Below are 113,429 nucleotides of genomic sequence, written 5' to 3'. Positions count from 1 at the left end.
CGTAGATCGGGTAGCCGACGAGGTAGAGCGCGTCGGCGAGCGACGGGTAGGACGCGACGCCTCCGCCGGCGTGAAGCCACTCGTAGACGATGTCGCCGAGCACCCACACCGCGGTGCCCGCGGCGATGCTCCACCAGGCGGTTCGGTTGCGCGGACGGTTGAGCCTCGTTCCCACGATCGTGGCGGCGACGGCGGACGCCCCGACCACGACGAAGATCGATTGCGACCAAACGGAGTCGGGCACCGCGAAGTAGGCGATGCAGCCGAGTACGCCGAGTGCTCCGTACCACCGCCACCAGGCCGTCACAGTTGTCTCCAGCCGTTCGCGTGATCCGACGACTCAACAATGGCACATCAGGTGACCTGGGTCACTTTCTCGGGGTGTTTTTCGGGCTCGATGCAGGTAACGGGGATGTCGGTGCCTCGTGGGAGCATGAAAACGTGGAGTCGAGCGCCGGGAAGGCGAAGAGCGGGGAAGCGAGCATCATGCACGCCGATCTCGACTCCTTCTATGCCTCGGTGGAGCAGCGAGACGATCCGCGGCTGCGGGGAAGACCGGTGATCGTCGGTGGGGGAGTGGTACTCGCGGCCAGCTACGAGGCCAAGGCCTTCGGGGTACGCACCGCGATGAGCGGTGGGCAGGCGCGGGCGGTCTGTCCGCAGGCGATCGTGGTGCCGCCGCGCATGGAGGCGTACTCCCAGGCGAGCAAGGACGTGTTCGACGTCTTTCACGACACGACGCCGCTCGTCGAGGGAATCTCCATCGACGAGGCCTTTCTCGACGTCGGAGGCCTGCGCAAGATTGCGGGCAGCGCTCTCGACATCGGGCAGCAACTGCGCCGCGACGTCGCCGAACAGGTCGGGCTCCCGATCACCGTCGGGATTGCCACCACCAAGTTCCTGGCGAAGGTGGCCAGTGCGTTCGCCAAGCCCGACGGGCTGCTGTTGGTGCCACCCGGTGGTGAACTCGAGTTTCTGCACCCGCTGAACATCGAAAGGCTGTGGGGCGTCGGCAAGGTCACCGCCGAGAAGCTGCACGTACTCGACATCAGAACCGTGGGAGACATCGCGGCCTACGGCGAGAGATCGCTGGCCTCGGTGTTGGGAAAGGGTGCAGGAGCGCACCTGTACGCACTGGCCATGGGCCGAGATCCGCGCCGCGTGCAGCCCGGAAAGTCGCGTAGTTCCATCGGTGCCCAGCGGGCCCTGGGTCGCGGACGGCACGACGCGGCCGAGGTGGAGGCGTCGTTGATCGGCCTCGTCGATCGCGTCACGCACCGAATGCGCGGCGCGCAGCGGACCGGCCGAACCGTGATGTTGCGCTTGCGGTTTGCCGATTTCACCCGGGCCACCCGCTCGCACACCCTCGATCGCGCCACCGCCGACACCCGGGACATCCTCGATGCCGCACTTGAGCTGCTGCACGAGGCGGCTCCGCTGATCGCGGAGAAGGGCATCACGCTGGTCGGGGTGACGGTCTCGAGTATCGACAGGGGCGGAGCCGAGCAACTGGAACTGCAGTTCGACGCCCCCTCGGTACGCAGACCACCCGAGGCGTCGGCTCTCGACCGTGCGTTGGACGGGGTGCACAAGAAGTTCGGCTCGACGTCGCTGACGCGCGGGGTACTGCTCGGACGAGACCCGGGAGTATCGGTACCGTTGCTGCCGGACTGACTACGTGCGCACCGTCGGCTGCACCCGAAAGCCCTCGGGCATCATGGTCAGCCGCTCCGTGACTTTCAGCCGATACGACGGGTCGGCCTGCAGATCGAAGCGTTGCAGCACGGTGCCGAGTACCAGTACGGCCTCATGGATGGCGAATTGCCTTCCGATGCACGCTCTTTCGCCCGTCCCGAAGGGCTTGTACACGTGCGCCGGCCGAGCTTTGATGCGGGCGGGCAGAAAGTTGTCGGGGTTGAATTTCTCCGGCCGATCGCCCCACACCGGATCTCGATGCAGTGCCGTCGCGAGCACGATCGCCCAGTCTCCTGCCGCCATGGGGTAGCCGTCGCCGATGACGGTGTCGGCTCGTGCGCCGCGTCCGAACGCGGGAACCGTCGGCCACAGACGCAGTGATTCGTCCAGGACTCGGCGGACGTACCGGAGTTTGGGGACCTGGCCGAACTCCGGCTTGTCCGTCCCCCAGATTTCGTCCACCTCGGCCCGGGCACGTTCGAAGACCTCGGGGTGGGTGGCCAGGAAGTACAGTGCGAAAGACAATGCGCCAGAGGTGGTCTCGTGCCCGGCGATCAAGAACGTCAGAATCTGGTGGCCGATGTTGGCTTCGCTCAATGCATTCGGGTTGTCGGCCTCGCGCGCCGCGTCCATCATGATCTGCAGTAGGTCGGTGAAGTCCCCGTCGGACTGTCGACGAGTACGTACGACGTCGGTGAGTACCTCGGCCAGGTACTTCTTGTTCTGCTCGTAGCGGCGGTCCGATCGGGCGAACAGCGGCGCGGCGAACGACGGGATCGACACCAACGCCCGCCGTTGGTTGTACGTCAGTGCGCCGACCATCGCGGACACGAACGGGTGTGGTTCGGCGCGGGTGAACGAGCCGAAGCTGTAGCTGAATCCGGTGCGTCCGATGGTCTCGAGCGTCAGCTTCGTCATGTCCGAGGACACATCGGTCGTCGACGCGTCGCGCGAACGCTCGGTCCAGTGCTCGATCAGATCGTCCGCGACGTTCACCATGATGTCGTGGTAGCCCCGCATGGCTCCGGCGGTGAACGCCGGCCGCAGCAGATCGTGGGCCCGTTGCCAATTGGGCTCGTCGTTGTAGGCGGTGAACAGGCCGTCGGCACCGATGTCGCGGAGGCGCTCGACGCCCGGCGGCAGGAACTTCTCGAAGCGGCGTTCGTCGCACAGATCGCCGACCACGTCGGCACCCGAGGCGAAGACGAAGCGCTTGCCGAGGATGTGGCGCTCGAACATCGGTCCGAGCCGGGCGGCCAGAGCTGTCGAATCCTGGATCGGCGAGCGCGGGTCGACGCCGATGACGTCGCCCAGTATCGGCAACCGATACGGCGGATGCGGTAGTACGCCGTCTCGTAGTGCGAATTCCGTCGACATGGCCGCTCCTCAGTCCCCGAACCGACTCGTTGAACCGGTGTCAAATAGTGACCGTACTCACCGTTGAACTCGTGTCAAGTAAGGTTCGAAACCCCATGACCACACCTCGAAAACGCATGACACCGGAGCAGCGGCGTGCGCAGCTGATCGAGATCGGGTCGACCCTGTTCGCCGAACGTCCCTACGAGGACGTGTGGATCGAGGAAGTGGCAGACCTGGCCGGGGTCTCACGGGGTCTGATGTACCACTACTTCCCGTCCAAACGGGAGTTCTTCGTCGAGATCGTGCGCACCGAATCCGAGCGCAACCTCGCCGTCACCGCCCCGGACCCGTCGTTGCCGGTCCTCGAGCAAATAGCCGCCGGACTCGACGCCTACATCGCCTACACCGACGAGCATGCGCACGGCGTCCGAGCGGTCAATCGAGGCGCGCTGCTCGGAGACGACCGCATCAACGACATTCTGACGCGCGAGTTCGACATCCAGCAGCAACGCATTCTCGACGCGCTGCCGGACGAGTTCCACGACGACGAGATGATCCGGGCCGCGCTCCGCGGGTGGGTGGCATTCGTCCGCGCGGTCTGTCACGACTGGGTGGAGCGCAGGACTCTGAAGAGGGAACAGGTTCGCGAGCTGTGTCTGAAGGCGATCGCAGGTCTTCTCGAGGTGTGACCTGCGGGTCTATCGTCGGGGAATGTGCCGAAACATCACCACCCTGCGGGGATTGGAACCACACGCCACCGACGACGAGATCGAGGCTGCGGCGCGTCAGTACGTCCGCAAGATCAGCGGAGTGCAGAAGACGTCCGACGCCACCCGTGACGCGTTCGAGACGGCAGTCGCCGAGGTGACGGCCACGACGCATCGGCTGCTCGACGCCCTGCCGGACCGGCGGCAGCCACCTCCGACGGTGCCTCCGCTCAGGCGTCCGGAAGTGCAGGCGCGGATTGCCGCCAAGGCGGCTGCCGGGGCCTGATGCGCGCTAGCAGACCACTGCATCGAATGGATGGTTTTCCGCAGAATCGGACGCGCGATCGGGGTCGAGGGTGGCAAACTGGTCGAGTCAGGCGAAGGGGGTGACGATGACCGATCGACGACGACGACGCACGTTCGATTCCCGAGACGGTGACGCCGAGGTCGCCGAGCCGCTGCTGCGGGCGGTGTTGTCCTACGCGCCCCGCGACGAGTCCCCGATGCCCCATCCTTCCGAGGGCATCACCTTGCGGGCCGAGAACGGATCCGGTTCGATCCGCCTGGAATTGGCGATCGCCGACGAGCTCGGCGTAGGCGTACCGGGACCGTTCGGATCCAGATTCTACGAATGTGGATCCTTCGAAGTGGTTGTGCCGCAACGAGACCCGCGTGAGGGTGCGTTGTTGATGATTCACCTGCTCGAAGCCAAGGCACCGCACCGATTCGAGTTCACCGCATCCATGCCTGCGTGCTGGGCGTTACGGCTCGAGCGAGACGGCTCCGTATCGGTGCTCGACGACACCGGCGACGCGGTGATATTCATCGGCCGCCCTTGGGCTTTCGACTCCGACCTGCATCCGGTGCACGTGTACTACACCATCGAGAACGGCCTACTGGTGCAGAATGTCGGAGCTACGTCCGACACCGGATACCCCATTCTCGTCGACCCCGATCCCGAGGCGATCATCACCGGAGACGGCAGGCTCGTCACCGAGAGCTGGACACCGCGGCTGGTCGTCGGTGGCATCGTCGAGGACCTCCCGCCGCGGTCGATCTCCGGCCGAAAGATCATTCCCGGCTGAAAAGTGTTGTAGCGCAATCAGAACGGATCGTGCTGAATGTGCTCCATCGGCGTACCGACCTTGCGCAGTGCGTACAGCGTGGTGCGCACCATCGACGGCGATCCACAGATCTGAATCTGCCGATCGGCCCACGAGCCGAACCGGGTCACCACCTTGCCCACCGGGCCGTGCAGCCGATGATGCATGCCCCACGGGAGTTCGCGCGTCGGACCCGAATGCCACCACGGATCCTCGAGCTCCTCGGTAACCGGCACCACCGTCAACCACGGATTCGACAACGACAACTGCCACAGCGTGTCCAAGTCGTAGAGGTCGCACGGATACGTCCCACTGACGAACAGATGCACCCGCGGATTGGTGCTGCGCTGGGCCATCTCCATCACCTGCGCGCGCAACGGTGCCAGACCGGTGCCCCCGGCGATCATCAACACGTCCTCGCCGATCGTGCGATCGACGTGCATGCCGCCCAGCGGCGGGCTGATCAGCCAACGGTCGCCGACAGTCGTTTCGGTGACCATCGCCGGTGATACCCAGCCCCCGGATACGCGTCGAACATGGAACTCGATCTCGCCGTAGGGGTTGCTGGGAATGGCAGGGGACAGGTAGCGCCACAGTTTGGGCCGCTGCGGAATCTGCACACTGACGTACTGGCCGGGGAAGTAGGGAATCTCCCCGTCGGTCTTCAGTCGCACCACGGCCAGGTCGTCGAGCAAACGGTGATGTTCGACGACCGTCGCGCTCCAATACGGGGGCAGTTCGTCGTTGTCGGCGGCGGCCATTGCGTTGCTCACCACGGTGAGGGCGTCTCGCCAGGCGGTCTCGACCTCGTCGGTCCACATCTCGGTGCTGGCGAAGCTCCGGAAGGCGCTGATCAGTGCCGAACTCCCCGCCCGGAAATGTGCCCCGGAAATTCCGTGCTTGCGGTGGTCCCGGCCCAGCTGTTCGAGGAACGGCTCGACGCGGTCGGCGTCGTCCAGATTGTCGAAGATGTACCCCAGTGCCAGGACGAAATGCTCGCGCAATGCGTCCATCGACGCCGGGAACAGGGAACGGAAGTCGGGATACTCGGCGAAAAGGTGAGCGTAGAACGACCGGGACAGCTGTTCGGGACCGTTCGGTGCAGCCGCTACCGACTTGAATCCGGTGCGGACCAGGGAGACCGTGCGTGCGTCGAGCAACCTCCACCCCCACCGATTGACACCTTCGACCGTCACCAAAGTAGACCGATCGAGACTTTCGCGCATCAGGGCTGCGCCCTCGTGCGCGTCTTGCGCCCGTCCAGGTACGCAAAACGCGCACGAAAAGAATCAAGGTTGAGCGGAACAGACTCAACTTGTCTATGGTTGTACCCAGCGACACGCTCGAACCCCACACTGGAAAGAAGGTGACCGGTGGACAGTTTCACTCCCACCACGAAGTCGCAGGCAGCACTTTCGGCTGCCCTGCAGGCCGCATCCGCGGCCGGTAACCCGGATATTCGTCCGGCACATTTGTTGGTGGCGTTGCTCGATCAGACCGACGGCATCGCCACACCATTGCTGAAGGCCGTCGGCGTCGACCCCGCAACGGTGCGTCGAGAAGCGCAGAACCTCGTCGACCGCCTGCCCTCGGCATCCGGTTCGACCACCACTCCGCAACTCGGCCGTGAAACCCTCGCCGCGATCACCGCAGCGCAGCACCTGGCCACCGAACTGGACGACGAGTTCGTCTCCACCGAACACCTCATGGTGGGTCTCGCGACCGGAAACGACGACGTCGCCAAGCTCCTGTCCGGCCATGGTGCCGGAGCCAACGAGCTGCGCGACGCGTTCCAGGCGGTCCGCGGCAGTGCCCGCGTCACCAGCGCGGATCCGGAGAACACCTACCAGGCGCTGGAGAAGTACAGCACCGACCTGACGGCGCTCGCCCGAGAAGGCAAGCTCGATCCCGTCATCGGTCGCGACACCGAAATCAGGCGTGTCGTCCAGGTGCTGTCCCGGCGAACCAAGAACAACCCCGTTCTGATCGGTGAGCCCGGTGTCGGCAAGACCGCCATCGTCGAAGGACTCGCGCAACGCGTCATCGCCGGCGACGTACCCGAAAGCCTGCGAGGCAAGACCGTCGTATCCCTCGATCTCGGTTCGATGGTCGCAGGCGCGAAGTTCCGCGGTGAGTTCGAGGAACGGCTCAAGGCCGTGCTCGACGACATCAAGAACTCCGCCGGTCAGGTCATCACGTTCATCGACGAGCTGCACACCATCGTGGGCGCAGGAGCCACCGGCGACTCGGCGATGGACGCGGGCAACATGATCAAGCCGATGCTTGCTCGCGGCGAGCTCCGACTCGTCGGCGCGACCACCCTCGAGGAGTACCGCAAGTACATCGAGAAGGACGCCGCCCTCGAACGCCGCTTCCAGCAGGTCTACGTCGGGGAGCCGTCGGTCGAAGACACCGTCGGCATCCTGCGCGGACTCAAGGAACGCTACGAGGTGCACCACGGCGTCCGCATCACGGACTCCGCCCTGGTGGCCGCCGCGACCCTCAGCGACCGGTACATCACGGCCCGGTTCCTGCCGGACAAGGCGATCGACCTCGTCGACGAGGCTGCATCGCGTCTGCGCATGGAGATCGACTCGCGCCCCGTCGAGATCGACGAGGTGGAGCGAGCCGTCCGTCGCCTCGAGATCGAGGAGATGGCACTGGCCAAGGAGACCGACGACGCGTCGAAGGCCCGGCTGGACAAGCTGCGTCAGGAACTCGCCGACCTGCGGGAGAAGCTGGCCGAACTCAGCACGCGGTGGCAGAACGAGAAGAACGCCATCGACTCGGTGCGGGTGCTCAAGGAAGAACTCGAGAACCTGCGCGGAGAATCCGATCGCGCCGAACGCGACGGTGATCTCGGCAAGGCCGCCGAACTGCGGTACGGCCGGATCCCGACCCTGGAGAAGGAACTCGCGGCCAAGACCGACGACTCACCTGCCCAGGGCGACGTGATGCTCAAGGAGGAGGTAGGCCCGGACGACGTCGCCGACGTGGTGGCGGCGTGGACCGGAATTCCGGCCGGCCGGATGTTGGAAGGCGAGACCGCCAAGCTGCTGCGGATGGAAGACGAACTCGGCAAGCGAGTCGTCGGACAGAAAGATGCAGTGCAGGCGGTGTCCGACGCCGTCCGACGGGCCCGCGCCGGGGTGGCCGACCCGAACCGTCCGACGGGCTCGTTCCTGTTCCTCGGACCCACCGGCGTCGGTAAGACCGAGCTCGCGAAAGCGTTGGCGGAGTTCCTCTTCGACGACGAACGCGCGATGGTGCGCATCGACATGAGTGAGTACAGCGAGAAGCACGCCGTCGCCAGACTCGTCGGTGCCCCTCCGGGCTACGTCGGCTACGAGGCCGGCGGCCAGCTGACCGAGGCGGTACGCAGGCGTCCGTACACGGTGGTGCTCTTCGACGAGGTGGAGAAGGCACACCCGGATGTGTTCGACATCCTGCTGGCCGTGCTCGACGAGGGCAGGCTCACCGACGGCCAGGGCCGCACGGTCGACTTCCGCAACACGATCCTGATCCTCACCTCGAACCTCGGTGCCGGCGGCACCAAGGACGAGGTGATGGACGCGGTGCGGCGCTCGTTCAAGCCCGAGTTCGTCAACCGGCTCGACGACGTCGTCGTGTTCGACGCACTGTCGGAGGACCAGCTCGAGTCGATCGTCGACATCCAGCTCGGCTTCCTCGCGAACCGTCTGGCGGCTCGTCGACTGACTCTCGACGTGTCTTCGCCGGCCAAGATGTGGCTGGCCGTACGCGGTTACGACCCGCTGTACGGTGCTCGACCGCTTCGCCGACTGATTCAGCAGGCAATCGGCGACCAGCTGGCGAAGCTCCTCCTCGCCGGTGACGTGCACGACGGCGACGTGGTGCCCGTCAACGTCAGCCCCGACGGCGAACGGCTCATCCTGGGCTAACGCCCGAGCCGGCAACCAGCCGGAGCAGGCCCGCACGAGACCTCGTGCGGGCCTGCTGTCGGTTGCCACTGTCGACGTTCTCGGCGTGGGTACCCTCGTGGAATGACAAATCCGGACGACCCGCGAGCACCCCGAGATCGCGATCAGGACGCGGCGCAGCAGCCGGAGTCATCCCAGCCGACCCAGGACTACGGACACCCAGGCGCCCAGCAGTATCCGGATGCCCAGCAGTATCCGGATGCCCAGCAGTATCCGGGCGCTCAGCCGACGGAGGCGTATCCGACCCAGGCCTACGGCAATCCGGACCCGCAGGCGTACCCACCGGGCTACCAGCCGACGCAGGCGTTCCCGCCCTTCGACCCGGCGCAGCAGGCGGCCGCGAACCAGGCCTACGGACAGGCCCCGGGATACGACACCCAGCAGTACGGCCACACCCAGCAGTTCGGGCAACCACAGCAGTTCGGGGGCACCCAGCAGTTCGGGGGTGCGCCGCCGCCGCAGGAGCCGAACAGCGTCGATTCCGGCAGTAAGGGGCCCCGTCCGTGGGTTCTGGCGCTGATCGGGCTCGTTGTGCTCGTCATCGTCGTCTCGTTCGGGATTGCGTTTCTGAGCGGAGGGCGCGACGAACCGGGCACCACCGCCGCGGCACCGTCCACCTCCATCCGGCCCTCGCCGTCCAGCGCGCCCACGACGACGCCGCGGCCCACGGAATCGGGTGCGACAACCACACCCGAGCTCATCCCGGGCGGCATTCCCGAGATCCTCGGCCAGCTCGGCTCGTCGGTGGGAACGATCAACGCCAACGACGGTTCGACTCTGACGCTCGACGGCCTCGACGGCGCTCCGGTCACAGTGCAGACCACACCGCAGACCCAGATAATCTCGTTGTCCGGTCGCGATCTCGCGTCGTTGGCCGTCGGTGCTTTCGTCGTGGTGCAGGGCGAGGCCGTCGAGAACGGAATCATCCGTGCGAACGTCATCATCGAGACTCCCAAGCTCGGAGGGTGACGGCGGGAGTGGAGCCTGCGGAATGACCCTGAGGTAAGGCGGGAGTGGAGCCTGCGGAATGACCCGCAGCTCTCCGTGCGGCTCCTATGACCGTTCACAGGAGTCGGCGGCCGTGGACGGGCGCGAGGTGGAAGTCGATTAAGGTGGTTCGCGATGACGGCAATGTGGTTCGGCCTGGCGGTAATTGCACTCGTGGGCGCAGCAGCGCTGCTCTACATCGACCGATCCAAGCGAGATCGATCCGGTCGGGTACGGCAGATGTGGGCCAAGGCCCAGGGGTACGAGTACCGACCCCACGACCGAGAGCTGGTCACCCAGTTCTCGCGCGCCGCGCTGTCCAAGCCCGAGTTCGATGTGGCTCTCGGTGTCGTCACCGGAGTTCGGCGTGGTGAGGAGTTCGTACTTTTCGACGTCGAGGAGACGGGCACCATCGTGGCCGTGCAGCGTTCCGTCGGCTCCGATGTCGATATCGACCTGAGGCCCCGCTCGACGCCACCTCCGCGCGACGAGGACATGCAACTGCTCGGGTCCATCGGACCGCGAGTCGTGTTCGCCACCGACGTCGACATCGCTCGTCGTGTCTGTGACCAGCGGATGGCGGCGTTCACCGAGTCGATTCCCGAGAATCTGCAGCTGTTGTGGAGTGAACAGAACTGGACTCTCGGATCGATGCCCCTGACCAGCTCGGGGCGCGATTGGGATGCCGCGATCGATGCGGTGGCGCGACTGTCGGGGATGCTGCACGTTCTGCCGCCGGTCCGCGGTAGCGCCGTGTACGGCTCGCGTCCGGGCGGCGGCGAGTCCGTTCGTGATCGAAGCGATCCGGGTCGACCGTTGGTGCAGGAACCGCGCGTCGGACCGCCCCGCAACCAGCAGTCCGGGAACGTCCCGCCGCGCAGTGTAGAACCGCGCAGCGTGGAGCCGCCCAATATAGAACCGCGCGGTGTGGAGACGAGAAGTCCTGCTGCCGATTCTCGTCCGCAGGAGGCGACTCGACGGCCGAGTCCACCGAGGCCGGATCAGAGCGGACCGCAGGCCACGCGATCGGTGAATCCGGTGCGACCGGTGCCGCGTCCGCCCGTGTCCCGTCCGATTCCGTTCGATGCGGATCGGCGACGCAACCAACCCTGATCATTCTCGGGCGTGCCTACCGGCCTCGGCGGCCGGGCACCGTTAAATTCGTACCTCGTGACGGTTTTCTCGGGCGTTGTGGTCCTCGTGCTGGTACTCGTCGTTCTCGGTTACGTCCTGAGTGTGGTGCGCCGCCTCGCGCGGTACCGCGGTCTGGCCGAGCAGAGCGCACGGCTCGTCGACATCGAGCTCGAGCGTCGATACGAGCAACTGCAACCGTTTCTGACTGCGGCCGAGTCGGCGGACCTGTCGGGCGACCTGCTGCGTCAGCTCGCCGGAGCGCGTTCGTGGTCCAAGGCAGTCCGTGATCGCGGACTGGGCCTGCAGGCGCAGGCTGCCGCCGAGAACGCTCTGTCCGCCGCCTTCCATGCGGTTCTCGACGACGCCGAAGCGCGCCGCAGTGTCGTCGGCAACTGGGCGTTCCAGGGGCCGGCCGGCGACCTGACGGTCACCGAGAAGCGGATTGCCGGCGCGGTGCGGGTGTACAACGACACGGCGTATCAGCTGTCCGAGGCCGTCGGATCGTTCCCCTCGTCGCTGGTCGCGAAGGCTCGATCGGTGACCGCGCCCGAACCGTTCGTCGAAACCAAGGAGTCCCTGGACGAGCACCGCGCCGCCGAGGTCGCCGCGTAGGGGAGCGCTGCGCCCAGTACCCGGGTGCGGGTGGTCGAGAATCTCGGTGGGTAAGTTCGTACCGACCCGACCGCCTCATGGCACGACGAGAGGAACCCGAACATGGCTGACAGCGCTGCGAATTCGGACAGGCAGGAACTGGCCGATCTGGTGAAGGAGCTCGCCGTCGTGCACGGGAAGGTGACGTTGTCCTCGGGCAAGGAAGCCGACTACTACGTGGATCTGCGTCGGGCGACCCTCCATCATCGCGCAGGTGCATTGATCGGTTCGCTGATGCGCGAACTCGTCGCCGACTGGGATTTCGCGTCGGTCGGCGGGTTGACGATGGGCGCAGATCCCGTCGCGATGGCGATCATGCACGCGCAGGGCCGGCCGATCGACGCATTCGTGGTGCGCAAGGCCGCGAAGGCGCACGGCATGCAGCGTCAGATCGAGGGACCGGACATCGTCGGCAAACGTGTTCTGGTGGTGGAAGATACGACGACGACCGGCAATTCGCCCCTGACCGCGGTTCGGGCCCTGCGCGACGCGGGCGCGACGGTGGTCGGGGTCGCCACTGTCGTGGATCGGGCGACGGGTGCGGACGAGGTCATCGCCGCCGAAGGGCTGGAATACCGATCACTGCTGGGCTTGGCAGACCTCGGTCTGTAGTCACTGTCGCGGCCGGACCGGGGGCCCGGCCGCGACAGTGATTGTCTACAAGCCTGTTTCAGCGAATCAACTGCGCGACGACGACGAAGTTGTCGTCGGTCGGCTCGCCGCCTTGAACGTCGCAGTTGGCCAGGATCAATCGACCGGGCACCGATTTGCGGAGTTCGTTGTCCGCTAACAGTGATCCCTTCGGCAGGGGTCCTACGGTTTCGACTGCGTATTCCAAGGTGCCGCTCGAGGTACGCAGCACAACGGTGTCGCCAGGGGTTACCACCCGCAATGCCTTGAACGGGGCGTCCCGCTTCGAATAGTTGTGTCCGGCAACAACAACGGTTTGTTCGGTGTCGGTTCCCGGCATTCCGCTCTCGGCCCACCACGCGGGTAGTTCGTCGACCGGGTTCAGCACCTGCCCGCTTTCCCCGCCGCGATAGAGGGGGTCCTGATGAATGGGACTGCTCAGATAGGTCGACCCGTCCGCCGAGCGCAGCTCGATGTACTCCGGTCGAGAGGGGGCGACATCGCCCGTCGGTGCAGCCCCCGAGATCTGTGACTGCACCGGCGAACGATCGGGTGCGGCGATCCCGACTTCGTCACTCGCACAACCTGATACGAGAAGAACGAACGTCAGGATCGCCGTCCACAGCCAGCGGGTGTTACGAGGTGGCATCGGTGGAGCTGCGGCGACGCAGGTAGAACGCGCCACCGGCAGCTGCGACGACGACCACGCCGACGCCGGCCAGGATCACCGGGGTGTTCGACGAGCTGTCCGAAGCGCCCGACGCCTCGTTCGAGGAATCGCCGAGGGCCAGATCGACCGGCGGGAGCTCTCCGGCCACGCTGACGACGCCGTTGTCGTCGGTGGTGAAGTAGTCCGCGACGGTGAAGGATCCGTCCTCGTTCTTGACGCCGACGAGCGAGACTCCGGTCTCGTCGACGACGACGGTGTTCTCGTCGACCTCGGTGACGGGTACGTCTTCCTTCACGGTGTTGCCGAGGTTGATGGTCCACTCGAACTTCGGTCCGCTGGCTGCCAATTCGGCTGCCTCGGCCTTGAGATCGGCCTCGGCCTTCGCCTTGGCGTCGGCTTCGGTCTTGGCGGCCGTTGCGGCGTCCTGAGCCGTCTTCAGCGTGGCTGCTGCCTCCGTGGCCTTGGTCTTGGCGGCCGCGGCTGCGTCGGTCTTGGTCTGCAAGTCGGCGTTCGCCGTCTCTACGGCCGTATTCGCCGTCACCAGTGCCGCTGCGGCTGCGTCGGCCTTGGCCTGCAACTCAGCGACATCGGCGTCCGACGGCGCGGAATCGAGTGCAGCCTGGGCAGCGGTTGCCGCCTCGGCCTTGGCGTCGGCATCGGCCTTCGCTGCGTCGGCTGCAGTTCGGGCGTCGGCTGCGGCCTTCTCGGATGCAGTGTCCTCACCTGCGGCGGCCTCGGCTGCGGCTTCGAGGTTCTTCGCGTTCTGCTCGGCCACTGCAGCCACTGCGGCAGCGGTCTGAGCCTCGATGTTCAGTGCCAGCGACTTCGCGGCTGTGGCAGCGGCAGCGCGAACTGCAGCGGTCACCTTGGCGAGGTTGAAGTTCTTGAACGAATCCTGAACAGCGGTAACGGAATCCGCGAGTGCCTTGTTCGATGCGTCGGCATCGACCTTGGCGGTGGCGGCGAGTTCGGCCTTCGCGTCGGCGTCTGCACGAGCTGCCTCGGCTGCGGCGGTGGCCTCGGGGTCGCCCGAGACGGCTGCGGCTTCGAGCTCCTTCGCCTTCGCCTCGGCCTCGGCTGCGACTGTTGCAGCGCTGTCGGCGGCGGCCTTGGTTTCGTCGGCCTTGGTCTTCAGTTCGGCAGCGGTGTTCTTCGCTGCGGTGACCGCTGCGCTCGCTGCTGCGCTCTCGACCTTGGCGTTCGAGGCGGCCGTGACGGCGGCCTTGGCCTTGACGTCTGCCTCGGCAGCAGCAACCTCTGCCTTGGTGGCGTCGGTGCTCGCGGTGGCCTCGGCTGCCTTGGCCGTCTCGAGACGTACCTGGGCGGCAGCCGATGCGGCTGCGGCTTCCTTGCTGGCGGCCTCGGCGTCGGCGATCGCCTTCTTCTCGGCGTCGGACAACTGCGGAATGACGTCGAGATTGACTGTGGCCGTGCCGTCTTCGTTGAACACGACGCCGCCGGTGATCTGCGGCAGTGGACGAACGGCGGAGGGGGCTTCGGGTGTCGGGACTGCGGCTGCGGCGGCCGCGGCTGCGTCCTCGGACGTGACGGCCGGGACAGGTGCGTCGATCTGTCCTTCGGCTGTTGCGGTGCCCGATCCTTCTACTGCGGCACCCTGTTCGCCTGTGGGAGTGGCGGGTTCGACGCCTTCGGATTCTTCGCCCGCCGGTGCCTGAACCTCGGAGCTCTCTGGGGTACTGGGCTCCTGAGCACTGGCGATTCCCGGTGCGGCGATGGACAGGGACAGTGCCATGGCGGCCCCGGCTGCGGCGAGGCGCGCCTTCTTGGACCTGGCGATCGACTTCTGCGACATGGAGATTGTGGCCCTTCGGTCAGTGGCAGCAGTGAGCTGCGCGCACCCGTCCTCCCACGCGGAACGAGTGTTGTTGGTGAGTCACACGAACAACCGTGATGACGTGACCGTAAACCAACCGGACGGTACATCGAACCGAAAAGTCCTTTACTGAGGTATTGGTTACCAAAGTGTTACTGATGAGACGGATGTGACGAATGAGGCCATTGATACACGTCGACGGCCGAGAGCGATGCTCTCGGCCGTCGGATCCGGCGGTTGATCGGAGGGTTCAGTCGCCTACTGTCACCGCGCGGGCCTCGTCGATGCTGTGCGGTGCCGGCTCGTGTTCGTCCACGTGGGCGAGGACTTTTCGGCCGCTTGCAAGGACGACGATGGCCAGGGCCGTGCAGGCCGCGCCGACCCAGAACGGGACGTGCATGTTGGATTCACCGAGCTTGCCGGCTAGGTAGGGAGCAGCGGCACCGCCGGTGAAGCGGACGAAGCTGTAGGCCGCCGACGCGGTCGAGCGCTCCACCGGCGCCGAGATCATGACGGTCTCGGTGATCAGAGTGTTGTTGACGCCCAAGAACAGGCCGGCCACCACGGTTCCGACGATCAGGACGGTCTTGTTCTCGGTGAACATCGCCATGACGCCGAGGTCGACGGCGAAGAGCAGGAGCGAGAGCATCATCATGTTCAGCGTTCCGTAGGCCCGCTGCAGTCTCGGTGCGATGAACACCGATGCCACGGCCAGGCAGAGGCCCCAGCCGAAGAAGATGAAACCGATCGAGTAGGTGCCCATGTCCAGGGGGAACGGGGTGTACGCCAGCAGGGTGAAGAAGCCGTAGTTGTAGAGCAGTGCGGTGATGCCGACGGTCAGCAGTCCGCGGTGTCGCAGTGCCCGGAACGGATCGAGAATCGACGTGGTGTGCGCGGGCTTGGGGGTGTCCGGGAGCATGACGATCAGCAGGATGAATGCGATGGCCATCAGTACCGCGACGCCGAAGAACGGTCCGCGCCAGCTGAATCCGCCGAGGAGGCCGCCGACCAGCGGGCCGGTTGCGATTCCGATGCCCAGTGCGGCCTCGTAGAGGATGATCGCGCGGGCGACGCCGCCGGATGCTGCGCCGACGATGGTCGAGAGCGCCGTGGCGATGAACAGGGCGTTGCCCAGTCCCCAGCCGGCGCGGAATCCGATGATCTCGCCGACGGAACCGGACATGCCGGCGAGGGCAGCAAAGACCACGATGACGGCCAGGCCGGCCAGCAGTGTGCGCTTGGGCCCGAATCGGCTGGACACGACGCCGGTGATCAGCATCGCGACGCCGGTGACGAGCATGTAGCTGGTGAACAGCAGCGACACCTGGGACGGCGAGGCGTGCAGTTGTTCGCCGATCGGCTTGAGGATCGGGTCGACCAGACCGATGCCCATGAAGGCGATGACGCTGGCGAACGCGACGGCCCACACGGCGCGCGGTTGCTTCAGCAGGCTTTCGGGGGAGGTGCTGGTGGTCACGAAAGAGTTCCTCTCTTTTCGCGATCGACGGGTTCGAGGATGCTGCGAAGCTCGCTCAGGCCGTCGGTCAATTTCTGGATTTGTTCCGGGTCTCGGTCGGACAGGTACGGGACGAGTCCGTCGACGATGTGACGGCGACTCGCGGCGAGCCACCGATGGCCGGCCTCGGTCATCTCGACGAGCACTGCCCTCGAGTCGTCGGGGTCGGACGTCTTGGTCACCAGGCCGTTCTTGCCCAACTTCGCGAGCAGTGCCGTGGCCGAGGGCTGCGAGCATCGGTCCAACTCGGCGAAGGTGCTGATGCGCAGGGGCTGATACTCCTCGAGCAGCGACAGTGCCCGCATCCACGCTCTGGGCCATTCGTCGCTGCCGAATCGGGCAGCCAGGCGAACGAAGCGTGACGAACTGGTGACCAGCTCCGAGACCAGATCTTTGAGGTCGTCGTGGGAATGGCTCACCGGCTTATTGTTACATACACTAACTATCTATCGCAACGCGGGGCTCACCTGCCGTTGAAATCGGGTGGGGTGAGCTCGGGGGGATGAGAGCGGATCAGTGTCGACTCAGTAGATCGGCGATCTCGCGATCCCACTCGGCGTTTCGGCGCCCGTCGTAACGGAAGCGCATGACGTAGTAGAAGCCGATCAGCGCAGTGGCCGCCAGGATCCAACTTCCGACAGCACTGAAGATCGCGGCAGCGACGACATCCGACGAGGTCAGTGGCCGCAGGCTCAGCTCGCCGGCGTCGTTCACCCAGATCTGAGCGGTCGTACCGACCGGCGACCCGGTGTCGACGCTGACGCGGCCGGTGTGCTCGACGCCTCGGTAGACCCACTGCGAGGGAACGGCCGTCACGGCGGCACCGTTGGTGGAGTCGAAGCTGGTCGCGGCGGTCGGTGCCACGGCTGCGACATCGGTCGTGGTGGCCGTCACCTGGTGGATGGATGTGCGCTGCTCGTCGAGTCGTTGCTGCTGCTCGGAGTAGGCACCGGTGCCGATCCACAGCGAGAACGGCACCATGACGATCAACAGGGTGACGACCCAGCGCTTGATCTGTGCCTGGCGAAGGTCGCAGTCGCGGAGAAGCGGATTGGGGTAGCCGGCGACCTCGTCACCTGCGATGCGAGTGTGCCCGGTGAGTTTGCGGCGCATGATGGTCCCCAGTGCTTTCGAAAATGATCCGACCGACCTGTCCACGATGCCCACGCTCACTGCGAGTATCAAGCGATAGGGGTCAGGGTCACATGTGACGGTCGTTATGACGGATTCGCCCCGGAAAGGTCGGAAGTGAACATCGATCGGGTGGGATATGCCCGCGTTGCCGCGTCGGTGGCAGGTGCGGTGACAGTGCTCGGGGCGTGGACGGGCTCGGCACGGCTGCAGAAGATCGCCAAGCCGCTGATCGTTCCTGCATTGGCCACCGCCCTCGATCCGGTACACGACCGGGTGCTGGCGACGGGGCTGGTCGCAGCCACCATCGGCGACGTGCTGTTGATCGACCCGGACGACGACTCGGCGCTCGAACTCGGTGCCACTGCATTCGGAGTCATGCAGAGTTGCTACACGTTTCTGCTGTGGCGTCGTGGTGCGCGACCGATTCTGCTGGACGCCGTTCCGCGATACGCGGGCTGGGTGGCCGCGTCGATCCTGCTGGCTCGACGCCAACCGGCGGTCGCCCCGACCCTGTCGGCCTACGGCGGCGTGCTCGCGACGACGTCGACGTTGTCTGCGCGGTCGGTTTCACGTGGTGGTGACCGCAGGCTCGTCGTGGGCGGCATCCTGTTCACGGTGTCCGACGCGCTGATCGTCCACCGACGGTTGTTCCTCACCGACGAACGGCAGCGCCGCACGGCGGAGGCGGTGATCCTGTCCACGTACGTGGCCGCTCAGATGTTGCTCGTCGACGCCCTGGCCACTACTCGTCGACGCCGTGACGGGGAAGCAGCAGAACCCGCTCTCGATGGGCCGGGTCCACTCGAACGGCGATGACCGTGCCCGGCTCGAAGTGTGCGGTGTCGGCTCGGGGAATGCCGTAGACGATCTTGCCGAAGTAGCTGCTCGAGCCCGGCACGGTGAACTCCAGGTCCAGCTCGGCGGTGTCGTCGTCGATGCGCCGGATCGCGTCCACCGTCGCCCACCCCTCGACGCCGTGTTCGATCAGATCCTTCTGCTCGCGCGTGGGGCGTCCGGCGATCATCATGGCCAGGCCGAGGGCTGCGCCGAATCCGGCCACCAGGGCTGCCAACTGGTACGGCAATGTGCCGGGCGGGGTCTTGTCCACGAGCCAGCCGATCCAGACTGCCAGCACTATCGAATAGCCGATCGCCACGACGACGACGGCTCGCACGATCCTCGAGTCGTTCACTTCGGTACTCCTGTGCCGTCGGGAGACGGCGTTCGATCGATCGGAGATTGGGGGTTACTCGTAAGTAGGGTTACATGTACGGTGATCGATGTGACTCGACCAACTGTCTTCATCTCAGGTGCCGCGGCCGGCATCGGCCGTGCAACGGCACTCAAGTTCGCTGCCAACGGTTACCTCGTCGGTGCGTACGACATCGACGAGACCGGTTTGGCGTCACTCGGCAAGGAAGCTGCTTCGCTCAGCGGTCGGGTGTTCACCGGTACTTTGGATGTAACCAACTCCGACCAGTGGGAAACCCGGTTGAAGGAGTTCGTTGCCGAGGGTGACGGTCGACTCGACATCTTGATCAACAATGCCGGGATCCTCGCTGCAGGGGCCTTCGAAGACATGCCGCTCTCGGTGCATCGCCGCCAGATCGACATCAACGTCAACGGCGTCGTCTACGGCACCCACGCTGCATTCCCCTACCTCAGGGACACCCCGGGCGCGCAGGTCGTCAACCTGTGCTCGGCCTCGGCCATCTACGGTCAGCCCGAGTTGGTGACGTACGGCGCATCCAAATTCGCGGTGCGCGGCATCACCGAGGCGTTGGATCTCGAATGGAGCAAGTACGACATCGCGGTCAAGGCCATGTGGCCGCTGTTCGTCCAGACGGCGATGACCGAGAAGATCTCGACGGGCACCACGAGCTCGTTGGGTATCAAGCTCACCGTCAAAGATGTGTCCGACGCGATCTTCGACGCCACCCGTCCGGTGAAGCGTCGGTTGCACAAGGTGCACTTCCCGGTCGGACTGCCCTCCAAGGCGCTCTCGCTCGGTTCACGGTTCTCGCCTGCGTGGCTCACCCGTGAAGTCAACCGCCGTCTGAGCCACACCTAGAACGCCGCACCGGACGATGCCGGCGCTGCGCCGGTATCGTCTGTCTTTCGAGCAGTAGGTGTCGAAAGGTGGGTCGGGTTTTCTTCATGCTGAGCACGGTGCGGTCGAGAAGGACAAGACAATTCGGGACAGTGCGATTCGGAACGGTGCGGGCGTGGGCGGTCGCGGTCGGGATCGGGTCGGCGCTCGTCCTCACCGGCTGCAGTAGCGAGTCGGCTGCGCAAGCGCCGCCTCCGTCGTCGACCACCACCCCCGTGCCGACCACCACGACGACCGCACCGACCACGACTCCGCCGCCGGTGACGACCACATCGGAAGCGCCGCCGCCCCCGCCGGTCGAACCACCCCCACCGGTCGCGGAGCCGCAGACGACCTATGCCGCGATCGGCGGGGCCTATTACTTCACTTCGCCCGACGGGCTGTTTCAATGCGGCATCGTGCCGCTGTCGAGTCGCACCGAGGCCGGCTGTCAAGGCACGACCACCCCGGTCCCGCCGCGGCCCGACGACTGCATGATCAACTGGGGCAACGGTATTCGCGTGACCAACGACGGTCCCGCGGCATTCATGTGTTCCGGGGGAGTGGTGTACACCTCGGGTGGAGAGTCGATGGATCCGCCGCTGGCGGTCGGCGCGACCATCGCCGAGGGTGGCTATACCTGTACCTCGGCCGAGAACGGTATCTCGTGCGCGAACGACGCCACCGGTCACGGATTCCGGATCGCGCCCGACAGTAACGAAATCTATTGAGCGAGAACGAGATCGACGGCCAAACGGCCGAAGTCGGTCCCACCGAATGGGGTGAGAACCCGAACGGCGTCGGCCCGTGGTCGGAAACCCACGACGAGCCGCCGCCCGACGACCCGCGACTGGACCCCGAACTACTCGCCGCCGGTGATCGACGCAATGTCGTCGACGCATATCGATACTGGCGACGCGAGGCCATAGTCGCCGACATCGATACTCGCCGTCATTCCCTGCACGTCGCCATCGAGAACTTCGCGAACGACGCGAACATCGGCACCGTGGTGCGGACGGCCAACGCCTTCGCCGCACAGGCTGTGCACATCGTCGGGCGGCGTCGATGGAACCGTCGCGGCGCGATGGTCACCGACCGGTACCAACACATTCACCACCACGATTCGGTGGAGGCGCTGATGGCGTTCGCCGAGGACCAGGGGCTCGTCGTCGTCGCCGTCGACAACACCCCGGGCTCGGTGCCGATCGAAACGGCAGAATTGCCGCGCAACTGCCTGCTGCTGTTCGGCCAGGAGGGTCCCGGCGTCTCCGAGAGTGCGCGGGAGTCCGCGTCCATGACGGTCTCGATCGCGCAGTTCGGGTCGACACGCAGCATCAATGCCGGTGTTGCGGCCGGGATTGCGATGCACTCGTGGATTCGTCGCCACGCCGATCTCGATACCGCATGGTGAAGAAAGGGCTTTACCAGGACGGGATGTAACGGTTCGGCAACGGTAGTGGCAGGATTGCGGGTATGCAGGAGTTGTGGTCGCAGCGTGCCGACGCTGCGGAGGGGGCCGTCGTCGCACGGCACATGCGTCGGCTGTGGGGACTGCCCGGTACGGCGCTCGGAGTCGTCGCGTGGCCGCCCGTCAAGCATGAGCGTGCCTTCCTGCGCTGGCACTACTGGTGGCAGGCACACCTGCTCGACTGCGCAGTGGATGCCGCCGACCGCGAACTCACCACGAAACGTCGACGACGCCTGACGAAGATCACCCGCGCGCACCGCACCCGAAACCTCACCGGCTGGACCAACAACTACTACGACGACATGGCCTGGCTCGGGTTGGCCCTCGAACGTGCGCAGCGTCAGCACTTCGTCGGAAATCGCAGCGGCATCCAGCAGATCGAGATGGAACTGTTCGACGCCTGGGCTCCGGCCGAAGGCGGCGGCATCCCGTGGCGCAAGAAATCCGACTTCTACAACGCGCCTGCCAACGGCCCGGCTGCGATCATGCTCGCCCGCACCGGTCGGCTCTGGCGTGCCCAGGAGATGTCGGACTGGATGGACCGCACCCTGCGTGACTCGCGCACCGGATTGATCCTCGACGGCATGCATTCCACCCGCGCCCTCGTCGACGCGGGCAAGTCCGGCGAGGTCGAACGCGCGATCTACAGCTACTGCCAGGGCGTCGCACTCGGCCTGGAAACCGAACTCGCACTCCGTCTCGGCGAGCCGAGGCATGCGCAGCGCGTCCACGCTCTGGTCGACGCCGTCGAGAACCACCTCACCCGCAACCTCGTCATCACCGGCGGCGGCGGGGGAGACGGGGGCCTGTTCAACCCGATCCTCGCGCGCTACCTCGCATTGGTGGCCACCGAACTACCCGGCGACACCGACGCCGACGACCGTGCACGAGAGGTCGCGGCCGCAATCGTCCTCGCCTCGGCCGAGGCCGCGTGGGAGAACAGACTCGAAGTGGAGGACAACCCACTGTTCGGTGCCGACTGGACCCGCGAAGCACGCTTCCCGGGGCAGGGCCTGCACATCGCCACCTTCGCCGAGGGAACGGTCCGACCGTCCGAGGTGCCCGAACGCGACCTGTCCGTGCAACTCGGTGGCTGGATGCTCATGGAAGCGGCCTACCGCGTCTGTGCTGGTGGATTCTAGGTCGTTCCGCAGGCTGCACTCCCGCGGTTTCTAGGTCGTTCCGCAGGCTGCACTCCCGCCGGTTTCTAGGTCGTACCGGCTGGTCCTACTCGACAACCTCGTCGACGACGATCGTCTCCTCGGGACGCGCCATTTCCTTGCGGTACTGCCAGATGCCCAGACCCGTTCCGACGACCAGCAGCACGATCATGCTGATCAGCACCGCGGGCATCAGCCACGGGATGCGTTGGATGAACGAGCCGAAGTAGAAGCCGACGAGCAACAGCACCGGTGCCCAGATGATCGCGCCCAGAGTGCTGGCGATGGTGTAGCGACGGTGATCCATCTTCGCGGCCCCGGCGACCATCGGGCACAGTGTGCGCACCCACGGGATCCAACGCGCGACGAGAACCGCCCAGAATCCGTGCTTTTCCAGCAGCAGATTGACCTTGTGCAGGTTCTTGGTGTTGAGGTACTTGCCGTTCTTGCGGGCCACCAGCGTCGAACCGGTTCGGTGGCCGATCATGTATCCCACCTGGTTGCCCGCGATCGCCGCAACCATCGCACCGACCGAGAGAGCCCAGATGTGGCCGGTGCCCGACGCGTGCGTCGCCATGACGATGCCCGCAGTGATCAGCATCGAGTCGCCGGGTAGGAACAGGCCGATGATCACTGCGCATTCGATGAACACGAATGCCATCACGATCACCCACACGACCAGCGGACCCGCCGACTGCAGCGGTCCGAAACTGCCGACGGCCTCGGTGGACACGGTCTGCAGTGCGGTGGCGGTCAATGCTGTGGCGCTCAGTGACACGGGCTCGATCGCTTTCGGAATTTCTCGATCAGGACTTGGAGTCCGGGGCGTCGGCTTCGATCGCGTCGGCTGCTTCCCCGAGTGGAGTCTTGCGGGCCTTGATCATGCGCTTGCCGACCTCGATCACGATGGGCAGTACGGACACGGCGACGATCAGCAGGAAGATGATGTCGACGTGGTCGCGGATGAACGCAATCTGTCCGAGCAGGTACCCCAGAACCGTGACACCCGCGCCCCACAGGATGCCGCCGACGACGTTGTACGTCAGGAACAGTGAGTACTTCATGTGCGACGCACCGGCGACGACCGGCGCGAACGTCCGCACGATGGGTACGAATCTCGCCAGGATGATCGTGATCGGGCCGTGCTTCTCGAAGAAGACGTGCGACTCGTCGATGTACTTCTTCTTGAAGAATCGGGCGTCGTTCGTCTTGAAGAGGGCGGCACCACCCTTGGTGCCGATGAGGAAACCGACCTGGTCGCCGAGGATCGCCGCGATGGGAATCAGGATGACCAGCGTCCAGATGGACGCGAACGGCTCGATCTCGGTGGACTTCGACGCCGCGATCAGGCCGGCTGTGAAGAGCAACGAGTCGCCGGGCAGCAGCGGGAACAGCAGGCCGGACTCGATGAACACCACCAGCAGCAGACCGATCAGGACCCAGTGACCGAAGGAATTGAGCAGGTTCACCGGATCGAGGAAACCGGGCAACAGGGCCAGATTCGTCGTCACCGATTCCGAAGCAGCAAGAAGACTCACCGCGCCCACACTACCGGCCGAAACCGGCAACTCCTGAACAGTCGGTGTCGGCCGACCGTGAACTCGATGGCCTGTTCGGCACCCCTCGACGGACAACCACCCGGGAGGGACGTGAGCGGGTACGCACGACACCGAGCCCGGAGGTTGCCATACTGCACAGGACACAATCGAACTTTCAATGGAGGAATGACGCCGTGCCTATCGCAACTCCCGAGGTCTACGCCGAGATGCTGGGCCGGGCGAAGGAACACAAGTTCGCCTTCCCGGCAATCAACTGTGTGGGTTCCGAGTCCATCAACGCCGCCATCAAAGGCTTCGCCGACGCGGGTAGCGACGGCATCATCCAGTTCTCGACCGGCGGCGCAGAATTCGGCTCCGGCCTGGGTGTGAAGAGCATGGTCACCGGCGCTGTCGCTCTCGCCGAGTTCGCCCACGTCGTGGCCGCCGAATACGACGTCACGATCGCGCTGCACACCGACCACTGCCCCAAGGACAAGCTGGACACCTACGTGCGTCCGCTGCTCGCGATCTCGCAGGAGCGCGTCGACGCCGGCAAGAACCCGCTGTTCCAGTCGCACATGTGGGACGGATCGGCCGTGCCGATCGACGAGAACCTGGAGATCGCGAAGGATCTGCTGGCCCGCGCTGCGGCCGCGAAGATCATCCTGGAGATCGAAATCGGCGTCGTCGGCGGCGAGGAAGACGGCGTCGAGGCAGAAATCAACGACAAGCTGTACACGTCGAACGAGGACTTCCTCAAGACCGTCGAGGCACTCGGTGCCGGAGACGCCGGCTCGCGCTACCTGCTGGCGGCGACGTTCGGCAACGTGCACGGCGTCTACAAGCCGGGCAACGTCAAGCTCAAGCCGTCCGTTCTCGCCGACGGTCAGCGTGTGGCCAGCGAGAAGCTCGGCCTGGCATCGGGCTCGAAGCCGTTCGACTTCGTCTTCCACGGCGGATCGGGCTCGGCGAAGAGCGAAATCGAAGAGGCGCTCGAGTACGGAACGGTGAAGATGAACGTCGACACCGATACCCAGTACGCATTCAGCCGCCCGATCGCCGGACACTTCTTCTCCAACTACGACGGTGTGCTCAAGATCGACGGCGAGGTGGGCAACAAGAAGGCCTACGACCCGCGCAGCTACCTCAAGAAGGCAGAAGCCGGAATGACGGCCCGTGTGATCGAGGCCTGCAACGACCTGAAGTCGGCCGGACGCAGCGTCAGCGCCGGATAAGCGGCTGCGCCCCATGTGAGCGGAACTTCGTAGTGGATTACGAAGTTCCACTCACATGGGTACTCAGCTGCACACCTTCCACTGATCGCCGTCGAGGCTCAGGTCGAAGGTGCGCGGCGAGCGATCGTTCGGGTTGGCGTCCGTGTGGGCGATGACCTGGGCGATCGCCGTGGAGTCGTCGGTGACCTGGATGGCGTCGATGCTGTCGACGGTGGGGATGTTGCCCTGCTCCACGGACACCCGATGCACGTCGGCGAACTCCGCGTCCGGGATGTCGCGGTAGAACGTCGCCAGGTCTCCGCAGGACGTGCTGCGCAGCGTGGCCAGATCCCCGGCGGCCAGCGCCCTGGTGAACGACTCGACCGTCGTGCGAATCTGCGCTTCCGGGGAGTCTTCGACGTTCGTGCGGTCGATCAGCAGGTACGCACCGGCGGCCACTGCCGCGATCACGACTACCGCGGCCACCAGAGCCGCCCACCACTTCTTGTGACTCGGTTTGTTCGGTTCCGCAGCCGGCGGTCCGACGCGGCGTGGTCCGACCTGCTGCGGCCGAGCCTTCTGCGGTTCGATCTTTCTGGGCGCGATCTTCTGGGGCGCGATCTTCTGGGGCTCGGCTTTTCGAGGCGCAGCTACCGGCGAATCGGCTTCAGGTGCAGCGATCTTCTCGGTGGAGGCGTCCGTCGATTCGTCGGCCGGCTTCTTCTTGTTCAGGTCGATCTTGGTCGTGTCGGCCTCGGGGGTCGCATTGTTCTTCTCGTCCGGCATGCGTTCTCCCTCGTTCACCGAATTCCTCGAAAGCTGTAAGTCCGAAATTTCGTCAGCTGGCAGCCTATCGACCGCGTGTGCAGCGCAGCGTGAGCGCCGCCGGGGGTGTTCGGACACGATTGGGTGACGTAGGGGCACAATGAGCGCCATGACTTCTTTCGGTGATCTGCTCGGACCTCAACCAACGCTGTTGCCCGGCGACGACGAGGCCGAATCCGCACTGCTGAATCACGAGGCTCCCGAGACGGTTGCTGCGGCCCATCCGACGGCGTCGATCGCGTGGGCGTATCTCGCCGAGGCCGCTCTCGAATCGGGTGCCACCATCACCGCGTACGCCTATGCGCGTACCGGTTATCACCGAGGTCTGGACCAGTTGCGTCGTAACGGATGGAAGGGATTCGGGCCGGTCCCGTACAGCCATGAGCCCAACCGCGGATTCCTCCGATGCGTCGCAGTCCTCGCCAAAGCCGCCCGCGACATCGGCGAGCACGACGAGTACGCCCGCTGCCTCGACCTCCTCGAAGACTGTGACCCCAAAGCAGCGGAAGCGCTCGGCCTGGGCTGATCGGGCCCGCGCGAGCCGGGCGCGTGGCCGAACCCGGATGAAGGCGGGCACCGAGCGGCTGCGGTTGTCGCTGTTGCCCATCGTGCAGTGCGCGTTGGCGGCCGGGGTCGCGTGGTTCGTCGCCACGGATCTCGTCGGTCACGAACGTCCGTTCTTCGCGCCCATTGCGGCCGTCGTCTCGCTCGGTGTGTCCCTCGGGGCGCGGTTGCGCCGATCGGCCGAGCTGGTGGCCGGCGTGACGGTCGGCATCGGCGTCGGCGATCTGTTGATCTCCCTGATCGGCAGTGGACCATGGCAGATCGCGCTGGTGGTCGTGTTGGCGATGTCGGCCGCGGTGTTCCTCGACGGCGGCCCCATCATCGCCATGCAGGCCGGATCGTCCGCGGTGCTGGTGGCGACCCTCATTCCGCCCGGCAACATGGGTGGCCCCAACCGCATGGTCGACGCGTTGGTCGGTGGTCTGGTGGGCATCGCGATCGTGGCGTTGATTCCGACGCATCCGGTGTGGCGGGCGCGTAAGGATGCAGCGAACGTGTTGGCGACGGCGGCGAGTGTGTTGCAGAAAGTGGCCGACGGGTTAGTGGCGAACGACCCGAAGCCCATCGAGGATGCGTTGCGCAAGGCTCGGGCGACGCAGTCCGGAATCGATGCTCTGCGGACCGATCTCAAGGGCGGCCGGGAGATCGCGCGCATTTCTCCGATGTACTGGAATCATCGCACTCGGTTGGCGGCCCTGGCGGCGACAGCCGACCCCATCGACAACGCTGTTCGCAATATTCGGGTGCTGGCACGGCGGTCGTTGACCTTGGTGCGCGACGACGAAATTCTGGACCCGCGGGTGGTCGACGAGGTGGAGAAGCTGGCGCATGCGGTGGAAGTCCTACGCCAGATGATTCTCGCCGATCCGGGGCAGAAGCCGGATGCGGCGGAGGCCGCGCGGGTGTTGCGGTCGGTTGCTGCCGGAGCGAAGCCGGAACTGATCTCGAACGCCGGGTTGTCGGCGACGGTGGTGCTCGCTCAGTTGCGGTCGATCATCGTCGATCTGTTGCAGGTCGCCGGGCTCAAGCGTATTTCCGCGTTGGCGACGCTTCCGCCGACGGTGAAGCATCCGCACGTCCCGCCGGAGTTGTGACCCGAGCGCACCATTGCATATATGCGTATGTACGCATATGGTGACTGCCTGAAGTCGTTGCAGTCACGAGGGGGAGTCATGGGCGCGGGTCACGGACACAGCCACGGCGTGGGCGGTCACTCGCCCGCAGGTGCGGGGCCGCCCCGATCTCGGGTTCGCAAGATGGTCATCGCTCTGGCGATTCTGGTGGTGTTCCTCGTCGTCGAGGCCACCGTTGCCGTGGCAATCGGTTCGCTCGGACTGCTCGCTGATGCCGGCCACATGCTCACCGACGTACTCGGGATGTCGATGGGCTTGATCGCTCTCGTCCTTGCACGAAAGGGAAGTGCTGCAGCGGCAAGGACATTCGGTTGGCACCGTGCCGAGGTGCTCACCGCGATCGCGAATGCTGTTCTGCTGCTGGGCGTTGCGGCGTTCATCATGTACGAGGCGATATCTCGCATCGGCGATGCGCCCGAGATCCCCGGTCTTCCGCTGATTCTCACCGCAGCGGCCGGTCTTGCGGCGAACATCGTCGTCATGATGCTCATCCGCGGCGATGCGAAGGACTCCCTCGCTGTTCGCGGTGCCTACATGGAGGTGCTGGCCGACGCCGTCGGCAGCGTCGGTGTGTTGGTGGGCGGTGTGCTCATGCTGGTGTTCGGGTGGACCTGGGTCGACATCGTCGTCGGCGTGCTCATCTCGCTGTGGGTGGTGCCGCGTGCGATCAAGCTCGCCGGGTCGGCACTGCGCATCCTCACTCAGGCGAGTCCTGCCGACGTCGACGTGGACGCGCTGACCGGAGATCTGAGCGCCCTTCCCGGAGTGACGGGAGTGCACGATCTGCACGTATGGACCCTGACCACCGGAATGGACGTGGCCACCGTGCACCTGGAATGCGAGGGGTCGTCGTCGATGGTGCTCGATCGCGCGCGCTCGCTGCTGTCGACCTACGGACTCGACCATGCCACCGTGCAGGTCGAGCCGACCGCACACGGCCGAACCTGCAAGGAAGAGCTCACCTGGTGACGGTGCGTACCTCGGTTCCCGGACGCCAGACGTCGATCTGCATGTGATCGTCCACCAGTGACGTCAGTACCACTTCGCCGATGTCGAGATCGAACACGTGATACGGCACGAGTTCGCCGGGAGCCGCGTCGAATATCGGTTGCAGCACAGCAGGATCGGTGATTTCTGCGGCGATTCCGCTGATCTTTGCGTCGCCGCCCTCCATCGAGTGGTGGCCGGGATTGCTGTGCAGTGCGAACCGGCCGTCGCGCTGAAGATCTCGCGCTTTGGCGGCACCGAGCATCGAGCCGAGTCGCAGCACCCCGGTGTCCACGAACTCCACCTCGGTTCCGCTCACGCGCGGTGAGCCGTCTGTTCGTAGCGTCGCGAGAACATGGTGCTTGTGCGCGGTGAATCGGGCCCGCACCGCCGACGCGAGTATCGGGGCCGCTGCCGAGAATTCGTTCCACGTCGTCATGCGCACATTATGCGATCCGGCACCGACAGTGTTGGGCAGGAATGCACGGAACCTGCCCAAATATTCGGAATCCCGCCGATCGCGTTCGATGCCGTGCAGTGTTTCCCGCTGGACCTGTCAGATCCAGAATCGCATCAGGTAGTTGCCGTTGCCGGCGAAGAACTCGGGGACCCCCGACAATCCGAACAGGGTGTAGATCGCTCCGAAGAAGGCGGCATTGACAGCCGGCACGAAAAGCAACGCAACGAGGACGAGAATCCCGTATCCCTTGAACTGGTTCAGCGACGCTCGGGTGGTGTGTGAGAGCGAGGGTTCGAGGGCTGCGTATCCGTCGAGTCCGGGCACCGGGATCAGGTTGAGGATCGTAGCCATGATCTGCAGAAACGCCAGAAAGCTGAGCCCGTACCAGAAGGCGGCGTTGGTGCCGTCGGTACCGAACAGCCTGATGACCACCAGAAGTGCCACGGCCACAACTGCATTGGCGAACGGGCCGGCCAGTGCGATGCGCCGCTGGGTCGACGCCGAGAACTGTCCGGTACGCAGGTACACGGCGCCGCCCGGCAGGCCGATCCCGCCGATCGCGATGAACACCACCGGGAGAACGATGGACAGCAGCGGGTGGGTGTACTTCAGCGGGTTCAGGGTCAGGTAGCCGCGAAGCTCGACTTCGCGATCACCGGCTCGAAACGCGGTGTAGGCGTGGCCGAATTCGTGCAGGCACACCGACGCGATCCACCCGGCGAGAACGAGCACGAACACTCCGATGCGCGCGGCGACGGACGTGACGTCGTCCGCCGTCCAGGCAAGGGCACCACCTATTCCGGCGACGGCGAGCACCGCGACGAATATCGGGCTCGGCAGTAGGGGACTGCGCCGCACCGGAACGGTCATCGGACCAGCAACCACTCCTGATGGTGGCGGTAGAAGGTCGACCGCTTCACCGCCTTGCCGCCGGCGATGCCGTCGCGCGTCAGTTCGGCGGCGGGGGAGCCGAGTTGCATGGCGCGGCCGCTGACCCAGCGGCGCGGCAGAAATCGGCGACGGCCGACGACGCGTGCGCGGAGGCCGGGCATGTCCGCGGTGGGAGCCACCTCGACTCCGGGCACGACGCCGGAGAACAGCCGGGTGTCGTCGACATACGCCTCGCCTTCGAGGTCGGTTCCGTCGGCACCGCCGAGCAGTGCCCTCCCGACGACGGCCTTGCCTGCATCGTCGCGGATGAGGGGTGTGCTCGACGCCGTACCCGTCAGGGCGACCTTGGCGGCACGTGACCCGGTGCCCAGCTTGTAGATGTGCGCGGCGTCGGTTGCGTTCTCCGGCACGAACGCGACCTCGACGTGCAGCCGTTCGGTGCGCATCAGGCGCGTCAGCAGCGCGGCGAGGGACGCATCGTCGCCCAGGACGATGATGCGTGGCTCGGGGGCGGATTCGATGTCGGAGAAGATCGCGCTGCAGTCGTCGTCGGTCGGTACTGCGTCGGCGTTGCGCAGTGGGACGTCGGTCAGCGTGATCGGCAGCAGCGGGTTGCCGCACTGCAGAACGAACGGTGTCACGGCGCTCCTAGATCTTCCGATGAATCCTCGTCACGACCATAGTGCCCTCGTTCGGCGTCGACCGTAGCGGCATGCGGGCCAGCTCACCGCCTCGGCTAGACTGTTCCCCCGGCCACTGTCGCGCCTGCGACGAATGGTGACTGCTGCATTCGCTCGAGTACATCTGCAGCACGTCCTTGCACGAAAGCAACGTAGGAGAGCACATGCCGGCGATAGTCCTGATCGGCGCCCAGTGGGGCGACGAAGGCAAAGGCAAAGCCACCGACCTGTTCGGCGAACGACTTCAGTGGGTGGTTCGCTACCAAGGCGGCAACAACGCCGGCCACACCGTCGTTCTTCCCAACGGAGACAAGTTCGCACTGCACCTGATCCCGTCGGGAATTCTCACGCCGGGCGTCAAGAACGTCATCGGCAACGGTGTCGTCGTCGATCCGGGTGTGCTGCTCACCGAGCTCGACGGCCTAGAAAAGCGCGATGTCGATACGTCGAATCTGCTGCTCAGCGCCGATGCGCACCTGATCATGCCGTACCACGTGGCCATCGACAAGGTCACCGAGAGGTTCCTCGGTGCCAAGAAGATCGGCACCACCGGGCGCGGCATCGGCCCGTGCTACCAGGACAAGCTCGCCCGCGTCGGCGTGCGTGCGGCGGATGTGCTCGACGAGAAGATCCTGACCCAAAAGGTCGAGGCCGCACTGGAATTCAAGAACCAGGTGCTCTCGAAGATCTACAACCGCCGGGCGTTGGACCCACAGCAGGTCGTCGACGAGGTGCTCGAACAGGCCGAAGGATTCAAGCACCGCATCACCGATACGCGCCTGCAGCTCAACCTCGCCCTCGAGCGCGGCGACACGATTCTGCTCGAGGGATCTCAGGGCACGTTGCTCGACGTCGACCACGGCACCTATCCGTACGTGACGTCGTCGAACCCGACGGCAGGCGGCGCGTCCGTCGGCTCGGGCATCGGCCCGAACAAGATCACCACAGTGCTCGGCATCCTCAAGGCGTACACGACGCGTGTGGGATCCGGTCCGTTCCCGACCGAGCTGTTCGACAACCACGGTGAGTACCTGGCCAAGCAGGGCGGCGAGGTGGGTGTCACCACCGGTCGCGCCCGACGTACGGGCTGGTTCGACGCGGTTATCGCTCGGTACGCCACCCGCGTCAACGGCATCACCGACTACTTCCTGACCAAGCTCGACGTGTTGTCCAGCCTGGACACCGTGCCCATCTGCGTCGCCTACGACGTCGACGGCGTCCGTCACGACGAAATGCCGATGACGCAGACCGGTTTCCACCACGCGAAGCCGATCTACGAAGAAATGCCCGGTTGGTGGGAAGACATCTCCGGTGCGCGGACATTCGAGGAACTGCCGATCAACGCGCAGAACTACGTCTTGCGTCTCGAGGAACTGTCGGGTGCGTACATGTCGTGCATCGGTGTGGGACCGGGCCGCGACGAAACCATCGTTCGACGAGACATCCTGCGGTAGCCGAACCCGTCACCGAAAAGCCCCGAGGCACACTGCCTCGGGGCTTTTTGCTGTCTCCGCACGAACCTGTAGACCCAGGAACGTCTGTGTCGATGAAACAAACTGTGCTCTCGTAGACCGGCTGGAAACAATCATTAGGACGGGTAATCGTCCGAAATCGGCCGTCGGCAGTTGTCCGATTCAACCGATTCCGGATGAGGCTCTGCTTTACAGATGATCGCGACATGTAAACGCAGAGTTCGAAACGAGCGGCCGAAAAGACTCCTGGACTTTTACTCTCACTTGGGTAACAGGCCAGGTAGACGTGGCGAAACAATGAGCATCGCACCAATTGCGGAGGCCTCTTCGGATGGCCGACGATCCGATCGGATCACCCCCCTCGGCCCCGTGTGGCCACCGAAGAAAGTTGAACGAATGAACAAGGCAACCAAGGGTGCACTCGCCGGTGGTGCAGCGGTAGTGCTGCTGCTGGGCGGCGCGGGCTCGTATGCGCTGTGGAGTGACACCGAGACGATCGCCGGTGGCGGTGCAATTTCGACGGGCATTTTGAAGCTGGAGCCAGTGGGAGTCGGGACTTGGACCGACATTTCCCCGAGTGCCCCTGTTACTCCCGGCGATCTGGATATCGCGGCGTTCAACATGGTGCCGGGCGACGTCTTGGCTTACGACGTGACGTTTCGTGTAGACGCCGAAGGCGACAATTTGCAAGCGACTCTGATTCCGAACCAGGCATCGATCACCTACGGTGCCGGCGTCACCGCGAGTGAAATAACGGTGGCAACAGACACCCGGGACGCTGGCACTGGAGCGGCCATCCCTCCGCTCCTGACCGAAGCCAACGACGGCCAAGAGATCGACGTTCGGGTTGTGGTCACCTTCAATGCAGGCACGACTACGAACGTCGGTCAGAACTCGTCCGTCAACTTGGCCGGGTTTCAGGTCGTGCTCCAGCAAACTCGTGCATGATCCGGTCGTCTGCCTGACTTGACGCTGAGAATGACCTCCAACCGGAAGCTTGTCGGAGCGGCTCTTGCGATCGCGGTGACTGTGCTGGCCCTCGGGTCGGTGCAGTCCACCGCGGCTTTGTGGCGCACCGATGCGACCGTGCCGGGGACGGGGCCGGTGAATACGGGCACGCTGGTGCTGACGGCGGGTTCCGGCGGGTCGACGCAGTCGACTTCTTTCCAATTCGACGAGCTGAAGCCGTCAGGCTTGATTCAAACGGGTGACTTCGTTCAGCGGCCCTTGATCATTGCCAACGGAGGGACAATCCCCCTGAAGTTTCGCTTGGGCACAGTCGGGGTTCCGTCGTCGTCTGCGGGAATTGCCACGGTCCATGTCGACGCTCGACGAGTTGAGTCGACTGCGGACTGTCCGACGACCGGCTCGGTACCTGGCGGCGTCGCCACGCTTGCTGATGTCAGCGTACAAACCAAGGGCTCAGCCAGTGGGGTAGCGGGTTGGACCAATATCCCACGCAATACCAGCGCCACGGTGTGTATTCGCTCGACCTTGCTCGTTGCACCCGCGGCGGCTGTGGCGTATCGGCATGTGTTCACCTTCGATGCCCAGCAACTGAAGAACAACCCATGACATCAGTAGGCGAGCACAGAGCAGCCAGCAAATCTACCGGCGTCCGTTGGTGGATAGGACATGTGCTGTCGTGGACAGCGCTGTTATTCGTCGTTGCTGTACTTTTGGCTTCGATCGTGGTTCCCAAGTTGGGTAACGCGATGCCCCTCACCGTCTTGACGTCGTCGATGGAGCCGACGTACCCGCCGGGAACGCTGATAGTCGTCCGACAGACCGATGTAGAAAATCTGGGTGTCGGCGAGGCAATTACCTATCAGATCAAATCGGGTGAACCGGGTGTGATAACCCACCGCATTGTCGGCACCACGTTCGACAAGGACGGTAAGCAGCTTTACATCACGCAGGGCGACAACAATTCTGCTCCTGATCAGGACCCGGTGAGGCCCGTCCAGGTTCGCGGAACAGTGTGGTACAGCATCCCGTACTTGGGATATGTGAACAACTGGATCACAGGTGAGCGTCGGTCGGTGTTCGTCGGCGTCGTCGTCGCTGGATTACTCGGTTTCGCTCTGTATCAATTCGTCGGAGCCGGCCTCGACAGTAAACGAGCCAGAAAGAAGACCGATCTCTGATGGGCGCGCATGCGGTTCCCACAACGCTTTTCGCACGCGTACTGCGCCTCGTAGGAAGTGCGCGGGTTCGCGCGTTGCTGTCGCTTGGAATGGTGCTGGGGTTGGGTGCCGTCGGAACTCTCGCAGTGTGGTCGACAAGTGCCACGGCAACATCTGGTGAGTTCGCCACCGGATCGGTCGACATTCGACTCGACGGCAGTGAAGGTCCTGTGACGCAACCTTACGAATTCGCGCTCGCGCCAACGTCACTCCTGCCCGGTAATAGTACGGCGGCCGTCATAGCGGTACAAAACCGTGGAAGCCTCCCGTTCCGGTACGGCGTCTCCGTCGTCGGGTCCGGCTCGCTGTCTTCTGTGCTTACGGTGTCGGCGATGCCGTCGGGATCCGTGCTCACGAACGGATCCAACAAAACGTGCACCGGCGGTACTGCACAGACTGCTGTAGTCCCCAGTGCTAGTTCAGCAGTGATGGTTCCGAATGCATCGGTTGGGCCCGTCGCCGCTACGACAGGCAACGCGAATCTTTGTATTCAGGCTACCTTGTCATCCGGCGCGGCAACCAATCTGCAAGGTACGCAAGCGAATTTGACGCTACTGTTCACAGCGACTGGAGCGACCGGTGTCTAACACATCGAAGACACCCTTGGGGACGCTTCGAGAGCTCGCACTGTCTGTCGGGGCGGTCATGGGGCTGCTCTGTATTTCTGCCGGCATGTGCGCCGTCTTTTTCGGTGTGACTCCGCTTGTATTCAGGTCGGGTTCGATGGCACCAGCCATCGACACCGGGTCCGTCGCGCTGGCTCGAATGGTCCCAGCTGCTGAATTACAGGTCGGCGACGTCGTGAGTGTAGATCTTGCGGACGGGACGAAAATAACCCACCGCATCACCGAGATCGTTGGCCTCGTTGGCAATTCCGCAGAGCTCGTGCTCAAGGGCGACGCAAACGATGTCGTTGATCCGGAGACCTATGTGGTCACCGAAGCGCAGTGTGTATTTGCAGACGTTCCGTACGCCGGCTATTTCGTCTCATGGCTCAGCACGCCCTTTGCGTGGGGAATCGGTGCAGTGCTCTCGATTTCGCTGATTGCGATCGCCTGGCAGCCGAGCGAGCGCAAGAATGAGCGGCCCAGACACTCGTCCGGAAAGCACGTGGCCGTGTCTTCTGTTGCAATTGTCACGGTGGCCGCGACTGTGACCGGGGTGGGTGTCTCACGAAGTGAGATGACCCTGGCGGCTAGCACTGATGTTGCCTACGCCACGACGACACTGACAGCTGGAACTGTCGTGCTGCCCGCAAGTTTTACATGCGAGGGCGGTGGACTTTTGACTCCCGTCACCTTCAAATGGCCGAATACAAATGCCGCGTACACCTATACCCTTGACTTCGGCCCGGTCGGTGGGTCTCCCGTAGCTCAATTCGAGGTTGCGCCTTCGGCAGTGAACCCATCGACTTTCAGCTCGGCCAGCATTGGTGGCCTCTTGGCCCTTGGTACTTACCAACTGACGTTGAAAGCAAAAGTAGGAACCTTCTTGGCCACAGGCTCACGCACGCATACGTTCTCCCGTCTCAATCTCGTGCTCGGTGTGACCAGCAGTTGCGGATCTCCATCGTCCACCACCGCGGGCGTCGCTGCCCGAAGTGCTCCCGCCCCAGCGACGCCGATAACCGAATCCGTGCCACCGGTCACATCGACAACGATCGCAACTGTTCCTCTGACGACGACTACGACTGTTCCTCCGACCACGACAACGACCGCACCCCCGACCACCACGACGACTGTTCCTCCGACTACAACGACCACGACCGTCCCGGTACCTCCGCCGCCGGTAACGACAACCACGACCGCACCCGTGGCGCTTGCGTCCCCGCAGACGTCCCCATCCGGCACATCGACTGCTCAGGTTGTCGATCTCGACGGCGTCCCGACGCTGCAGATCGTCGACACCGCCGACGTCGTTCAGTACAGCGCTCCTGCTACCTCCAGCGAGGCGTACGGCTATGGCGTCAACTGGGCGGCCGGGGATCAGCTGTGGTTGCTCGGTCCGAATCAGTTGGTTCGGCTGGACGCGTCGGGTGGAAGCTGGTCTCGAACGGCGGTCGACCCCGCAGCGACGGATGAGATCCCCGCCGAGATTCTCGCCCTTCTCCAATAGCGGAGACGTCACATATATCTCCGAATCGAAGTGCGCGTCTACGAATCGGGTGGATAATCGAGGCCAAGTAAAGCGACGGAGGGCCGGTCGATGACTGAAAATTACAATGGCTTGGAAGTTTTCAGCTACCAATTCGATCGGTTTGCTTACGAACACTCGTGGATCGGGGCGCAGACTGGCGAATTCATGCTCGGTCCGCAAGGGGGCGGCATGTTGGAGTTCTCGCACGCGATGGTGTTCGCCCTCCCCGAGGGTGGTGCGCACGAAGTACACGGACCCATCCTGGAGTGGTACCTCTCGCACGGCGGACCCTATGGCGCACTTGGCTATCCGATCAGCAACGAGCGCCCGACTCCCACCGGTTCCGGACGATACAACCTGTTCCAGCGCGGAGCGATCGGCTGGCTACCGGATACGGGCGCATTCACCATCGGCGGTAGAGAAGAGGATTCCGATGTCAGTCCGGGTCCCGACGCCGCGACGGTTTCCGTTGTCGACGCCTCGATGTCTTCGGTTGGCATATCTGGCTGACAAAGCCAACTTCAATCCTGTTTTGGATCTATATATTCGGTCGAGAAGTATCTTTAGTGATTACCGATGAATTCAGAACAGCGTCGGCTCGTCGAATCCGGCGACGCCTTCGATGCCGAGAATTCGTTGTTTCGTATTCGCCCCGCCGGGAGCGGAGAAGCCACCGACCTCTCGGCCCGCGCCCAGCACGCGATGACACGGAACGATGATCGGTACCGGGTTGCGGCCCAGTGCCCCGCCCACCGCCTGTGCTGCCCCCGGCAGCCCGAGTCGACCGGCGATGTCTCCGTACGTCAGCGTCGCGCCCCGGGGAATCGCGCTGCACACGGTGTAGACCGAGGCGTCGAACGCCGAAACCTCGAGCACCAACGGGATCGGGCTCATGTCCACGGTTCGGCCGGCGAGCAACGCGACGATTCGGTCGATCGCGTCCTCGGCGAGAGCATCGACCGGACCTGGGGTTGCGGCGAAGCCGGCCAGGTAATCGAGCATCGCCTCGTCCGACGGCTCGGGTAATGCCACGGCAATCACGCCGTCCGCGCTCCATGCAAGACCGCATCGGCCGATGGCCGTGTCGAAGAGGGTGCTGCTCGGCATGGGTCGAGTATCCACCGGACGCCGACAGGCAGTCCAGTCGAACGCCCAATGGACTTGAAAGTTCGATGCCAGTGGGTGAATATGGGCTGTATGGCCTCCAGAGTGCTCAATGCAACGTCACTGGCCCGTGATCTCGGAAGCTGGCGCGGCGACGCGTCGGCCGATGGATCCGGCAGGCGCAAGGCCTCCCGTCCCACGTACAGGGCGCTCGCAGACGGGGTTCGACTGCTCATTCACGACGGCCGCATCCCGTTGGGTGTCGGGTTGCCGAGTGAACGCGATCTGTCGGCTGCTCTCGACCTGAGTCGCACCACGATCACCTCGTCGTATTCGGTGCTGCGCGACGAGGGCTATCTCATCAGCAAACAGGGATCGCGCAGCACCGTGGCGTTGCCTGCCGCGCCGACACCGAACGGAATGCTGATTCAGTCGACGTCACCGTCGGGTCCGGTGGTGGACATGAGTCATGCGGCCATGTCGGCGGCCGACGGAACGATGACAGCAGCGTACGAATCTGCGCTGCAAGCACTTCCGACGTATCTGCCCACTCACGGTATGGAGCCCATCGGACTCGCTGTGTTGCGGGAGGCCATCGCGCAGCGTTTCGTCGAACGTGGGTTGCCCACCACCGCCGATCAGATCATGGTCACTTCGGGTGCGCAGCAAGCGGTTCGGTTGCTGCTGGGTACGTTGACCGCGCCCGGTGACCGCGTCCTGATCGATCACCCGACATATCCCAATGCACTCGAGGCCATCAGGCGCGTCGGTGCCCGGCCCGTACCGGTGCCGGTGCGTCCGGTCGAGGGCGATTGGGATCTGGACGGAATCCGCAGCGCGGCAAGGCAAACCGCCGCCAAGGTCGCGTACTTGATTCCGGACTTCCACAATCCCACCGGTCAGGTGCTCGACGCGGAGGGGCGCGCCGAGCTTGCGCGCATCACCCGAGACACCCGAATGACGCTCATTGTCGACGAAACCATGGTGGACCTGTGGCTCGACGCGCCACCGCCGCCACCGGTCGCATCGTTCGGGCGGGTGTCGGGATCGGACATCGTGACGATCGGGTCGGCGTCGAAGTCGTTCTGGGGCGGTCTGCGCATCGGATGGATCAGAGCGCATCCATCGCTCGTGTCGCAGCTCGCCGGCTCGCGAGCAGCACACGACCTCGGTACCTCGATCGTCGATCAACTGGCGTCGTCGTTCCTGCTGCAGGATGCCGAACCTGCTCTGGAGGTCCGTCGATCCCAGCTGCGCGAGCGTCGAGATGTGCTCGAAGATGCTCTGGCCGAACATGTTCCGGAGTGGAAGTACCGGCGCTCGGAGGGCGGGATGTCGCTGTGGCTTCAGCTCCCCGCTCCGGTGTCGAGTGCGCTCGCCGCTACGGCGCCTGCGTTCGGGGCAGTGTTGGCCGCGGGCCCACGGTTCGGGGTCGAGGGTGCGTTCGAGCGTTACCTTCGGCTGCCGTACACCCGTGAGCCGCAGGAGCTTCGGGCTGCGGTTGCGGCCACTGCCGCGGCGTATCGAGCCTTGGCACCGAGCGTCGAATCCGAACAGCCGGCCCTGGTGTTCTGAGCGGCGGTGTTCTGACCGCGAGCTCGAAGTTATGGACGAGAATCAGCCGAAATGCGTCCATAACTTTGAGTTCTGCGCAAAGAATTACGCCCAGACGGATGCGATGTCGGTGGCGGTGGCGGGCGGTGGCGTCGGGACTCCGTTTTCGGTGCGCGAGAACCGCGGTGCCGGACGGTGCTGCGTCACGCCACCGATGTCGATGAGCGAGTCTCGGTCCTTCATGTGTGGGTGGTTCGGAGCCTCGGCGAAGGTGAGGACGGGGGAGACGCAGGCGTCGGTGCCGTCGAAGATTGCGGCCCATTCGTCGCGGGTCTTGGTCAGGAATGTCGCGGTGAACGTCTCGCGCAGTTCCGGCCAGCGCGACTTGTCCATCTGTGACGGTAGGTCTGTATCGGCGAGACCGAGGCCGGTCACGAGCTGGGCGTAGAACTGCGGTTCGAGGGACCCGACCGCCATGTACTTGCCGTCCGATGTCTCGTAGGTGTCGTAGAACGGCGCGCCGGTGTCGAGCAGGTTGACGCCGCGGTCGTCGCTCCATGCTCCGACGCCTCGCCAGGCCCAGATCATGTGCGACAGTGCTGCGGTGCCGTCGACCATGGCTGCGTCGACGACCTGTCCCTGTCCCGAATTCTGTCGTTCGTAGAGCGCCGCCATGATGCCGAAGACGAGGAACATCGATCCGCCGCCGAAGTCGCCGACCATGTTCATCGGTGGCACCGGTCGTTCGCCGTCGCGGCCGATGGCGTTGAGGACGCCGGTGACGGAGATGTAGTTGATGTCGTGGCCGGCGGTCTGTGCCCAGGGGCCTTCCTGCCCCCAGCCCGTCATGCGGCCGTAGACCAGGCGCGGGTTTCGGGCGAGGGCGTCGTCGGGCCCGAGTCCGAGTCGTTCGGTGACGCCGGGGCGGAAGCCCTCGATGAGGACGTCGGCGCGTTCGATCAGGCCGAGGACCTTCTCGATGTCGGCGGGATCCTTGAGGTTCGCTTCGACGATGGTGCGGCTGCGCAGCTGGTGGTCGTGTGGAGAGACCTGTCCGGCGCGCTGGACGCGGACGACGTCTGCGCCGAGGTCGGCGAGCAGTAGCGCTGCGTGCGGACCGGGCCCGATCCCGGCGAGTTCGACGACGCGGAGCCCTGCGAGCGGTCCACCAGTGTTAGCCACGTTTGTTGCCTCGTTCCGACTCGTCAGCTGCGATTGTGAATGGAGACTAACTTGTACTAGGGCGTCCAAGTGATGTGGGTGTGGATAATAGGGCTGTGACTGCCCCAGAACCCGTCCGCATCGGTACTCCACTCACGCCCGGTGCCACCCGGGTCATGCTCCTCGGGGCAGGTGAGCTGGGCAAAGAGGTCATCATCGCGTTCCAGCGCCTCGGTGTCGAGGTGATTGCCGTCGACCGTTACGACAATGCCCCGGGCCATCAGGTGGCGCATCACGCGTACACGATCGACATGAGCAACCCCGAAGAGCTGCTGGCCCTGATCGACGCTCAGCAACCGGACTTCGTCGTCCCGGAGATCGAGGCCATTGCCACCGATGCGCTCGCCGAGGGGGAGGCCAAAGGACGCTCGGTGGTCATTCCGACCGCGCGCGCAACACAATTGACGATGAATCGCGAAGGAATCAGGCGGCTCGCGGCCGAGGAGCTCGGTCTGCCGACCTCGCCGTACGCGTTCGCCGATTCGTTGGACGAGGTGCGACAAGCGTTGTCCCACATCGGCTTCCCCGCTGTCATCAAGCCGGTGATGTCCTCGTCCGGCAAGGGGCAGTCGGTGGTACGGACCGAAGCCGACGTCGAGACGGCGTGGGACTACGCGTTGAAGGGCGGTCGAGTCGACCTGGGCCGCGTCATCGTCGAGGGATTCGTCGATTTCGATTACGAGATAACACTTCTCACCGTGCGCGCCACCGACGGGACGTCGTTCTGCGAGCCGATCGGCCATCTGCAGGAGTCGGGCGACTACATCGAATCCTGGCAGCCGCAACCGATGTCCGACGCCGCTCTCGCGTCGGCGCGTGAGGTGGCCAAGAGAATCACGACGGCACTCGGTGGTCGGGGACTGTTCGGCGTGGAGCTGTTCGTGCAGGGCGACAACGTCTATTTCTCCGAGGTCAGCCCCCGGCCGCACGACACCGGCCTGGTAACGCTTCGTACGCAACGGTTCTCGGAGTTCGAGCTGCACGCCCGCGCCGTTCTCGGGCTGCCGATCGACACGACACTGCTCTCGCCGGGAGCGTCGGCGGTCATCTACGGCGGTGTCGATGCGGACGGAATCTCGTTCGAAGGCGTCGCCGATGCCCTCGCGGTTCCCGAAACCGATCTCCGGCTGTTCGGCAAGCCCGCCAGCTTCGTCCGGCGGCGAATGGGTGTTGCGGTGTCGACGGCGTCGGACATCGAGACTGCGCGGGCTCGGGCCCGCGAGGCAGCAGGCAAGGTTCGACCGACCGTCTAGATTGAGGCCACCACTGCGGCGGTAGCAAGGGCGTTGTTCATCGTGTGCAGTGCGATGCCCGGAATCAACGATCGGTGCAGTCGAACCAGCAGGGCCGCAGCAGAGCCTATGCAGACCATGATCAGCGCGATGGCGGGCAGCACGTGGACGGCCCCGAAGCACACCGCGGAGCCGAGAACCGCGATCTGCCATCGTGTTCGGGTGTCGAACCACCCGAAGATCACTCGACGGAAGAGGATCTCCTCGAGTACCGGTGCGATCAGCACAGTGCAGGCGATGGTGAGAGCTCCGGCGACCACGCCCACGTCGAGTGCATCGAGAGTCGACGCGCTTCCGCCTGCATCGGAGGCGGGAGCTATGTCGACAGCGCCGGCGAGTGCAATACCGACGCCCATGGCGGCGATCCACGCGACGGGCACTTCCCACAGCAGGTGCCACAGCGATCGTGGACCCGACGTGAGCTGCAGATCCTTCCACGTCCAGCCGCGGCGACTCAGCGACTGCCACAAGGCAACTGCGAACACCGCCGTCGCCAGCGGAATGGCGTAGCCGAGTACCCAATTCAGGTCGAACACACCGACGAGAAGCACGACCGCGGCCACCACGGCGATGGCACCGATGAGCAGGCTGCCGATGGACAGCAGGGCGTCGCCGCCGGAAACAGGACGTTCGAAAGTCGCGGTTCGGGGCACAGGCGTCAACTTACCGGCGATCGACGTGCACACTTGACCACCATGAGCGCTCTCGGAGAAATACTGGTCGGCCTGGTGATTCTGGTCGGACTCGTCGGCATCGTCGTGCCCGTCCTGCCGGGCACCATCTTGATCTTCGCAGCTGTTGCGGTGTGGGCGTTGGTTACCGGCGGCACGGCCGCGTGGACGGTGTTCGGCATCGCGACGGTGCTGCTGGTGCTGAGCGGCGTCGTGAAGTACACCTGGCCGGGCCGTCGGATGCGCGAGGCCGGCGTGCCGATGCGGTCGCTGATCGTCGGCGGCCTGCTCGGCATCGTCGGCTTCTTCGTCATTCCCGTGGTGGGCCTGTTCATCGGTTTCATCGCCGGCGTCTACGTGGCCGAACTACCCAGGCACCGCAACCATTCCGAGGCCTGGCGATCGACCGTGCATGCGACCAAGGCGGCCGGGCTGTCGATCCTGGTGGAGCTGTTCGGCGCGTTGCTCGCCTCGGCCGTGTGGCTCGGGGGAGCAGTACTGATCTAAGGCACCCGATACCAAGTCCGGGCATTACCGTCGAGCACAGCGGGGAGGTCGCCGCCGACGGCCCCGGAGATGATGTCGATGTCGGTCTCGGAGAACGGCCGTGGGGCTCGTGTGCCGGGCAGGTCGGTGCCGAACAGCAGTGCCTCCGGGTTCACGCGGTGGATCTGCTGCAAGGTGTCGACGATGTCGAGGTCCACGCGGCCGAATCCTGTTGCCTTGACGCGTACTCCGCGGTCGACGAGGTTCAGCAGATAGGGAAGTCCCTGCGTCGACAGTCCCAGATGGTCGATGCTTACCGCCGGTAGTTTCGCAAGGATGGGCTCGAGCGAAAGCAGCAACGACGCGTCGACGTACAGCTCGGCGTGCCAGCCCACCAGTTCGTGCACTCGTCGGGCCTGCGTGGTGAGCATCTCGACGTCGGTCTCACCGCGTTTGAGGTTGAATCGCATCGCCCGCACGCCTGCCTCGTCGAGGGCGACGATCTCCTCGTCGGTGCACCCCGGATCGAGCTGGGCCACCCCCACCCAACCGCGTCCGAGCGTCTCCAGTGCGGCCAACAGATAGCTCTGATCGGTGCCTTGGAACGATGCGGTGACCACGGCACCGCCGGTGATCCCGAGCCCGTCGACGTCGTAGAGATAATTCGAGACGGTGTACGGATCCGGCGTGTATCCCTGGTTCTCGATCAGCGGAAATCTGGGGTCGATGATGTGTAGGTGGGCGTCGAACACGGGTCCCAGCATGCCAGCTCGCCGATTCGCCGTCGCGGCGACCTGACGCGGTGTTTGAATGCGAAATATGAAACCGGAGACCACCGTCGTTCTCGACGGATACACATACTTCGAATGTCCCCGCTGGCACGACGGGAGGATCTGGGTATCGGACTTCTACAGCCATCGCGTCGTATCCGCTCTCGAGGACGGTTCCGACGTGCGAGTCGAGGCCGAGGTGCCCAATCAGCCGTCGGGCCTCGGTTGGCTGCCCGACGGGCGGCTGTTGATCGTCTCGATGCGCGATTACAAACTGCTACTGCGCGAGCACGACGGTTCGCTGACCGTCCATGCCGATCTGTCGACGTACGTGAAGGCGAACCTCAACGACATGCTCGTCGACGCGCAGGGACGGGCGTACATCGGCAATTTCGGGTTCGATCTGATGAACTTCGCGCCCGTCGAGACGGCCGACCTGATTCGCGTCGACCCGGACGGGTCCGCGCACGTCGTGGCATCGGATCTGTATTTCCCCAACGGGATGGCGTTCACCGATTCCGGTGAACTGCTCGTCGACGAGACGGTCGGGAACCGGGTCAGTGCCTTCGACATCGCCGAGGACGGGTCACTGGGGGAGCGGCGCGATTGGGCGACGTTCGGTGAATTGCCGTCGTCGACGGACATCGCAACGGCCATGGGTGAGGTGAAGGTGGCCGCCGACGGCTGCTGCATCGACACCGACGGCACGATGTGGATCGCCGACGCACTCGGTCAGCGCGTGTTGCACGTCGCGCCGGGCGGAGAGGTTCTCGAGCAGCTCGACTTCGATCTCGGAGTGTTCGCGTGTGGACTCGGCGGATCCGACGGCCGCACGCTGTTCGTTTGCGCTGCACCCGATTTCAACGAGCATCAACGCAAGATCGAAACCGAGGGAAAGCTGCTGGCGGTTCGGGTGTAGAGCGCTTCGCGCATGTGAGTGGAAACTCGTAGCCTGCTACGCGTTTCCACTCACATGCGGCGCCAGCCGCTCTACGCCTTGTCGGGCTCGGAGGCCTTCAGCATGTCCTCACGCTCGACGACCTTGACGCGCTCGCGGCCTTCTTCTTCGCCGAGGGAGCGTTCGTGGGCGTCGAGGCGGTACCAGCCGTCCCAGGTGGTGAACGGAACCTGCTTGCCTTCGAGGAACGAGGTGACGGCATCGAGGTCCGGCTCGGCCGCACCGGTGAAGCTGGGTGCATCCTCGAGCAGGTTCGCGACGGTTTCGTTGGCGTCGCCCTTGGTGTGGCCGATGAGGCCGACGGGGCCGCGCTTGATCCAGCCGGTGACGTACGTGGCGGGTACGGGCGTGGTGGAGTGCGGCGATTCGACGACGCGTCCGGCCTCGTTGGGGATGGTGCCTGCCTGCTCGTCGAACGGGAGCTGGCTGATGTTCTGGCTCAGGTAGCCGACGGCGCGGTAGACGGCCTGGACGTCCCAGTCGTTGTACTTTCCGGTGCCGCGGACGTTGCCGGTGCCGTCGAGCTCGGTGCGCTCGGTACGCAGACCGACGACCTTGCCGTCCTCGCCGAGTACCTCGTGCGGGGACTCGAAGAAGTGCAGGAACAGCTTGTGCGGGCGAGCGCCGACGTCGCGGATGGCCCAGTCCTGCAGGGTGTTGGCGACCATGTCGATCTGCTTGGAGCTGCGGCGAGCTTGTTCGGAGCCTTCGTCGTAGTCGATGTCCTCGGGGGCGACGATGACCTCGATGTTCGGCGAATGGTCGAGCTCGCGAAGCTCCAGCGGGGTGAACTTGGCCTGAGCCGGTCCGCGGCGGCCGAAGACGTGCACCTCGAGAGCCTTGTTGGCTTTGAGGCCTTCGTAGACGTTGGCCGGGATTTCGGTGGGGAGCAGTTCGTCGCCGGTCTTGGCGAGAACGCGTGCGACGTCGAGGGCGACGTTGCCGACGCCGAGGACGGCGACCTTCTCGGCCTCGAGGGGCCAGGTGCGGGGGACGTCGGGGTGGCCGTCGTACCAGGAGACGAAGTCGGCGGCACCGTAGCTGCCGTCGAGGTCGATGCCGGGGATGTTCAGTGCGCGGTCGGCGTTGGCTCCGGTGGAGAAGATGACGGCGTCGTAGAAGCGACGCAGGTCGTCGAGGTTGATGTCGGTGCCGTAGTCGATGTTGCCGAGCAGGCGAACCTGAGGCTTGTCGAGCACCTTGTGCAGGGCGGTGATGATGCCTTTGATGCGTGGGTGGTCGGGGGCGACGCCGTAGCGAATGAGCCCGAACGGGGCCGGCATCCGCTCGAAGAGGTCGATGCTCACGCCCGGTCCGCTGACATTGTGGTCGGACTTCATGAGCGCGTCGGCGGCGTAGATGCCTGCCGGTCCGGCACCGACGATGGCGACGCGGAGTGGACGAGTCTGATCAGTCATGTGCAGCGAGCTACCTTCTTCGAGGGAAGTGCGGACACCCCAGCATAAATTAAGGACAACCTGAGCTGGGGCAGTGGGCAACTTGCCGTATTCCCCGGGTTCCGGTAGGAATTGACCCGTGCAGACGACATACCTGGTTCGACGGTTCACCGTCGACTTCTGTCGCACCTGCACCAACATGTGTTGTCGGTGACCTGACCCGACGCCCAATCCCTGTTCCCCGACGTCGTCGGGACGGGATCCCTCCCTCGACGGCCGTGCCGCGACCAGTAGGCGCACCGCTGTCTCTCGGATTCGAGGACACATGACCACTCTGGAACAGACAGTTTCGCTCACTCTCGACAAGTTCGGCCCGAGCTTCGGTGCCGAAGTCATCGGCCTCGATGTCGCGTCGGCCTCCGATGCGCAGATCCACGCCGTCCGCCGAGCTCTCGTCGAGCACAAGGTACTCGTGCTCCGAGGTCAGTCGATCGACGACGCAGGCCACATCGAGTTCGGCCGCCGACTCGGTGACCTCACCGCCGGTCACCCGGTGCACGACAGTGGTCACGTCGCCCCCGAGGTCTACGCCCTCGACAGCCAGGACAACGGTTTCGCCGACGTCTGGCACACCGACGTGACATTCATGGAGCGCCCACCGATGGGGTCGATCCTGCGGCCCGTCGTACTACCTCCGCACGGCGGCGACACCAACTGGGCCGACAGTCAACTCGCCTACGAGTCCCTGTCCGCTCCGGTTCGCCGAATGATCGACGGGCTCACCGCAATTCACGACGGCAACCGTGAGTTCGGCTACTACCTCGCGCAGAAGCGCGGCGGCAAGGGCAACGTGTGGGACGGCAAGGAAGTGACCGCGCTGGTTCCCGTCGAACATCCCGTCGTGCGGGTGCATCCGGAAACCGGCCGCAAGGGGCTGTTCGTCAATCCGGGTTTCACCTCCAACATCGTGGGCGTCTCGGAGGCGGAGAGCCGCGGAATCCTGGATCTGCTGTACGCGCACCTCACCAAGCCCGAGCACATCGTGCGCCACCGTTGGCGTCTGGGAGATCTGGTGCTGTGGGACAACCGCAGCACCTCGCACTACGCCAACCGCGATTACGGCACCGAGCACCGCAAGATGCACCGCATCACGTTGAAGGGCGACATCCCCGTCGGGCCCTCTCTCTGAAGGGTCCTACTCACTGCAGGACCCAGCTGAACGCAGACCCGTCGGATCGAGGAAGATTGCCTACATGGCGTCGTGGAGTGAACGTAGGCAGCAGTGGGTCGACAGTCGTGAGGAAGCGCGCAACAACGCATCCCAGGCGGCTGCCGACTCCGGTGAGCAGCGTCCGCCCACCGCGTGGCCGTTCATCATCGCTGCGGGCATCGTCGTCGTGCTGCTCGTCGGCATCTTCGCGGCGTCCAAGTTCGCCCCCGCGGAGGACAACGTGACACAGGCGCAGTTGCTCACCGACGCCGTCGACGGTTTCCTCGAAGCGCAGAACACCGGTGACGCGGATCTGCTGCGTGCGAACACGTGCGCCGATCAGGTCGAGCGCCTGATTCCCGGCGACGACGCCCAGTACCGCACCGACCGCGCAGGCGACGTGGAACGCAACGGCGAGACGTCCATCGACGGAGTGCCCACGGGGTACGAGGTCAACGGCGACCGCGGCGTCGTCACGGTACCGCTGAAGGAAGAGAAATCCGGAGCGCAGACCGACGACGAATGGAAGTTCGTGCGGGTGAACGACACCTGGTTGGTGTGCAATGTCTGATCTCGGTATGTGTGTCGTAACAGCAAGTGACGGAAGGCTGATCCAGTGACCTACGCAGGTGACATAACCCCGCAGGCGGCGTGGGAGTTGTTGCAGAGCAACCCCGATGCCGTTCTCGTCGACGTCCGCACGCACGCCGAGTGGCAGTACGTCGGTGTACCCGACACCTCCGGCATCGATCGCCCGACCCACCTGATCGAGTGGGTGAGCTACCCCGACGGCGCTCGCAACACCGACTTCGTCGACGAGCTGAAAGCCGCAGGCGTGGACGGCGATCGGCCGGTGGTGTTCCTGTGCCGCTCCGGTCAGCGATCCATCGGTGCGGCCGAGGCCGCCACGGCTGCGGGAATCGGCCCGTCCTACAACGTGCTCGACGGTTTCGAAGGTGCCACCGATGCCGACGGCCACCGCGGTGCCGTGGGGTGGCGTGCGGTCGGGTTGCCCTGGAGGCAGTCGTGACGAACATTCCCAGAGGCGGGGGTTTTCAGAAGCCGCTACCCGACGGTGTGGGTCAGGGAACGCTGGGAGTTCGGGGCGGTCTGATGCGATCGGGCTTCGACGAGAACGCCGAAGCGCTGTATCTCACTTCGGGTTTCGTCTACGAGAGTGCCGGTGCCGCCGAGCGGGCGTTCACCGGTGACATCGATCACTTCGTGTACTCGCGCTACGGCAACCCGACGGTCAAGATGTTCGAGGAGCGGTTGCGGTTGATCGAGGGTGCCGAGGCTTGTTTCGGCACGTCGAGTGGAATGTCGGCAGTGTTCACCGCGCTCGGCGCATTGTTGAAGGCCGGTGATCGATTGGTCGCTGCGCGTAGCCTTTTCGGTTCCTGCTTCGTGGTGTGCAACGAGATTCTGCCGCGCTGGGGCGTCGAGACCGTCTTCGTCGACGGCGAGGACCTCGAGCAGTGGGAGCAGGCGCTGTCGGTGCCGACGACCGCGGTGTTCTTCGAGACCCCGTCCAATCCGATGCAGTCGCTCGTCGATGTCAGGCGGGTGTCCGAGATGGCGCACGCCGCCGGCGCAACGGTGGTGTTGGACAACGTGTTCGCGACGCCTCTGCTGCAGCGCAGTCTCGAACTCGGTGCCGACGTGGTGGTGTATTCCGGCACCAAGCACATCGACGGTCAGGGCCGGGTGCTCGGCGGTGCGATCCTGGGATCGAAGGAGTACATCGACGGTCCGGTACAGACGTTGATGCGGCACACCGGACCTGCCCTGAGCCCGTTCAACGCCTGGACCTTGCTCAAGGGGCTCGAGACAATGCCGGTGCGTGTGCGGCATTCGGTGAACTCCGCGCTGCAGATCGCCGAGTTCCTCGAAGGGCATTCGGCGGTGCGGTGGGTCAAATACCCGTTCCTGCCGTCACATCCGCAGTACGAGCTGGCGACGTCGCAGATGTCGGGCGGCGGCACGGTCGTCACGTTCGAGCTCGATGCCCCCGAGGGCGCAGGCAAGCAGCGTGCTTTCGAGTTGCTCGACGGCCTGAAGATCGTGGACATCTCGAACAACCTCGGCGATTCCAAGACGCTCATCACCCACCCGGCCACCACCACGCACCGCGCGATGGGGCCGGAAGGTCGTGCCGCAGTGGGCATCACCGATGGTGTCGTGCGGATCTCCATCGGTCTCGAAGACACCGAGGACCTGATCGGGGATCTGGACCAGGCGTTGAAGTAGCTGGGTCAGTTCTCGAAGACGCTGAGTACCGTTCTGAACTTTGCCGTGGTTTCGTCCAGTTCGGCGTCGGGGTCCGAGTCGGCGACGATGCCGCCGCCGGCTGTGGCGGTACCGGACAGGCCGTCGGCGGTGAGTTCGATGCACCGGATCGCGACCATCCATTCACCGTCCCCGCTGCCGTCGGTCCATCCGAGCGCACCGGCATAGAAGCTGCGGGATCCCTCGATCTCGGTGATCGCTCGCATGGCGGCGGCGCGGGGAACACCGGCGACGGCAGCGGTGGGATGCAGCGCCAATGCGAGGTCGAGGGCCGACGTCGACGGGTCGGCCAACGTACCGACGATCGGCGTGGACAGGTGCCACAGCTGCGGAGTGCTGCTCAGCTGAGGTGTCGCGGGTACGTCCAGTGTCTCGCAGAACGGCGCCAGTGCTGCCTTGATCTCGTCGACGACGAAGCGATGCTCGGCCTGGTCTTTCGCGCTGGCCGCCAGTGCCGCCGAGATACGCGCGTCCTCGTCGGGGTCGGTGGAGCGCGCGGCAGTCCCGGCGAAGGGATGGCAGCTGACGACGTTCCCGCGTTTGCGCACCAGCAGTTCGGGGCTTGCGCCGACGAGATGTCTGCCGGGCTCGTCTGTGGGCGAGAGGTCTGCGAAAAAGCCGTTTCCCATCGGATCGCGAGTCACCAACGCGCTCAACACCGCTGACGGATCGATGGGCGACTCTGCGGCCAATTCGATCGCTCGTGCGAGCACGATCTTCTCGGCGACACCGGCTTTCACACGCCGCACGACCTCGCGTACCCGTTCGACGTGCACGTCCGGGTCGGGGATCTGGCGTACGACGGTGACGGACGGAAGCGGCGGCTGTGCGTCCGGTACCGCCCACGCACCGGCGCGTCGGTAGAACTCCGCCGGCTCGATCAGCGCGGTGGCGTCGGACATGTCGAAAGGCAATACCCCGACGACGTTTCGGCCTTGCTGTACCGCCGCGACTGCGTCGGCGACGTCCGGAAACTGTTGCTGCACTCCCAAGCCGACGACGTGATGATCCTGCCGAGACAGAACGAATCGGAGCTTCATCAGAACGGGTTCTGTGTGCGGCCCACCAGGTCTGCGACGGAATCGAGCACTTTCGTCGGACGGTACGGGTACTGCTCGACGGACTGCACGGTCGAAATGCCGGTCAACACCAGAATGGTCTGCAATCCGGCTTCGAGGCCGGACAGCACGTCGGTGTCCATCCTGTCTCCGATCATCAGCGTGTTTTCGGAGTGCCCGCCGATGGCGCGTAGAGCCGAACGCATCATCAACGCGTTGGGCTTGCCTACGTAGTACGGCTCCTTGCCCGTCGCCTTGGTGATGAGTGCGGCGACCGAACCGGTCGCGGGCAGCGAACCCTCGCGCGACGGACCGGTCGCGTCGGGGTTGGTGGCGATGAAGCGTGAACCCTTCTCGACGAGACGAATGGCGGTGGTGATGGCCTCGAACGAGTACGTTCGGGTCTCCCCGAGCACCACGTAGTCGGGGCTGGAGTCGGTGAGGGTGTAACCGATGTCGTGCAGCGCGGTGGTCAGACCGGACTCGCCGACGACATACGCACTGCCGCCGGGCCGCTGATTGCCGAGGAAGGTGGCGGTGGCGAGAGCCGAGGTCCAGATCGACTTCTCCGGAATGTCCAAGCCGGTGAATGCGAGACGTGCGCGCAGGTCACGTGGGGTGCGGATCGAGTTGTTCGTCAACACGATGAACGGGATCTCGTTGGCCTGCAGCTCGGCGAGGAACGTGTCGGCACCGGGGATCAGGTGATCCTCGTGGACCAGAACTCCGTCCATGTCCATCAGGTACGTCCACGGCAGGGGCTTCTCGATATCGGTCACCCCTCCATTGTGGACCATCCGGCGACCTGCGGACCATCTTCTGGTCGCGGCCTAACTCGCCCGCCGCTCGTGGTCGCGTCGCGAGTTGGCCCGATGCACCAGCCGTTCGCGGGCCGTCATGCCGCCCCACACTCCGAACGGTTCGTTGGCTGCCAACGCGAACCGCTTGCAGGCGTCGAGCACTCCGCAGCCTGCGCACACCTGCTTGGCGCGATCCTCGCGTTGGCGACGCGCCGTTCGCCCCTCACCAGAGGGGGAGAAGAAGATCTCCGAGTCCTGACCCCGGCACAGTGCGTCGAGCTGCCAGTCCCAGGATTCGGCGGCAGACGAGGAAATCCTGCGTTCGATCATGGCAATTGCGGTGTTCTTCGACGGGGCAAATTCGTTCGGCATCGTGGCGACCCATTCCTTTCGTCGACGCTGCGCGAGACTGCTCCCGCACAAGGCCATTCGCCAGGAACTCTCGCCGCGTCGCGGGCGCGAGGCAAGGGTTGGAATCAGGGTGATTCGAGGTCGCGGTTCAGGACACGTCGGGGGTGTACCGATAGAGGGCGTTCACTCGGTCGTCCAGCATGAACAGCGGAAGGATCACAGCCTGGATCGCGGCGATCACAGCAGGGAGATAGTCGCCTGCGGCGACACACACGAGACTGCCGAGACCGAACAGAATCAGTGTCGTACGGGGAAGAAGCCAGGTCGGCTTTCGGTCGGTTCGCCTGAGCGCGTACAGAATTGCGGCTGCGACCGCCACGAGGATGGCGCTGTGAGCGGCCAGACGTATCGAATCGGACGTGTCGGCCGCTTGGAAAGTGCCGATCACGACCAGCGAACCGAGAAAGACGACACTCGCTGCGTTCAGCTGCCGATAGCGCGGCGTTCTTCGAAAGCCATCGTCACCGATCCTGGCTTTCCGCACGTGCATGGGTCGAATTCTCGCACGAGGGTGGTGGAGTTCGTCGACCCTCTACAGATCCAACCCGGGGGCGGTTGCGAGCTCGACGAGCGAATCGACTGCGATGGTGTCGTCGAAACGCAACTGCACCACCGTGTTCGACGGTCTGAGCACACTGAGCCACTCGGTCGGTTCCGTCCCTATCGTGCGCAGGTCGGACCTGCGGGTCACCACGGTGCCGTCGGGTATAACACTGCGCACCGCGTCCGGATCGTCGGGCCAATCCTTGTTGTCCTCGAGGGATATCTCGACGTTCAGCTGTGCGGTGCCGCGCGAGGTGGTGAGAACGACTGCATTGCAGGCGCTTCCGCTTCCCGAGCGACCTGGCATCAGGTCGCCCACAGCAACATCGGTGGATGTGTTCGGAAACGTGGTTTCCCACTGCGTCTGGAGTGCCGATCCGATGCGCTCGACCACATCGCGTGGGAGTGGGGGAACGGGGAACTCGCGCGGTGATCCACAGTCGGCTCGCGCTGGTTTCGTACCTTCGGGGACGCGTGCGCTCACCCGCAGTTCGGGATTCGAGACGATGTCGCGGAGCTCGTCGGCCTCGAGGGGGAGTTCGGCCTCGGCTCCTTCGTTCGAAGTCCGTGCGTGGACGGTGGTGTCCGGGAAGTATGCGGTCGCTGTGCGTCGATGCGTCGATACCCCGTCGTACTCGGACACCGCATCCAGCACATCGACGACGGTGCCGTCGGGCAGCGTGGTCCGTTCGTCGACCGATCCCTCGGTGCACGGCGGAATCGCATCGTCCCACGCCTCTGCCGAGACCCGAAGTGGTGCAGCGACTCCTGCACGATCGACAACCCCGGATGCCGTGCTGTCCCCACTGATGTCCTCTACGGTCATGCCGCCCGACAGTTCGGCATTCTTCGAGTAGATCTGTATCGGTTGGAACACCAGTGAATTCGAGGGGGACGCGAACTGCACTTCGACGTCTGCGGGCAAGGAGCGAACCAAGGACTCCGACATCGCCGACGCCTTCTCGGCCGTCAGCCACGGGTAGTCGGGGTTGTCGTACGTGCCTGGGTAGGAACCGGTCAGGAAGGAGAACGTCTCGCCGGCGGGAACAACGACGTCACAACCCGGTATGTCCTCGACCTCGGGTTGCGAATCATGGGTGATTCCGGCTGCCACACAGCCCGCGGTGACGATCGCAGCGACGACCACGGCGTCGATCCACACTCCACTACGCCGTATGTCGAGTCGCACACGACAAGCCTAATCGGTGATCGAGTGGCTCACGAGTAGTGCGCAACTCCCGGTTCCGGTCCGAAGACCTGTTCTTCACATCCAGCGGCCCGCGTCGAATCCGGCGGCTCGGTGCCGGGGCATATTCAGCTGACACTCGGCAAACATCGTCGGTGGCAAGGGTTGAAATCATAGTGATTGTAACCGAATGCGCACGTGCACTTGACTTTTCGATAGATTGTTCTGTACGTTCCTGTCACCATCCAGAGCGACCGAGAGACCTTGGCTCGATGACGTCGCAGCAACCCCGCCATACGGCGTGTGGGTGCTACCGCCAGGACCGATGGAGGCACGCCCGATGAACATCGGTATCTGTACGCACGCTTGACCGATCGGCGTACTCACAGCACGAAATCTTCGAAAGGCAACCCAGCGATGATCGCTGCCCATCCGACCCGGCGGTTCCGGTGACTCAACTCGACTCTCGTCCCGTTGCGGATACGACGGACGACATTCCCGACGAACAGCTCGTCGTTGCACGCACGTGGCACCCGTGGCGCTGGGTGATCGCGGTCGCAACGCTGATCGTGGTCGGTCAGTTCCTGCACGGCTTCGTCACCAACCCCGGCTGGGATTGGGGCACCTTCGCGCAGTACTTCACTGCAGCATCGGTGAAGTCGGCGCTGTGGTTGACCATCCAGCTCACCTTCTGGGGAACGCTGATCGGTTTCGCCATCGGTATCGGCCTGGCGGTGGCCCGGCTGTCCGACAATCCTGTGCTGCAGGTTATTTCCTGGTTCTACATCTGGGCCTTCCGTTCCATCCCGTTGATCGTGCAGCTTCTGTTCTGGTTCAATATTGCGTACCTGTACCAGACTCTGTCTTTGGGAATTCCGTTCGGTCCCAGCTTCTTTCAATTCGACGTCAACAGCGTCATCAGTGGATCGACGGCGGCCATCATCGGCCTGGCCCTGCACCAAGCGGCCTACTCCGCCGAGATCGTTCGGGCCGGCATCATCTCCGTGGACCAGGGGCAACTCGAAGCTGCAGCAGCGCTGGGTATTCCGAAGAGGCGGGAGTTCTTCAAGATCGTTCTGCCGCAGGCGATGCGAGGGATTCTCCCCAACGCAGCCAACGAGGTGATCAGTCTGTTCAAAGGCACGTCGATCGTGTCGGTGATGGCCATTGCCGAATTGTTCTATCAGGTGCAAGTCATATACGGACGCAACGGGCGCGTGGTTCCGCTGCTCATGGTCGCGACCGTCTGGTACATCATTCTGACGTCGGTGCTGTCGATCGTGCAGTTCTACGTCGAGCGGCACTACGCCAAGGGCGCGGTACGCAACATTCCGCTGACGCCGATCCAGCAGATTCGCCACAAGCTCTCCAACGTCCCCTTCGCGCCGAGAGGGGCAACCCGATGACCACTCTCGATGCCTCCACATCCACTGCCGCAACGAGATACGCGGTCGAGGTGCGCGGCGTCCACAAGTCCTACGGCGGGCTCGAGGTGCTCAAAGGCGTCGACCTCCTCGTACGTCCCGGTGAGGTGACCGCGATTATCGGCCCCTCGGGTTCGGGCAAGTCGACCCTGCTGCGCGCTCTGAACCATCTGGAGAAGGTGGACCAGGGCACCGTCCGGATCGACGGTGATCTGGTGGGATATCGGCGCAAAGGCAACAAACTGCACGAACTCAGCAACAGGGAGATTCTGCGGCAGCGTTCCCAGATCGGTTTCGTGTTCCAGAACTTCAACCTCTTCCCGCACCTGACGGTGCTCGAGAACGTCATCGAGGCCCCGATCTCGGCGCAGAAGCGCACGCGCTCCGAGGTCGAACCCGAGGCGCTGGCTCTCCTCGAACGAGTCGGAGTGCACGCCAAAGCCCACGATTATCCGCGACGACTCTCCGGCGGACAACAGCAGCGGGTCGCCATCGCGCGTGCACTTGCCCTGCGTCCCACAGTCATTCTGTTCGACGAGCCGACGTCAGCGCTCGACCCCGAATTGGTGGGAGAGGTTCTCGAGGTCATCCGCGGCCTGGCACGCGATGGTGCCACCCTGGTGATCGTCACGCACGAGGTCGGGTTCGCCCGCGAGATCGCCGACACCGTCGTCTTCATGGATGGCGGCGTCATCGTCGAACAAGGCTCTCCTGCAGAGCTTCTTGATTCACCCCAGGAGGAACGCACCAAGTCGTTCCTCGCTCACGTTCTCTAGCTCTCACTCATGCTTCACCTGCACCCACGAACGGGGAAAGTCATGTCCGGATCATCTCGTAGGCTCGCGGTAGTAGCGTCGGCATTCGCTGTCCTGGCACTCACTGCGACAGCATGCAGCGAGCCCACTGCCGAATCTCAGGTCGTCACCGAGGACGGCGGATCGTTCGATCTTTCACCCGAGCAGGCCGACCGCGTTCGCGCCCAGAAGGTCGACGAAATCGCAGCGGAAGTGCCGCAAGCGATTCGCGATCGCGGCACCCTGATCGTCACCGGGGCGGGCGGTACCGCGCCACCGCTGCGTTTCTACGCGACCGACGACACCACCATCGTGGGGTCCGAGGTGGACTTCTCGTACCTGATCGCCGACATTCTCGGTCTCGACGTCGATCTTCAGGTCGCAGATTGGTCGCAGAACTTCGTGAAGATCGACTCCGGCGAGAACGACGTGTTCATCTCCAATGTCACCGTCACCGAGGAGCGCAAGGACAAGTACGACTTCGCGACCTATCGACTGGACAACCTCGCTTTCGAGGCGCAGAAGGACACCGATTGGACAGTCGAGAAGCGTCAGGACATCGCAGGCAAGAAGATCGGTGTCGGCTCCGGTACCAACCAAGAGCAGTTGCTGGTCGACTGGAACGAGCAGAACGTAGCCGAGGGTCTGGCTCCAGCCGAGATCGCTTATTACCAGAACACCTCCGATTACTACCTGGCGCTCGGGTCAGGCCGTATCGACGGGTACCTGGGACCCAATCCGTCCGCGGTTTATCACGCGGCAACCGGTGGTGAAACCAAGATCATCGGCACGTTCTCGGGTGCCGGAGATGCGCTGCAGGGTGAAATAGCAGTACTGACCAAGAAGGACAATGGGCTCATCGACGCCGTGCAGGACGCAGTGAACCACGCCATCGAGGACGGCAGCTATCAGAAGGTGATCGATCGTTGGGGCCTGCAGTCCGAGGCAGTGACCGAGTCCGTCATCAACCCGCCCGGGCTACCCCGCAAGGAAGGTTAGACAACTGAGCAGAGTTGACGTCGGCCGGGAAGCTGATCTGGTCGACAGTTAATCGAGACAGGAAGCACATGAGCGCGACGTTCGATGTCAACATTCGCACTGGTGACACGGGTCCAGGACGCGTGGACTTCGTCGAGGTCGATCAGCACGATCGGCTGGCGATGCCCCTGCTGCAAGAACTGGCGATCGAATATTCGTCCCGATACGGCCGGAGCCCCGGTGTCCAATACGAGGAACTGAAGTCCTATCCCGCCCGGGAGTTCGCACCGCCGGGTGGTGTGTTGGTAATTGCCTTGGCCGATGGCGTTCCTGTTGCCGGAGGTGCGTACCGGAAATACGACTCGGAAACCGCAGAGCTCAAACGTATCTGGACATCGAAAGTGCACCGCGGCAGGGGATTCGGCAGACTCGTCGTGGCCGAGCTGGAACGCAGCGCACGTGATCGCGGATATCGCAGGGTCTACCTGACGACCGGCTGGAATCAGCCCGAGGCCGTTGCGCTGTACCTGGCAGCTGGATACACCTCGCTCTACGACCGAAGTCTGCCGTCCAGAACAGTCGGATCGCACCCCTTCGAGAAGAGTCTCGAATGAGCCCGGTTCAGTGATGCCCGACTACGGCCCGAGTGGGGTGCGGTATCGCCGAGCAATGTTTGTCAGCCCTACGTGTCGGCGTGGTGTTCCAGAGCTGCACCGACCCAGAACTGCAGTGCCTGTTCGCTCGTCAGCGCTTCTGCATCGACGGTGATCCAGCCTTCACCCATCGACCGCCCCTTGCCCATGACGGCATGGTGGGCCCCATCGAGCTGGAGGTATTCGGGTTCGCGTACCCCGTCCACACGAACAAGCAAGGCACGGTTTTCGGTGCCGACACACACCACCATTCTGTCTCGCACCATGAACGCCAGACCGCCGAACATCTTCTGCTCACGCAGACTCTCCTGGTCCCTGAGAGCGTCGCGGATGCGGTCCGCAAGAAGCTCGTCGTACGCCATGCGCTCGTACTCCTCCTGTGATGGTTGTATCGATGGAACCCCCTGGTCGTATCGAGCGCAACTGTGGGTCGACGCAAGGGGGGGGATTCGGTATCTGCGTTGCAGTCCTGCCGGAGGCAGGGCTGTGCCGTGGTGGTGGTGTGGGGCGTCATGCGGGTTGTCGTGGTTCTTCGTCGCCGGTGTCGCCTGTGTCGCGGGTGTTGTCGTTGTGGTGGTCGGGTGGGTAGAGGACTTCTTCTGGGTGGTGTGCGTGATTGATCAGCCCACGGCGTGTGGGGTCCATCCCTGTTGGTGGGTGCCACAGGGTGCGGCCTGGATAGCGGTGTCCTGCTGTGGTTTTGGTGGTGGCCCACTTTCCGGGTCCGGTGCCGACGAGTGCGTGGTGCATGTCGCATCCGAAGGTGAGGGAGTCGATGTCGGTGGGTCCGCCCTCGACCCAGTCGTCGAGGTGATGGGACTGGCACCAGGTTGCCGGTCGGGTGCAGGAGGGGAAGCTGCAACCCCTGTCTCGGGCGATGAGGACGATGCGTTGGTCGGCGGAGGCGATGCGTTTGGATCGGCCGAGGTAGAGGGCTCTGCCGTTGTCGTCGAAGATGGTGAGGTAGTGGTGGGCGTGCGAGGCCATGCGGATGGCGTCGCGGATCGAGACGCGGGATCCGGTGGCGGTCATGGCGTAGCCGCAGCCTGCGTCGAGGTCTTTCAGACTCATGGTGACGATGGCGGTGACGGGTAGGCCGCGGTGGGTGCCGAGGGTGCCGGAGGCGAGGGTGTGCCGGAGCGCCATTTTCAGGGCGTCGTGGCGGCGTTCGTTCTGGGTGCGTAGATCTCGCGCGGCGGCAGCGTCCCGCACGGCCGTGTCCCGCACTGCGGTGTCCGGTGCGTCATCGTAATCGTCACCGTCACCGTCACCGTCGCCGTCAGCGCAAGCGTCGGCGTCGTATCCGGAGTGGGCACTGGGTTCAGCAGTGCCTGCCGTGCCGTCGTATCCGTCGGAGTCGAGCGTGTCGTCGGGCATTGTGCGGCAACCACAGTCGTCACCGTCGCACTCGCCTTCGCAGCAGTCCTCGTCACCGCAGTCGTCGTCACTGCAGTCACTGTCCCCGTTGCGGGGCGTCCCATCCCACAGGCCTGCATCGCTCGACCCGGCATCACCGGACGACGGCTCGGACGTCGGCTCGGGCTGCTCTGCAGTGGACTTGCTGTCAGCTTCATCCTCGTGGACGATCGATGTCGGGTCGGCAGGATTGTTCACCCCCGGCTTCGCGGCCTTGGAGAACAGAGCTTCGAGGTAGGCCCGTAGCTCCGAGTCGACGCAGAACTTCCCCTCGGACATTCCGTCGGACCCCTGCTCACCGAGGTAGAAGAACGCATCCCGTTTCCGTGGCCTCGGCTTCGCGTTCTTGTCCTCGTCTTCGTCTTCGTTCTCGTCGAAGTCGCCGTCGGGGTCGAGGATCGAGTCCAGGTGCGCCACCAGTGGCGCGAAGTCGTCGGGCCGTCGGGTCGAGGCGAGACCCACCAATTGCTGTTCGGCGCGATCGCGTGTCTGCGGATCGACACTCGACGGCAGATGCCGGAAGAATTCGCGGATCATCTGCACATGCTTGGCATCGAGCAACCCTGCCCGCACCGCTGCAGCGGTGCGCGGCAACAACGGAGGCAGAACTTCGCCGGACAATGCGGTGCGGTCACCCAACTCCGCGGCCAGACGTACCCGCGCCCCGGCCGCGCGTGGGGTGATTCGCAGCATCCACGCCACCGCGCACGGCACCGACCCCGGATACACATCGAGGCCGTGCTGTGCGATCAACTCGTTGAGCCAGGTGTGCGAATACGCCGTCACAGACCGCGACACAGTTTCCATGCGTTGGATCACCGCACGCCGGTCGGCATTCGACCACGACACCGACGCCTGCCCCGCCAACTCGGCGACCGCCAACTCGGCGACCGCCAACTCCACCGCCTCGACCAACACAGCCAGTTCGGGATCGGACACGTCAGGGGCAGGCGGCACCGTCTCGATGCCGTCCACCCCTGATCCGCCGTCCCCCGAAAGCATGAACAGAATCTATCGCGACCCACCGACAAGTATTCGAACGTACGTTCCCGCATCATTTGGCTGTCGCTGCGGCCCAGCTGGAGTCGGAGCACGGCACTATGCGGCCAATTACATATGGACCAAAAGTGTGACGTTGTCGGTTTTGTACAACCACGAGTCGCGAAGATGCTGGTGGCGGCGTTCAATATCCCCCAAGGCGGACGTAACGACCACAGCAGCGTTGCTTGCATCGGTGACGAAAGCCACTGCTCGACGGTATCTCCGAACGCGACTGTCGAGCCGGTGTCCAATGTTGTGTGTTGACCCAGTGGGGATGATCGACATGAACGACTCGTGTGGCTCCGCGGTTTCGTGCAGTTCGCCCAAGGACATGATCACCCGTCTCCAGTTCGGCACCGCCGACCTGTGGCCAGAGGACGCGGCGCTTCCTGCCCGCTGGCGCTACATGGCCGATCTGGTCGACTCCGATCGCGGCATTCTCGCTGAGCTCCACGGTTCGGTGTCGGCACCGGTGGCGGATGCTCTCGCTGCGGCTGCGGAACTGTGCAGACAATCGGCCGATGAGCCTGTGACCGCCGGAGACTGGGCGCTACTCGGACGAGCACTGGCGTGGCTCGGCCCCGGCGGTTCCGATATCGATCGCGCGTTGCTTGCTGTGGGAGAAGAATTGACACTGATCGGTCTCGACGGTGCGGAACAGGACTTCTCGGTCGCGACCTGGCTCTGCATGGACGTCCTCGTCCGATTCGCTCATGCCGGCGAAGCGATCGACTACTGGGTGCACCGCGTGAATGCGCCAGAGTTGAACAAAGTTGCGTCGCATGATGATTCGAGATCTTGCGCGAGTGGGAGCGCTGGACTGGCGCTGGCCGTCTGAACGGTAGGCGTCGGTCCGACCGCGCTTCTCGCGTCTGTTATCGGCGGGTTTTCCTACCCCGGTTGGCAACCGGGGCGATGCTCTCGTAGTATCGGAAACTGTAGGACCATCCAGAGCGACCGAGAGACCTGGCTCTATGACGTCGCAGCAACCCCCCGCTCGTCGGGTGAGGGTGCTACCGCCGGGACCGATGGAGGATTGCACGTGAACACCCGAGTTGCCGCAGGCTTCGTCAACGGTTGCCGCCGTCTCCATGTCGATCTGTGCCGCCTCAACGGTTCGACCTGTCGCAGCTGACATTTCGTCACAACTCGTCCTTCACACCTCACCTCATCATCTGCGCGCACTCCTTCCTGGGCACACCCAGCTCGGATGCGGGATCGTGCGCGCGATCGACCAGATATCGGAGACACCTACGTGTCCACTCGTCCTGCATTCCTGGTGGCCGGCCTGATCGCCACTACGGCCACAGTCCTCGCCGGATGCGCCGGTGGTGCCGCCACCACGGCCGCCGACGCCGGTCCGGCCCAGTCCGGCGGAACTTTGCGTTACGGCTTGTCCGGGGCCCCGACCTGCTCGGATCCCGCCCAGTCCGGCACCAACCAGACCATCTACGTGACCCGTCAGGTCGTCGATTCACTCACCGATCAGAACCCCGAAACCGGTGAGATCGAACCGTGGCTGGCCGAGCGGTGGGACGTGGGTCCCGATGCGAAATCCTTCACATTCACGCTGAAGGACGGCGTCACCTTCAGTGACGGCACGGTGCTCGACGCGGCGGCGGTGAAGGCGAATTTCGACGCGATCATCGGCCTCGGTGCAGCGAAGGCACCGTTGGCGGCGAGCTATCTGACCGGCTATCAGAGCGCGACGGTGGTCGACCCCTCGACGGTGCGCATCGACTTCGCAGCACCGAATGCGCAGTTCCTGCAAGCGAGTTCGACACCTCAGCTCGGAATTCAATCCATCGCGACCTCGGCGCAGTCGGCCGAGTCGCGGTGCTTGGGTACCAATATCGGATCGGGACCGTTCACCTACGCGGACTACCAGCAGGACCGTTCAGTCAGTCTGGCCAAGCGAAGCGGATACAACTGGGGTTCAGCGGTATTCGGTCACACCGGCGAGGCCTATCTCGATCGCATCGAATTCACCATCGTGCCCGAGTCGGGCGTTCGCACAGGAAGCTTGTCCTCCGATCAGCTCGACGCCGTCAGCGACGCGTTGCCGCAGGACGCTCCGCAGATCGAAGCGACCGGCGGCCGAATTCTGACCACCTCGAACCCGGGAGTCCCGTTCGGCATTCAGCCCAACGTCACTCGCGGGGCGCTACAAGACCCCGCCGTCCGGACGGCCCTGGTACCGGCGATCAACCGTCAGGAACTCGTCGATACCGTCCTCGGGCCCGACTTCCGCACGGCGACAAGCACGTTGGCCAGCGCCACCCCAGGTTACGTCGAACTCGCCGATGTCACCTACGATCCCGAGAAGTCGAAATCGCTGCTCGACGACGCCGGCTGGGTTCCCGGTGCCGACGGAATCCGTGAAAAGGACGGGCAGAGGCTGAGTTTCGAGGTCATGTACTCCGCAGTGTTCGCTGGCAACCAGGCGATCCTGGAGTTGACGCAGCAGCAGCTACGTGCGGTGGGCGTCGACCTGCAGCTCGAGTTGGTCTCGACGTCCGAGGCGACAGCACGTCAGGGCACCAAGGACTACGACTCCACGTACTACAACAGCACCCGCGCCGACGGCGACATTCTGCGCACCACGTTCGCCGTGGACGGACGTAACCTGAACGCGCGCGGCCCGATTCCCAATCTGGATGCATCGCTGACCGATCAGCTCTCGACCACCGATCTAACGGCGCGCAACGACATCCTCGCCACCGCTCAGCAGCAGGTGCTCGACAACGGACTGTGGATCCCCACCATCGAGCTGTCGCAGGCCGTCGGCGCGGCGTCGAAAGTGCAGGACCTGAAGTTCGAGGCCTCCGCTCGACTGCAGTTCTTCGATACCTGGCTGAGCGCATGATCCGGTACCTCGGGCAGCGCGTACTGCAGGCAGTGGCAGTGCTGTGGGCCGCGTTCACCATCTCGTTCGGCGTGCTGTTCCTGCTGCCCTCGGACCCGGTCAGTCTCGCTGTCGACTCTGCCGGTTCGGGCACACCGGTCGACGCGGCGGCCGTCGCAGAATTGCAGGCCCGCTACGGTTTGGACCAGCCGGTGTGGGTGCAGTACTGGCATTCGCTGACCGGGGCTGTGCAGGGCAATTTCGGATTGTCCATCGCCACCGGACAGCCGGTGACGACGGCGATCCTCGATGCCGTGCCGAGCACGCTCGGCCTCGCAGGCACCGCACTGGTATTGGCGGTCGTGTTCGGGTCGGCACTGGCGTATGCCGCGACGTACACCCGAACGCCGTGGCTCGAGAATCTGTTGTTCGCACTCCCGCCGCTCGGGGTGGCTGTACCGACCTTCTGGGTGGGACTGCTGTTGCTGCAACTGTTCTCGTTCCAGTTGAGGTGGTTCCCGGCCTTCGGTGACGCCGGAGCGGCTGCACTGGTGTTGCCTGCGGTCACGTTGGCATTGCCGACCGGTGCGGTCATCGCTCAGGTGTTGGCCACCAGCATGTCGACTACCTGGAAGCAGCCGTTCGTCGATGTTGCTCGCGCCAAGGGCGTCTCGCGGCTACGGGTGCAAACGCGGCATATAGCGCGGCTGTCGTCCATCCCGGCTTTCACGATCGCGGGTGTGTTGGTGGGGACGCTGCTCGCCGGATCGGTCGTCGTCGAGACGGTCTTCTCGCGGGCCGGAGTGGGACGGCTGACCCAGACCTCGGTGTTGGCCCAGGACATTCCGGTGGTGCAGGGCATCGTGGTGTTGACCTCGCTGGTGTTCGTCGTGGTGAACCTGGCCGTGGACCTGCTGTATCCGCTGATAGACCCGCGCATCGTGCGCGAGTACAAGCCTGCGCGCGCAGTCGCGGAACCGGAGAAAGCGCATGTCTGACATTCTGATTCGTGATCTCCAGATTCAGGCGGAGGCGTCGCCCAAGGCAGAGTCGGTGCCGTCGACAGCTCGTCGTCGCCGGGTTGTGACGAACGCCCTGAAGCACGTGTGGCTTACCTCGTCCGCGCTCGTGTTGCTGCTCGCGCTGGGATTCGCACTCTTCCCCTCCGTGTTCGCGAGCGGAGACCCGTTGGTGGGCGTGCCCGCCGACAAGCTCCAGGCCCCCAGCACGTCACATTGGTTCGGCACCGACAACATCGGCCGTGACGTCTTCACCCGCGTGGTCCACGGCTCCGGTCTGTCGTTGACTGCGACACTGCTCGCGGTCGGGATCGCACTGGTCGTCGGATCGCTCGTCGGCCTGATCTCCGGGGCAGTCGGGGGCCTCGTCGACGCCGTGCTGATGCGCATCGTCGATGTGCTGCTCTCGATTCCGACGCTGCTGCTGTCGCTGGCCCTGGTCACAGCGCTCGGCTTCGGAACCGTCAACGTTGCCATCGCCGTGGGGGTCACCCTCATCGCCAACTTCGCCCGGGTCATGCGGTCGGAGGTGTTGCGTGTGCGTCGATCGCTGTATGTCGAGGCGGCGTACGCCTCGGGTGTGCGATGGTTCGACGTCTTTCGCCGACACATCCTCCGCAACTCGTACGGTCCCGTGATTGCCCTCGCAGCAGTCGAATTCGGTATGGCGGTCCTGGCGGTCTCGGCGTTGAGCTTCCTGGGATTCGGCGCTGTTCCGCCTACACCGGAGTGGGGATCGCTGATCTCCGAGGGTCGGAACTTCCTCGCCACCGCCTGGTGGATGACCACCTTGCCGGGCCTGGTGATCGTGGCAGTCGTGCTGTCCGCGCACCGTCTCGGGCACGCACTCGAGAGGCGATCCGAATGAGCCCCATCCTCGAAGTCGACAACCTCACGGTCGGCTACGGCACGACGACGGCCGTGCGCGGAATTTCGTTCACCGTCGAACGCGGCGAGGTACTGGCCGTCGTAGGCGAATCCGGTTCGGGAAAATCCACCACGGCCCACGCGGTCATCGGCTTGCTGGCCGGCAACGGCCGGATCCGAAGTGGCTCGGTGACCTTCGACGGCCGGCGCCTGGACACCGCATCGGACAAGACACTGAATCGCCTGCGCGGTCGGCATATCGGGCTCGTCCCGCAGGATCCGACCACCTCACTGAACCCCGTCGTACGCGTCGGAGACCAGGTGGCCGAGGTGCTGCGTGTGCACGGGTTGGCAGATCGGCGTACCGCGAAGCTCGAGGCGATCCGCATTCTCACCGACGCGGGCCTCGACAACCCCGAGGTGCGGGCACGCCAGTACCCGCAGGACCTGTCCGGTGGGCAGCGGCAGCGGGTACTGATCGGTATCGCTCTCGCGTGCCGCCCCGAACTGGTGATCGCCGACGAACCGACCAGCGCCCTGGACGTCACCGTGCAACGACGCATCCTCGACCATCTGGACGCCCGAATTGCCGAGACGGGTGCCGCAGTTCTGTTGATCACGCACGATCTGGGCGTTGCGGCCGATCGCGCCGACCGGCTGGTCGTCATGAGTGGTGGTGAGATCGTCGAAACCGGTCCGACTGCAGAGGTGTTGGCGAACCCCACCCATCCCTACACACAGAAGCTGCTCGCGGCCGCGCCGTCTCTGAACTCGACGCTCCGTCCGGCCAGGACGGGTGCGGGCGATCCAATTCTGTCCGTCTCGTCGGTGTCGAAGCGTTTCGCCATCGGACGAGGCGTTCACCTGGATGCGGTGCGAGACGCCACGATCACGGTCGAGCGGGGTCGAACCGTCTCTGTCGTCGGCGAATCCGGTTCGGGGAAGTCCACCCTGGCGCGTATCGCGATCGGCCTGGAAACACCCTCCGCGGGCACGGTCACGTTCGACGGAATCGATGTCACCGGCCTTCGTGGCACGGCGAGGCGGGAGCTGCGGCGTCGAGTCCAGATCGTCTATCAGAACCCGTACGCATCACTGAACCCGAAGTTGCGCGTCGGCGAGATCGTGCGAGAACCGCTGGACGCGTTCAAGATCGGGACGTCCCGAGACCGCTCGGCGCGTGCCGCGGAACTGCTCGACCAAGTGGCTCTGAGCAGTGACCACCTGGCGCGTCGCCCGGCCGAGTTGTCGGGTGGTCAGCGTCAACGCGTCGCAATCGCTCGGGCACTGGCGTTGGCACCGGAGGTGGTGGTGCTCGACGAGCCCGTATCGGCCTTGGACGTGTCGGTGCAGGCACAAATTCTTTCGCTGCTCGGCGATCTGCAATCCGAGTTCGGTCTGAGCTATCTGTTCATCTCGCACGACCTGGCCGTGGTTCGCCAGATCAGCGACACCGTGGCTGTGATGCAGTCGGGTGTGATCGTCGAATATGGCAGCACCGCTTCGATATTCGACAACCCCCAGCAGGAATACACCCGCGAGTTGCTCGCGGCCATCCCAGGAACAGTGACACAGAGAGTGGGTACCGGTGTCTGACAAGCTTTTCGTCACGGCAATCGAACCGAGGGGAACCGGCGCACATCCACAGGCGTGGCGGCGACAGGATTCTCGCGCCGAGGAAGTGTTCACCGCGGCATTCTGGATCGATCAGCTCCGCGCGGCAGACCGGGCCGGAATCGATCTGGTCTTCCTCGCAGACTCTTTCGCTTCCCGGACCCTCGAGGCGGTTGCCGTGGCAGCCCGGGCTGCTGCGCTCACCGAACGCATCGGTTTGATCCCGACGGTCACCGTCACCCACACCGAGCCGTTCCACATCTCCAAGCAGATCGCGAGTCTGGACTTCGCCTCACACGGTCGCGCAGGTTGGCAGGTCGAGGTGTCCGGCGGCGCGGAGCAGGCAGCACTGTTCGGGCGTAAGGGCGAGCAGGACGAAGAGAGCCTGTGGCAGGAGGCCGACGAGGCCATCGAGGTCGTCACTCGGCTGTGGGACAGCTGGGAGGACGACGCCGAGATTCGAGACGCTGCGACGGGTCGGTTCGTCGACCGAGACAAGTTGCACTACATCGACTTTCAGGGTGAGCACTTCTCGGTCAAAGGGCCGTCCATCACGCCGAGGTCACCTCAAGGACAGCCACTGGTAGCAGTGCGCGCCCACTCCGCCGAATCCACCGCGGTAGCGGCCGCCAGAGCGGACATCGTGCGGATTGCTGCAGACTCGATCGAGGGCGCAGCTGCCCTCGCGGCGCGTGTTCGGCGGGCCGTCGTGGCCGAGGGCCGCGACCCGGTGGACGTGTTCGTGCTACTCGACGTCGAGACCTTGGTGTCGGAGACCGCGGCCGAAGAATTGGCGCAGCTCGACAACTGGGCAGGCCGGGTACGTACGCCGCAATCGCTGCAGTACGTGGGCGACGTCGCCGGGCTGAACTTGCTACTCGGAGCGGCCGAATCCGCGGGACTGGACGGGGTCACCCTCGTGCCGCTCGCGCTTCCGTCGGGAGTGAAGACACTCCCGGCCACGGACAGCAGAACCGGAGCGACGGTGCGCGAGCGCCTCGGCCTGGCTCGTCCGACAAATCGTTTTGCAGCACCCGAAAGGAACAGTCGGTGACGATCTCGAAGCGGACCAAGAAGCAGATCCACCTCGGCGCGCATTTCCCTGGCGTCAACAACACCACCGTCTGGACCGACCCGGCGTCGAAGAGCCAGATCGAATTCGATTCGTTCGTCCACCTGGCCGAGTCCGCAGAGCGTGGGCTGTTCGACTTCTTCTTCCTCGCCGAAGGTCTGCGATTACGCGAGCATCGCAACAAGATTCACGATCTCGACGTCGTCGGCCGCCCGGACACGCTCACGGTGTTGAACGCGTTGGCATCGGTGACGACGAAGCTCGGACTCGCCGGGACGATCAACACCACGTTCAACGAGCCCTTCGAGCTCGCCAAGCAGTTCTCTTCGCTGGACCACCTGTCCGACGGGCGCGCGGCGTGGAACATGGTGACCTCGTCCGACGCGTTCACCGGAGAGAACTTCCGACGCGGTGGCTACCTCGACCGGGCCGACCGCTACGTGCGAGCGAACGAGATCATCGACGTCGCCCGAGAGTTCTGGGATTCGTGGCAGTCCGATGCGTTCGTCGTCGATCGGGATCGAGGTGTCTTCGGCCGAGAATCCGAGATCCGCAGGGTCTCGCATTCGGGTCCTCAATTCGATGTGACGGGCCGCTTCACGTTGCCGCGCAGTCCGCAGGGACACCCGGTGTTGTTGCAGGCCGGCGATTCCGATGAAGGTCGTGAGTTCGGTGCGGCCAAGGCGGATGCGATCTTCACCATCCACGGAACGCTGGAGGACGGGCAGAAGTTCTACGCCGACGTCAAGGGAAGGTTGGCCAAATACGGCCGCGAGCACGCAGACCTGAAGGTGCTGCCCGCCGCCACGTTCGTCCTCGGGGACTCGGCTAAGGATGCAGCCGAGAAGGCCGACCATATTCGGCACCAGCAGGTCAGCGGCAAGACTGCCATCTCGTTTCTGGAGCAGGTGTGGGGACGAGACCTGTCCGAGTACGACCCGGACGGACCGCTGCCCGACGTCGAGCCGAGCGGTGACGTGAGCATCACCCGTGGTCGCGCTCGCCACGGTGACCCGAGAACCCTTGCGCAGCAGTACCGTGAGCGTGCCGAGGCCGAGAACCTGAGCATCCGGGAGCTCATCATCGCGGTAACGACCCGGCAGCAGTTCGTCGGAACGCCGGCACAGGTAGCAGAGGACATCGACAGCTACGTCCAGAACGATGCGTGCGACGGGTTCATTCTCGTCCCGCACATCACACCGGCCGGGCTCGACGAGTTCGTCGACAAAGTCGTCCCACAACTGCAGGATCGCGGTAGTTTCCGTACCGAGTACACCGGGAACACGCTGCGTGATCACCTCGGTCTGCGTCACCCGTACCAACAGCGTGAAGGAGTGCGAGCATCGTGAGTGAATTCGAGCAGGACTGGAAGCAGTGGCACGCGGACCGGGAAGCGTCCTACGGCGATCCATTGGGATGGTTGTCGCTGACCGGATTGTATTGGCTCACCGACGAGTTGGAGATTGTCGCCGATCTGCCCGGTCGATGGCGGGCCGACTCGGACTCGGTGACCGTCGAGGGGGTGGACGGTGTTACGACGCTGAATCCGGTGGAGGGTGCGCCCGGGATCCTCGTCGACGACGGTGAACGCCGTATCGAGGTCATCCGCCGCACCGGCGCGGTGGCGCTACGGGTCCACGATCCGAAAGCCTCGACCCTGCAGTCCTACAACGGAATACCGGCCTACGAACCCAGCGAGGAGTTCGTGGCCCGCGCCACGTTCACGCCCTTCGACGCCCCGGTCACCGTGACGACAGGTGCCGTGGTCGAGGGTCTCGAACACCACCACACTGCGGTGGGCACCCTCGATTTCGAGCTGGCCGGTACGGCCCAGCAGTTGGTTGCGTTCGGCGGCAACGACACTGGTCTGAAGGTTCTGTTCACCGATGCCACGAGCGGGGTCACCACGTACCCGGCAGCGCGGATCCTTGCTGTGGCGGAACCCGAGGGTGGCTCCGTGGCACTCGATTTCAACCGAGCGGCGAACCCGCCGTGCGCGTTCACCGACTACGCGACGTGCCCGGTCGCGCCGGCGGAGAACCGGCTGACGGCGGCTGTCGAAGCAGGGGAGAAGACGCCCGGATGACGCGCGTGCCGCTGTCCGTTCTCGACCTGGCACCGATCAGCGCTGGGTCGAGCACTGCTCAGGCGCTCCGAAATTCGCTCGATCTGGCACGACAGGCCGAAGAGTGGGGCTACGAGCGCTACTGGGTTGCCGAGCATCACTTCGTCGCTGCAGCCAGTTCTGCGCCTGCCGTACTGGTGGGTTTGATTGCGGCTGCCACCAACCGCATTCGTGTCGGATCGGCTGCGGTCCAGCTCGGTTTCACGACAGCTGCTGCCGTAGTGGAATCCTTCGGAACGGTGGACGCGCTGTATCCGGGTCGTATCGATCTTGGTGTGGGTCGATCCGGGCAGCGCAGAGCAGCAGCCCTGACCGGTGCACAGCAGGCTGCGCCCGAGCACGCGGTGTCATCGGAACCCGGTGGACTGTTTCCAGTGGCGCCCGCTGCGGCGACCCCACGAACGACCCCGCTGCTGGCTGCGTCACTGGCTGCGCTGCAGCAGCCACACGCTGAGGTCCCGGAATTCGTCGATCAACTCGACGACCTTGTTGCGCTGCTTGCCGGTAGCTACGAGCGCGACGGGGTGCCGTTGACGGCACGCCCGGGTGCCGGGGCCGATGTGGCGCTGTGGCTGTTCGGCAGCAGCGCTGGGCCGACTGCCCGTGAGGCCGGTGCCCGCGGTCTGCCGTTCGCGGCGAGTTATCACTTCAGCCCGGGGACGACTCTCGAGGCGATCGGCGAGTATCGCCGTGCCTTCGTGCCGTCGGCCCGGTTGTCCTCGCCGTACGTGGCGGTGTCGGCCGATGTGGTTGTTGCAGAATCGGATTCGCGCGCCCGAGAGCTTGCAGCGTCTTTCCCGCAGTGGGTGCACAGCATTCGCAGCGGTCGAGGTGCGATCGAGTATCCGGATCCGAACAATGTGGCACCTCTGACCGACGAGGAGTACCAGCGCGTAGCGGATCGGGTGGACACCCAGATCGTCGGGTCTGCGGCGACGGTCGCGGTGAAGCTCGACGCCCTGCAGGAAGCGACCGATGCGGACGAACTTGTGCTCACCTCGGTCACATACGACCATGCGGACCGGCTGCGCTCGTACGAATTGCTCGGTAGGGAATGGGGACTGCCGCGCCTGCGGATCTGAGCGGAACATTTGCGTCGTGGTGACCGTTGTACCGCGCATGACACGAGTTGCAGTTGCAGCGTCCTACGGTGGACCGGACGTCATCGAGATCGTCGAACGAGAGCTGCCTGAACCGTCCGAGGGCCAGGTTCTGGTCGAGGTCAAGGCGATCGGCGTCAACCCCTTCGACTACAAGAGCTACAGCGGCGCCTTCGGTACCGACGGGTCGAAGCTTCCGATTGCGTTGGGCAGCGAGGCGTCGGGCATCGTGGTGGCGGTCGGAGGAACCGTCGAGGGCCCGGTCGGTCCTGTCGCCGTCGCCGACGCGGTGGTTGTCTCCGGCCAGAACGGTACGTACGCCGAGCGGATTCTGGTTCCTGCGCGGTTCGTGTTCCAGAAGCCGGAAGCGTTGGACTGGAACGTTGCTGCGGGAGTACTCGCCGTGGCTGGAACGGCCTACGACGCACTCGAATCCGTCGATGTCACGAGTGGAGACACTGTTCTCGTGCATGGAGCGGCAGGCGGCGTCGGGTCCGTGGTGGCTCAGCTCGCTCTGGAGCGCGGGGCCACCGTCATCGGGACTGCGCGCCAACAGAACCACGACGCGCTCCGGTCCTACGGTGTCGAGCCCGTCGAATACGGCGACGGACTGATCGACCGGGTACGAGCAGCCGCACCGAATGGGGTGGATGCGGCAATCGACACGGTGGGCACCGACGAGGCCGTCGACGTCTCTCTCGAATTACTGACGGACAGAGCGAGATTGGTCAGCACGGCCGCCTTCGGGCGAGCTTCGGCAGACGGGTTCCTCACCGTCGGTGGGCCGGTGAGTATGGAGCGTCGACGCCTCGCATCCCCGGTGCTGCTGGAGCAGGCGGGTGCAGGCGTATTCGAGGTCACGGTTGCCAAGACGTTTCCCCTCGCCGATGCGGCGAGAGCACACGCCGAGCTGCAGTCGACGCACCCGCGCGGCAAGTTCGTCCTGATTCCTTGACGAAAAGTTTTGGCGCACCGGTTCTTACGAGCGGCCGATGAACTCCTCGGTCACTCTCTGCGCGATGCCGTCGGGATAGGGTCCGGGGAGGATGAGAACGACATGATCGAATCCGGCGGCCACCGCGTCGCCGATGTCGTTTCTCAACCTCTCGGGTTCTTCGAACGACACCCCGAGAGCGATCGATCGGGTGATCGCCCCTGGATCGCGCCCGATCTCGGCGCAGTACCGGTCGAGTAGTCTGCCTCGGTCCAGTGCGTCGGCCAGGTCCCCACCGGGAATGTTCCATACGTCGGCGTGTTCGGCGACGAGGCGCAGCACTCCTGCAGCCCGGCCGCCGATCACGATCGGCGGGCCCGGTCGCTGAATCGGTTTCGGATTCTGGAACGCCCCGACGAGGTCGACGTGGCTGCCGTGAAAGTCGAAGGGTTCGCTCTCGGTCCAGAGCCTACGAATCACCGTGAGCGATTCACCCAGTCGCGCAACAGCGTTCGCAGCGTCGCTGTAGGGCAGCCCGCTCCCGTCGTACTCCCGTCTCGCCATCGGCACGCTCGGCCGTGATCCGGCACCGATGCCGAAGTCCAGCCGCCCGTCCGCGACCGTGTCGACCGTGACGGCGATCTTCGCGAGAACCGCGGGTGGACGGATCCGATTGCTGGTGACCATGATTCCCAATCGCAACCGCTCGGTACGAGCGGCCAATGCGGACAGCATGGTCCAGCCTTCGAAGATCGGGCCGTCGAGGTCACCGCCGATGGGCATCAGGTGATCGAACAGCCACGCGTGCTCGATTTCCGGAATGCCGTCTGCCTCGCGCCACACCCGGAGCAGGTCGGCGTAGGAGACGTTCTGGGGAGGGGTCATGATCCCGTAGCTGACCATGTCAGCGTCTCCGCAGGGAGGCGTCGAGCAGTGCCGGCGGGGTGTCGAACTTGTCGTCCGGCGCGAGATCGAGTCCCGGAGATACGATCTCGTCGATTCTGTCGAGGACATCGGCCGGGAGGACGGTGTCGGCGGCAGCGAGCTGCGAGTGTAGGTGCTCGACGGTACGCGGCCCGACGATCGCGCTGGTGACTCCCGGATGAGCCGTCACGAAACCGAGTGCGAGTTGGATCAGTGTCAGTCCGGCTTCGTCGGCAACACCGACCAGTTTCTCGACGGCGTCGAGTTTGGCCCGTCCCGTGGGAGTGTCCGTGCCGAATCGCTCGGGCATCATCGCCGCGCGGTTGGTGGTGGTCTCTCGCCCGGCCCGGATGGCTCCGGAGAGGAAGCCGCCCGCCAGGGGACTCCACGCGAGAACGCCCATTCCGTACTCCTGCGCGACCGGAAGGACGTGGGATTCGATGCCGCGCTGCAGGATCGAGTACGGCGGCTGCTCGGTGACGAACCGCCCGAGACGGTGCTCCCGTGCGGTCCACTGCGCCTGCACGATTCGGTAAGCCGGGTAGGTGGAGGAGCCGAAGTTTCGAATCTTCCCGGCACGCTGCAGATCTGTCAGCGCCGAGAGGGTTTCCTCGTCGCTCGTGGTGGGGTCCCAGCGGTGTATCTGGTAGAGGTCGACGTGATCGGTACCGAGTCGGCGCAGACTGTTCTCCAGTTCGGTGACGATCCAGCGGCGGGAGCTGCCCTGATGATTGCGTTCGTCGCCCATGGGGTTGAACACTTTGGTGGCCAGCACGATGTTCTCGCGCCGACCTTCGATCGCCTTGCCGACCATTTCCTCGGATTGTCCCTGGCTGTACATGTCCGCGGTGTCGATGAGGTTGATACCGCCCTCGAGTGCGGCGTCGACGATCGCGGTTGCCTCGTCTTGCGTGGTGCGTCCGATGGCACCGAAGTTCATCGCGCCGAGCGAGAGAGTGCTGACCTGGACGCCGGTGCGTCCCAGTGTGCGGTATTGCATGGGGATCTCCTTGTGGCCTCTGGAGGGGTTACTCTGCGAGTAAGCGGAACAACGTTCCGTAAACAAACATACGGAACGTTGTTCCGTTTGTCGATGGCTGGAGGAACAGTGACCGAGGCCGAAGCCGAGCAGCCCAGAAAGCGGGCGGATGCGAGGCGCAACGAAGCGACCCTGCTCGACGCGGCGGCGGCTGCGTTCGTCGAGTCGGGAGTAGAAGTGCCGGTGCGCGATATCGCCAGGCGGGCCGGCGTCGGCGTGGGAACCATCTACCGGCACTTCCCGACGCGGGGCGACCTCGTCGTCGCCGTCTTCCGACATCAGGTGGAGGCCTGCGCCGTCGCCGGCCAGAAGCTTCTCGCCGGCCGCGAATCGCCGCACGCGGCGTTGGTGCTCTGGATCGATCGGTTCGTCGACTTCCTGGTCACCAAACACGGTCTGGCCGAGGCCATGCAGTCGGACAGCGCCGGATTCGAGACCTTGCACAGCTACTTCCTGAACCGGCTGGTTCCGGTGTGCGAGTCGTTGCTCGACGCCGCTGCGGACTCGGGGGAGATCGCCCCGGGGCAGACCGCATTGGAGTTGATGCGGGCGGTCGGCAACCTGTGCATCGGTGCCACGGACAGCCGCTACGACCCGCGCAAGATGGCGCGGGTGCTGATCGCCGGACTGCGCATCGCGCCGTGATCCGGTCCGTTGTTCGGCCGACCGACGGTTCAGCGGCTGTGCCGCAGTAGTTCTGCCGCGAGCTGGTCGTTGTGTCGGAAGAACCCGGCGTTGGTCCTCGGCCGCGGAAAGGCACTCGACCACGTGTGTCCGGCGACCCACGGACCCACCGCGTAGCGGTTCTCGGCAACCTCTCCCGACGCGGTGATCAATCGAGAGCGCCCGTCGACTGCTACTTTCGCTGCGCTGTGCTCGGTGGCGCGGATGTCGGTGATGTCGCCGCGCGTATGCAGGGTGCGAAGCAATTCGTCTCCGGCGGCGGCGATCGATGCGACGGGTAAGCGCGCGTCGATCAGAGTGTCGGCGTGCACCACCACATCGTGTGCAGAGCTACGGGCGACGAACGACCCGTTCTCCGGGGAGAAGGTGACATCGGGGCCGAGGAAGTGAACGATGTTCGCCCGGCTGAGGGCCAGGAGTTGTTCGAGCCGTTCCGGTGGCGGACCGCTCGCGACGAAACTGAAGAACGAGTGCAGCCACCCTTCCACATCGCCTGCGACCGACTGCGCCCGAATGCGCCCGCGTCGCAACAACTCTCCGATGGTCATGTACACCGAGAGCAGTGCCGAGAAGACGGCGGCATCCGAGCTGTAGTAGGGATCTGCTCGACGACGAAGGTCCGTCTCGATGTAGGTCTGCAGCTCGGTACGTACCTCGTCGAGTCCATCGAAACGCCGTCCGGCAAAGGGCTTGTCGAGCCGTGCCAGATCGATGCGGTCCTCGTCCTTCGGAACGAATTGCTCCACGAAGGCGGTGAGTTCCTGCGATCCCCAGGTGATCTCGCTCAATCCGATCTCGAACTCCGTCCAGGAGCCGACTGTTCGCTCGGGGTGGGCCGTGAACAACTCGTAGTAATGAGCCCAGGCCAGTTCTTTGGATGCGAGCGGCCAGATTTCGTCGCGGAAGTGCAGAGGGCCGTGGCCGGGGAAGGCGTCGGCGGTGAAGAACTTCGGGAGGGGCGGGCGCGCCGCGGCGATGTCGTAGGAGATCTTCGCGTGGTACGGAACTCCGCGCCGCGAACCCGTATAGAGAATCGGTTCGCGGCCGGAGGCGGTGTACTCGAGCACGCCGTCCGCGTTGCGGGCGAACGATCCACCGCGAGTTTCCGCGAGCAACACCATCCAGTCGATGAATGCCAATCCGAGCCCGGCAATCAGCACCGGTTCTCCCGCAGGCACTCGGCTGGGATCGAGATCTGCGGTGTATCCGGGGCCGATGTACGTCAGCCCATGGGTTCGGGAGAACTCATCGAGCTGTGATTCACGGTGCGATGCAAGCGCATCCGGATGTCCCTGGGCCAAGAGCACGGCATCGGCGCGGATGGTCGACCCGTCGTCGAGTAGCAGTACCTGGTCGGCGGTCAGGTCCGTCACCCGTGCTCGATGAACGTGAACGTGCGTGTCGGTGTCGGCAACGGCGTGCTCGAACACCCAGCTGAGGTAGCGACTCTGTAGAGTCCGCGACGCGAAGGAATGCGGACCGAAATCGCGCAGTTCGTCCCGCAATTCGGGGTCCTGGCGCAGGGTGTCGGCATGTTCCAGAACCCACTGCGCCAGCGTCGGACCGGGGCGGATCGGACCGTCGACGACGGTGGTGTCGTCGGTGAACATGGTGACGTCGGCGGCCACCGAATTCATCCACAGCAGCGGTGGTTGACTGCTACGCCAGATGCGACCGGCCCCCGGAGGGAACGGATCGACGACGTGGATGTGCAGCTCCGCATCGGACCGGCGCGCCAGCAATCGTTCGAGTACACCGGTGCCGCGTGGACCCGCTCCCACAATGGCGATAGTGAACGATTTCACCGGCGGCCCTCCGTCTGACACTGTCCCGCTACGACAAGTATGCACACGCCGAAAGTCGTTGCTGCAGGGGCAAAAAATCACGATGAGCGAATGTCTTGCGTCCTGGCGGTCGACTACTCTTGCTTCATGAACTCGTCCGCGGACCACTTGGTCGAGCAGTACCTCGATGCACTTCGACGGGCCGACGTCGATGCGGTCCTGACTCTGTTCGCACCCGGTGCGGTTGTGCACTCGCCGCTGTACGGACCGACGCCCGCATCCGACTTCTATCGCGCGCTTTTCGCGGACACCTCGGGTGCGACGCTGACCTCGAAGGGCGTCGCCGAAGGTCGTACGTCCGAAGGCGCTCGACTCGTCACGTTCTGGTTCCATTTCGACTGGAGACTGCCCTCGGGTGTGGCGGCCCCGTTCGACGTGGTCGACGTCGCCGAACTCGACGAGAACGGACGCATCTCTGCACTGTCCATCGTCTACGACACCGTGGATGTGCGGCCGGTCTTCGAGCGCGAAACCGGGTCCTCATGGAGGTCGACGTAGGTCGCACGACCTGATCGGTGACAGTAGAGAGGTGGTCCGGGCCCGCAAAAGCGGTGACCTCGTGCTGACACTGCGCGTCTACGTACCGGCATCTACGTCGTTCGAATCAGCGTGATCGCAACGGGTGTGCTCTACAGCGGATGAACCTAGGGTCCACGTATGACCTGGCTGAAAGCACTGGCAGCGGCGCTGATCGATCGACTCGGAGCTCACCCTGCCTGCACCGCCGCGGCGCTGGACTTCGGAACTCGTGGTTGAGCCGTCCGGTGAAGATCGTCGGTACAGGAAGCAGGAACACGATGAGCGCGAAGGGCTGAACCGAGGATGACCGAGACGTTGTACTTCGCAGTCGAACTCGACGGGTTCGACGAGACACCCGCGCTCCTGAAGCAGAACGTCGCCGACGCCGAACGCGCCGGCTTCACCCTCGTCACTTTCGGTGATTCGCTGGTCTCCTCCCACGAGCGCCTCGATGCAGGTACTCGTGCGGCATTCGTCGCCTCCACCACGTCCACCCTCGGCCTGGCACCCACGGTCCACACTCTGACGACCGAACCGTTCTTTCTCGCAACACAACTCGCGAGTGTGGACCACGCCTCGCACGGCCGCGGGGCCTGGGTGGTCGGCACCGACAACAGCGCGGACACTCACGCGGCTGTCGGATCCGAGGTCCGCTCCGAGACCACCGCCGAAGTGCGTGACGTCATCGATGTGGCGCGGCGGCTGTGGGATTCGTGGGAAGACGACGCCGTCGTTCGAGACGCGGGGTCCGGCCGGTATCTCGATCCCGCTCGCGTGCATCACGTGCGTTTCGAGGGCGAATTCTTCGACGTCGTAGGGCCACTGATCACTCCTCGTCCGCCGCAGGGGCAGTTGGTCGTCATCGGCGACGCCGACCTGGGAGTCACCGATCTGCTCGATGTCGCACTCGTACGCGGGGACGGGATCAGCGAGCAGGCCGACACCGCTCGCCGCGACGGAGCCGCGCTGGTGTTCGCCGATATCGACCACCTGTCGAAGGCCGAGGCCCTCGCCGGTGTCGTCGACGGCGTCCGGCTGCATCTCGGTGGCGCGGCGTTGAAAGAGCTTGCGGTACCGGCACATCTGATTCGTCGACCGACGCCGGGACTGTCGCTGCGAGAGAACCTGGGGTTGCCGCGTCCGGTCAGCCGCTACGCCGCGGCTGCGCACGAGTAGAGAAGAGCTGTCATGGGCATCATCGACCATCACCCGGACACCGGCGCACCGTTCGACCCGAACGCGCAGATTCATCTGGGCGTGTTCTATCCAGGTATAGGCGCGCAGACGGTCTGGGAGGATCCGAACGCCCCCGATCAAGTGGCCACCGACACGTTCGTCGAGGTCGCCGGCACACTCGAACGCGGTTTGTTCGACGCGTTCTTTCTCGGGGACGGTCAACGTATCCGAGAGAACCGTGGCGACATTCTCTCCACCGACATCGCCGGCAGGCCCGACGCCATCACGCAACTGGCGGCTCTGGCGTCGGTGACCGAGCGCATCGGACTTGTCGCGACCCAGAACACCACGTACAGCATCCCGGTGGAGTTGGCTCGTCGTTTGGCCAGCCTGGACGCGCTGTCGGACGGGCGCGCCGGATGGAACATCGTCACCACCGACAACGCCTGGACGGGTGAAAATTTCAGGCGCGGAGGGTGGTTGGAGCACGAACGCCGTTACGAGCGCGCCACCCAGGTGGTCGAACTGGCGAAGCAGTATTGGGCAGGTTCTCCTGTGGAGTCCCACACCGATCTGCTCGAAGCGGTTGCGGCACCCAACGTTCGGTCCAGTGTGCAAGGTGGGCCGGTGCTGTTCCAGGCCGGCGATTCGCCGGGAGGACGGGACCTCGCAGCCCGGCACGCCGACGTCGTCTTCTCGGCCAACAACGCCTACGACGCAGCGGTGGCCTACGCCAAAGATCTACGTGCCCGGACGGTTGCATACGGCCGACCGGCCGATGCCGTGAAGATCTTGCCCGGGGCGACCGTCGTACTCGGTGATACCGAGGCCGAGGCCGAAGAAAAGGTTCGGTGGCTTCGATCCAACGCGCACAACGGTGTTCGAGCCATCGCCTTTCTCGAGCACTACTGGGGCAAGGACCTCTCGGCGTACGACCCGGAGGGCCCACTACCCGACATCGATCCGGTGGACGCCGAGCTGGATCCGTCACGCGGCACGCTGTCCATCGACGCTCGGACCGGCAAACTGACTCAGATCGCGCAATGGCGAGCCCTCTCGGAAGAAAAAGGGCTGTCCATCCGAGAGTTGGTGCTCGAAGTGTCGCCGGCGTCGCGCTTCCACTCGGGAACCCCTGCGGCAGTGGCAGACCACTGGGCAGACCTCGTGCGTCACCGTGTGGTCGACGGCTTCAACATCAACCCGTATCACCTGCGTGACGCCATCGGCGATCTGGTCGACAAATTGGTCCCGGCATTGCAGGAGCGAGGGGTGTTCCGTACCGAATACACCTCGACGACGTTGCGGGGACACCTGGGCCTCGACGGTGACGATGCTTCGGAGCGTGCACGGGCGTCGTAGCGAGCTGGGCACATCCCCATCTAACGATCAGGTCTCGGGTCGGGTCCGATGGGAACGTGAACGCTCTACCATGGGCCTATGACTGCTGACCCGACCACGCCTGCACCGTCGACCAGCTCGGCGAATTGGAAGCGGCGCGGCATCCTGCTCGGTGCCGGCGTCGTTCTTCTGTTGATCGCCTACTTCGTTCTGGCGGCGTTCCTGCCACGGTGGTGGAGCCTGCGCGTCGAGAGCCTGGCTGATCGCACGTTCACCAAGGGAATTCTGTGGGGCCTGCTGTTCGGAATCGTCTGCACGTTCGCGCCACTGATGTTCTTCTGGAGTGCGTGGTCGGTCCGAAAGGGTAGGGCGGGAAAGCAGTTGGCGATCGGATCGGTAATTCTCGCAGTCGTCACCGCCATCCCGAACCTGCTGACTCTGACCATCGTTCTGGGTACCAGCAATGCCGCCCACGCCGGCGAACGCACCCTCGATACCAGCGCACCCGGCTTCCGCGGCGCGACGGCACTGGGCGCGATCATCGCGGTGGTTCTGGTCGCGTTGCTCGTGTTCGTGGTGGTACGTCGGAACCGTCGACGTCGAACAGCAGCACTGACGCGGTAGTCGTGTAACTGATCTCAGGCGCTGCGCAGCATCGACGGCTCGGTGATGACGCGGATTCCGGGCTCGGGGTCGAATCGGTAGCCGGTGCCGCGGACCGTCGTGATCAGTCGGCCGTACTGCCCGAGTTTGGTTCGCACCCTGGAGAGATGGACGTCGACACTGCGGCCGCCGTTCGAGTCACTCAGCTCGGATCTGTTCACCACGACACGAGGATGCTGGGCGAGATAGGCGAAGATCTCGAACTCGGTGTGGCTGAACCGAACGCTCTTGCCGGCGAGAACCACATCGCGCGCGGGTAGGTCGATGACAAGGGGAGCGTTGAGTTCGTTCACCCGGACGTCGAAACGCGTCAGGATCTTGGCATGTGGTGCATAGCTTTTGGCGGCGACGCGGAGAGCATCGGCGAGGGCGTGCAACTGCGGTCGAGTCAATCCCTGCAAGGATGACGTCCCGGAATCGGAGATACGAAGAACGACGGTCGCTTCAGTGCTCATGGCTGTGGCTCCTGTGACAAGTGTCGACTGTGACAAGTGCTGTCGACGGTGGGGAGGTCGGATGGTCAGCGTGGGCAGCGACAGTTCGTGTTCACGCTGTCACAGTGCACGACGACGACTGATCGCACCAGCAATAAACTCACCGTGATTGCAGCGGTTGACGGCGGCCCGTAGCGCGTGGTCCGATCGAGCGTGACCGATGTAGCGCAGTCCCGAACAGACCTCGTCACCCGCGCCGTCGACTGGAACCATCCCGACGCCGAATCGCTCCGTGCCGCAATGGCATCGGAGGTGGGTCCCCGATACGCGGACCGAGCGGCCTTGATGGCGAAGACGCAGGCCAATGCCGTGGACGAAGGCGACGTGCATCGCACGTTCGTCGTCTATCGGTGCGATGCGCAGAACGTCGAGCAGGCCGTCGGGCATGCCGCTCTGCGGTGGAACGGCCCCGACCTCGAACTGAAGCGAATGTTCGTTCATCCTGATCACCGTGGGTCGGGAGTCTCCACCGCGCTGCTGCAGGCGGCCGAGAATGCGGCCCGCGACCAGGGATTGCGACGCTTGATTTTGCAGACCGGTGATCGTCAGCCCGACGCGGTGCGGCTGTACGAGAAGAGCGGCTACACCCGCATCCCGGTGTTTTCGCCGTACGAACTGCTGCCGTTCTCCAACACTTTCGAGAAGCGTTTGTGACTCCTACCGACGCAGAATCACGAACGTAGGGTCATGATTTCGGCCCCGCTGTCGGTGATGACGACGGTGTGCTCGCTGTGCGCGGTGCGGCAACCGGTGGTGCTGCGCAATGTCCACCCGTCGGGGTCGGTGACCAGCTCGTCGGTATCCGCCATCACCCAGGGCTCGAGCGCCAACATCAGGCCGGGGCGAAGGCCGTAGCCGCGACCGGGCCTGCCGGTATTGGATACGTGCGGATCCTGATGCATGGTCGATCCGATTCCGTGACCACCGAACTGAACGTTGATGGGATAGCCGGCTTCACGAAGAACCGTCCCGATGGCGTGGGAGATATCGCCGATCTTGTTGCCCGGACGTGCCGCGGCGATACCCGCGGCCAACGCTCGTTCGGTGGCATCGATCATCGCCAGGCTCTCTGCCGGCTTGTTCTCGCCGACGACGAAACTGATGGCCGAGTCCGATGCCACGCCGCCGAGGATCACGGCAAGATCGAGGGTCAGCAGATCGCCGTCGGCCAGGTTGTAGTCGTGCGGCAAACCGTGCAGCACAGCGTCGTTGACCGACGTGCAGATGTAGTGGCCGAAGGGTCCGCGCCCGAAGGACGGCGCGTAATCGACGTAGCACGACGTCGCCCCCGCCCCGAGGATGATGTCCTTGGACCATTCGTCGATCTCGAGCAGATTGGTGCCGACGGTCGCGCGTTCGCGGACGGTCTCGAGAATTTCGGCGACGAGTGCACCGGTTTCACGGGCAAGGGGAATCTTGCTCGGGGGCAGGATTTCGATCACGGAATGCCTTTCGGTTCGATGCGAATAACTATACCGGTATAAGTATTGGTGACGGAGTGGGTCGTGAGCAACTGACCGAGCCCGACATGGGACGCTGACCGACGTGTCTGTTCACCCTCTCGACGATCCCATTCGTACCTCCCTCGGGGGTCCGCTGTCGCGGTTTGCGATCACGCGCGGCCGAGTGATTCGCGCTGATCCCCAGGTCTCGCCCTTTCTGGCGCATCCCGACGTTCTGCAGCCACGGGATTGGGACGACATCGCAGTGCTGTTCGGGCCACGAAGCATCGTGGGATTGCGGGGGCCGGTGCTGGATGTGCCCGAGGGGTGGTCCGTGGTCGACAGCTTCGGAATCGTTCAACTCGTGGGCACCGAACTCGAGACTCGGCCGTTGGCCGAGGCGGTAGAACTGACAGCCGACGACGTGCCCGAGATGCTCGATCTCGTGCGACGCACCGAGCCGGGCCCGTTCCTTCCTCGCACCCGCGAACTCGGCACGTATCTCGGTATCCGACGGGGCGGCGCTCTGATCGCGATGGCAGGGGAGCGCATGCGTCCGCCGGGGTGGACCGAGATCAGCGCAGTGTGTACCGACCCGGCTCATCGCGGACAGGGCTTGGCCACCGAGCTGGTCCGCGCGGTCGGTCACGGCATCAGGGCCCGAGGCGACCAGCCGTTCCTGCATGCCGCCGCGACGAACATCCGCGCTATCGAGCTGTACCTCTCGATCGGATTCTCGCTACGCCAGACCTCGCAGCTGACGCTGGTGAGAACACCGGAACGAGCGGCCGACGTCTGAGGTCAGAAGGGCGGCTCCTCGTCTTCTTCGTTGGTCGGTTCTGGCTCGGGGGTCGGGTTGTCGGGTGGGTCGGGGTAGGCGATGACGCCTGATCGTCTGGGTTTGGTGGGGATGTACGGCCGGAGGTCGTTGCCGATGATGGGTACGGCTGTTCCGTTGGCGGGCAGGGTGATTCGGGTGGTCTTCGATGCCGAGGTCTGCAGGATGGCACCGCCGGGGAGCATGACGGCGGTCCAGTAGCCTGCGGTTTTGACGCTGTGGTGGTATTCGCAGAGGCATTGGAGGTTGTTGACGGTGGTCCAGCCGCCGCCGAGGGGGTTGGCGTGGTCGAACGGGATCACGTGGTCGAGTTGGCAGCGTGCGGCGGGGTGGTGGCAGCCGGGGAAGCGGCAGTGGCGATCGCGTAGTCGGGCCGCTGCGGAGGCAAGGGAATTCCGACGCCGTTGCCGGGTGTCGGGATCGGCGGACGGCTCGGGTGGGGCGTCTGTGGTGGTCGAATGAGGTTGTAGTGCAACCGAACCCGTATCCGAACGCAGCTGCGGGCTCGGACCTGCATCCTGCGCGATGCAGGTGAGGTGGAAGTCGGAGCAGGCAGCGATCTTTCGGGCCGCATGCCGATTCTCTTCCCGCGCGGCAGTGATCAACGCATCCAACGACACCACTGGTGCAGCCATTTTTTTCACCCCCCGGTGACCCCCAGTTCAGAACGCGCGTTCGAACTGAAGAAAGAGTATCTCGACCCACCGACAGGTTTTGGAGATGATGGTTGCGAGAGCGTCCCAAGCAGGCCTACCGTTAACTATGCGAACAACATCCACGGCCCACTACGACGACGGTCTCGTGCGCGTGGACGATAGCGGGGTCACGTTGCGGCACTACTACTTTCCGTTCGCGATCGAGAAGTTCGTCCCCTACGGCGACATTCGCGCCGTCGACACCGCCGTTCTCGGTAACTGGAACGGTCGGTGGCGATTGTGGGGAGCGCCGTGGATCGACCAGTGGCTCCCGCTGGACGTCATGCGTCCGAAGAAGGACACTGCAGTGGTGCTCACCATCCGCCGCATCTCGCCCGTCTTCACCCCCGACGATCCTGAACTCGTTGCCCGACTCATCCGCGAACGCATCACCGCTCCAGCGTGACGCGCCCCGACGAACGGTTCACCCTCGCCAGTGAACGCACCTTTCTTGCCTGGCTGAGAACCTCGCTCGGGTTGCTCGCCGGCGGGATTGCAATCGTTCACCTGGTTCCAGGATTCAGCACCGGCTGGGTTCGCACTGCACTCGGTCTGATTCTCATCGGCCTCGCGGCCGCCGCACCCGTCATCGGACTGCGGCGATGGATGCGAGTGCGCGCCGCCCTCGAGAGCGGAGCGCCCATGCCCGAGTCTCGGGACCTGTGGATCTTCGCGGTCGGCATCGGCGCAGTAGCAGTATTGGCTGCGGTGGTCACTGTTCTGGGGATCCAGTAGCACACCGCAAATCGCCGCAGGTGCACAATCGAAGTACTAGACGACCAACGACAGGAGTTCGGCGTGGCGCAGGGTCTCAAGCTCGGGTACAAAGCATCGGCGGAGCAGTTCGGGCCGCGGGAGCTCGTCGAACTCGGTGTTCTCGCCGAGCAACACGGTATGGACTCCGCGACTGTCAGTGACCACTTTCAACCGTGGCGTCACGAGGGCGGTCACGCCCCGTTCTCTCTGGCCTGGATGACGGCTGTCGGCGAGCGCACGAAGACGATCCAGCTCGGGACGTCCGTTCTGACGCCGACGTTCCGCTACAACCCGTCGGTCATCGCGCAGGCGTTCGCCACGATGGGCTGCCTGTATCCCGGGCGCATCATGCTCGGAGTGGGAACCGGTGAGGCGCTCAACGAGATCGCCACCGGGTTCACCGGCGAATGGCCGGAGTTCAAGGAGCGTTTCGCACGACTGCGGGAGTCGGTTCGCTTGATGCGCGAGCTGTGGCTGGGAGATCGCGTCGATTTCGAGGGCGAGTACTACACGACCAAGGGCGCGTCGATCTACGACGTCCCCGAGGGCGGCATCCCTGTCTACATCGCGGCCGGCGGACCCGTCGTCGCGCGATATGCGGGACGCGCGGGCGACGGCTTCATCTGCACGTCGGGCAAGGGCATGGAGCTCTACACCGACAAGCTCCTCCCGGCCGTCGAAGAGGGTGCAGGCAAGGCAGAGCGTGACGCCGGCGAGATCGACAAGATGATCGAGATCAAGATCAGCTACGACACCGATCCCGAACTGGCACTGGAGAATTGCCGTTTCTGGGCTCCGCTGTCTCTGACGCCGGAGCAGAAGCACTCCATCGACGACCCGATGGAGATGGAGAAGGCCGCCGACGAGCTGCCGATCGAGCAGGTCGCCAAGCGTTGGATCGTGGCTTCGGACCCGGACGAGGCCGTCGAGAAGGTCAAGCAGTACACCGACGCCGGCCTGAACCACCTGGTGTTCCACGCGCCCGGACACGACCAGAAGCGCTTCCTCGAGCTGTTCGAGAAGGATCTGGCACCGCGCCTGCGCAAGCTCGGCTAGTTACGTCGAAGTGCGGGGATCGGCCGAGAGTGCGAACAATCGCATGTCTCGGTCGGTCCTTGTTTCGTACTCGCCGTAGACCTCCACCATCGCGTCGAACTGTCGGTAGATACGCGCCTTCTCGTCGCCGGTGATTCGGGTGGCGGTGACCGGTATCTTCCTGCCGCCGATAGTGACGACGGCCTTCGGATCGGCCAGAAGATTCGACGTCCATGCCGGATGGTGTTGTTGGCCGAAATTGGATCCGACGACGAAAATGCGATCACCCTCCCGGTAGTACAACAGCGGACTCGTCCTCGGCTTACCGGATTTGCGTCCGGTGGTGGTCAACAGCACCACCGGAGCGGCGATCGGTCCGAGGACGGTGAATCGGCCGTTCGACTTGGTCAACAACCAGCGGTCGACGCCTGCGAGGTTCCTGATCACCCACGAACCGGGCTTGGTCGACGCGAACTTGACGGCGGGCTTGCGGATGAACGATGTCTCGCTGCCCCAACGAACATCCGGAAACGGTGATTCGGCCATGGCTCATGGGACAACCCGACTGTGCTCGGTGTCAACACCCCAACCATTAAGCTGGCGGGCATGGCTGAGTCCACCGGTGCCGAGACGGCTGACATGTATCCCTCGAGTATTTATGTCGCGTCACCGGAAGGCGACTCCGGCAAGTCCACGATTGCGTTGGGTGTGCTGCAGATGCTCGCCGCGACGACGGCCCGGGTCGGTGTGTTTCGGCCTATCGCTCGTTCGACGGACGAGCCGGATTACATTCTCGAATTGCTCGTCGAGCACACGACCGCCGATCTGAGTTACGAGCAGTCTCTCGGGGTCACTTACGAGCAGGTGCATTCCGATCAGGATGCGGCGCTGAGCGAGATCGTCAGTCGCTATCACGAGGTGGCTGCGCAGTGCGACGCCGTGGTGATCGTGGGTAGCGATTACACCGACGTCGGCAGCCCCAGTGAACTGGGGTTCAACGCGCGCATCGCGGTCAATCTCGGTGCCCCCGTGCTCCTCGCGCTGCGTGGCTCCGATCGAACCCCCGACGAGATCGCTCAGTTGGCGGCGCTGTGCCAGGCCGAACTGCGGCAGCACCACGCCCATCTCGCCGCGATCGTGGCGAACCGGTGCGATCCGGATCAGTTGGACGCCGTCACCGACGCATTGGCGTCGGTCGACGTTCCTGCGTGGAGCCTTCCCGAGATCCCGTTGCTCGTCGCGCCGACCATGGCGGAGTTGCTCGACGCGGTGGACGGAACGCTCTACAGCGGCGACTCGTCGTTGCTGCAGCGAGAAGCGATGCGGGTGATGGTCGGCGGTATGACGGCCGAGCACATTCTGGAGCGGCTCACCGAAGGTGTCGTCGTCATCGCGCCGGCAGACCGGTCCGACGTACTGCTCGCACTCGTCAATGCTCATGAGGCGGAGGGTTTTCCGTCCCTCGCCGGCATCATCATGAACGGCGGCATCGAACCGCACCCGGCAATCGCACGACTGGTCGCCGGTCTCGGTCCGAGACTGCCGATTCTGACCACCGAGCTCGGAACCTTCGACACCGCATCGGCTGCGGCGCAGACCCGCGGCCGTGTTGCCGTCGGATCTCAGCGCAAGGTGGACACCGCGCTGGGCCTGATGGAGCAGCGGGTGGACGCCAAAACCCTTCTGGGACGGCTCGATATCGCCATCCCGACCATCACGACGCCGCAGATGTTCGAATACCAGCTCATTCATCGAGCGCGTGCCGATCGCAAGCACATCGTGCTCCCCGAGGGCGGCGACGACCGAATTCTGCGGGCCGCCGGAAGGCTGCTGCAACGCCAGGTCGCGGACCTCACGATCCTCGGCGAAGAAGGCCCGATTCGACGTCGTGCATCGGAACTGGGAGTGGATCTGGACTCGGCAACTATCCTCGACCCCAAGAACTGCGACTACGCCGAGGAATTCGCGCAGGAGTACACCGAACTGCGCAAGCACAAGGGGATGACGATCGAGCGTGCCCGCGAGATCATGGCCGACATCTCCTACTTCGGAACCATGATGGTGCACAAGGGCATTGCCGATGGCATGGTGTCGGGAGCGGCGCACACGACCGCGCACACCATCAAGCCGTCGTTCGAGATCATCAAGACCACCGAGGGCGTGTCGACGGTCTCGTCGATCTTCCTGATGTGCCTGTCCGATCGCGTACTGGCCTACGGCGACTGCGCCGTCGTGCCGGACCCGACGGCCGAGCAATTGGCCGACATCGCCATCTCCTCGGCGCAGACCTCGGCCCAGTTCGGTATCGAACCGCGAGTGGCGATGCTGTCGTACTCCACCGGCGAATCCGGCTCGGGAGCCGACGTCGACAAGGTGCGGCAAGCGACGGCCATCGTGCGCGAACGCAACCCGGAACTGTTGGTGGAGGGCCCCATTCAATACGACGCGGCCATCGAGCCGTCGGTCGCGAAATCGAAGCTGCCGGATTCCGACGTGGCAGGCCGCGCAACGGTGTTCATCTTCCCCGACCTCAACACCGGCAACAACACCTACAAGGCCGTTCAGCGCAGCGCCGGTGCCGTCGCTGTCGGGCCGGTACTGCAGGGCCTGCGCAAGCCCGTCAACGACCTCTCGCGCGGGGCACTTGTGGAGGACATCGTCAACACCGTCGCCATCACCGCCATTCAGGCGCAGGGTATCTCCCAGCAGGAGGCACAGGCGTGAGCATCCTCGTCGTCAACTCGGGCTCGTCCTCGGTCAAATTCCAACTGGTCGATCCCGATTCGGGCGAATCGCTGGCCAGTGGTCTCGTCGAGCGTATCGGCGAATCCGACGGGCGCGTCGAACTGGACTACCGCGGCGAGAGCGTCGAGCGAATCCAGCACATCGAGGACCACGGCGACGGGTTGGCTCTGGCATTCGAGATGCTGTCCGACGCCGGCATCGAACTGGGATCCGACGTCACTGCCGTCGGGCATCGCGTCGTGCACGGCGGCACGGTCTTCTATCGCCCCACGATCATCGACGACACTGTCGTGCAGCAGATTTCGGACCTGAGCAGTCTTGCTCCGCTGCACAATCCGCCCAACGTCCTCGGTATCGAGGTGGCGCGGAAGCAACTGCCGAACGTGCCGCATGTGGCCGTATTCGACACGGCGTTCTTCCATTCTCTGCCCGACGCTGCTGCGACGTACGCGATCGACGCCGCCGTCGCAGCCGAACACGACATCAGGCGCTACGGCTTTCACGGCACCTCGCACCGCTACGTGTCCGAGCAGGTTGCGCAGTTCTTGGAACGCGATCTCGGGGACCTCAAGCAGATCGTGCTGCATCTGGGCAACGGTGCGTCGGCATCGGCGGTCGACGGGGGCCGCGCGGTCGATACGTCGATGGGTCTGACCCCACTCGAGGGACTGGTGATGGGCACCCGCAGTGGGGATATCGACCCCGGTGTGATCATGCATCTGCGTCGTAGTGCTGGGATGAGTGTCGACGACATCGACACTCTCCTCAACCGCCGGTCGGGTCTGATCGGACTGTCCGGGGTCAACGACTTCCGGGAACTGCAACAACGCATCGACGACGGCGATGCATCGGCCCGGTTGGCCTACGACGTGTACATACACCGGCTGCGTAAGTACATCGGCGCGTACATGATCGGGCTCGGGCGGCTCGACGTCATCACGTTCACCGCGGGCGTCGGCGAGAACGCTGCTGCCGTGCGCGCCGACGCACTGTCGAACCTGGAACACTTCGGAATTCGGATCGACTCCGAACGTAACGCCGTGCGCAGCAAGTCGGCTCGCGTGATCTCCGCCGAATCCTCGGCCGTCACGGTGCTGGTGGTGCCGACGAACGAGGAGCTGGCGATCGCCCGATCGACGGACGATCTGGTTCGATCCTGACGAATCGCTAGAACAGTGAACGCGGACGGATCGCATTCGCCAGGTCCACCAACGAGAACCGGTGCGCGCGATCGGTTGCGCTGCGGGCCAGTGCCCGCAGACCCTTCTCGGTGCCGCGCCGCAAACCGTCCTCGGTGAACGGCACGCTGAGTATCGGTTCGCGTTCTGCCGTGGACGCGTGACCGGAGACGATCCAGTCCAGGGCCATCGCCAGGACCAACGTCCGCATCTGCAGTGCTCGGCTTTCCGCCTTGGGGAGCAGCGCCACTCGCCGTGCGGCAGAACGGAAGTCGGCCTCGGACAGCTCGGCGCGCGAGCGATCCATCAGCAAGGTCAGCACACTGGTCATCCGTGCCATCGAGTAGTGCCGCGAGCTGATCGGAACCTGGTCCAGTGCCGCGATGGCACCGGTCTGATCACCGCGGCGCTGCAGCTGCCGGGCCAGACCGAACGCCGAACTGACGATGCCCCTGTTGGTGCGCCACACAGCGCGGTACAGTCCCTCGGCTCTGGCCCGCCACTTCTCGGCGTCCTCGTCGTTGCCGAGCGCGACATGCCCCAACAATTCCGATGTGGCACCGAGCGCCAGTTTGGGCGCGAGCTCGCCGGGCATCGCTCCGAGCACGTTGTCGAAACTCGTGAACGCAGAATCGTATTCGTGGTGCAGCAAGGCGATCAATCCGGCGTACCACTGCACCCGCCACGGATCGGCGGCATGATCCTCGGATTGCACCTTCGACAGGATGTCGGTGGCCTCCACGACGTGCCCCAGATCGAGGTGCGCCTTGACCTCGGCGAGGGTGATCTCCAGGCTCGCTCCCGCGGGCGCGGAACCGGTGGCACCTGTCGTGCCGGCCGACACCCGCTCGATGCCGTTCCGCTTGGCGTGCTGGAGCGAGTCCAGAGTCTGCTGAGCTTCGACGTGCACGGCGGCGGCCAGCAGGGGAGCGCTCGGATCGTTGGGATCGACCAAGGGAACCGGCAGTGCGGCAACCACTTCGGCTGCCGTCATGCGCTCGTGTCGTACCTTGCCGTCGACGTACGTGTCGGTACGACCCACCGACTGCTCCGTACCGAACGTCGTACGCGGCGGGCTGAAGACCGCGGACAGGCCGGGCCGCTCGACGCCCGTCCGGATCGCCAGGATCTCGCGCAGCACGCCGGTTGCCTGCCCCGCGAATTCGTCGGCGGACCGGAACCGCCGAGTCGGGTCTGCGTTGGTGGCTCGAAGCAGCAGGCGATGCAGCGACGGGAACTGCTGCAGCACGTCCGATTCTGCGACCGAGGGCAGGCCGTCGAGGTACTTGCCGTTCTTCGACGGCATGTCCAGCGTCAGCACCGCGAGGGTGCGGCCGACGGTGTAGATGTCCGACGCCACCGTCGGCCCGGTCTTCACGATCTCCGGTGCCTGGTACCCCACCGTGCCGTACAGGTAGCCGTAATCCTCGATGCCCGCGACCGCACCGAGGTCGATCAACTTGATCTGGTCCTCGGAGACCATGATGTTCTCGGGCTTGAGATCGTTGTAGACGAGCCCGATCGAATGCAGATAACCCAGTGCCGGAAGCACTTCGAGAACATAGGCGAGCGCCTGCTCGACCGGCATGCGGGCGTCGTCACCGCATGCGGTCAGGATGTCGCGCAGCGAACGACCACCCACGTACTCCATGACGATGAAGCCGACGGAAGTGCCGTCGCCGCGGGGTTGTTCGACGAAGTTGTAGATCTTGACGACGCCGGGATGCGCTACCTCGGCCAGGAATTGACGCTCCGCAACCGCGACCGCATGGGCTTCCTCGTCGCCGAAATGCAGTAGGCCTTTGAGAACTACCCAGCGGTCGCTGACGTTGCGGTCGATGGCGAGGTAGATCCACCCCAGACCGCCGTGCGCGATGCAGCCCTGAACGTCGTACTGGCCCACCACCCGATCACCCGGCTCGAGCAGCGGCGTGAAATCGAAGGTGGTGCCGCAGTGCGGGCACACGCCCACCGAGATGTCGGGCTCTCCCGGTTCGCTGCGCCCCACTTTGGCGTTGCACTTCCAACAGAACCGTTTGTGCTGCGGCACCGTGGGATCCGACATCACCGCGGTCGCCGGATCGATCGGCTCCACCCGGGGGACCTCCACCAGGCCGCCGCCGAGACGACGCCGAATGCCGGTGCTGCGGGAGCGACCGGACCGAGATCGACCGGTTCTGGCCCGAGTGGACGCGCTTTGCGACATGCCGGATTTGGCCGCTGAGGATTTGGCAACCGCAGCTTTCGAGTTGTCCTCACCTACCGGCGAATTCGGCCCCGGAGTCGGTGCGGTCCGGTCGTCGATCGGCGATCGCGAGACCGCCTGTGTGCGTTCGACGCCGTCCGTCGATGTGAGCTGCTCGCGTGACACCGCCTGCGTGCGTTGCGCGGGAGCGGTGGGTTGCTGTTCGTCCTCGTCCATGACGTGCGCCTCTAATCGCTGTACGACGCGGTGGGTGGACCGGGGGAGGGGCCGAGCACCGTCAGCCATTTGTTGTAGATGCGGTTCCAGGTGCCGTCGGACCTGATGCGTGCCAACGTTCCGTTGACGAAGCGCACGAGATCCTCGTTCTTCTTGTTGATGCCCACGCCGTACGGTTCCGGGCTCAGACTGTCGCCGACGATCTCGAGGTACGGGTCCTGTGCGGCAAGTCCGGCCAGGATGGCGTCGTCGGTGCTGATGGCGTCGACCTGTCGTTGTTGCAGTACCACCAGGCAATCCGACCACATGGGCACCGTCACCACGGTTGCCGCCGGTTGCACCCGCTGCAGGCGACGCAGCGACGTGGTGCCCTCCACCGCGCACACCCGCTTGCCCGCCAGATCCCCGACCCCACGGATACCCGAGCCCTGTACCACCAGAACTCGGTGCTGCGCTTGGAAGTACACGGTGGAGAACTGGACGTCCTTACGCCGGGCGCACGTGATCGTCATGGTTTTCACCACGATGTCCACCGTCGAGTCCTGCAAAGCTTCGAGGCGCTGTGCGGACGTGAGAATTCGGAAGTCCAACCGGTTCGGGTCTCCGAACAGGTCGCGTGAGATCTCCCGAGCGATGTCGACGTCGAACCCGACCAGCTGCCCGGTCATGGGGTCGCGAAAGCTGAAAAGGTTGCTGCCCGTGTCGAGGCCGACGACGAGGCGACCCTTGGCGCGGAGTGCATCGATGGTCGGCTGCGGAGGCAGTGGCACGTCGGTGCCGGTCGGTAGCGGCCGCAGACTGGCCGTGGGGCGGGCGCACTCGTCGTCCGCCGGTGTTTCGGTGGGCCGAGCTGCGACGGTGGCACCGTCGGGGAGAGGGGGTTCGGTGAACGTCGTATCGGTCTGTGCCGCAATTCTTTCCGGCGGCGAGCACCCGACGAGCAGGGCGGTCGCAACGAGGCCGGCGGCCAGCAGGCGCTTCACAGGTACTCACGCAACCTCGGGAACAGGCCGACACCGAACGCCACCGACGCCAGGACCGTCAGCACGTACGCGCCGTTCGACAAACCCGACAGGACCCAGACCGATCGGTCGATGTTGGAGCGCAGTTCGCTTCGGGCACTGTCGATCCCGTCGACCAGCACACTGTCGAGAGCATTGAACGCGGCCGCCGAATCCGAATCACCCGATCCGGTCGCTATCGACACCGCACCGTTGAAGTCGCCGACCTCGAGCGCCGAATCGATGCGCGCATGCGAGGCCGACCAGTTGTTCAGGGCCTCGGTCACCTCGGGGTCGCCCTCGAACATGTCCTCGAGCCGAGAGACGTTGCCGGCGAACGACTGTCCGTAATCCTGACTGCCACCGCGCCGGGCCAGGTCGAGTGTCTCGTCCGCCCTGGCCTGCTGGGCCAGAATGAACCCCGTCGTGTAGGACTTCAGCGGCGCCACCCCGCGGTCGATAGCGCGGTCGGTGGCGATCGACGAGATCAACCCCACCACCAACATCCACCCGAGCAAGCCGGCCAGCGCGGCCGTGGCACCGAGAAAACCGACATTCAGTGTGCGACGAGTCGTCCGGGACAGATACCACTGAGCGAGACCGGTCATCAGCAACAGGAACACCACCGACCCGATCGCGAAGTACGGGGGACTGGTGAACCTCTCCTGATCGGCCGAGACGCGGGAGGCCTGCTCGGTGTACAACTTCTCGGCCAGCGGCAACAGGCTGGACTGCATCATCGTCGACGCCTCGCCGAGATATGCCGCACCCACCGGGTTCCCGCTGCGATTATTCGCTCGCGCCGTCTCGACCAGCCCGCTGTACACCGGCAACCCGGTAGCGATCTGCGTCAGCACCGCGCTGGTGGCCTCGTCCTTGTCGGTGACCCCGGCGGACGCGGCGATCAATTCCGACGACGCCTCACCCAAAGCCTGCGAGTACCGGTCACGTACTTCTGGTTGCTCGAGCCCACCGGCGATGAATGCCGACGCGGCCGCCGCGTCGGCCACCGACAGGGCACCGTAGAGATTCTGAGCCGAGTTGGCGAACGGCTCGGTGCGCACCAGCAGTGTCCCGAGAGTGTCGACTCGATCGGTCACCGCCGTGGACGCGAGATTTCCGACCGTCAGCGCCAGGACGACCAGCGCGGTACCCATCGCGACCAACCGCGCAGGCGTCGAACGCATCGTGTATCGAACCGGTGGCTTGCCTGCAGCGGCACCGACGTGGGGTGCCGTTGTCGGGGGGACGGCAGCAGAGGGAGTAATGCCGGCCGCGATCACGCATCGAGCATATAAGCAGGCGGACCGCACTGCAGCCACTACAGCACAGACACTGCGGCGAGGCGGTTCACCTAGGGTGGGGAGCATGCGCGGTGACGGGGACGGTTGGGTGATCGGTGAGAACGGTTCTCGGCACTGGGGCAAGCACGGTGCCGCCGGTCTGCTGCTCCGTGCGCCTTCCGATGCGGGCGAACCGATGGTGTTGCTGCAGCACCGCGCCTTGTGGAGTCATCAGGGCGGAACGTGGGCCCTGCCGGGCGGGGCTCGCGATTCGCACGAGAGCACCGAGCACGCCGCGGTCCGCGAGGCGCACGAGGAAGCCGGTATCTCGGCCGAGCAGTTGAGCGTGCGCAGCGAGCGTGTCACCGCCGCAGTCCCGAGCGGTTGGTCGTACACCACGGTCATCGCCGACACCGATCACCCGCTGGCCACCGTCCCGAACGGCGAGAGCACGGAACTGCGGTGGGTGCCGGAGTCCATCGTCGGCGAGCTGCCACTGCACCCGGGTTTCGCGTCGAGCTGGCCGTCGCTGCGTACCGAGCCGCTGCGCGTACTGCTCGACACCGCCAACGTTCTCGGCTCCCGGCCCGACGGCTGGTGGAAGGACCGCGCCGGCTCGACCGGCGCACTGTTGACGTCGCTGGCCGCGACACTGCCGCGCACGGTGGAACTACCCAGCGGCCAGTACGGCTGGCTCACCCGCATCGAGGCCGTGCTCGAGGGGCAAGCGCGCGACGCCGTTGTCGACGATCCGCGCATCCCGGTGATCCTCGCGGACGGCACCGGCGACGACACCCTCACCGATCAGGCCCACCGATCGACAGACCTGACCGCACTGGTCACCGCCGACCGCGGACTCCAGAATCGACTGCCCGGCGCGGTGCACGTGCTCTCGCCGTCTGCCGTGCTCGCCTGGCTGTGACGTCAGTTCTGTAGAGCTTGTACCAGCGCGCGTGCGGCTGCCTGCGGATCGCGTGCTTCGGTGATCGCCCGAACGACCACGATGCGCTCGGCTCCCGCCGCTCGAACCTGATCCACATTGGTCGCGTCGACGCCGCCGATGGCGAACCACGGCCGCTCCGGCAACGCATCCGCGGTAGCCCGCAGAGTTTCCAGGCCGGCGGCCGAGCGGTTGGGCTTGGTGGGCGTCGGCCACACCGGCCCGACGGCGAAGTAGTCGACGCCGTCCTCGATCGCGGCGAGCGAGGACTGCGCGCGGTTCTGCGTCGAGCGTCCGATCACCACATCCGGGCCGAGGATCTGGCGCGCGTAGTGCACGGGCAGGTCGCCCTGGCCCAGATGCAGGACATCGGCACCGGACGCCAGCGCCAGATCCGCGCGGTCGTTGACGGCCAGCAAGGCGCCGTGGCGTTTGGTGGCCGCGAGCAGAATCGCCAGCGCAGCGAGCTCGTCCTTGGCCTCGAGCGGCCCGAACTGGCGCTCGCCGGCGGAGTTCTTGTCACGCAGCTGGATGATGTCGACGCCACCGGACAACGCGGCCTCGGCGAACTGCGCGAGATCGCCCTTGTCGCGTCGGGCATCGGTACACAGGTAGAGGCGAGCGGACGCAAGACGCTCGCGAGGAGTCTGGTTGCGGACGGTCTGAGTTGGGTGCACGAAACGAACTGTATTCTCATGGCAGCCGCGACCGACGACGGAGTGGCCGACATATCGCGGGAGTCCCGAGGATCGTGGGGCTGAGAGTGGGTTCGCCGCCCTTACCGTCAATACCTGAACCCGATCATGCGGGCGCAGGGAGTGAGGACGTGAATCGCGTGCATATCGTCGTTATCGGCGGAGGCGTCATCGGGCTGTCGACGGCACTACGACTGGCGGAGGACGGCCACCGGGTGGTGGTGCACGATCCTGCGCTGGGTCGAGGCGCGTCGTGGGTCGCCGGCGGCATGCTGGCCCCGCTGTCCGAGGGGTGGCCCGGTGAACACGAACTTCTACGGCTCGGTGCCGCGTCGCTCGCACGGTGGCCGGACTTCGCCGGACGCCTTCCCGGCCCGTCGGTGTTCTCGGCCACCGGATCGATGACGGTTGCCCTCGACTCCGCCGACGCCACCGACCTGCGCACGATCGCCGAATGGGTGGGCGAGCAGGGACACGAGCTCGAGATTCTCGGCCGCGCGCAGGTGCGTGAACTCGAACCTGAATTGGCGCAGAACATTCGGCTCGGGTTGTTGGCACCGACCGAGCTGTCCGTCGACAATCGGGCCCTGGTTACCGCGCTCGAGCAGGGATGTCTCGACGCCGGAGTGGAGTTCGTGGCAACCTCGGTCGACGCAATTCCCGACGCCGATCAGGTGGTCCTGGCCGCCGGTTCTCGCTGCGCCGCACTGTGGCCGACGCTGCCGGTCAGGCCGGTGAAAGGCGAGATCCTGCGGCTGCGTCGCCGGCCCAGCGCCGCACCGCCACCGCACCGCACGATCCGCGGAACCGTGCACGGCCGACCCGTGTACCTGGTGCCACGCGGCGACGGATTGGTCGTCGGCGCAACACAATACGAATCCGGTGAGGACACCCAGGTCACCGTGGCGGGGGTACGAGACCTGATCGCCGACGCCGAACGACTCATGCCGAGTATCGGCGAGTACGAACTGTACGAAACTGCTGCAGGATTACGGCCGATGAGCCCCGACGGACTGCCGTTGATCGGCAGACTCGCCGACGACGTGATCGTCGCTACCGGGCACGGGCGCAACGGCATTCTGCTCGCGCCGATCACCGCCGACGCCGTCGCCGCTCTCGTTTCGGGCGAGACACTGCCCGAGGCGAAAGCAGCCACACCCGAACGCTTCTCACAGATCGAAAGGACACCATGACCCAGGTTGCCATCGGGATCACCGTCAACGGCGAGGATCACCTGCTCACCGAGGACATGACCATGCGTCGGCTGCTCGAATTCCTCGGCTTGCCCGAGAAAGGCATTGCCGTCGCCGTCGACGGTTCCGTGCTGCCCAAGAGTCGATGGGGCACCACCGACGTCCAAAAGGGTTGGACCATCGACGTTCTCACGGCGGTTCAGGGTGGCTAGCGCACTCACCATCGCCGATCGCACCTTCACGTCCCGGCTCATCACCGGCACCGGGGGAGCGGCCAACCTCGCCGTCCTCGAGGAAGCGCTCGTCGCGTCGGGCACCGAACTGACCACCGTCGCGATGCGCCGCGTCGACGCCACGGGTGGGACGGGAGTGCTCGATCTGCTGCGCCGGTTGAACATCGCCCCGCTGCCCAACACCGCGGGGTGTCGAGGATCGGCCGAGGCCGTGCTCACCGCGCAGCTCGGCCGCGAGGCGCTCGAGACCGACTGGGTGAAACTCGAAGTGATCGCCGACGAGCGTACCCTGCTGCCCGACGCCATCGAATTGGTCAAGGCCGCAGAGCAACTCGTCGACGACGGTTTCCAGGTGCTGCCGTACACCACCGACGACCCGGTACTGGCCAAGCGTCTCGAAGACATCGGCTGCGTTGCCGTCATGCCGCTCGGCTCACCCATCGGCACCGGCCTCGGCATCGCCAACCCGCACAACATCGAGATGATCGTCGAGGCCGCAGGGGTGCCGGTGATCCTCGACGCGGGCATCGGCACCGCCAGTGACGCCACCCTCGCGATGGAACTCGGCTGCGACGCAGTGCTGCTCGCGACCGCAGTGACACGCGCCAAGGATCCGGCGCTGATGGCGTCGGCGATGCGCCATGCAGTGGCCGCGGGTTACCAGGCCCGACATGCAGGCCGCATCCCGAAACGATTCTGGGCGCAGGCCAGCTCGCCGATGTAGCGGCTGCGTCGGCGGCGCAGCCCTTTGTTCGGTGCTGCGTATTTCGCAAACGCGCGCGCGTTTGCGAAACGCGCGGAGAATAGTGGCGAAAACAAGGGCGAATCCCCGCGCATCTGGCAAACGCGCGCGCATTTGCGGCCGCGCTTATGCACCGCACGACCCAGCCAGGCCTTCGCTGTCTCAGGGTCTGTGTCATCCAAAAGGATGATGCAAGTCGCGACTGTGGGGCGATGTGGAGACGCCGTCGATCGGGGACAGTTGTCCCATGATCGAAGTGACAGGACTGACCAAGCAGTACGGAGCGGTGACGGCGGTCGACAACCTCACCTTCACCATCAAACCCGGCATCGTGACCGGCTTTCTCGGACCGAACGGTGCGGGCAAGTCCACCACGATGCGAATGATTCTCGGGCTCGACCGCCCCACCTCGGGGACGGCGACCATCGAGGGCAAGAGCTACAGCCACCTGAAGCAGCCACTGCGTACCGTCGGCGCTCTGCTCGACGCCAAGTGGGTGCACCCCAACCGGTCTGCGCGTGCGCATCTGGAATGGATGGCCGCCTCCAACGGCATCCCCAAGTCCCGCGTCGACGAGGTGCTGCGGCTGGTGGGCCTGTCCGAGGTAGCGAAGAAGAATGCGGGCGGATTCTCGCTCGGCATGTCGCAGCGGCTCGGTCTCGCCGGCGCTCTTCTCGGTGACCCCAAGGTGTTGCTGTTCGACGAACCGGTCAACGGACTCGATCCCGAGGGCATCGTCTGGATCCGAAAGTTCATGCAGCGCTTGGCAGCCGAGGGCCGCACGGTCCTGGTGTCGAGCCACCTGCTCTCGGAGATGGCGCAGACGGCCGAACACCTCATCGTCATCGGACGCGGCAAGCTGATCTCGGATTCCTCGGTGCAGGAATTCATCGACCATGCCTCCGAGGCCTCGGTACGCGTGCGCAGCCCACAACTCGACGGCCTGCGTCAGGTGCTGACCACCGCCGGGCTCACGGTGCGTGAGCCGGACAAGTCCGACGAACTGCAGCCCTCGCTCGTCGTGCTGAACTCCACCACCGACGCGATCGGTGACCTCGCCGGCCGGGCCGGAATCACATTGCACGAGTTGGCCTCTCAGCGCGGCTCGCTCGAGGAAGCATTCATGAAACTCACCGGAGACACAGTGCAATATCACGGCTCGGGAGCCGAAGACCAGAACACTCAGCAAGCAATGGGCGGTGCACTCTGATGGGCGTCTTGGCAGCAGAAAGAATCAAGTTCACCTCGACCAAGTCGCCGTGGTGGTGCAGCGCGATCGTGGTGGTCTTCGGCCTCGGGTTCGGAGCCATCCTGGGTTGGGCCGCAAAGACCGCCGTCGGCCCGGATGCGCCGGAAGGTCTGCCACCGACCACCGCATACGACGTCGTCGGCAGCGGCGTCGGCGGACTCGGCATCATGGTGCTGATGATCCTCGGTGCACTCACCGTCACCAGCGAATACCGCTTCGGCCTGATCCGAACCACATTCCAGGCGATCACCAACCGGGCCTCGGTGCTCGGTGCGAAGGCACTGATCGTCGGCGTGTACGGGGCCGTGCTGTCGTTGGTTCTGGCCTTCGGCGCGTTGTTCCTGGCCAAATCCATCGCCGGTGAGGAAGCCGGCGCATTGCTGAGCTTCGACGTCGATGGCACCTGGCGCGTCGTCTACGGCACCGCAGTTCTGGCGTTCGTGCAGATCGTTCTGGCCGTCGCCGTGGGTGCGCTGATTCGCCAGTCCGCCGGTGCCATCGCCGTGTTGTTGTTGTGGCCGTTGCTCATCGAGAACCTCGTCGGGATCATCCCGAAGGTCGGCGAGAAGATTCAGCCGTTCCTGCCGTTCAAGAACGCCGACCATTTCCTCGGCGGATCCGCGGGAACGGACTTCCACTGGGGACCCCTCGGCAGCCTGATCTACTTCGTCGTCTTCACCGCGGTGATCTTCGGAGTGGCAGTGTTCGTCGTCAATCGCCGGGACGCCTGACACCTGCCTGGGTAGGGTGTCCGCTATGCGGATTTCCTTGCTTGCAGGTAGCGCCGTCACTGTCCTGATTCTGGCCGGTTGCTCGTCCTCCTCCGGTACGGGGGACGAGGAACCGGCCAGAGTTTTCGCGACACCCGACGGGGCCGGACTGTCGGAAGCGGTCACCGAGGATGCCCTCGTCGGGCACCTGCAGGAATTAGAGGACATCGCCGCCGCGCACGACGGTAACCGCGCGGCCGGGACTGCCGGATACGACGCGAGTGTCGATTACGTTGTCTCCCAACTGGAATCGGCCGGATTCGACGTCACCACTCCCGAATTCGATTTCGACACCTTCGAGGCGCAGACGCAAACCCTCTCGCTCGCGGGCACCGAGATTCCGGTGTTCGCGCTCAGCTACTCGCCCACCACGTCCGCCGAGGGGATCACCGCACGCGTCGTCGGCGCTCCCGCCGGGGCAGACGGGTGCGAGGCAGCCGATTACGCCGGTCTCGACCTGACGGGAGCGGTGGCAGTCGTGCCGCGAGGGGTGTGCCCGTTCGGTGCGAAGCAGACCGTCGCCGCCGAATTGGGTGCGGCAGCAGCGATCATCGTCAACAACGAACCCGGACCACTGGATTCGGGAACGCTCGGTGATTCCGAGACCGCGAAGATTCCGACCGGCGGTGTCAGCCAGGAGGACGGGGCAGCGGTCCTCGCGGCCCCCGAGGTCACGTTGACTCTCGTCACGACGACCGAGTCGACCACGAGCCGCAACATCATCGCGCAGACCACCACTGGCTCGACCGAGAACGTGGTGGTCGCGGGTGCCCACCTCGACAGCGTCCCCGAGGGCCCGGGCATCAACGACAACGGCACCGGCACCGCCGCCGTGCTCGAGACTGCTCTGCAGATGGGTAGTGCGCCCGAGGTGACCAACGCGGTCCGGTTCGCATTCTGGGGTGCCGAGGAGAACGGGCTCGTCGGTTCGACCAAGTACGTCGAGGGCCTGTCCGACGAGGATAAGCGAAACATTGCGCTGTACTTGAACTTCGACATGATCGGCTCGCACAACCCCGGCTACCTCGCCTACGACGGCGACGACTCCGACCAGGTCGGTGAGCCCGCGGGACCGGCCGGATCCGACGCCATCGAGCGCACGTTCGTCGAGCATTTGGCGGCCGACGGTATCGCCGTCGACGGTACGGATTTCGACGGTCGATCCGACTACGGGCCGTTCATCGAGGTCGGCATCCCCGCAGGCGGCGTCTTCAGCGGCGCGGACGAGAACAAGACCGCCGAGCAGGCCGCGAAGTGGGGTGGCACGGCCGATCAGACGTTCGACGAGAATTACCACACCGATCAGGACACCCTGGCGAACGTCGACCGCGCGGCGCTGGCGAAGAACGGTGCCGCCGTGGCGTACGGCATCGGTGTCTACGCGCAGTCGGTGGAAGGCCCCAACGGAGTACCGGTCGGGGCTGCGCGCGAGGCCGCACGCGCCGAAGGGTAAGGGAAGTATGTGTAACCGTGAGTTACGCTCGATGCTGTGAACGCAGTCGTCTCCTCGGTGGTGGAGTGGGTCCGCACCACCAACCGAGCGCCCACCGTCGTCGGGGCGGTTCGGCGTGTGCGTCGCGCATTACCCGGTGACCCCACGTTCGGTGATCCGCTGTCGATCGACGGTCCGGGACGCGCACTGGCCGTCGCGCGGGTGGCGGATCGGTTCCTGGCAGCGAACGGACTCGACGACGAACCGGGTGCCTCCCGCGAACTCGGCCTCGGTGCCCTGCAGGTGTGGCAGGCCATCCTCGAGCGAGCCGGTCGGGGCCGCGGCGACGAGGACGTCACGATCGTCTTCACCGATCTCGTCGGATTCTCGTCGTGGTCACTGCGCGCCGGCGATACCGCCACATTGACGTTGCTCCGCAAAGTCTCCAAAGCCGTCGAACCCGAGGTCGTGTTCCGCGGCGGTCACGTCGTGAAACGGCTGGGCGACGGCATCATGGCCGTGTTCGCCGATGCGGGCAAAGCCGTGGACGCCGTTCTCGCGGCGCGCGAGGCCCTCACCAGCGTGGACGTCGACGGCTACACCCCGACGATGCGCGTCGGAATCCACACCGGAAGCCCGCGTCAGGTCGGTTCCGACTGGCTCGGTGTCGACGTCACCGTCGCAGCGCGGGTCATGCAGACCGGCGGAAACGGCAACATCATGATCTCGGCCGCCGCACTCGACGCCGTGTCACCGGAGGTGCTCGACGCGTTGCACGTGGTCGCCAAGCCTTATCGGCGCAGCTTCTTCGCTCCGAAGATCAAGGGCGCACCCGACGACCTACGCATCCTCCGACTCGTGCAGTCGCCACAGCGGTGACACCGGGCCGTGGCCCGCACCGAGGTCGTAGGACGCGGCCAGGCAACGGGTGACCCATTCCTTGCCGAACGCTACCGCGTCGGGCATCGAGTATCCGTGGGCCAGCGCCGACGCGATCGAGGCCGCGAGGGTGTCGCCGCCGCCGTGATCGTTGCCGGTGTCGATGCGTTCGCTGGTGAATTCGAGGAAGGTGTCGCCGTCGAACAGTAGATCGGTGCTGTGGGTCGAGGTGCGGAGGTGACCGCCCTTGACCAGGGCCCATTGCGCGCCCAATCCGTGCAGCGCCTCGGCGGCGCGACGCGCGCCGGCGTCGTCGACGACATCGATGCCGGTGATCAACCGAACCTCGTCGAGGTTGGGAGTCACCAGCGAGGCGATGGGAAACAGCGTGTGCCGGATGGCGTCGAGCGCCTCGGCGTGCAGTAGGGGGTCACCATGCATGGACGCGCACACCGGGTCGACGACGAGCGGCACCGGGTGGTCGCGGCCGATACCCACCTCGGTGCACACGGCCGTGACCGCCTCGATGATCGCGGTGGACGCCAGCATCCCGGTCTTCGCTGCGCCGACGCCGATGTCCGATACCACCGAGCGAACCTGAGCCGCGACGATCTCCGGCGGGATCTCGTGGAAGCCCGTCACGCCGACGGTGTTCTGGACCGTCACCGCCGCGACGGCAACACATGCGTGCACGCCCAACATGGCCATCGTGCGACTGTCCGCCTGGATTCCGGCACCGCCGCCGGAGTCGGTTCCGGCGATCGTCAGCGCGCGGACGGGAGTCTCGCCGTTGGGCGTGAGCGGTAGGAACTTCACGAGAGACGACAGTACCGGCGGGCCGCGATCGGCAGGGTCTCGGCAGGCGAGACGCCGGAGGTGAATGTTGGTGAAAACATGGTGACACTTTGAATGTTGTTGTATCACAACGCCGCACGGGGACACTTATGAGCTGTACCAGCATCCGGTTCGGGATCGATGGACAAACCTACGCATCCGAAGGTTTGTTGGTAGAAAAGGTGACAGACCCACCTCGCGCATGTTTAATAGTGGTGCACGTCACATACCGTCTCGGTTCCGAAGTTCCTCCACCACTCCACACCCAGCAAAGGAGGCGTCCATGCTTGCGAGTTCTCCCAGTGCTGATGTCTCGATCAACAAAGACCAGAATCGCTTCGAGCTTCGACTGAACGGCGACCTCGTCGGCATCGTCGGATTCTTCGAAGTCGAAGGAAACGGAGCCCGTGCGACACGCACGCATGTCGTCTCCTTCATGCACACCGTCGTCACCGAGGACTTCGGTCATCAAGGCTTGGCCGGCATTCTGGTTCGCCGCGCCCTCGACAGCGCGCGGTCCTACGGCTGGAAGGTCAAGCCGGTCTGCACCTACGTCCAGCGCTTCGCGGCGGCCAACCCCGAGTACAACGACATGCTCGTCGCTCTCTGAGTACTTGCACTGCCCGGCCGGTCACGCCACGGCTGGTTACGTAAAGGACTCGACTCGGCGTCGATCGGTGCACTTTCCCCGCGACACTCGAGCAACTCTGGTCTCATAAGTGACATGAGTCACATCATTCACCGCCGCTCCGACGCGGCGATTCCGGTCGAGCGCCCCTCGGTCCGCATCGAGGACAACGCCGATCACAACAGATTCGACCTGTTCGTCGACGACGATCTCGTCGGCATCCTCGGCTATCGGTTCGGCGATGGCGACGACGCAGCCGGCGACGAATCGGTCGTCGCGCTGATGCACACGGTCGTCAAAGAGGAATACGGCGACCGCGGCTGGGCAGGAGTGCTCGTGCGCGCATCGCTGAACACCGCGCGCGACCGCGACTGGCGCATCGTGCCGATCTGCACCTACGTCCGTCGCTACCTGGCGCAGCACCCGGAGTTCTTGGACCTGGTCGTCGAATAGCAGAGACGGCCGCGGCTCAGCCGATCTCCACGATCACCGGAGCATGATCGCTGGCACCCTTGCCCTTACGCTCCTCGCGATCGATCGATGCGCCGGTCACGCGAGCCGTCAGGGCAGGTGAGGTCAACGCCATGTCGATACGCAGACCTTGTTTCTTCGGAAATCTGAGCTGGGTGTAGTCCCAGTACGTGAACGTCCTGGGCTCGGGAGTGAACTGCCGCGTCACTTCGGTGAAACCGGCCTCGGAGAATGCCGCGAAGGCATCACGCTCCGGCTGCGAGGTGTGAGTCTTGCCCTCGAACAGGGCGGGATCCCACACGTCGTCGTCGGTGGGAGCGATGTTCCAGTCGCCGACGAGCGCGATCTGCGCCTGTGGGTCCGCCGCCACCCACGCCTGCGCGTCGGCCTTCAGTGCCGCGAGCCACTCGAGCTTGTAGGTGTAGTGCGGATCGGCGAGCTCGCGGCCGTTCGGCACGTACAGGCTCCAGATGCGCACCCCGTTGCAGGTCGCTCCGATGGCTCGGGCCTCGTCTGCGGCCTCGACCTCGGGATCCTTGCTGAACCCGGGCTGGTCCTCGAAGCCGGCCTGCACGTCGTCCAAGCCGACGCGCGACGCGATCGCCACGCCGTTCCACTGACTGAGCCCGACGTGGGCAACCTCGTAGCCGATCTCGGTGAACCGCTCGTACGGAAACTGTGCGTCCTTGCACTTGGTTTCCTGCATCGCCAGCACGTCGACGTCGGATCGCTGCAACCAATCGACGATTCGATCCTGCCGAGAGCGGACGGAGTTCACATTCCAGGTAGCAAAGCGCACGGGAAGGAACCCTATAGAACGCGTCCGACAGGCTCGCGGCCGATCGTGTCGTCCGGGCGCGCGTAGCGATAGCGGTGATGCTCGCCGAATCCTAGATCGCGGTAGAGCGCCTGGGCATCGGTGTTGTCGACGGCCACCTGAAGGTATGCGTGCGTGGCGCCGTTCTCGCATCCCCACCGCACCAGCTCGCCGCACATCAGCGTGCCGAGACCGTTGCGGCGATGTTCGGGGGACACCCAGAGCGCGGTCAAGCCCACCCACGACCGACCGTCCGGGGCCGCGGTGACGGCCGCTCGGCCCACTGCGATCGATCCGACTCCTGCGTTCCCGATCGCGCCGAAACCGAGGGTTCCGTTGCGCACCGCCGAGACCACCTCGGCAGCACCCGTCGTCGCCTCTCGGCCTTGGTAGCGCAGAGAACTCAACCAGTCGGCGGTCGGTTCGGGAGTGACGGTGACAGGCGAGTCGCCCTCGCGTAGAACCAGATTCGAGATATCCGCCGCCATGACGACGGTCTCGTTGAACGTCGACCAACCGGCCGGTGCGGTCGCGAGACGGTCGGGGAGGGCGAGGATCGGCGTCAGTCCTCGTGCGTCGTATCGGGCGGAGATCGCGGCCACCGTCTCGGAATCTGCTGCTGCGCCGGGCTCGAGAGGCACCGCCGAATTGGCGCGCCCGGTGAAGCCGTGCCCGAAACGCAACTGCCAGCCGGTGATCCACTCCTGTTCGACACCCGGCCACCCGTCGGCCGCGGCCGCCTCGAGAGCCCGAATCTCCGAGGTGCGAACAGGTTTGGGGCCCAACGGCTTCAAGGCCACTATGCGATCGGCGGCCACCTGCACCAGAGCGCCGTCCTTGGCGCGGACCGACACCGCGACCGCGTCGGCCGACACCAATTCCCCGATGACGTCCGTCATCGGATGGGTGTGGCCGGGTGGCAGTCGGTACCGCAGCATCACCCGCGTCCCCGGCGGAACGGTCACGGCAGCGATCAGTCCTCGTCCTCGTCGTCGTGGCCGAAGGGGTCGTCGACGGTGCCCGGCACCCAGCTGAGGCCGGGGACGCCCCACCCGGAGCGCTTGATCGCCTTCTTCGCCGCTCGCGCGTGGCGACCGATGAGCACATCGGTGTAGAGGAAGCCGTCGAGGTGACCCACCTCGTGCTGCAACATCCGGGCGAAGAACCCGCGGCCCTCGATGTCCACCGGATCGCCGTTGGCGTCGGTACCGGTCACTCGCGCCCAGTCGGCCCGACCGGTGGGGTACTGCTCACCGGGGACCGAGAGGCACCCCTCGTCGTCATCGTCGGGGTCGGGCATCGTCTCGGGAATCTCGGACGTCTCGAGCACCGGGTTGACGACCTCTCCGCGGCGGCGAAAAACCTTGCCGTCCGCGCCCTGGTCGGGGCAGTCGTAGATGAACAGACGCTTACCGACGCCCACCTGGTTCGCCGCCAGTCCGACGCCGTTGGCAGCCGCCAACGTCTCGTACATGTCGGCGATCAGCTCGGCGAGCTCGGCCGGCGACTCGGTGACGGGATCGGTCGCAGTGTGGAGCACCGGATCGCCGACGATCCGGATGGGAAGAATTGCCATGGTCGACAAGGATAGTGGGTGACGCCCGGCCCACCCACCGGCCCGTCGGGAGCGGAGCCGGTGGACGAGTGTCGCACCGACGGTTCGGTCGTCGACGAACACGCCACGCGCGAGTACCTCGCGGGAGCCGGGTCCGGGCGGTCGAACGTGGTTGAATGATCCCCGAAGTACAACTGTGTAATTCGCTCGAAGTTCGGTCGGTACTCGTACGGGTGCCGGCAGCACTGGGGGAAGCAGATTTCCTCGGGGTCGGTTGTCGCACGGGCCCAGGGGAGTCGAGAAGTCGAGGAGTGGGATGGACGGCGCAGCAGCGCGTGACTCGAACCAGTCTCAGCAACCGGGATCGGACGGCTCTCACGATCCGAACGAAGTCGGTGCGGACGGCTTGAGCCGACGAGAGCACGACATCCTGTCCTTCGAGCGCCAGTGGTGGAAGTACGCCGGGGCCAAGGAAGAGGCGATCAAGGAACTCTTCTCCATGTCGGCAACCCGCTACTACCAGATCCTCAACGCGTTGGTGGATCGTCCCGAAGCCCTTGCCGCAGACCCGATGCTGGTCAAGCGACTGCGCCGTTTGCGCGCGAGCAGGCAGAAGGCCCGCGCCGCACGTCGGCTCGGTTTCGACGTCTGATCCTCCGCGTCGGGTTTCGACTTTGCCGAGAGATGTTGCTCCGTGGGGAAGGCGCAAGCTCCGTTGAAAAGGTCTCGATCGACGGTCGGCTAGGGTCGAGTACGTGAGCAGCCCCAACCCGGAACAGACCGGGCCACCCCTCCGTGCCCTGGCCATGGTGCTGATCTCGCTCGCGATCCTGTTCGCAGCGATCGGTGCCCTGTCTCTGACCGGCTCCGATTCCGAGGATGCCGCCGCAGAGGCGCCCGCTGCCGCGACGACGACGGCTGCCGCTCCGGTGGCGCAAGCTCCCGGTACCCAAGCTCCCGCCGCGCAGGCTCCTGCCGCGTCGTCGACCACGTCCTCCGCAGCAACCACCTCCCGCGCCGCCGCCGATGTCGAGGTGCGCGTGCTCAACAACTCCAACGTCTCCGGGCTCGCCGCCGGCACTGCGAGCACACTCACCGCCGAGGGCTGGACGGTCGCCGAGACCGGCAACTTCAGCGAAGCCCAGTTCGCCCAGACCGCGGTGTACTACGGCACCGACACCGGTGAGCAGCAGGCAGCGCAGACGATCGCCACCCAACTCGGCATTCCGGCCGAGCCCAAACCGAGTTCACTCGAATCCACCGCGGGTGTCGTCGTCATCGTGACGCAGTAACTCGCCGGCATGACAACCTGTCCGGTTCGGCCGAATCGGTCGGCACGTTATGATTTTGCAAGCCCTTCACCCTGCCCGAAAGAGGAGCACTCTTCGATGGACCTGTTCAAGCGACGCACTGCTGCGACCCGCTCTTTGCGTTACGTGGCCCCGGTCCTCGCGATCGCCGCTCTCGGGCTCTCTGCCTGCAGCAACGGCGAGGTCGCGTCCGACATACCCGGCACGGTGCCGCCGGTGTGGACCGGTGAAGCAGACCCGTCCGCGGCCGCAGTCGCCGGTGACGGTCGGGCAGAGAGTGGCTCGGAAGGCAGCTCCGAGAACATGATCGAGGGCGTGCTCCGCAACGCGTCCGGTGCCGAGGTGGGCACCGTGTCGTTCGCGTCGGAGGGCGAGAAGCTCACCGTCACGGCCGAGGTCGAGAACATGACGCCGGGCTTCCACGGCTTCCACGTCCACACCGTCGGGGCCTGCGAGCCCAACTCGGTGGCACCTACCGGCGGTGAGCCGGGCAACTTCCTCTCTGCGGGTGGTCACCTGCAGGTCGACGGACGCACCGAACACCCCTCCAGCGGCGACCTGTCGTCGATCCAGGTGGGCGAGGACGGCACGGGCCGCCTGGTCACCACCACCGATGCGATCACGCTGGACGACCTCCGCGCCGGTGGTGCCGGAACGTCGGTCATCGTGCACGAGGGCGCAGACAACTTCGCCAACATCCCGCCGCGGTACACGTTGCCCGACGGTGCTGCGGTACCCGACATGGCGACCCTGATGACCGGTGATGCCGGTGCTCGGGCGGCGTGCGCGGTACTGAAGTAGTTTGAACGCTCCCCGGATCGACTTCGCGAGTTCTCCGCGACCCACGCTCGGCGTGGAGTGGGAAATCGCGCTGGTCGACAAGAGCACGCGGGATCTCGTCAACTCCGCCGAGGCAGTCATGGACGGCGTTCGTGACCTCGCCGGAGACACCCCTCGGGTGACGAAGGAACTGCTGCGCAACACCGTCGAACTGGTCACCGGAGTGTGCGAGAACGTCGGGGAGGCCATGGAGGACCTCGGCGGCTCGTTGGACCTGGTGCGCCGAGCCGCGGATCCTCTGGGGATCGATCTGTTCTCGGCCGGGACGCACCCGTTCGCGGAATGGTCGACGCAGCAGCTGACCAGCTCCCCGAGCTACGACGAGCTCATCGCGCGTACCCAGTGGTGGGGTCGACAGATGCTCATCTGGGGCGTACACGTCCACGTCGGGGTGTCCTCTCCCGACAAGGTCTTTCCCATCCTCAACTCGTTGCTGCTGCAGTACCCACATCTGTTGGCACTGTCGGCGTCGTCGCCGATCTGGGCGGGCAACGACACCGGATACGCCAGCAACCGAGCACTGATGTTTCAGCAGTTGCCGACGGCCGGTCTGCCGTTTCAGTTCGACGACTGGTCGCAGTTCGAGGGATTCGTTCGTGATCAGCTCAAGACCGGCGTCATCGAGCAGCTCGGGGGCATGCACTGGGACATCCGCCCGGCTCCGAAGTGGGGAACCATCGAGGTTCGGGTGTGCGACGGCGCATCGACCAAGCGTGAACTCGCGGCCCTCGTCGCGTTGACGCACTGCCTGATCGTGCATCTCGACGAACGACTCGAAGCAGGCGAGACCCTGCCGACGATCCCGCCGTGGCACGTCCAGGAGAACAAGTGGCGAGCTGCCCGGTACGGCCTCGACGCCGAGATCATTCTCGACGCCGACAGCAACGAGCGGCTGGTCACCGATGATCTGCACGACCTACTGGAGAAGTTGACTCCGACGGCAGTCCGGTTGAATTGCGTCGACGAGCTTGCCGCGGTGGCCGACATTCCCCGCCTCGGTGCCTCGTATCAACGCCAGCGTGCCGTGGCCGCGAAATCCGGCGGCGACCTACGGGCCGTCGTGGAGTCGTTGGTCACCGATCTCCAATCGTGACCCTCTGTATTTAATTTTGTGTTCACTCAGCGTTTACGATCAACGGCGTGCTGCAGGGGGACGTCGAGAGCGTCGAGGTCGATGCGACACGTCAGGACTCTGTTCGTCCTCTGATCGTCGGTGCGGTCCTCGTCGCTGCGTTTCTGCTGACGCTGCAGGTCGTCGCGTGGAAATGGAACTTCCCCGGCCCGCTGCCGAGCATGTGGAACGACATGTTCGGAACACCGAAGTCGATGTCGCTGCCGTGGGCGGCGCTCGTCCTGGCCACGGTAGGTCTGAACAGCTCGTCCCGCCTGCGCGTACTGGCCGTCGCTGCTGCGCTCGACGCCGTCGTACTGGGCGGCCGGTATCTGTTCGACGTGCCACCGACCGTCGGGAACGGGCCGTCGCTGGTGCTGGTCGCGCTCGCGTTCCATGTCGTCCGGCGCCATGACGCTCGGGCGATGCGCGGCGTTGCCCTCGGCGCACTGTTGTTGCTCGCGACCAAGGCCGGCGATGCCTGGTTGCACATCACGACCTTGGTCCGGCCCTACGTTCTCGACGAATACGCATACGCCGCCGATCATGCGCTGGGAAATCCGTCCTGGGTGCTCGGCAGCATCCTGGACCGACTCGGCCCGATCGCCGAGGGAACGCTGCACTGGATCTACATTCAGCTCCCCGTCGCGGCGATCATCGTTGCGCTGTACCAACTGCGTGGGGTCGCCGCGGGCTCAGCGTGGCCGAGACACTTCCTGTTCCGCACGTTCCTGCTCATCGGACTCGTCGGACCGGTGTTCTACCTGCTGTTCCCGGTGGTGGGCCCGATGTTCGCGTTCGAGTCGTGGCCGACGCAGTCGGTTCCGCTCTCGGGCAGCCTCGGCGAGATCCCGTTCGACTCGCAGACGCCGCGCAACTGCATGCCGAGCCTGCACACCGCGTGGGCTCTGAGCATCTTCATCCATTCCCGACGCGGCCCCTGGTGGCTGCGCACCGGCGGCACACTGTGGCTGGTGGGAACACTGGCTGCGACGCTCGGATTCGGTTACCACTACGGCGTCGACCTGGTGGCGGGCGCGGTCCTGTGCCTCACCATCGAATCTTTGCTGCGCGACCCGGAACGAGGATGGGACCGCGACCGGATCACGCTGGTGACCTACGGTTGCGTCGCGATGGCCGCCCTACTGCTGAGCTACCGCTACCTCGCCGAGGAATTCGCCGCGAACCCACTGGTGTTCGGGCCGCTCGTGCTCGGAATTCTGATCGGCATGGCGTTCGGATTCCATACCGCGTTCTTCGCCGATCGCTCGCGCTTCACTGATCGGGTTCGTTCGGTTCCATCTCGTTGACGATGAGCAGGCCGTCGCGCCCGCGCTGTTCCCGGTAGGCGACGCGTCCCACGGTGTGCGCAATCACCGGAGCAGTGACGAGAGTGAAGATGCCGACCAGCACCAGCATCCAGATGTCGACATTGCCGCGCAGGCTGATGATCGCGCCGACCAACACCATGATCAACCCGACCACCTGCGGCTTGGTGGCCGCGTGCATGCGCGAGAGCGTGTCGGGGAAACGCACGATGCCCACGGCGGCCGTGAAGGCGAACAGCGCTCCCAACAGGATGAAGACAGAAGCTATCCACTGGGCTGCGGTCATCGTTCGCCCCTCACTGTGTCGTTCATTCGTCCCTCACTCTGAACCGTGCGATGCTGACCGACCCGACGAAGCTGACCAGGGACAGCGCAACGATGGCAGGCACCAGCGTGGTGTCGCGGCTGTAGACCGCCCACACGCCGAGCCCACACATCGACACGGCAAGGATGGTGTCCATCGCGACCAAGCGGTCCAACGTGCTCGGGCCGTCGAGCAACCGGAATGCGGTGAGGATCGCGGCGGCGATCAGCAGCGCGCCTGCGATCGCCAGTACGACGGTCACGACCAGTCCCCCTTCCTCTTGTCGTCGGTCATCTTGTCGTCGCGCGGGGTATCGAGATCGCCCGATTCGGGATCGTCACCCAGAACCCCGTGGTACTGCTCGTACTCCTGGTAATGCAGGGGGCTCGGCTTCCAATCGGAGTCGCGCTCGAATCCCGCGATGAACAGCTTCTCGAGGTTCCGAACGTACGTGTAGAACCCGTCGACTGCCTTCTGCGTGCCCATGTCCAGCACATGCACGTACAGCAGGCGTCGGGTGCGATCGATCTCCAGGACCATCGTTCCCGGAACGAGATTCATCGCGTCGACGAAGAGGGTGAGCACCAGATCGGACTTGATGGCGATGCGGCAGCGCAGCACACCGGTGACCGGCGGTGCCTTCGGGCGGATCGCCAACCACGCCACACTGACACTGGATTCGGCTGCGTAATAAAGGAATACGACTGCGAGCTTGACGAGCGAGAACACGTGGATGCGGCCCTCGACCGGCACCCGCGGCAACGGCAACAGCACCATGATGAGCAGGCCGACCGCGAGTCCGCCGAGGATGTTGGCCGCAGAGACGTTGCCCCACAACAGAACCCAGATGGCCGTCAACCATCCCAGGGTCCAGATGCGCAGCAGGAAGGAACGGTTCATCTTCATCGGGTGCCCTCCTCGACTGCGCGTGCCTGTTCGTAGGCCTGATCGCCGACGAACTCGGCTCCCCGCACCGCGTCGATGTACACCGAGCGATCCCGCAGATCCGCCGCCGCCCGATCGCTGATGTCGATGATGCGCCCGGCGAACACCGTCATCGCCAAACCGACGACGACGAGGCCGATCGTCGGGATCAACATGAAGGCGGGCATCCGGCCCACATCCTCGCGGTCACCGAACTGGATGTCCGAGGAATCGTCGAGCAGGGCAGAGGGGCTGTTGTCCGCGAGGTCGCCTTCCGGTGCGTCGGCGCGGGCTCGCCAGAACGCCTTGGTCCAGACACGAGCAACCACGTAGAGCGTCAGCAGGCTGGTGACGGTGCCGCCGGCCACGAGCAACCAGGCCAGTACGCTGCCCTGGTCGCTGCCGGCCTGCAGCAGGGCGACCTTGCCGATGAACCCCGAGAACGGTGGAATACCACCGAGATTGAGGGCCGGCACCAGGAAGACGATGGCCAGCACCGGGCTGGCCGCGGCCAATCCACCGAGCCGTCGCAGTGACGACGAACCGGCCTGACGTTCGATCAGACCGACGACGAGGAACAGGGTCGTCTGCACCAGAATGTGGTGCGCCACATAGTAGATCGAGCCGGACAGTCCTGATTGGGTCGACAGCGCGACACCGAAGATCATGTAGCCGATGTGGCTGACCAGGGTGAACGAGAGCAGTCGTTTGATGTCGCTCTGTGCGATGGAGCCGAGGATGCCGACGAGCATCGTCAGCAGGCCGCAGACCATCAGCACATTGTCGAGCGAGCCGTCCGGGAACAGCAGCGTGTGCGCGCGAATGATCGCGTAGACACCGACTTTCGTCAGCAAGCCGGCGAACACCGCGGTGACCGGAGCCGGGGCCGTGGGGTACGAGTCGGGCAGCCACGTGGACAGCGGGAACACAGCGGCCTTGATGCCGAACGCGACCAGTAGCACCGCGAAGATGGCCGTACGAGTGCCGGACGGGATGTCGTCCATCCGCACTGCGATGTGGGCCAAGTTCAGTGTTCCGGTGGCGCCGTAGACCAGTGCGATGCCGATCAGGAAGATCAGCGAGGAGACCATCGAGACCATCACGTAGGACACGCCGGCGCGGACCCGGTCGGCACTCGCACCGAGCGTCAGCAACACGAACGAGGCGGCGAGCAGTACCTCGAAGCCGACGAACAGATTGAACAGGTCGCCGGCGAGAAACGCGTTGCAGACGCCTGCGGTCAAGGCCAGATAGGTGGGCAGGAAGATCGAGACGGGCTGATTCTCACTGCCGTCGCGGATACCCTGGCCGATCGAGTACACCATGACCGCGAGCAACACGATCGACGAGACGACGAGCATCATCGCCGAAAGTCGATCCACCACAAGCGAAATGCCCAAGGGTGAATCCCAGCCACCGACCTGCAGCGCGCTGGTCCCATCGCGATCGGCGAGGTAGAGCATCATCGACGAAATCGCGACCACCGCGGTCAGCGCGGCGAGAGTGATGAAACGCTGCGCGCGGGGGCGACGTCCCAGCACCAGCGTCAAGGCCGCGGCGAGCATCGGGATGAGCACGGGCAGCGGCGTCAGGGCATCGATCACGCCCGGGGAGATCGTCACTTGTCGTCTCCCTTCGTGTCGTCGGTGCTGGAGTCGTCAGGGCTGGGGTGCTCGGGTCGGCTGTCGTCTTTCTCGGCCGTGTCGAGTCCGTCGAGACCGCGGAGCTGGGGGTTGTCGTCGTCGTTGTCGAAGTCGCCGTCGTGCAGATCCTCGTAGCACTCCAGGTCTTCGAGGTTCCTGATCTGCTCGAGCGGGATCGGATTGCCCTTCGAGTCGAAAGCGTCGCCGCCGAAGCTCGGCTCACCGGTGACCGGGTCGTCGGAACGGTCGCGGTCCGGTGCTTCGGCCATCGAACGGCGCTGGGAGACCTTGGTGTCCTCGGGGTCGTTCTCGAGGTCGTCCTTGGTGTTGAGCGTGAACGATCGATACGCCAGCGCGAGCACGAAGGCGGCGATACCCATGGTGATGACGATCGCCGTCAGGATCATGGCCTGAGCCAGCGGATCGGCCATGTTCTGGTGC

The 113,429-nt window shown here is 64.9% G+C and carries 121 protein-coding genes and 2 riboswitches (2 of these 123 cut by a window edge); of the genes, 74 read left to right on the top strand and 47 right to left on the bottom strand.

Going from position 1 to position 113,429, the window contains the following annotated elements; translation table 11 throughout:
- Positions 1-307: the start of a putative bifunctional diguanylate cyclase/phosphodiesterase gene (locus CH268_RS19965; RefSeq protein ID WP_094665673.1), read on the bottom strand. 1,967 nt of this gene lie to the left of the window's left edge; 307 of the gene's 2,274 nt are visible here — the first part of the coding sequence; it begins with the start codon at positions 305-307; the stop codon falls past the left edge of the window.
- 134 nt (positions 308-441) lie between these two features.
- Between CH268_RS19965 and dinB the strand changes: the two genes are divergently transcribed.
- The gene (gene dinB, locus CH268_RS19960; RefSeq protein ID WP_255182454.1) at positions 442-1,674 is read left to right on the top strand and encodes a DNA polymerase IV; all 1,233 of its coding nucleotides are present in this window, start codon (positions 442-444) and stop codon (positions 1,672-1,674) included.
- Here dinB and CH268_RS19955 read toward each other — a convergent pair whose 3' ends face one another.
- The gene (locus tag CH268_RS19955; protein ID WP_094665672.1) at positions 1,675-3,072 is read right to left on the bottom strand and encodes a cytochrome P450; all 1,398 of its coding nucleotides are present in this window, start codon (positions 3,070-3,072) and stop codon (positions 1,675-1,677) included. It lies immediately after the preceding gene.
- A gap of 95 nt (positions 3,073-3,167) precedes the next feature.
- On the opposite strand from CH268_RS19955, the gene CH268_RS19950 reads away from it, so the two are divergent.
- From CH268_RS19950 to CH268_RS19940, 3 genes are all read left to right on the top strand, one after another.
- Positions 3,168-3,743, top strand: a complete 576-nt coding sequence (locus tag CH268_RS19950) for a TetR/AcrR family transcriptional regulator (RefSeq protein ID WP_027494321.1) — start codon at positions 3,168-3,170, stop codon at positions 3,741-3,743.
- Positions 3,744-3,765: 22 nt separating this feature from the next.
- A complete protein-coding gene (locus CH268_RS19945; protein ID WP_032373673.1) occupies positions 3,766-4,047 on the top strand; it encodes a DUF2277 domain-containing protein in 282 nt (93 codons plus the stop codon).
- 106 nt (positions 4,048-4,153) lie between these two features.
- On the top strand, positions 4,154-4,846 hold the full coding sequence (locus tag CH268_RS19940) for a hypothetical protein (RefSeq protein ID WP_094665671.1): 693 nt from the start codon (positions 4,154-4,156) through the stop codon (positions 4,844-4,846).
- Positions 4,847-4,863: 17 nt separating this feature from the next.
- Here the strand turns inward: CH268_RS19940 and CH268_RS19935 are convergent, their stop codons facing one another.
- Positions 4,864-6,024, bottom strand: a complete 1,161-nt coding sequence (locus tag CH268_RS19935) for a globin domain-containing protein (RefSeq protein ID WP_094665714.1) — start codon at positions 6,022-6,024, stop codon at positions 4,864-4,866.
- 213 nt (positions 6,025-6,237) lie between these two features.
- Here CH268_RS19935 and clpB point away from each other — a divergent pair, with 213 nt between their 5' ends.
- The 5 genes from clpB to pyrE all read left to right on the top strand — a co-directional run bounded on the left by clpB (position 6,238) and on the right by pyrE (position 12,207).
- Entirely contained in the window at positions 6,238-8,784 is a 2,547-nt protein-coding gene (gene clpB, locus CH268_RS19930) for an ATP-dependent chaperone ClpB (protein ID WP_094665670.1), read from the top strand.
- A 102-nt stretch (positions 8,785-8,886) separates the two neighbouring features.
- Complete coding sequence (locus CH268_RS19925) at positions 8,887-9,792, top strand: DUF5666 domain-containing protein (RefSeq protein WP_094665669.1); 906 nt, start codon at positions 8,887-8,889, stop codon at positions 9,790-9,792.
- A gap of 162 nt (positions 9,793-9,954) precedes the next feature.
- Complete coding sequence (locus CH268_RS19920) at positions 9,955-10,923, top strand: hypothetical protein (RefSeq protein WP_255182462.1); 969 nt, start codon at positions 9,955-9,957, stop codon at positions 10,921-10,923.
- A 57-nt stretch (positions 10,924-10,980) separates the two neighbouring features.
- Complete coding sequence (locus CH268_RS19915; RefSeq protein WP_032364932.1) at positions 10,981-11,556, top strand: LemA family protein; 576 nt, start codon at positions 10,981-10,983, stop codon at positions 11,554-11,556.
- 102 nt (positions 11,557-11,658) lie between these two features.
- Positions 11,659-12,207: an orotate phosphoribosyltransferase gene (gene pyrE, locus CH268_RS19910; protein WP_032364933.1), complete on the top strand. Its 549-nt coding sequence runs from the start codon at positions 11,659-11,661 to the stop codon at positions 12,205-12,207.
- Positions 12,208-12,265: 58 nt separating this feature from the next.
- On the opposite strand, the gene CH268_RS19905 is transcribed toward pyrE, so the two are convergent.
- The 5 genes from CH268_RS19905 to CH268_RS19885 all read right to left on the bottom strand — a co-directional run bounded on the left by CH268_RS19905 (position 12,266) and on the right by CH268_RS19885 (position 17,358).
- Positions 12,266-12,763 carry a class F sortase gene (locus CH268_RS19905; RefSeq protein WP_255182453.1) on the bottom strand — a complete coding sequence of 166 codons (498 nt, stop codon included), beginning with the start codon at positions 12,761-12,763 and terminating at the stop codon, positions 12,266-12,268.
- Positions 12,764-12,860: 97 nt separating this feature from the next.
- The gene (locus CH268_RS19900) at positions 12,861-14,708 is read right to left on the bottom strand and encodes a hypothetical protein (RefSeq protein WP_094665666.1); all 1,848 of its coding nucleotides are present in this window, start codon (positions 14,706-14,708) and stop codon (positions 12,861-12,863) included.
- Positions 14,709-14,979: 271 nt separating this feature from the next.
- Positions 14,980-16,206, bottom strand: a complete 1,227-nt coding sequence (locus CH268_RS19895) for an MFS transporter (protein ID WP_094665665.1) — start codon at positions 16,204-16,206, stop codon at positions 14,980-14,982.
- Entirely contained in the window at positions 16,203-16,664 is a 462-nt protein-coding gene (locus tag CH268_RS19890) for a MarR family winged helix-turn-helix transcriptional regulator (protein WP_032364936.1), read from the bottom strand. Before CH268_RS19890 ends, CH268_RS19895 begins: the two co-directional genes overlap by 4 nt.
- A 94-nt stretch (positions 16,665-16,758) precedes the next feature.
- A complete protein-coding gene (locus CH268_RS19885; protein WP_094665664.1) occupies positions 16,759-17,358 on the bottom strand; it encodes an Rv1733c family protein in 600 nt (199 codons plus the stop codon).
- Positions 17,359-17,499: 141 nt separating this feature from the next.
- Here CH268_RS19885 and CH268_RS19880 point away from each other — a divergent pair, with 141 nt between their 5' ends.
- A complete protein-coding gene (locus CH268_RS19880; protein WP_094665713.1) occupies positions 17,500-18,195 on the top strand; it encodes a lysoplasmalogenase in 696 nt (231 codons plus the stop codon).
- On the opposite strand, the gene CH268_RS19875 is transcribed toward CH268_RS19880, so the two are convergent.
- Complete coding sequence (locus CH268_RS19875; protein ID WP_027494309.1) at positions 18,122-18,571, bottom strand: hypothetical protein; 450 nt, start codon at positions 18,569-18,571, stop codon at positions 18,122-18,124. The two genes, CH268_RS19880 and CH268_RS19875, sit on opposite strands and share 74 nt — an antisense overlap.
- 90 nt (positions 18,572-18,661) lie before the next feature.
- Between CH268_RS19875 and CH268_RS19870 the strand changes: the two genes are divergently transcribed.
- From CH268_RS19870 to CH268_RS19855, 4 genes are all read left to right on the top strand, one after another.
- Complete coding sequence (locus tag CH268_RS19870; RefSeq protein ID WP_027494308.1) at positions 18,662-19,450, top strand: SDR family oxidoreductase; 789 nt, start codon at positions 18,662-18,664, stop codon at positions 19,448-19,450.
- Between the two features lie 86 nt (positions 19,451-19,536).
- A complete protein-coding gene (locus CH268_RS19865; RefSeq protein ID WP_441346987.1) occupies positions 19,537-20,199 on the top strand; it encodes a DUF6636 domain-containing protein in 663 nt (220 codons plus the stop codon).
- Positions 20,196-20,879 (top strand): TrmH family RNA methyltransferase, encoded by a 684-nt coding sequence (locus CH268_RS19860; RefSeq protein ID WP_094665663.1) that lies wholly within the window; start codon positions 20,196-20,198, stop codon positions 20,877-20,879. The genes CH268_RS19865 and CH268_RS19860 overlap by 4 nt, the downstream gene beginning before the upstream one ends.
- Before the next feature lie 62 nt (positions 20,880-20,941).
- Complete coding sequence (locus CH268_RS19855; RefSeq protein ID WP_032364937.1) at positions 20,942-22,078, top strand: glycoside hydrolase family 76 protein; 1,137 nt, start codon at positions 20,942-20,944, stop codon at positions 22,076-22,078.
- 85 nt (positions 22,079-22,163) lie between these two features.
- Here the strand turns inward: CH268_RS19855 and CH268_RS19850 are convergent, their stop codons facing one another.
- On the bottom strand, positions 22,164-22,829 hold the full coding sequence (locus CH268_RS19850; RefSeq protein WP_027494304.1) for a DedA family protein: 666 nt from the start codon (positions 22,827-22,829) through the stop codon (positions 22,164-22,166).
- Between the two features lie 73 nt (positions 22,830-22,902).
- Positions 22,903-23,643 (bottom strand): VTT domain-containing protein, encoded by a 741-nt coding sequence (locus CH268_RS19845; protein WP_370878752.1) that lies wholly within the window; start codon positions 23,641-23,643, stop codon positions 22,903-22,905.
- A gap of 185 nt (positions 23,644-23,828) precedes the next feature.
- Between CH268_RS19845 and fbaA the strand changes: the two genes are divergently transcribed.
- Positions 23,829-24,869, top strand: coding sequence for a class II fructose-bisphosphate aldolase (fbaA, locus tag CH268_RS19840; RefSeq protein ID WP_027494302.1), 1,041 nt, complete (start codon positions 23,829-23,831; stop codon positions 24,867-24,869).
- Between the two features lie 63 nt (positions 24,870-24,932).
- Here fbaA and CH268_RS19835 read toward each other — a convergent pair whose 3' ends face one another.
- Positions 24,933-25,634, bottom strand: a complete 702-nt coding sequence (locus CH268_RS19835; RefSeq protein WP_094665662.1) for an Rv0361 family membrane protein — start codon at positions 25,632-25,634, stop codon at positions 24,933-24,935.
- A 148-nt stretch (positions 25,635-25,782) separates the two neighbouring features.
- Here CH268_RS19835 and CH268_RS19830 point away from each other — a divergent pair, with 148 nt between their 5' ends.
- From CH268_RS19830 to CH268_RS19820, 3 genes are all read left to right on the top strand, one after another.
- Positions 25,783-26,199 (top strand): DUF3151 domain-containing protein, encoded by a 417-nt coding sequence (locus tag CH268_RS19830; protein ID WP_027494301.1) that lies wholly within the window; start codon positions 25,783-25,785, stop codon positions 26,197-26,199.
- Between the two features lie 37 nt (positions 26,200-26,236).
- Positions 26,237-27,331, top strand: a complete 1,095-nt coding sequence (locus CH268_RS19825) for an FUSC family protein (RefSeq protein WP_032371495.1) — start codon at positions 26,237-26,239, stop codon at positions 27,329-27,331.
- A 78-nt stretch (positions 27,332-27,409) separates the two neighbouring features.
- Positions 27,410-28,339: a cation diffusion facilitator family transporter gene (locus tag CH268_RS19820; protein WP_094665661.1), complete on the top strand. Its 930-nt coding sequence runs from the start codon at positions 27,410-27,412 to the stop codon at positions 28,337-28,339.
- On the opposite strand, the gene CH268_RS19815 is transcribed toward CH268_RS19820, so the two are convergent.
- The 3 genes from CH268_RS19815 to CH268_RS19805 all read right to left on the bottom strand — a co-directional run bounded on the left by CH268_RS19815 (position 28,329) and on the right by CH268_RS19805 (position 30,349).
- A complete protein-coding gene (locus tag CH268_RS19815; RefSeq protein ID WP_176457996.1) occupies positions 28,329-28,796 on the bottom strand; it encodes a pyridoxamine 5'-phosphate oxidase family protein in 468 nt (155 codons plus the stop codon). The genes CH268_RS19820 and CH268_RS19815 overlap by 11 nt on opposite strands.
- Positions 28,797-28,913: 117 nt before the next feature.
- The gene (locus CH268_RS19810; protein WP_094665712.1) at positions 28,914-29,687 is read right to left on the bottom strand and encodes a site-2 protease family protein; all 774 of its coding nucleotides are present in this window, start codon (positions 29,685-29,687) and stop codon (positions 28,914-28,916) included.
- A complete protein-coding gene (locus CH268_RS19805; protein ID WP_027494296.1) occupies positions 29,684-30,349 on the bottom strand; it encodes a hypothetical protein in 666 nt (221 codons plus the stop codon). Before CH268_RS19805 ends, CH268_RS19810 begins: the two co-directional genes overlap by 4 nt.
- A gap of 203 nt (positions 30,350-30,552) precedes the next feature.
- Here CH268_RS19805 and CH268_RS19800 point away from each other — a divergent pair, with 203 nt between their 5' ends.
- The 7 genes from CH268_RS19800 to CH268_RS19775 all read left to right on the top strand — a co-directional run bounded on the left by CH268_RS19800 (position 30,553) and on the right by CH268_RS19775 (position 36,692).
- Positions 30,553-31,842, top strand: coding sequence for an adenylosuccinate synthase (locus CH268_RS19800; RefSeq protein ID WP_027494295.1), 1,290 nt, complete (start codon positions 30,553-30,555; stop codon positions 31,840-31,842).
- A gap of 414 nt (positions 31,843-32,256) precedes the next feature.
- Entirely contained in the window at positions 32,257-32,808 is a 552-nt protein-coding gene (locus tag CH268_RS19795) for an alternate-type signal peptide domain-containing protein (protein WP_032382206.1), read from the top strand.
- A gap of 18 nt (positions 32,809-32,826) precedes the next feature.
- A complete protein-coding gene (locus CH268_RS19790) occupies positions 32,827-33,435 on the top strand; it encodes a hypothetical protein (protein WP_141215174.1) in 609 nt (202 codons plus the stop codon).
- On the top strand, positions 33,432-34,007 hold the full coding sequence (locus tag CH268_RS19785; protein ID WP_094665659.1) for a signal peptidase I: 576 nt from the start codon (positions 33,432-33,434) through the stop codon (positions 34,005-34,007). The genes CH268_RS19790 and CH268_RS19785 overlap by 4 nt, the downstream gene beginning before the upstream one ends.
- The gene (locus CH268_RS28465; RefSeq protein WP_141215173.1) at positions 34,007-34,633 is read left to right on the top strand and encodes a SipW-dependent-type signal peptide-containing protein; all 627 of its coding nucleotides are present in this window, start codon (positions 34,007-34,009) and stop codon (positions 34,631-34,633) included. Before CH268_RS19785 ends, CH268_RS28465 begins: the two co-directional genes overlap by 1 nt.
- A 58-nt stretch (positions 34,634-34,691) precedes the next feature.
- Positions 34,692-36,161 (top strand): signal peptidase I, encoded by a 1,470-nt coding sequence (locus tag CH268_RS19780; protein WP_094665658.1) that lies wholly within the window; start codon positions 34,692-34,694, stop codon positions 36,159-36,161.
- A 90-nt stretch (positions 36,162-36,251) separates the two neighbouring features.
- Positions 36,252-36,692, top strand: a complete 441-nt coding sequence (locus tag CH268_RS19775; RefSeq protein WP_094665657.1) for an LGFP repeat-containing protein — start codon at positions 36,252-36,254, stop codon at positions 36,690-36,692.
- A gap of 72 nt (positions 36,693-36,764) precedes the next feature.
- On the opposite strand, the gene CH268_RS19770 is transcribed toward CH268_RS19775, so the two are convergent.
- Positions 36,765-37,289, bottom strand: a complete 525-nt coding sequence (locus CH268_RS19770) for a methylated-DNA--[protein]-cysteine S-methyltransferase (protein WP_094665656.1) — start codon at positions 37,287-37,289, stop codon at positions 36,765-36,767.
- Between the two features lie 90 nt (positions 37,290-37,379).
- Here CH268_RS19770 and yczR point away from each other — a divergent pair, with 90 nt between their 5' ends.
- Complete coding sequence (yczR, locus tag CH268_RS19765) at positions 37,380-38,861, top strand: MocR-like transcription factor YczR (RefSeq protein WP_027494287.1); 1,482 nt, start codon at positions 37,380-37,382, stop codon at positions 38,859-38,861.
- Between the two features lie 84 nt (positions 38,862-38,945).
- Here the strand turns inward: yczR and CH268_RS19760 are convergent, their stop codons facing one another.
- A complete protein-coding gene (locus tag CH268_RS19760) occupies positions 38,946-40,022 on the bottom strand; it encodes a CaiB/BaiF CoA transferase family protein (RefSeq protein ID WP_094665655.1) in 1,077 nt (358 codons plus the stop codon).
- A 95-nt stretch (positions 40,023-40,117) separates the two neighbouring features.
- On the opposite strand from CH268_RS19760, the gene purT reads away from it, so the two are divergent.
- Entirely contained in the window at positions 40,118-41,314 is a 1,197-nt protein-coding gene (purT, locus tag CH268_RS19755) for a formate-dependent phosphoribosylglycinamide formyltransferase (protein ID WP_094665654.1), read from the top strand.
- Here the strand turns inward: purT and CH268_RS19750 are convergent.
- Entirely contained in the window at positions 41,311-42,006 is a 696-nt protein-coding gene (locus tag CH268_RS19750; protein WP_094665653.1) for a CPBP family intramembrane glutamic endopeptidase, read from the bottom strand. The genes purT and CH268_RS19750 overlap by 4 nt on opposite strands.
- A 42-nt stretch (positions 42,007-42,048) precedes the next feature.
- Here CH268_RS19750 and CH268_RS19745 point away from each other — a divergent pair, with 42 nt between their 5' ends.
- Positions 42,049-42,531 (top strand): DUF456 domain-containing protein, encoded by a 483-nt coding sequence (locus CH268_RS19745; protein ID WP_094665652.1) that lies wholly within the window; start codon positions 42,049-42,051, stop codon positions 42,529-42,531.
- Here the strand turns inward: CH268_RS19745 and CH268_RS19740 are convergent.
- Complete coding sequence (locus tag CH268_RS19740; RefSeq protein WP_032382211.1) at positions 42,528-43,274, bottom strand: amidohydrolase family protein; 747 nt, start codon at positions 43,272-43,274, stop codon at positions 42,528-42,530. The two genes, CH268_RS19745 and CH268_RS19740, sit on opposite strands and share 4 nt — an antisense overlap.
- Positions 43,275-43,320: 46 nt before the next feature.
- Here CH268_RS19740 and CH268_RS19735 point away from each other — a divergent pair, with 46 nt between their 5' ends.
- Positions 43,321-44,199 carry an SMP-30/gluconolactonase/LRE family protein gene (locus CH268_RS19735; RefSeq protein ID WP_094665651.1) on the top strand — a complete coding sequence of 293 codons (879 nt, stop codon included), beginning with the start codon at positions 43,321-43,323 and terminating at the stop codon, positions 44,197-44,199.
- Positions 44,200-44,270: 71 nt separating this feature from the next.
- Here CH268_RS19735 and CH268_RS19730 read toward each other — a convergent pair whose 3' ends face one another.
- Positions 44,271-45,656, bottom strand: a complete 1,386-nt coding sequence (locus CH268_RS19730) for an FAD-dependent oxidoreductase (RefSeq protein WP_094665650.1) — start codon at positions 45,654-45,656, stop codon at positions 44,271-44,273.
- Between the two features lie 304 nt (positions 45,657-45,960).
- On the opposite strand from CH268_RS19730, the gene CH268_RS19725 reads away from it, so the two are divergent.
- The 4 genes from CH268_RS19725 (at position 45,961) to CH268_RS19710 (ending at position 49,095) form a co-directional block, all read left to right on the top strand.
- Complete coding sequence (locus CH268_RS19725) at positions 45,961-46,824, top strand: TauD/TfdA dioxygenase family protein (RefSeq protein ID WP_094665649.1); 864 nt, start codon at positions 45,961-45,963, stop codon at positions 46,822-46,824.
- Positions 46,825-46,888: 64 nt separating this feature from the next.
- Entirely contained in the window at positions 46,889-47,416 is a 528-nt protein-coding gene (locus CH268_RS19720; protein WP_094665648.1) for an Rv0361 family membrane protein, read from the top strand.
- A 45-nt stretch (positions 47,417-47,461) separates the two neighbouring features.
- Positions 47,462-47,875 carry a rhodanese-like domain-containing protein gene (locus tag CH268_RS19715; RefSeq protein ID WP_032364957.1) on the top strand — a complete coding sequence of 138 codons (414 nt, stop codon included), beginning with the start codon at positions 47,462-47,464 and terminating at the stop codon, positions 47,873-47,875.
- Complete coding sequence (locus CH268_RS19710; protein ID WP_032364984.1) at positions 47,872-49,095, top strand: O-succinylhomoserine sulfhydrylase; 1,224 nt, start codon at positions 47,872-47,874, stop codon at positions 49,093-49,095. Before CH268_RS19715 ends, CH268_RS19710 begins: the two co-directional genes overlap by 4 nt.
- Positions 49,096-49,100: 5 nt before the next feature.
- Here the strand turns inward: CH268_RS19710 and CH268_RS19705 are convergent, their stop codons facing one another.
- From CH268_RS19705 to CH268_RS19685, 5 genes are all read right to left on the bottom strand, one after another.
- Complete coding sequence (locus tag CH268_RS19705) at positions 49,101-50,174, bottom strand: isochorismate synthase (RefSeq protein WP_094665647.1); 1,074 nt, start codon at positions 50,172-50,174, stop codon at positions 49,101-49,103.
- On the bottom strand, positions 50,174-50,989 hold the full coding sequence (locus CH268_RS19700; protein ID WP_045840622.1) for an HAD-IIA family hydrolase: 816 nt from the start codon (positions 50,987-50,989) through the stop codon (positions 50,174-50,176). The genes CH268_RS19705 and CH268_RS19700 overlap by 1 nt, the downstream gene beginning before the upstream one ends.
- 33 nt (positions 50,990-51,022) lie before the next feature.
- Positions 51,023-51,364: a WhiB family transcriptional regulator gene (locus tag CH268_RS19695; RefSeq protein WP_371831882.1), complete on the bottom strand. Its 342-nt coding sequence runs from the start codon at positions 51,362-51,364 to the stop codon at positions 51,023-51,025.
- Between the two features lie 127 nt (positions 51,365-51,491).
- A complete protein-coding gene (locus tag CH268_RS19690) occupies positions 51,492-51,893 on the bottom strand; it encodes a hypothetical protein (protein ID WP_094665646.1) in 402 nt (133 codons plus the stop codon).
- A 42-nt stretch (positions 51,894-51,935) separates the two neighbouring features.
- Positions 51,936-53,135, bottom strand: coding sequence for a hypothetical protein (locus CH268_RS19685; protein ID WP_141215171.1), 1,200 nt, complete (start codon positions 53,133-53,135; stop codon positions 51,936-51,938).
- 235 nt (positions 53,136-53,370) lie between these two features.
- Positions 53,371-53,464: riboswitch (SAM riboswitch) on the top strand.
- A gap of 213 nt (positions 53,465-53,677) precedes the next feature.
- Here CH268_RS19685 and CH268_RS19680 point away from each other — a divergent pair.
- From CH268_RS19680 to CH268_RS19665, 4 genes are all read left to right on the top strand, one after another.
- Positions 53,678-54,538 (top strand): amino acid ABC transporter permease, encoded by an 861-nt coding sequence (locus CH268_RS19680; protein ID WP_441346990.1) that lies wholly within the window; start codon positions 53,678-53,680, stop codon positions 54,536-54,538.
- Complete coding sequence (locus CH268_RS19675; protein WP_094665643.1) at positions 54,535-55,332, top strand: amino acid ABC transporter ATP-binding protein; 798 nt, start codon at positions 54,535-54,537, stop codon at positions 55,330-55,332. The genes CH268_RS19680 and CH268_RS19675 overlap by 4 nt, the downstream gene beginning before the upstream one ends.
- A 42-nt stretch (positions 55,333-55,374) precedes the next feature.
- Complete coding sequence (locus tag CH268_RS19670) at positions 55,375-56,349, top strand: ABC transporter substrate-binding protein (RefSeq protein ID WP_094665642.1); 975 nt, start codon at positions 55,375-55,377, stop codon at positions 56,347-56,349.
- Between the two features lie 68 nt (positions 56,350-56,417).
- Positions 56,418-56,942 (top strand): GNAT family N-acetyltransferase, encoded by a 525-nt coding sequence (locus CH268_RS19665; protein ID WP_094665641.1) that lies wholly within the window; start codon positions 56,418-56,420, stop codon positions 56,940-56,942.
- A 68-nt stretch (positions 56,943-57,010) separates the two neighbouring features.
- On the opposite strand, the gene CH268_RS19660 is transcribed toward CH268_RS19665, so the two are convergent.
- Together CH268_RS19660 and CH268_RS19655 are read right to left on the bottom strand one after the other, a co-directional pair.
- The gene (locus CH268_RS19660; RefSeq protein WP_094665640.1) at positions 57,011-57,343 is read right to left on the bottom strand and encodes a TfoX/Sxy family protein; all 333 of its coding nucleotides are present in this window, start codon (positions 57,341-57,343) and stop codon (positions 57,011-57,013) included.
- Positions 57,344-57,491: 148 nt separating this feature from the next.
- Complete coding sequence (locus CH268_RS19655) at positions 57,492-59,399, bottom strand: HNH endonuclease signature motif containing protein (RefSeq protein ID WP_094665639.1); 1,908 nt, start codon at positions 59,397-59,399, stop codon at positions 57,492-57,494.
- Positions 59,400-59,769: 370 nt separating this feature from the next.
- Here CH268_RS19655 and CH268_RS19650 point away from each other — a divergent pair, with 370 nt between their 5' ends.
- The 10 genes from CH268_RS19650 to CH268_RS19605 all read left to right on the top strand — a co-directional run bounded on the left by CH268_RS19650 (position 59,770) and on the right by CH268_RS19605 (position 71,035).
- Positions 59,770-60,276, top strand: a complete 507-nt coding sequence (locus CH268_RS19650; protein ID WP_141215170.1) for a hypothetical protein — start codon at positions 59,770-59,772, stop codon at positions 60,274-60,276.
- A gap of 103 nt (positions 60,277-60,379) precedes the next feature.
- Positions 60,380-60,473: riboswitch (SAM riboswitch) on the top strand.
- Positions 60,474-60,693: 220 nt separating this feature from the next.
- Entirely contained in the window at positions 60,694-62,304 is a 1,611-nt protein-coding gene (locus tag CH268_RS19645) for an ABC transporter substrate-binding protein (protein WP_441346986.1), read from the top strand.
- A complete protein-coding gene (locus CH268_RS19640) occupies positions 62,301-63,281 on the top strand; it encodes an ABC transporter permease (RefSeq protein WP_094665636.1) in 981 nt (326 codons plus the stop codon). Before CH268_RS19645 ends, CH268_RS19640 begins: the two co-directional genes overlap by 4 nt.
- Positions 63,274-64,170 (top strand): ABC transporter permease, encoded by an 897-nt coding sequence (locus tag CH268_RS19635; protein ID WP_094665635.1) that lies wholly within the window; start codon positions 63,274-63,276, stop codon positions 64,168-64,170. The genes CH268_RS19640 and CH268_RS19635 overlap by 8 nt, the downstream gene beginning before the upstream one ends.
- On the top strand, positions 64,167-65,765 hold the full coding sequence (locus CH268_RS19630; RefSeq protein WP_094665634.1) for a dipeptide ABC transporter ATP-binding protein: 1,599 nt from the start codon (positions 64,167-64,169) through the stop codon (positions 65,763-65,765). Before CH268_RS19635 ends, CH268_RS19630 begins: the two co-directional genes overlap by 4 nt.
- Positions 65,758-66,837, top strand: a complete 1,080-nt coding sequence (locus tag CH268_RS19625; protein WP_032388988.1) for an LLM class flavin-dependent oxidoreductase — start codon at positions 65,758-65,760, stop codon at positions 66,835-66,837. The genes CH268_RS19630 and CH268_RS19625 overlap by 8 nt, the downstream gene beginning before the upstream one ends.
- A 2-nt stretch (positions 66,838-66,839) precedes the next feature.
- Positions 66,840-68,204 carry an NtaA/DmoA family FMN-dependent monooxygenase gene (locus CH268_RS19620; protein ID WP_094665710.1) on the top strand — a complete coding sequence of 455 codons (1,365 nt, stop codon included), beginning with the start codon at positions 66,840-66,842 and terminating at the stop codon, positions 68,202-68,204.
- A complete protein-coding gene (locus CH268_RS19615) occupies positions 68,201-68,941 on the top strand; it encodes a DUF1684 domain-containing protein (protein ID WP_255182450.1) in 741 nt (246 codons plus the stop codon). The genes CH268_RS19620 and CH268_RS19615 overlap by 4 nt, the downstream gene beginning before the upstream one ends.
- Positions 68,938-70,062 (top strand): LLM class flavin-dependent oxidoreductase, encoded by a 1,125-nt coding sequence (locus CH268_RS19610; RefSeq protein ID WP_048316437.1) that lies wholly within the window; start codon positions 68,938-68,940, stop codon positions 70,060-70,062. Before CH268_RS19615 ends, CH268_RS19610 begins: the two co-directional genes overlap by 4 nt.
- A 37-nt stretch (positions 70,063-70,099) precedes the next feature.
- Positions 70,100-71,035, top strand: coding sequence for an NADP-dependent oxidoreductase (locus tag CH268_RS19605; protein ID WP_094665633.1), 936 nt, complete (start codon positions 70,100-70,102; stop codon positions 71,033-71,035).
- Between the two features lie 24 nt (positions 71,036-71,059).
- Here CH268_RS19605 and CH268_RS19600 read toward each other — a convergent pair whose 3' ends face one another.
- Positions 71,060-71,917, bottom strand: a complete 858-nt coding sequence (locus tag CH268_RS19600) for an LLM class flavin-dependent oxidoreductase (protein ID WP_094665632.1) — start codon at positions 71,915-71,917, stop codon at positions 71,060-71,062.
- A gap of 1 nt (position 71,918) precedes the next feature.
- Entirely contained in the window at positions 71,919-72,938 is a 1,020-nt protein-coding gene (locus CH268_RS19595) for an aldo/keto reductase (protein ID WP_094665631.1), read from the bottom strand.
- 93 nt (positions 72,939-73,031) lie between these two features.
- On the opposite strand from CH268_RS19595, the gene CH268_RS19590 reads away from it, so the two are divergent.
- Entirely contained in the window at positions 73,032-73,622 is a 591-nt protein-coding gene (locus CH268_RS19590) for a TetR/AcrR family transcriptional regulator (RefSeq protein ID WP_032391259.1), read from the top strand.
- 29 nt (positions 73,623-73,651) lie between these two features.
- Here the strand turns inward: CH268_RS19590 and CH268_RS19585 are convergent, their stop codons facing one another.
- Positions 73,652-75,466 (bottom strand): FAD/NAD(P)-binding protein, encoded by a 1,815-nt coding sequence (locus CH268_RS19585; RefSeq protein WP_094665630.1) that lies wholly within the window; start codon positions 75,464-75,466, stop codon positions 73,652-73,654.
- Between the two features lie 126 nt (positions 75,467-75,592).
- Between CH268_RS19585 and CH268_RS19580 the strand changes: the two genes are divergently transcribed.
- From CH268_RS19580 to CH268_RS19565, 4 genes are all read left to right on the top strand, one after another.
- On the top strand, positions 75,593-76,003 hold the full coding sequence (locus CH268_RS19580) for a nuclear transport factor 2 family protein (RefSeq protein WP_027494254.1): 411 nt from the start codon (positions 75,593-75,595) through the stop codon (positions 76,001-76,003).
- 324 nt (positions 76,004-76,327) lie between these two features.
- Complete coding sequence (locus CH268_RS19575; protein ID WP_094665629.1) at positions 76,328-77,200, top strand: LLM class flavin-dependent oxidoreductase; 873 nt, start codon at positions 76,328-76,330, stop codon at positions 77,198-77,200.
- Between the two features lie 12 nt (positions 77,201-77,212).
- Positions 77,213-78,559, top strand: a complete 1,347-nt coding sequence (locus CH268_RS19570) for an LLM class flavin-dependent oxidoreductase (RefSeq protein ID WP_094665628.1) — start codon at positions 77,213-77,215, stop codon at positions 78,557-78,559.
- A gap of 78 nt (positions 78,560-78,637) precedes the next feature.
- The gene (locus CH268_RS19565; protein WP_027494251.1) at positions 78,638-79,162 is read left to right on the top strand and encodes a hypothetical protein; all 525 of its coding nucleotides are present in this window, start codon (positions 78,638-78,640) and stop codon (positions 79,160-79,162) included.
- 14 nt (positions 79,163-79,176) lie between these two features.
- On the opposite strand, the gene CH268_RS19560 is transcribed toward CH268_RS19565, so the two are convergent.
- The gene (locus CH268_RS19560; protein WP_094665627.1) at positions 79,177-79,656 is read right to left on the bottom strand and encodes a winged helix-turn-helix domain-containing protein; all 480 of its coding nucleotides are present in this window, start codon (positions 79,654-79,656) and stop codon (positions 79,177-79,179) included.
- A 279-nt stretch (positions 79,657-79,935) separates the two neighbouring features.
- Here CH268_RS19560 and CH268_RS19555 point away from each other — a divergent pair, with 279 nt between their 5' ends.
- Entirely contained in the window at positions 79,936-80,349 is a 414-nt protein-coding gene (locus tag CH268_RS19555; protein WP_094665709.1) for a GNAT family N-acetyltransferase, read from the top strand.
- A 17-nt stretch (positions 80,350-80,366) separates the two neighbouring features.
- Here the strand turns inward: CH268_RS19555 and map are convergent, their stop codons facing one another.
- Entirely contained in the window at positions 80,367-81,137 is a 771-nt protein-coding gene (gene map / locus CH268_RS19550) for a type I methionyl aminopeptidase (RefSeq protein WP_032401081.1), read from the bottom strand.
- A gap of 103 nt (positions 81,138-81,240) precedes the next feature.
- On the opposite strand from map, the gene CH268_RS19545 reads away from it, so the two are divergent.
- A complete protein-coding gene (locus tag CH268_RS19545; RefSeq protein WP_094665626.1) occupies positions 81,241-81,936 on the top strand; it encodes a GNAT family N-acetyltransferase in 696 nt (231 codons plus the stop codon).
- Positions 81,937-81,938: 2 nt separating this feature from the next.
- Here CH268_RS19545 and CH268_RS19540 read toward each other — a convergent pair whose 3' ends face one another.
- Positions 81,939-82,610, bottom strand: a complete 672-nt coding sequence (locus CH268_RS19540; protein WP_141215169.1) for an HNH endonuclease — start codon at positions 82,608-82,610, stop codon at positions 81,939-81,941.
- Positions 82,611-82,776: 166 nt separating this feature from the next.
- Between CH268_RS19540 and CH268_RS19535 the strand changes: the two genes are divergently transcribed.
- The 3 genes from CH268_RS19535 (at position 82,777) to fgd (ending at position 84,482) form a co-directional block, all read left to right on the top strand.
- Positions 82,777-83,076, top strand: a complete 300-nt coding sequence (locus CH268_RS19535) for a hypothetical protein (RefSeq protein WP_176457995.1) — start codon at positions 82,777-82,779, stop codon at positions 83,074-83,076.
- Positions 83,073-83,405: a YidH family protein gene (locus CH268_RS19530; RefSeq protein WP_027498497.1), complete on the top strand. Its 333-nt coding sequence runs from the start codon at positions 83,073-83,075 to the stop codon at positions 83,403-83,405. Before CH268_RS19535 ends, CH268_RS19530 begins: the two co-directional genes overlap by 4 nt.
- A gap of 63 nt (positions 83,406-83,468) precedes the next feature.
- A complete protein-coding gene (gene fgd, locus CH268_RS19525) occupies positions 83,469-84,482 on the top strand; it encodes a glucose-6-phosphate dehydrogenase (coenzyme-F420) (RefSeq protein ID WP_027498496.1) in 1,014 nt (337 codons plus the stop codon).
- Here fgd and CH268_RS19520 read toward each other — a convergent pair whose 3' ends face one another.
- Complete coding sequence (locus CH268_RS19520; RefSeq protein WP_027498495.1) at positions 84,483-85,007, bottom strand: nitroreductase/quinone reductase family protein; 525 nt, start codon at positions 85,005-85,007, stop codon at positions 84,483-84,485.
- Between the two features lie 60 nt (positions 85,008-85,067).
- Here CH268_RS19520 and pta point away from each other — a divergent pair, with 60 nt between their 5' ends.
- Together pta and CH268_RS19510 are read left to right on the top strand one after the other, a co-directional pair.
- The gene (pta, locus tag CH268_RS19515; protein WP_176457994.1) at positions 85,068-87,185 is read left to right on the top strand and encodes a phosphate acetyltransferase; all 2,118 of its coding nucleotides are present in this window, start codon (positions 85,068-85,070) and stop codon (positions 87,183-87,185) included.
- Positions 87,182-88,366 carry an acetate kinase gene (locus tag CH268_RS19510; RefSeq protein ID WP_094665623.1) on the top strand — a complete coding sequence of 395 codons (1,185 nt, stop codon included), beginning with the start codon at positions 87,182-87,184 and terminating at the stop codon, positions 88,364-88,366. The genes pta and CH268_RS19510 overlap by 4 nt, the downstream gene beginning before the upstream one ends.
- 7 nt (positions 88,367-88,373) lie before the next feature.
- On the opposite strand, the gene CH268_RS19505 is transcribed toward CH268_RS19510, so the two are convergent.
- From CH268_RS19505 to CH268_RS19495, 3 genes are read right to left on the bottom strand one after another with little or no spacing between them, the layout of a single operon-like run.
- The gene (locus CH268_RS19505) at positions 88,374-90,806 is read right to left on the bottom strand and encodes a serine/threonine-protein kinase (RefSeq protein WP_094665622.1); all 2,433 of its coding nucleotides are present in this window, start codon (positions 90,804-90,806) and stop codon (positions 88,374-88,376) included.
- A gap of 11 nt (positions 90,807-90,817) precedes the next feature.
- Entirely contained in the window at positions 90,818-91,789 is a 972-nt protein-coding gene (locus tag CH268_RS19500) for a glutamate ABC transporter substrate-binding protein (RefSeq protein WP_032382242.1), read from the bottom strand.
- On the bottom strand, positions 91,786-93,090 hold the full coding sequence (locus CH268_RS19495) for a hypothetical protein (RefSeq protein ID WP_094665621.1): 1,305 nt from the start codon (positions 93,088-93,090) through the stop codon (positions 91,786-91,788). The genes CH268_RS19500 and CH268_RS19495 overlap by 4 nt, the downstream gene beginning before the upstream one ends.
- A gap of 85 nt (positions 93,091-93,175) precedes the next feature.
- On the opposite strand from CH268_RS19495, the gene CH268_RS19490 reads away from it, so the two are divergent.
- Positions 93,176-94,012, top strand: a complete 837-nt coding sequence (locus CH268_RS19490) for an NUDIX hydrolase (RefSeq protein WP_027498489.1) — start codon at positions 93,176-93,178, stop codon at positions 94,010-94,012.
- Positions 94,013-94,014: 2 nt separating this feature from the next.
- Here the strand turns inward: CH268_RS19490 and thiE are convergent, their stop codons facing one another.
- A complete protein-coding gene (gene thiE / locus CH268_RS19485; RefSeq protein WP_027498488.1) occupies positions 94,015-94,707 on the bottom strand; it encodes a thiamine phosphate synthase in 693 nt (230 codons plus the stop codon).
- 158 nt (positions 94,708-94,865) lie between these two features.
- Here thiE and thiO point away from each other — a divergent pair, with 158 nt between their 5' ends.
- From thiO to CH268_RS19450, 7 genes are all read left to right on the top strand, one after another.
- Complete coding sequence (gene thiO, locus CH268_RS19480) at positions 94,866-95,918, top strand: glycine oxidase ThiO (protein ID WP_094665708.1); 1,053 nt, start codon at positions 94,866-94,868, stop codon at positions 95,916-95,918.
- On the top strand, positions 95,915-96,130 hold the full coding sequence (thiS, locus tag CH268_RS19475) for a sulfur carrier protein ThiS (RefSeq protein WP_094665620.1): 216 nt from the start codon (positions 95,915-95,917) through the stop codon (positions 96,128-96,130). Before thiO ends, thiS begins: the two co-directional genes overlap by 4 nt.
- Positions 96,123-96,875 (top strand): thiazole synthase, encoded by a 753-nt coding sequence (locus tag CH268_RS19470; RefSeq protein ID WP_094665619.1) that lies wholly within the window; start codon positions 96,123-96,125, stop codon positions 96,873-96,875. The genes thiS and CH268_RS19470 overlap by 8 nt, the downstream gene beginning before the upstream one ends.
- A 265-nt stretch (positions 96,876-97,140) precedes the next feature.
- The gene (locus CH268_RS19465) at positions 97,141-98,103 is read left to right on the top strand and encodes an ABC transporter ATP-binding protein (protein ID WP_027498484.1); all 963 of its coding nucleotides are present in this window, start codon (positions 97,141-97,143) and stop codon (positions 98,101-98,103) included.
- Positions 98,103-98,873, top strand: a complete 771-nt coding sequence (locus tag CH268_RS19460) for an ABC transporter permease (RefSeq protein ID WP_094665618.1) — start codon at positions 98,103-98,105, stop codon at positions 98,871-98,873. The genes CH268_RS19465 and CH268_RS19460 overlap by 1 nt, the downstream gene beginning before the upstream one ends.
- 25 nt (positions 98,874-98,898) lie before the next feature.
- On the top strand, positions 98,899-100,365 hold the full coding sequence (locus CH268_RS19455; RefSeq protein WP_032369836.1) for a M28 family peptidase: 1,467 nt from the start codon (positions 98,899-98,901) through the stop codon (positions 100,363-100,365).
- A gap of 36 nt (positions 100,366-100,401) precedes the next feature.
- Positions 100,402-101,223, top strand: coding sequence for an adenylate/guanylate cyclase domain-containing protein (locus CH268_RS19450; RefSeq protein ID WP_094665617.1), 822 nt, complete (start codon positions 100,402-100,404; stop codon positions 101,221-101,223).
- Here the strand turns inward: CH268_RS19450 and thiD are convergent.
- Complete coding sequence (thiD, locus tag CH268_RS19445) at positions 101,185-102,039, bottom strand: bifunctional hydroxymethylpyrimidine kinase/phosphomethylpyrimidine kinase (protein ID WP_032365126.1); 855 nt, start codon at positions 102,037-102,039, stop codon at positions 101,185-101,187. The two genes, CH268_RS19450 and thiD, sit on opposite strands and share 39 nt — an antisense overlap.
- Before the next feature lie 301 nt (positions 102,040-102,340).
- Here thiD and CH268_RS19440 point away from each other — a divergent pair, with 301 nt between their 5' ends.
- Both CH268_RS19440 and CH268_RS19435 read left to right on the top strand, forming a co-directional pair.
- Positions 102,341-102,667, top strand: coding sequence for a GNAT family N-acetyltransferase (locus CH268_RS19440; RefSeq protein ID WP_027498479.1), 327 nt, complete (start codon positions 102,341-102,343; stop codon positions 102,665-102,667).
- 114 nt (positions 102,668-102,781) lie between these two features.
- Positions 102,782-103,138, top strand: a complete 357-nt coding sequence (locus tag CH268_RS19435; RefSeq protein WP_045840626.1) for a GNAT family N-acetyltransferase — start codon at positions 102,782-102,784, stop codon at positions 103,136-103,138.
- A 16-nt stretch (positions 103,139-103,154) separates the two neighbouring features.
- Here CH268_RS19435 and CH268_RS19430 read toward each other — a convergent pair whose 3' ends face one another.
- From CH268_RS19430 to CH268_RS19420, 3 genes are read right to left on the bottom strand one after another with little or no spacing between them, the layout of a single operon-like run.
- Positions 103,155-103,955 (bottom strand): exodeoxyribonuclease III, encoded by an 801-nt coding sequence (locus CH268_RS19430; protein WP_027498477.1) that lies wholly within the window; start codon positions 103,953-103,955, stop codon positions 103,155-103,157.
- 11 nt (positions 103,956-103,966) lie between these two features.
- The gene (locus CH268_RS19425; protein ID WP_441346985.1) at positions 103,967-104,938 is read right to left on the bottom strand and encodes an N-acetylglutamate synthase, CG3035 family; all 972 of its coding nucleotides are present in this window, start codon (positions 104,936-104,938) and stop codon (positions 103,967-103,969) included.
- A gap of 8 nt (positions 104,939-104,946) precedes the next feature.
- The gene (locus tag CH268_RS19420) at positions 104,947-105,549 is read right to left on the bottom strand and encodes a peptide deformylase (protein WP_027498476.1); all 603 of its coding nucleotides are present in this window, start codon (positions 105,547-105,549) and stop codon (positions 104,947-104,949) included.
- A gap of 295 nt (positions 105,550-105,844) precedes the next feature.
- Here CH268_RS19420 and CH268_RS19415 point away from each other — a divergent pair, with 295 nt between their 5' ends.
- From CH268_RS19415 to CH268_RS19395, 5 genes are all read left to right on the top strand, one after another.
- Complete coding sequence (locus tag CH268_RS19415; protein WP_032365130.1) at positions 105,845-106,180, top strand: DUF3263 domain-containing protein; 336 nt, start codon at positions 105,845-105,847, stop codon at positions 106,178-106,180.
- A gap of 103 nt (positions 106,181-106,283) precedes the next feature.
- Positions 106,284-106,820: a LytR C-terminal domain-containing protein gene (locus CH268_RS19410; protein ID WP_228139287.1), complete on the top strand. Its 537-nt coding sequence runs from the start codon at positions 106,284-106,286 to the stop codon at positions 106,818-106,820.
- A 96-nt stretch (positions 106,821-106,916) separates the two neighbouring features.
- The gene (sodC, locus tag CH268_RS19405; RefSeq protein ID WP_094665616.1) at positions 106,917-107,639 is read left to right on the top strand and encodes a superoxide dismutase[Cu-Zn]; all 723 of its coding nucleotides are present in this window, start codon (positions 106,917-106,919) and stop codon (positions 107,637-107,639) included.
- 1 nt (position 107,640) lies between these two features.
- Positions 107,641-108,771 carry a glutamate--cysteine ligase gene (locus tag CH268_RS19400; RefSeq protein WP_027498472.1) on the top strand — a complete coding sequence of 377 codons (1,131 nt, stop codon included), beginning with the start codon at positions 107,641-107,643 and terminating at the stop codon, positions 108,769-108,771.
- A 38-nt stretch (positions 108,772-108,809) separates the two neighbouring features.
- Complete coding sequence (locus CH268_RS19395; RefSeq protein WP_094665615.1) at positions 108,810-110,099, top strand: phosphatase PAP2 family protein; 1,290 nt, start codon at positions 108,810-108,812, stop codon at positions 110,097-110,099.
- Here CH268_RS19395 and mnhG read toward each other — a convergent pair.
- The 5 genes in view from mnhG to CH268_RS19370 are tightly spaced (at most 22 nt apart) and all read right to left on the bottom strand, a layout consistent with a single transcriptional unit that may run on beyond the window.
- The gene (gene mnhG / locus CH268_RS19390) at positions 110,065-110,403 is read right to left on the bottom strand and encodes a monovalent cation/H(+) antiporter subunit G (protein ID WP_027498469.1); all 339 of its coding nucleotides are present in this window, start codon (positions 110,401-110,403) and stop codon (positions 110,065-110,067) included. The two genes, CH268_RS19395 and mnhG, sit on opposite strands and share 35 nt — an antisense overlap.
- Before the next feature lie 22 nt (positions 110,404-110,425).
- A complete protein-coding gene (locus tag CH268_RS19385) occupies positions 110,426-110,683 on the bottom strand; it encodes a monovalent cation/H+ antiporter complex subunit F (RefSeq protein WP_027498468.1) in 258 nt (85 codons plus the stop codon).
- The gene (locus CH268_RS19380; RefSeq protein ID WP_228139369.1) at positions 110,680-111,321 is read right to left on the bottom strand and encodes a Na+/H+ antiporter subunit E; all 642 of its coding nucleotides are present in this window, start codon (positions 111,319-111,321) and stop codon (positions 110,680-110,682) included. The genes CH268_RS19385 and CH268_RS19380 overlap by 4 nt, the downstream gene beginning before the upstream one ends.
- Positions 111,322-111,323: 2 nt before the next feature.
- Positions 111,324-112,967 (bottom strand): Na+/H+ antiporter subunit D, encoded by a 1,644-nt coding sequence (locus CH268_RS19375; protein WP_094665614.1) that lies wholly within the window; start codon positions 112,965-112,967, stop codon positions 111,324-111,326.
- Positions 112,964-113,429: the 3' portion of a Na(+)/H(+) antiporter subunit C gene (locus tag CH268_RS19370; protein ID WP_094665613.1), read on the bottom strand. Its footprint extends 191 nt past the window's final position; the window shows 466 of its 657 coding nt (coding positions 192-657); the start codon falls outside the window, past its right edge; it ends in the stop codon at positions 112,964-112,966. The genes CH268_RS19375 and CH268_RS19370 overlap by 4 nt, the downstream gene beginning before the upstream one ends.

This window comes from Rhodococcus sp. 06-1460-1B (genome assembly GCF_002258475.1).
Lineage (GTDB): Bacteria > Actinomycetota > Actinomycetes > Mycobacteriales > Mycobacteriaceae > Rhodococcoides > Rhodococcoides fascians.
This window is presented reverse-complemented; position numbering and strand designations above follow the sequence as displayed.

Coding starts and splice junctions, on each gene's coding strand:
- CH268_RS19955 (WP_094665672.1), bottom strand. CDS start 3,072: ATGTCGACGGAATTCGCACTACGAGACGGCGTACTACCGCATCCGCCG.
- CH268_RS19950 (WP_027494321.1), top strand. CDS start 3,168: ATGACCACACCTCGAAAACGCATGACACCGGAGCAGCGGCGTGCGCAG.
- CH268_RS19945 (WP_032373673.1), top strand. CDS start 3,766: ATGTGCCGAAACATCACCACCCTGCGGGGATTGGAACCACACGCCACC.
- CH268_RS19940 (WP_094665671.1), top strand. CDS start 4,154: ATGACCGATCGACGACGACGACGCACGTTCGATTCCCGAGACGGTGAC.
- CH268_RS19925 (WP_094665669.1), top strand. CDS start 8,887: ATGACAAATCCGGACGACCCGCGAGCACCCCGAGATCGCGATCAGGAC.
- CH268_RS19920 (WP_255182462.1), top strand. CDS start 9,955: ATGTGGTTCGGCCTGGCGGTAATTGCACTCGTGGGCGCAGCAGCGCTG.
- pyrE (WP_032364933.1), top strand. CDS start 11,659: ATGGCTGACAGCGCTGCGAATTCGGACAGGCAGGAACTGGCCGATCTG.
- CH268_RS19900 (WP_094665666.1), bottom strand. CDS start 14,708: ATGTCGCAGAAGTCGATCGCCAGGTCCAAGAAGGCGCGCCTCGCCGCA.
- CH268_RS19885 (WP_094665664.1), bottom strand. CDS start 17,358: ATGCGCCGCAAACTCACCGGGCACACTCGCATCGCAGGTGACGAGGTC.
- CH268_RS19865 (WP_441346987.1), top strand. CDS start 19,537: ATGCTGAGCACGGTGCGGTCGAGAAGGACAAGACAATTCGGGACAGTG.
- CH268_RS19855 (WP_032364937.1), top strand. CDS start 20,942: ATGCAGGAGTTGTGGTCGCAGCGTGCCGACGCTGCGGAGGGGGCCGTC.
- CH268_RS19835 (WP_094665662.1), bottom strand. CDS start 25,634: ATGCCGGACGAGAAGAACAATGCGACCCCCGAGGCCGACACGACCAAG.
- CH268_RS19830 (WP_027494301.1), top strand. CDS start 25,783: ATGACTTCTTTCGGTGATCTGCTCGGACCTCAACCAACGCTGTTGCCC.
- CH268_RS19825 (WP_032371495.1), top strand. CDS start 26,237: ATGAAGGCGGGCACCGAGCGGCTGCGGTTGTCGCTGTTGCCCATCGTG.
- CH268_RS19820 (WP_094665661.1), top strand. CDS start 27,410: ATGGGCGCGGGTCACGGACACAGCCACGGCGTGGGCGGTCACTCGCCC.
- CH268_RS19815 (WP_176457996.1), bottom strand. CDS start 28,796: ATGACGACGTGGAACGAATTCTCGGCAGCGGCCCCGATACTCGCGTCG.
- CH268_RS19810 (WP_094665712.1), bottom strand. CDS start 29,687: ATGACCGTTCCGGTGCGGCGCAGTCCCCTACTGCCGAGCCCGATATTC.
- CH268_RS19800 (WP_027494295.1), top strand. CDS start 30,553: ATGCCGGCGATAGTCCTGATCGGCGCCCAGTGGGGCGACGAAGGCAAA.
- CH268_RS19795 (WP_032382206.1), top strand. CDS start 32,257: ATGAACAAGGCAACCAAGGGTGCACTCGCCGGTGGTGCAGCGGTAGTG.
- CH268_RS19785 (WP_094665659.1), top strand. CDS start 33,432: ATGACATCAGTAGGCGAGCACAGAGCAGCCAGCAAATCTACCGGCGTC.
- CH268_RS28465 (WP_141215173.1), top strand. CDS start 34,007: ATGGGCGCGCATGCGGTTCCCACAACGCTTTTCGCACGCGTACTGCGC.
- CH268_RS19780 (WP_094665658.1), top strand. CDS start 34,692: ATGGGGCTGCTCTGTATTTCTGCCGGCATGTGCGCCGTCTTTTTCGGT.
- CH268_RS19775 (WP_094665657.1), top strand. CDS start 36,252: ATGACTGAAAATTACAATGGCTTGGAAGTTTTCAGCTACCAATTCGAT.
- CH268_RS19770 (WP_094665656.1), bottom strand. CDS start 37,289: ATGCCGAGCAGCACCCTCTTCGACACGGCCATCGGCCGATGCGGTCTT.
- yczR (WP_027494287.1), top strand. CDS start 37,380: ATGGCCTCCAGAGTGCTCAATGCAACGTCACTGGCCCGTGATCTCGGA.
- CH268_RS19745 (WP_094665652.1), top strand. CDS start 42,049: ATGAGCGCTCTCGGAGAAATACTGGTCGGCCTGGTGATTCTGGTCGGA.
- CH268_RS19740 (WP_032382211.1), bottom strand. CDS start 43,274: ATGCTGGGACCCGTGTTCGACGCCCACCTACACATCATCGACCCCAGA.
- CH268_RS19735 (WP_094665651.1), top strand. CDS start 43,321: ATGCGAAATATGAAACCGGAGACCACCGTCGTTCTCGACGGATACACA.
- CH268_RS19730 (WP_094665650.1), bottom strand. CDS start 45,656: ATGACTGATCAGACTCGTCCACTCCGCGTCGCCATCGTCGGTGCCGGA.
- CH268_RS19725 (WP_094665649.1), top strand. CDS start 45,961: ATGACCACTCTGGAACAGACAGTTTCGCTCACTCTCGACAAGTTCGGC.
- CH268_RS19720 (WP_094665648.1), top strand. CDS start 46,889: ATGGCGTCGTGGAGTGAACGTAGGCAGCAGTGGGTCGACAGTCGTGAG.
- CH268_RS19705 (WP_094665647.1), bottom strand. CDS start 50,174: ATGAAGCTCCGATTCGTTCTGTCTCGGCAGGATCATCACGTCGTCGGC.
- CH268_RS19700 (WP_045840622.1), bottom strand. CDS start 50,989: ATGGTCCACAATGGAGGGGTGACCGATATCGAGAAGCCCCTGCCGTGG.
- CH268_RS19695 (WP_371831882.1), bottom strand. CDS start 51,364: ATGCCGAACGAATTTGCCCCGTCGAAGAACACCGCAATTGCCATGATC.
- CH268_RS19690 (WP_094665646.1), bottom strand. CDS start 51,893: ATGCACGTGCGGAAAGCCAGGATCGGTGACGATGGCTTTCGAAGAACG.
- CH268_RS19675 (WP_094665643.1), top strand. CDS start 54,535: ATGACCACTCTCGATGCCTCCACATCCACTGCCGCAACGAGATACGCG.
- CH268_RS19670 (WP_094665642.1), top strand. CDS start 55,375: ATGTCCGGATCATCTCGTAGGCTCGCGGTAGTAGCGTCGGCATTCGCT.
- CH268_RS19665 (WP_094665641.1), top strand. CDS start 56,418: ATGAGCGCGACGTTCGATGTCAACATTCGCACTGGTGACACGGGTCCA.
- CH268_RS19660 (WP_094665640.1), bottom strand. CDS start 57,343: ATGGCGTACGACGAGCTTCTTGCGGACCGCATCCGCGACGCTCTCAGG.
- CH268_RS19655 (WP_094665639.1), bottom strand. CDS start 59,399: ATGCTTTCGGGGGACGGCGGATCAGGGGTGGACGGCATCGAGACGGTG.
- CH268_RS19650 (WP_141215170.1), top strand. CDS start 59,770: ATGATCACCCGTCTCCAGTTCGGCACCGCCGACCTGTGGCCAGAGGAC.
- CH268_RS19640 (WP_094665636.1), top strand. CDS start 62,301: ATGATCCGGTACCTCGGGCAGCGCGTACTGCAGGCAGTGGCAGTGCTG.
- CH268_RS19635 (WP_094665635.1), top strand. CDS start 63,274: ATGTCTGACATTCTGATTCGTGATCTCCAGATTCAGGCGGAGGCGTCG.
- CH268_RS19630 (WP_094665634.1), top strand. CDS start 64,167: ATGAGCCCCATCCTCGAAGTCGACAACCTCACGGTCGGCTACGGCACG.
- CH268_RS19610 (WP_048316437.1), top strand. CDS start 68,938: ATGACGCGCGTGCCGCTGTCCGTTCTCGACCTGGCACCGATCAGCGCT.
- CH268_RS19605 (WP_094665633.1), top strand. CDS start 70,100: ATGACACGAGTTGCAGTTGCAGCGTCCTACGGTGGACCGGACGTCATC.
- CH268_RS19600 (WP_094665632.1), bottom strand. CDS start 71,917: ATGGTCAGCTACGGGATCATGACCCCTCCCCAGAACGTCTCCTACGCC.
- CH268_RS19595 (WP_094665631.1), bottom strand. CDS start 72,938: ATGCAATACCGCACACTGGGACGCACCGGCGTCCAGGTCAGCACTCTC.
- CH268_RS19590 (WP_032391259.1), top strand. CDS start 73,032: ATGGCTGGAGGAACAGTGACCGAGGCCGAAGCCGAGCAGCCCAGAAAG.
- CH268_RS19580 (WP_027494254.1), top strand. CDS start 75,593: ATGAACTCGTCCGCGGACCACTTGGTCGAGCAGTACCTCGATGCACTT.
- CH268_RS19575 (WP_094665629.1), top strand. CDS start 76,328: ATGACCGAGACGTTGTACTTCGCAGTCGAACTCGACGGGTTCGACGAG.
- CH268_RS19570 (WP_094665628.1), top strand. CDS start 77,213: ATGGGCATCATCGACCATCACCCGGACACCGGCGCACCGTTCGACCCG.
- CH268_RS19565 (WP_027494251.1), top strand. CDS start 78,638: ATGACTGCTGACCCGACCACGCCTGCACCGTCGACCAGCTCGGCGAAT.
- CH268_RS19560 (WP_094665627.1), bottom strand. CDS start 79,656: ATGAGCACTGAAGCGACCGTCGTTCTTCGTATCTCCGATTCCGGGACG.
- CH268_RS19555 (WP_094665709.1), top strand. CDS start 79,936: ATGGCATCGGAGGTGGGTCCCCGATACGCGGACCGAGCGGCCTTGATG.
- CH268_RS19540 (WP_141215169.1), bottom strand. CDS start 82,610: ATGGCTGCACCAGTGGTGTCGTTGGATGCGTTGATCACTGCCGCGCGG.
- CH268_RS19520 (WP_027498495.1), bottom strand. CDS start 85,007: ATGGCCGAATCACCGTTTCCGGATGTTCGTTGGGGCAGCGAGACATCG.
- pta (WP_176457994.1), top strand. CDS start 85,068: ATGGCTGAGTCCACCGGTGCCGAGACGGCTGACATGTATCCCTCGAGT.
- CH268_RS19505 (WP_094665622.1), bottom strand. CDS start 90,806: ATGGACGAGGACGAACAGCAACCCACCGCTCCCGCGCAACGCACGCAG.
- CH268_RS19490 (WP_027498489.1), top strand. CDS start 93,176: ATGCGCGGTGACGGGGACGGTTGGGTGATCGGTGAGAACGGTTCTCGG.
- thiS (WP_094665620.1), top strand. CDS start 95,915: ATGACCCAGGTTGCCATCGGGATCACCGTCAACGGCGAGGATCACCTG.
- CH268_RS19465 (WP_027498484.1), top strand. CDS start 97,141: ATGATCGAAGTGACAGGACTGACCAAGCAGTACGGAGCGGTGACGGCG.
- CH268_RS19460 (WP_094665618.1), top strand. CDS start 98,103: ATGGGCGTCTTGGCAGCAGAAAGAATCAAGTTCACCTCGACCAAGTCG.
- CH268_RS19455 (WP_032369836.1), top strand. CDS start 98,899: ATGCGGATTTCCTTGCTTGCAGGTAGCGCCGTCACTGTCCTGATTCTG.
- CH268_RS19440 (WP_027498479.1), top strand. CDS start 102,341: ATGCTTGCGAGTTCTCCCAGTGCTGATGTCTCGATCAACAAAGACCAG.
- CH268_RS19435 (WP_045840626.1), top strand. CDS start 102,782: ATGAGTCACATCATTCACCGCCGCTCCGACGCGGCGATTCCGGTCGAG.
- CH268_RS19420 (WP_027498476.1), bottom strand. CDS start 105,549: ATGGCAATTCTTCCCATCCGGATCGTCGGCGATCCGGTGCTCCACACT.
- CH268_RS19415 (WP_032365130.1), top strand. CDS start 105,845: ATGGACGGCGCAGCAGCGCGTGACTCGAACCAGTCTCAGCAACCGGGA.
- sodC (WP_094665616.1), top strand. CDS start 106,917: ATGGACCTGTTCAAGCGACGCACTGCTGCGACCCGCTCTTTGCGTTAC.
- mnhG (WP_027498469.1), bottom strand. CDS start 110,403: ATGACCGCAGCCCAGTGGATAGCTTCTGTCTTCATCCTGTTGGGAGCG.
- CH268_RS19380 (WP_228139369.1), bottom strand. CDS start 111,321: ATGAACCGTTCCTTCCTGCTGCGCATCTGGACCCTGGGATGGTTGACG.